Annotated in this window: 113 protein-coding genes and 5 tRNA genes (2 of these 118 cut by a window edge); 42 read left to right on the top strand and 76 right to left on the bottom strand. The window is 31.1% G+C overall.

Going from position 1 to position 115,343, the window contains the following annotated elements; all coding sequences use genetic code 11:
- A protein-coding gene (rsfS, locus tag AC3VJB_RS07375) for a ribosome silencing factor (RefSeq protein WP_047789323.1) crosses the window boundary here: on the bottom strand, positions 1-360 show its 5' portion. The gene continues 9 nt to the left of window position 1, outside the view; 360 of the gene's 369 nt are visible here — the first part of the coding sequence; its start codon is at positions 358-360; its stop codon lies off the left edge, out of view.
- An 86-nt stretch (positions 361-446) separates the two neighbouring features.
- On the opposite strand from rsfS, the gene AC3VJB_RS07370 reads away from it, so the two are divergent.
- Positions 447-1,184: a biotin--[acetyl-CoA-carboxylase] ligase gene (locus AC3VJB_RS07370; protein WP_239178937.1), complete on the top strand. Its 738-nt coding sequence runs from the start codon at positions 447-449 to the stop codon at positions 1,182-1,184.
- Here the strand turns inward: AC3VJB_RS07370 and AC3VJB_RS07365 are convergent.
- Together AC3VJB_RS07365 and pyrE are read right to left on the bottom strand one after the other, a co-directional pair.
- Positions 1,179-1,568, bottom strand: coding sequence for an orotate phosphoribosyltransferase (locus tag AC3VJB_RS07365; RefSeq protein ID WP_047789390.1), 390 nt, complete (start codon positions 1,566-1,568; stop codon positions 1,179-1,181). The genes AC3VJB_RS07370 and AC3VJB_RS07365 overlap by 6 nt on opposite strands.
- A gap of 10 nt (positions 1,569-1,578) precedes the next feature.
- A complete protein-coding gene (gene pyrE / locus AC3VJB_RS07360) occupies positions 1,579-2,229 on the bottom strand; it encodes an orotate phosphoribosyltransferase (protein WP_047789321.1) in 651 nt (216 codons plus the stop codon).
- Between the two features lie 7 nt (positions 2,230-2,236).
- Between pyrE and AC3VJB_RS07355 the strand changes: the two genes are divergently transcribed.
- The 8 genes from AC3VJB_RS07355 (at position 2,237) to AC3VJB_RS07320 (ending at position 13,446) form a co-directional block, all read left to right on the top strand.
- Positions 2,237-2,842 carry an NUDIX hydrolase gene (locus AC3VJB_RS07355; RefSeq protein WP_159492505.1) on the top strand — a complete coding sequence of 202 codons (606 nt, stop codon included), beginning with the start codon at positions 2,237-2,239 and terminating at the stop codon, positions 2,840-2,842.
- A 136-nt stretch (positions 2,843-2,978) separates the two neighbouring features.
- Positions 2,979-4,886 (top strand): molecular chaperone DnaK, encoded by a 1,908-nt coding sequence (gene dnaK, locus AC3VJB_RS07350; RefSeq protein ID WP_047789320.1) that lies wholly within the window; start codon positions 2,979-2,981, stop codon positions 4,884-4,886.
- A 265-nt stretch (positions 4,887-5,151) separates the two neighbouring features.
- Positions 5,152-7,314 (top strand): choice-of-anchor D domain-containing protein, encoded by a 2,163-nt coding sequence (locus tag AC3VJB_RS07345; protein WP_125068005.1) that lies wholly within the window; start codon positions 5,152-5,154, stop codon positions 7,312-7,314.
- An 89-nt stretch (positions 7,315-7,403) separates the two neighbouring features.
- The gene (locus AC3VJB_RS07340; protein ID WP_047789318.1) at positions 7,404-8,729 is read left to right on the top strand and encodes a hypothetical protein; all 1,326 of its coding nucleotides are present in this window, start codon (positions 7,404-7,406) and stop codon (positions 8,727-8,729) included.
- Between the two features lie 89 nt (positions 8,730-8,818).
- Positions 8,819-11,734, top strand: a complete 2,916-nt coding sequence (locus AC3VJB_RS07335) for a sensor histidine kinase (RefSeq protein WP_437822798.1) — start codon at positions 8,819-8,821, stop codon at positions 11,732-11,734.
- A 2-nt stretch (positions 11,735-11,736) separates the two neighbouring features.
- Positions 11,737-12,486 (top strand): LytR/AlgR family response regulator transcription factor, encoded by a 750-nt coding sequence (locus tag AC3VJB_RS07330; RefSeq protein ID WP_047789316.1) that lies wholly within the window; start codon positions 11,737-11,739, stop codon positions 12,484-12,486.
- Between the two features lie 9 nt (positions 12,487-12,495).
- Positions 12,496-12,918, top strand: coding sequence for a secondary thiamine-phosphate synthase enzyme YjbQ (locus tag AC3VJB_RS07325; RefSeq protein ID WP_497666961.1), 423 nt, complete (start codon positions 12,496-12,498; stop codon positions 12,916-12,918).
- A complete protein-coding gene (locus tag AC3VJB_RS07320; RefSeq protein ID WP_159492500.1) occupies positions 12,919-13,446 on the top strand; it encodes a hypothetical protein in 528 nt (175 codons plus the stop codon).
- On the opposite strand, the gene AC3VJB_RS07315 is transcribed toward AC3VJB_RS07320, so the two are convergent.
- Complete coding sequence (locus tag AC3VJB_RS07315) at positions 13,441-13,875, bottom strand: DUF7738 domain-containing protein (protein ID WP_047789313.1); 435 nt, start codon at positions 13,873-13,875, stop codon at positions 13,441-13,443. The two genes, AC3VJB_RS07320 and AC3VJB_RS07315, sit on opposite strands and share 6 nt — an antisense overlap.
- Positions 13,876-13,988: 113 nt before the next feature.
- On the opposite strand from AC3VJB_RS07315, the gene AC3VJB_RS07310 reads away from it, so the two are divergent.
- The 3 genes from AC3VJB_RS07310 to AC3VJB_RS07300 all read left to right on the top strand — a co-directional run bounded on the left by AC3VJB_RS07310 (position 13,989) and on the right by AC3VJB_RS07300 (position 16,920).
- Positions 13,989-15,302: an NAD(P)/FAD-dependent oxidoreductase gene (locus AC3VJB_RS07310; RefSeq protein ID WP_462098581.1), complete on the top strand. Its 1,314-nt coding sequence runs from the start codon at positions 13,989-13,991 to the stop codon at positions 15,300-15,302.
- Entirely contained in the window at positions 15,289-15,597 is a 309-nt protein-coding gene (locus AC3VJB_RS07305) for a hypothetical protein (RefSeq protein WP_047789311.1), read from the top strand. Before AC3VJB_RS07310 ends, AC3VJB_RS07305 begins: the two co-directional genes overlap by 14 nt.
- Before the next feature lie 399 nt (positions 15,598-15,996).
- Positions 15,997-16,920 (top strand): AraC family transcriptional regulator, encoded by a 924-nt coding sequence (locus tag AC3VJB_RS07300; RefSeq protein WP_167713491.1) that lies wholly within the window; start codon positions 15,997-15,999, stop codon positions 16,918-16,920.
- 66 nt (positions 16,921-16,986) lie between these two features.
- On the opposite strand, the gene AC3VJB_RS07295 is transcribed toward AC3VJB_RS07300, so the two are convergent.
- The 16 genes from AC3VJB_RS07295 to AC3VJB_RS07220 all read right to left on the bottom strand — a co-directional run bounded on the left by AC3VJB_RS07295 (position 16,987) and on the right by AC3VJB_RS07220 (position 30,462).
- Positions 16,987-17,262 carry a hypothetical protein gene (locus AC3VJB_RS07295; RefSeq protein ID WP_047789310.1) on the bottom strand — a complete coding sequence of 92 codons (276 nt, stop codon included), beginning with the start codon at positions 17,260-17,262 and terminating at the stop codon, positions 16,987-16,989.
- A gap of 154 nt (positions 17,263-17,416) precedes the next feature.
- Positions 17,417-18,064: a nitroreductase family protein gene (locus AC3VJB_RS07290; RefSeq protein WP_159492498.1), complete on the bottom strand. Its 648-nt coding sequence runs from the start codon at positions 18,062-18,064 to the stop codon at positions 17,417-17,419.
- 5 nt (positions 18,065-18,069) lie between these two features.
- Positions 18,070-19,161 (bottom strand): RnfABCDGE type electron transport complex subunit D, encoded by a 1,092-nt coding sequence (locus AC3VJB_RS07285; protein ID WP_497666960.1) that lies wholly within the window; start codon positions 19,159-19,161, stop codon positions 18,070-18,072.
- On the bottom strand, positions 19,158-20,414 hold the full coding sequence (gene rsxC, locus AC3VJB_RS07280; RefSeq protein ID WP_159492496.1) for an electron transport complex subunit RsxC: 1,257 nt from the start codon (positions 20,412-20,414) through the stop codon (positions 19,158-19,160). Before rsxC ends, AC3VJB_RS07285 begins: the two co-directional genes overlap by 4 nt.
- Positions 20,411-21,340, bottom strand: coding sequence for an FAD:protein FMN transferase (locus tag AC3VJB_RS07275; RefSeq protein ID WP_073182640.1), 930 nt, complete (start codon positions 21,338-21,340; stop codon positions 20,411-20,413). The genes rsxC and AC3VJB_RS07275 overlap by 4 nt, the downstream gene beginning before the upstream one ends.
- Entirely contained in the window at positions 21,321-21,638 is a 318-nt protein-coding gene (locus AC3VJB_RS07270; RefSeq protein WP_073181312.1) for a hypothetical protein, read from the bottom strand. The genes AC3VJB_RS07275 and AC3VJB_RS07270 overlap by 20 nt, the downstream gene beginning before the upstream one ends.
- Positions 21,639-21,752: 114 nt before the next feature.
- Entirely contained in the window at positions 21,753-22,823 is a 1,071-nt protein-coding gene (locus AC3VJB_RS07265; RefSeq protein WP_497666959.1) for an ankyrin repeat domain-containing protein, read from the bottom strand.
- A 10-nt stretch (positions 22,824-22,833) separates the two neighbouring features.
- The gene (locus tag AC3VJB_RS07260; RefSeq protein WP_159492494.1) at positions 22,834-23,430 is read right to left on the bottom strand and encodes a short chain dehydrogenase; all 597 of its coding nucleotides are present in this window, start codon (positions 23,428-23,430) and stop codon (positions 22,834-22,836) included.
- A 2-nt stretch (positions 23,431-23,432) separates the two neighbouring features.
- Positions 23,433-24,371: an NAD(P)H-dependent oxidoreductase gene (locus AC3VJB_RS07255; protein WP_159616086.1), complete on the bottom strand. Its 939-nt coding sequence runs from the start codon at positions 24,369-24,371 to the stop codon at positions 23,433-23,435.
- The gene (locus AC3VJB_RS07250) at positions 24,368-24,847 is read right to left on the bottom strand and encodes a hypothetical protein (RefSeq protein WP_497666958.1); all 480 of its coding nucleotides are present in this window, start codon (positions 24,845-24,847) and stop codon (positions 24,368-24,370) included. The genes AC3VJB_RS07255 and AC3VJB_RS07250 overlap by 4 nt, the downstream gene beginning before the upstream one ends.
- 69 nt (positions 24,848-24,916) lie before the next feature.
- The gene (locus AC3VJB_RS07245; protein ID WP_073181308.1) at positions 24,917-25,354 is read right to left on the bottom strand and encodes a MarR family transcriptional regulator; all 438 of its coding nucleotides are present in this window, start codon (positions 25,352-25,354) and stop codon (positions 24,917-24,919) included.
- 109 nt (positions 25,355-25,463) lie between these two features.
- A complete protein-coding gene (locus AC3VJB_RS07240; RefSeq protein WP_497666957.1) occupies positions 25,464-26,486 on the bottom strand; it encodes an alpha/beta hydrolase in 1,023 nt (340 codons plus the stop codon).
- A gap of 2 nt (positions 26,487-26,488) precedes the next feature.
- Entirely contained in the window at positions 26,489-27,421 is a 933-nt protein-coding gene (locus tag AC3VJB_RS07235; RefSeq protein WP_173360667.1) for a nuclear transport factor 2 family protein, read from the bottom strand.
- Between the two features lie 77 nt (positions 27,422-27,498).
- On the bottom strand, positions 27,499-28,419 hold the full coding sequence (locus tag AC3VJB_RS07230) for a helix-turn-helix domain-containing protein (protein WP_167713497.1): 921 nt from the start codon (positions 28,417-28,419) through the stop codon (positions 27,499-27,501).
- A gap of 433 nt (positions 28,420-28,852) precedes the next feature.
- Complete coding sequence (locus AC3VJB_RS07225; RefSeq protein WP_497666956.1) at positions 28,853-29,938, bottom strand: L-dopachrome tautomerase-related protein; 1,086 nt, start codon at positions 29,936-29,938, stop codon at positions 28,853-28,855.
- 11 nt (positions 29,939-29,949) lie between these two features.
- Entirely contained in the window at positions 29,950-30,462 is a 513-nt protein-coding gene (locus AC3VJB_RS07220) for a VOC family protein (protein ID WP_047789299.1), read from the bottom strand.
- Positions 30,463-30,625: 163 nt separating this feature from the next.
- Here AC3VJB_RS07220 and AC3VJB_RS07215 point away from each other — a divergent pair, with 163 nt between their 5' ends.
- The 5 genes from AC3VJB_RS07215 to AC3VJB_RS07195 all read left to right on the top strand — a co-directional run bounded on the left by AC3VJB_RS07215 (position 30,626) and on the right by AC3VJB_RS07195 (position 35,261).
- Positions 30,626-31,198, top strand: coding sequence for a Crp/Fnr family transcriptional regulator (locus AC3VJB_RS07215; RefSeq protein WP_073181299.1), 573 nt, complete (start codon positions 30,626-30,628; stop codon positions 31,196-31,198).
- Positions 31,199-31,320: 122 nt separating this feature from the next.
- Positions 31,321-32,073 (top strand): type 1 glutamine amidotransferase domain-containing protein, encoded by a 753-nt coding sequence (locus AC3VJB_RS07210; protein WP_253679869.1) that lies wholly within the window; start codon positions 31,321-31,323, stop codon positions 32,071-32,073.
- Between the two features lie 2 nt (positions 32,074-32,075).
- Positions 32,076-33,281 carry an MFS transporter gene (locus AC3VJB_RS07205; protein WP_159616076.1) on the top strand — a complete coding sequence of 402 codons (1,206 nt, stop codon included), beginning with the start codon at positions 32,076-32,078 and terminating at the stop codon, positions 33,279-33,281.
- Positions 33,282-33,285: 4 nt separating this feature from the next.
- The gene (locus tag AC3VJB_RS07200; RefSeq protein ID WP_073181297.1) at positions 33,286-34,224 is read left to right on the top strand and encodes an aldo/keto reductase; all 939 of its coding nucleotides are present in this window, start codon (positions 33,286-33,288) and stop codon (positions 34,222-34,224) included.
- Between the two features lie 74 nt (positions 34,225-34,298).
- On the top strand, positions 34,299-35,261 hold the full coding sequence (locus AC3VJB_RS07195) for a TIGR03571 family LLM class oxidoreductase (RefSeq protein WP_253055893.1): 963 nt from the start codon (positions 34,299-34,301) through the stop codon (positions 35,259-35,261).
- On the opposite strand, the gene ribB is transcribed toward AC3VJB_RS07195, so the two are convergent.
- The 6 genes from ribB to tpx all read right to left on the bottom strand — a co-directional run bounded on the left by ribB (position 35,258) and on the right by tpx (position 42,016).
- Positions 35,258-36,400 carry a 3,4-dihydroxy-2-butanone-4-phosphate synthase gene (ribB, locus tag AC3VJB_RS07190; protein ID WP_497666955.1) on the bottom strand — a complete coding sequence of 381 codons (1,143 nt, stop codon included), beginning with the start codon at positions 36,398-36,400 and terminating at the stop codon, positions 35,258-35,260. The two genes, AC3VJB_RS07195 and ribB, sit on opposite strands and share 4 nt — an antisense overlap.
- Positions 36,378-37,850 (bottom strand): LptF/LptG family permease, encoded by a 1,473-nt coding sequence (locus tag AC3VJB_RS07185; protein ID WP_497666954.1) that lies wholly within the window; start codon positions 37,848-37,850, stop codon positions 36,378-36,380. The genes ribB and AC3VJB_RS07185 overlap by 23 nt, the downstream gene beginning before the upstream one ends.
- Positions 37,851-37,942: 92 nt before the next feature.
- The gene (gene lolA1, locus AC3VJB_RS07180; protein ID WP_047789293.1) at positions 37,943-38,596 is read right to left on the bottom strand and encodes an outer membrane lipoprotein periplasmic chaperone LolA1; all 654 of its coding nucleotides are present in this window, start codon (positions 38,594-38,596) and stop codon (positions 37,943-37,945) included.
- 39 nt (positions 38,597-38,635) lie between these two features.
- Positions 38,636-41,104, bottom strand: coding sequence for a DNA translocase FtsK (locus AC3VJB_RS07175; RefSeq protein WP_047789292.1), 2,469 nt, complete (start codon positions 41,102-41,104; stop codon positions 38,636-38,638).
- Positions 41,105-41,131: 27 nt separating this feature from the next.
- Entirely contained in the window at positions 41,132-41,512 is a 381-nt protein-coding gene (locus tag AC3VJB_RS07170; protein ID WP_047789291.1) for a diacylglycerol kinase family protein, read from the bottom strand.
- 6 nt (positions 41,513-41,518) lie between these two features.
- Positions 41,519-42,016 (bottom strand): thiol peroxidase, encoded by a 498-nt coding sequence (gene tpx, locus AC3VJB_RS07165; protein ID WP_047789290.1) that lies wholly within the window; start codon positions 42,014-42,016, stop codon positions 41,519-41,521.
- A gap of 114 nt (positions 42,017-42,130) precedes the next feature.
- Here tpx and AC3VJB_RS07160 point away from each other — a divergent pair, with 114 nt between their 5' ends.
- Entirely contained in the window at positions 42,131-43,519 is a 1,389-nt protein-coding gene (locus tag AC3VJB_RS07160) for an MATE family efflux transporter (protein ID WP_462098592.1), read from the top strand.
- On the top strand, positions 43,506-43,730 hold the full coding sequence (locus AC3VJB_RS07155) for a DUF8828 family protein (protein WP_073181286.1): 225 nt from the start codon (positions 43,506-43,508) through the stop codon (positions 43,728-43,730). The genes AC3VJB_RS07160 and AC3VJB_RS07155 overlap by 14 nt, the downstream gene beginning before the upstream one ends.
- A 3-nt stretch (positions 43,731-43,733) precedes the next feature.
- Here the strand turns inward: AC3VJB_RS07155 and AC3VJB_RS07150 are convergent, their stop codons facing one another.
- The 6 genes from AC3VJB_RS07150 to AC3VJB_RS07125 all read right to left on the bottom strand — a co-directional run bounded on the left by AC3VJB_RS07150 (position 43,734) and on the right by AC3VJB_RS07125 (position 49,400).
- Entirely contained in the window at positions 43,734-44,282 is a 549-nt protein-coding gene (locus AC3VJB_RS07150) for a M23 family metallopeptidase (RefSeq protein WP_349265002.1), read from the bottom strand.
- A complete protein-coding gene (locus AC3VJB_RS07145; RefSeq protein WP_497666953.1) occupies positions 44,249-45,511 on the bottom strand; it encodes a hypothetical protein in 1,263 nt (420 codons plus the stop codon). The genes AC3VJB_RS07150 and AC3VJB_RS07145 overlap by 34 nt, the downstream gene beginning before the upstream one ends.
- A 35-nt stretch (positions 45,512-45,546) precedes the next feature.
- Complete coding sequence (locus AC3VJB_RS07140) at positions 45,547-45,990, bottom strand: DUF6892 domain-containing protein (RefSeq protein ID WP_159492484.1); 444 nt, start codon at positions 45,988-45,990, stop codon at positions 45,547-45,549.
- Positions 45,991-46,188: 198 nt separating this feature from the next.
- Positions 46,189-47,205: a TQO small subunit DoxD gene (locus AC3VJB_RS07135; RefSeq protein ID WP_239178907.1), complete on the bottom strand. Its 1,017-nt coding sequence runs from the start codon at positions 47,203-47,205 to the stop codon at positions 46,189-46,191.
- A 593-nt stretch (positions 47,206-47,798) separates the two neighbouring features.
- Positions 47,799-48,353, bottom strand: a complete 555-nt coding sequence (locus AC3VJB_RS07130; RefSeq protein WP_047789283.1) for a GNAT family N-acetyltransferase — start codon at positions 48,351-48,353, stop codon at positions 47,799-47,801.
- A gap of 327 nt (positions 48,354-48,680) precedes the next feature.
- Complete coding sequence (locus tag AC3VJB_RS07125; protein WP_437822769.1) at positions 48,681-49,400, bottom strand: DUF4272 domain-containing protein; 720 nt, start codon at positions 49,398-49,400, stop codon at positions 48,681-48,683.
- 332 nt (positions 49,401-49,732) lie between these two features.
- Here AC3VJB_RS07125 and ctlX point away from each other — a divergent pair, with 332 nt between their 5' ends.
- A complete protein-coding gene (gene ctlX, locus AC3VJB_RS07120; RefSeq protein ID WP_437822767.1) occupies positions 49,733-50,668 on the top strand; it encodes a citrulline utilization hydrolase CtlX in 936 nt (311 codons plus the stop codon).
- On the opposite strand, the gene AC3VJB_RS07115 is transcribed toward ctlX, so the two are convergent.
- From AC3VJB_RS07115 to hglS, 4 genes are all read right to left on the bottom strand, one after another.
- The gene (locus AC3VJB_RS07115; protein ID WP_437822765.1) at positions 50,665-51,117 is read right to left on the bottom strand and encodes a hypothetical protein; all 453 of its coding nucleotides are present in this window, start codon (positions 51,115-51,117) and stop codon (positions 50,665-50,667) included. The genes ctlX and AC3VJB_RS07115 overlap by 4 nt on opposite strands.
- 63 nt (positions 51,118-51,180) lie before the next feature.
- Positions 51,181-54,078 carry an FAD-binding and (Fe-S)-binding domain-containing protein gene (locus tag AC3VJB_RS07110; RefSeq protein ID WP_497666952.1) on the bottom strand — a complete coding sequence of 966 codons (2,898 nt, stop codon included), beginning with the start codon at positions 54,076-54,078 and terminating at the stop codon, positions 51,181-51,183.
- A gap of 36 nt (positions 54,079-54,114) precedes the next feature.
- Entirely contained in the window at positions 54,115-54,573 is a 459-nt protein-coding gene (locus AC3VJB_RS07105; protein ID WP_047789278.1) for an Lrp/AsnC family transcriptional regulator, read from the bottom strand.
- Positions 54,574-54,697: 124 nt separating this feature from the next.
- Complete coding sequence (gene hglS / locus AC3VJB_RS07100; protein ID WP_497666951.1) at positions 54,698-56,128, bottom strand: 2-oxoadipate dioxygenase/decarboxylase HglS; 1,431 nt, start codon at positions 56,126-56,128, stop codon at positions 54,698-54,700.
- A gap of 385 nt (positions 56,129-56,513) precedes the next feature.
- On the opposite strand from hglS, the gene AC3VJB_RS07095 reads away from it, so the two are divergent.
- The gene (locus tag AC3VJB_RS07095) at positions 56,514-57,236 is read left to right on the top strand and encodes a hypothetical protein (RefSeq protein WP_053056684.1); all 723 of its coding nucleotides are present in this window, start codon (positions 56,514-56,516) and stop codon (positions 57,234-57,236) included.
- Between the two features lie 58 nt (positions 57,237-57,294).
- On the opposite strand, the gene uvrB is transcribed toward AC3VJB_RS07095, so the two are convergent.
- The 6 genes from uvrB to AC3VJB_RS07065 form a co-directional block, all read right to left on the bottom strand.
- Positions 57,295-59,283, bottom strand: a complete 1,989-nt coding sequence (gene uvrB, locus AC3VJB_RS07090; RefSeq protein ID WP_167713507.1) for an excinuclease ABC subunit UvrB — start codon at positions 59,281-59,283, stop codon at positions 57,295-57,297.
- Between the two features lie 37 nt (positions 59,284-59,320).
- Positions 59,321-62,047 (bottom strand): FIDD domain-containing protein, encoded by a 2,727-nt coding sequence (locus AC3VJB_RS07085; RefSeq protein ID WP_167713508.1) that lies wholly within the window; start codon positions 62,045-62,047, stop codon positions 59,321-59,323.
- Positions 62,048-62,117: 70 nt separating this feature from the next.
- A complete protein-coding gene (locus AC3VJB_RS07080) occupies positions 62,118-64,730 on the bottom strand; it encodes a T9SS type B sorting domain-containing protein (RefSeq protein WP_497666950.1) in 2,613 nt (870 codons plus the stop codon).
- An 11-nt stretch (positions 64,731-64,741) separates the two neighbouring features.
- Entirely contained in the window at positions 64,742-67,591 is a 2,850-nt protein-coding gene (locus AC3VJB_RS07075; protein ID WP_437822752.1) for a T9SS type B sorting domain-containing protein, read from the bottom strand.
- Positions 67,592-67,641: 50 nt separating this feature from the next.
- On the bottom strand, positions 67,642-68,490 hold the full coding sequence (locus AC3VJB_RS07070; RefSeq protein ID WP_167713511.1) for an ABC transporter permease: 849 nt from the start codon (positions 68,488-68,490) through the stop codon (positions 67,642-67,644).
- A 9-nt stretch (positions 68,491-68,499) separates the two neighbouring features.
- Positions 68,500-69,396: an ABC transporter ATP-binding protein gene (locus AC3VJB_RS07065; protein ID WP_073181260.1), complete on the bottom strand. Its 897-nt coding sequence runs from the start codon at positions 69,394-69,396 to the stop codon at positions 68,500-68,502.
- Between the two features lie 192 nt (positions 69,397-69,588).
- Between AC3VJB_RS07065 and AC3VJB_RS07060 the strand changes: the two genes are divergently transcribed.
- Positions 69,589-70,122 (top strand): hypothetical protein, encoded by a 534-nt coding sequence (locus AC3VJB_RS07060; protein WP_159492472.1) that lies wholly within the window; start codon positions 69,589-69,591, stop codon positions 70,120-70,122.
- 67 nt (positions 70,123-70,189) lie between these two features.
- Here AC3VJB_RS07060 and AC3VJB_RS07055 read toward each other — a convergent pair whose 3' ends face one another.
- The 8 genes from AC3VJB_RS07055 to AC3VJB_RS07020 form a co-directional block, all read right to left on the bottom strand.
- Positions 70,190-70,888 carry a response regulator transcription factor gene (locus AC3VJB_RS07055; protein WP_047789269.1) on the bottom strand — a complete coding sequence of 233 codons (699 nt, stop codon included), beginning with the start codon at positions 70,886-70,888 and terminating at the stop codon, positions 70,190-70,192.
- 11 nt (positions 70,889-70,899) lie between these two features.
- Positions 70,900-72,465 (bottom strand): sensor histidine kinase, encoded by a 1,566-nt coding sequence (locus AC3VJB_RS07050; RefSeq protein ID WP_047789268.1) that lies wholly within the window; start codon positions 72,463-72,465, stop codon positions 70,900-70,902.
- Between the two features lie 109 nt (positions 72,466-72,574).
- Positions 72,575-73,165 carry a dephospho-CoA kinase gene (gene coaE, locus AC3VJB_RS07045; protein WP_159616474.1) on the bottom strand — a complete coding sequence of 197 codons (591 nt, stop codon included), beginning with the start codon at positions 73,163-73,165 and terminating at the stop codon, positions 72,575-72,577.
- Between the two features lies 1 nt (position 73,166).
- A complete protein-coding gene (locus AC3VJB_RS07040) occupies positions 73,167-74,096 on the bottom strand; it encodes a YbbR-like domain-containing protein (RefSeq protein ID WP_047789266.1) in 930 nt (309 codons plus the stop codon).
- An 81-nt stretch (positions 74,097-74,177) separates the two neighbouring features.
- On the bottom strand, positions 74,178-74,498 hold the full coding sequence (yajC, locus tag AC3VJB_RS07035) for a preprotein translocase subunit YajC (protein ID WP_047789265.1): 321 nt from the start codon (positions 74,496-74,498) through the stop codon (positions 74,178-74,180).
- Positions 74,498-74,965 carry a DUF1573 domain-containing protein gene (locus AC3VJB_RS07030; RefSeq protein WP_047789264.1) on the bottom strand — a complete coding sequence of 156 codons (468 nt, stop codon included), beginning with the start codon at positions 74,963-74,965 and terminating at the stop codon, positions 74,498-74,500. Before AC3VJB_RS07030 ends, yajC begins: the two co-directional genes overlap by 1 nt.
- A gap of 39 nt (positions 74,966-75,004) precedes the next feature.
- Positions 75,005-75,943: a transcription antitermination factor NusB gene (gene nusB, locus AC3VJB_RS07025; RefSeq protein WP_159492470.1), complete on the bottom strand. Its 939-nt coding sequence runs from the start codon at positions 75,941-75,943 to the stop codon at positions 75,005-75,007.
- 77 nt (positions 75,944-76,020) lie between these two features.
- Positions 76,021-77,121 (bottom strand): Glu/Leu/Phe/Val family dehydrogenase, encoded by a 1,101-nt coding sequence (locus tag AC3VJB_RS07020; RefSeq protein WP_047789262.1) that lies wholly within the window; start codon positions 77,119-77,121, stop codon positions 76,021-76,023.
- Positions 77,122-77,276: 155 nt separating this feature from the next.
- Between AC3VJB_RS07020 and AC3VJB_RS07015 the strand changes: the two genes are divergently transcribed.
- Together AC3VJB_RS07015 and AC3VJB_RS07010 are read left to right on the top strand one after the other, a co-directional pair.
- Entirely contained in the window at positions 77,277-79,031 is a 1,755-nt protein-coding gene (locus AC3VJB_RS07015; protein WP_047789261.1) for an ABC transporter ATP-binding protein, read from the top strand.
- Positions 79,032-79,113: 82 nt separating this feature from the next.
- On the top strand, positions 79,114-79,476 hold the full coding sequence (locus tag AC3VJB_RS07010) for a PUR family DNA/RNA-binding protein (RefSeq protein WP_047789260.1): 363 nt from the start codon (positions 79,114-79,116) through the stop codon (positions 79,474-79,476).
- A 379-nt stretch (positions 79,477-79,855) separates the two neighbouring features.
- Here AC3VJB_RS07010 and AC3VJB_RS07005 read toward each other — a convergent pair whose 3' ends face one another.
- The 3 genes from AC3VJB_RS07005 to AC3VJB_RS06995 are packed head-to-tail and all read right to left on the bottom strand — an operon-like array spanning position 79,856 to position 82,159.
- Entirely contained in the window at positions 79,856-80,893 is a 1,038-nt protein-coding gene (locus tag AC3VJB_RS07005; RefSeq protein ID WP_159616478.1) for a chorismate-binding protein, read from the bottom strand.
- Entirely contained in the window at positions 80,890-81,741 is an 852-nt protein-coding gene (locus tag AC3VJB_RS07000) for an alpha/beta fold hydrolase (RefSeq protein WP_437822746.1), read from the bottom strand. Before AC3VJB_RS07000 ends, AC3VJB_RS07005 begins: the two co-directional genes overlap by 4 nt.
- Position 81,742: 1 nt before the next feature.
- Complete coding sequence (locus tag AC3VJB_RS06995; protein WP_073181248.1) at positions 81,743-82,159, bottom strand: PaaI family thioesterase; 417 nt, start codon at positions 82,157-82,159, stop codon at positions 81,743-81,745.
- A gap of 58 nt (positions 82,160-82,217) precedes the next feature.
- On the opposite strand from AC3VJB_RS06995, the gene AC3VJB_RS06990 reads away from it, so the two are divergent.
- The 3 genes from AC3VJB_RS06990 to AC3VJB_RS06980 all read left to right on the top strand — a co-directional run bounded on the left by AC3VJB_RS06990 (position 82,218) and on the right by AC3VJB_RS06980 (position 84,095).
- On the top strand, positions 82,218-82,718 hold the full coding sequence (locus tag AC3VJB_RS06990; RefSeq protein ID WP_047789379.1) for an IS1096 element passenger TnpR family protein: 501 nt from the start codon (positions 82,218-82,220) through the stop codon (positions 82,716-82,718).
- 3 nt (positions 82,719-82,721) lie between these two features.
- Positions 82,722-83,342 (top strand): L-threonylcarbamoyladenylate synthase, encoded by a 621-nt coding sequence (locus AC3VJB_RS06985; RefSeq protein WP_073181246.1) that lies wholly within the window; start codon positions 82,722-82,724, stop codon positions 83,340-83,342.
- Positions 83,343-83,426: 84 nt separating this feature from the next.
- Positions 83,427-84,095 (top strand): ceramidase domain-containing protein, encoded by a 669-nt coding sequence (locus AC3VJB_RS06980; RefSeq protein WP_167713515.1) that lies wholly within the window; start codon positions 83,427-83,429, stop codon positions 84,093-84,095.
- Here AC3VJB_RS06980 and AC3VJB_RS06975 read toward each other — a convergent pair.
- The 11 genes from AC3VJB_RS06975 to AC3VJB_RS06925 form a co-directional block, all read right to left on the bottom strand.
- On the bottom strand, positions 84,087-85,085 hold the full coding sequence (locus tag AC3VJB_RS06975; protein WP_196781609.1) for a glycosyltransferase family 2 protein: 999 nt from the start codon (positions 85,083-85,085) through the stop codon (positions 84,087-84,089). The two genes, AC3VJB_RS06980 and AC3VJB_RS06975, sit on opposite strands and share 9 nt — an antisense overlap.
- Positions 85,086-85,245: 160 nt before the next feature.
- Positions 85,246-87,087 carry a PLP-dependent transferase gene (locus tag AC3VJB_RS06970; protein WP_167713517.1) on the bottom strand — a complete coding sequence of 614 codons (1,842 nt, stop codon included), beginning with the start codon at positions 87,085-87,087 and terminating at the stop codon, positions 85,246-85,248.
- A 225-nt stretch (positions 87,088-87,312) separates the two neighbouring features.
- Complete coding sequence (locus AC3VJB_RS06965; RefSeq protein WP_231128389.1) at positions 87,313-87,681, bottom strand: VOC family protein; 369 nt, start codon at positions 87,679-87,681, stop codon at positions 87,313-87,315.
- A gap of 200 nt (positions 87,682-87,881) precedes the next feature.
- Positions 87,882-88,697 carry an AraC family transcriptional regulator gene (locus tag AC3VJB_RS06960; RefSeq protein WP_497666949.1) on the bottom strand — a complete coding sequence of 272 codons (816 nt, stop codon included), beginning with the start codon at positions 88,695-88,697 and terminating at the stop codon, positions 87,882-87,884.
- Between the two features lie 111 nt (positions 88,698-88,808).
- The gene (locus AC3VJB_RS06955) at positions 88,809-90,947 is read right to left on the bottom strand and encodes an amino acid permease (RefSeq protein WP_497666948.1); all 2,139 of its coding nucleotides are present in this window, start codon (positions 90,945-90,947) and stop codon (positions 88,809-88,811) included.
- Positions 90,948-91,272: 325 nt separating this feature from the next.
- A complete protein-coding gene (locus AC3VJB_RS06950) occupies positions 91,273-93,492 on the bottom strand; it encodes a nitric-oxide reductase large subunit (protein WP_497666947.1) in 2,220 nt (739 codons plus the stop codon).
- 10 nt (positions 93,493-93,502) lie between these two features.
- Positions 93,503-94,222 carry an iron-sulfur cluster repair di-iron protein gene (ric, locus tag AC3VJB_RS06945; RefSeq protein ID WP_497666946.1) on the bottom strand — a complete coding sequence of 240 codons (720 nt, stop codon included), beginning with the start codon at positions 94,220-94,222 and terminating at the stop codon, positions 93,503-93,505.
- Positions 94,223-94,288: 66 nt separating this feature from the next.
- Positions 94,289-94,729, bottom strand: coding sequence for an RrF2 family transcriptional regulator (locus AC3VJB_RS06940; RefSeq protein WP_047789250.1), 441 nt, complete (start codon positions 94,727-94,729; stop codon positions 94,289-94,291).
- Positions 94,730-94,843: 114 nt separating this feature from the next.
- Positions 94,844-95,269 (bottom strand): DUF2147 domain-containing protein, encoded by a 426-nt coding sequence (locus AC3VJB_RS06935; RefSeq protein WP_073181225.1) that lies wholly within the window; start codon positions 95,267-95,269, stop codon positions 94,844-94,846.
- Positions 95,270-95,319: 50 nt separating this feature from the next.
- Positions 95,320-95,847, bottom strand: coding sequence for a KdsC family phosphatase (locus tag AC3VJB_RS06930; protein WP_167713523.1), 528 nt, complete (start codon positions 95,845-95,847; stop codon positions 95,320-95,322).
- The gene (locus tag AC3VJB_RS06925) at positions 95,831-96,589 is read right to left on the bottom strand and encodes a Rossmann-like and DUF2520 domain-containing protein (RefSeq protein ID WP_159492448.1); all 759 of its coding nucleotides are present in this window, start codon (positions 96,587-96,589) and stop codon (positions 95,831-95,833) included. The genes AC3VJB_RS06930 and AC3VJB_RS06925 overlap by 17 nt, the downstream gene beginning before the upstream one ends.
- 152 nt (positions 96,590-96,741) lie before the next feature.
- Between AC3VJB_RS06925 and AC3VJB_RS06920 the strand changes: the two genes are divergently transcribed.
- The 3 genes from AC3VJB_RS06920 (at position 96,742) to AC3VJB_RS06910 (ending at position 99,062) form a co-directional block, all read left to right on the top strand.
- Positions 96,742-98,151, top strand: a complete 1,410-nt coding sequence (locus AC3VJB_RS06920) for an MATE family efflux transporter (RefSeq protein ID WP_159492446.1) — start codon at positions 96,742-96,744, stop codon at positions 98,149-98,151.
- Between the two features lie 63 nt (positions 98,152-98,214).
- A complete protein-coding gene (gene bshB1, locus AC3VJB_RS06915) occupies positions 98,215-98,931 on the top strand; it encodes a bacillithiol biosynthesis deacetylase BshB1 (RefSeq protein WP_047789245.1) in 717 nt (238 codons plus the stop codon).
- A gap of 55 nt (positions 98,932-98,986) precedes the next feature.
- A tRNA-His gene (locus tag AC3VJB_RS06910) sits at positions 98,987-99,062 on the top strand.
- Positions 99,063-99,144: 82 nt separating this feature from the next.
- On the opposite strand, the gene AC3VJB_RS06905 is transcribed toward AC3VJB_RS06910, so the two are convergent.
- Positions 99,145-100,053 (bottom strand): lysophospholipid acyltransferase family protein, encoded by a 909-nt coding sequence (locus AC3VJB_RS06905; protein WP_437822723.1) that lies wholly within the window; start codon positions 100,051-100,053, stop codon positions 99,145-99,147.
- Between the two features lie 87 nt (positions 100,054-100,140).
- Here AC3VJB_RS06905 and AC3VJB_RS06900 point away from each other — a divergent pair, with 87 nt between their 5' ends.
- Positions 100,141-100,782, top strand: coding sequence for a rhomboid family intramembrane serine protease (locus AC3VJB_RS06900; RefSeq protein ID WP_464837903.1), 642 nt, complete (start codon positions 100,141-100,143; stop codon positions 100,780-100,782).
- Positions 100,783-100,815: 33 nt separating this feature from the next.
- On the opposite strand, the gene AC3VJB_RS06895 is transcribed toward AC3VJB_RS06900, so the two are convergent.
- From AC3VJB_RS06895 to AC3VJB_RS06880, 4 genes are all read right to left on the bottom strand, one after another.
- Positions 100,816-100,888, bottom strand: a tRNA-Gly gene (locus tag AC3VJB_RS06895).
- Positions 100,889-100,929: 41 nt separating this feature from the next.
- A tRNA-Gly gene (locus AC3VJB_RS06890) sits at positions 100,930-101,002 on the bottom strand.
- Between the two features lie 43 nt (positions 101,003-101,045).
- Positions 101,046-101,118, bottom strand: a tRNA-Gly gene (locus tag AC3VJB_RS06885).
- 104 nt (positions 101,119-101,222) lie between these two features.
- Positions 101,223-101,534 (bottom strand): hypothetical protein, encoded by a 312-nt coding sequence (locus AC3VJB_RS06880; RefSeq protein ID WP_047789242.1) that lies wholly within the window; start codon positions 101,532-101,534, stop codon positions 101,223-101,225.
- A 147-nt stretch (positions 101,535-101,681) separates the two neighbouring features.
- On the opposite strand from AC3VJB_RS06880, the gene AC3VJB_RS06875 reads away from it, so the two are divergent.
- Together AC3VJB_RS06875 and AC3VJB_RS06870 are read left to right on the top strand one after the other, a co-directional pair.
- Complete coding sequence (locus tag AC3VJB_RS06875; protein WP_047789241.1) at positions 101,682-102,056, top strand: arsenate reductase family protein; 375 nt, start codon at positions 101,682-101,684, stop codon at positions 102,054-102,056.
- Positions 102,057-102,123: 67 nt separating this feature from the next.
- On the top strand, positions 102,124-102,603 hold the full coding sequence (locus AC3VJB_RS06870) for a sll1863 family stress response protein (protein ID WP_497666945.1): 480 nt from the start codon (positions 102,124-102,126) through the stop codon (positions 102,601-102,603).
- 82 nt (positions 102,604-102,685) lie between these two features.
- On the opposite strand, the gene AC3VJB_RS06865 is transcribed toward AC3VJB_RS06870, so the two are convergent.
- Complete coding sequence (locus AC3VJB_RS06865; protein WP_159492434.1) at positions 102,686-103,108, bottom strand: pyridoxamine 5'-phosphate oxidase family protein; 423 nt, start codon at positions 103,106-103,108, stop codon at positions 102,686-102,688.
- A gap of 269 nt (positions 103,109-103,377) precedes the next feature.
- Between AC3VJB_RS06865 and AC3VJB_RS06860 the strand changes: the two genes are divergently transcribed.
- From AC3VJB_RS06860 to AC3VJB_RS06835, 6 genes are all read left to right on the top strand, one after another.
- Entirely contained in the window at positions 103,378-103,920 is a 543-nt protein-coding gene (locus AC3VJB_RS06860) for a helix-turn-helix domain-containing protein (RefSeq protein ID WP_047789239.1), read from the top strand.
- 17 nt (positions 103,921-103,937) lie between these two features.
- Positions 103,938-104,384, top strand: a complete 447-nt coding sequence (locus AC3VJB_RS06855; RefSeq protein ID WP_047789238.1) for a response regulator — start codon at positions 103,938-103,940, stop codon at positions 104,382-104,384.
- A gap of 2 nt (positions 104,385-104,386) precedes the next feature.
- The gene (locus AC3VJB_RS06850) at positions 104,387-106,537 is read left to right on the top strand and encodes a sensor histidine kinase (RefSeq protein WP_167713530.1); all 2,151 of its coding nucleotides are present in this window, start codon (positions 104,387-104,389) and stop codon (positions 106,535-106,537) included.
- Between the two features lie 111 nt (positions 106,538-106,648).
- Positions 106,649-107,020 carry a hypothetical protein gene (locus AC3VJB_RS06845; RefSeq protein ID WP_047789237.1) on the top strand — a complete coding sequence of 124 codons (372 nt, stop codon included), beginning with the start codon at positions 106,649-106,651 and terminating at the stop codon, positions 107,018-107,020.
- Between the two features lie 188 nt (positions 107,021-107,208).
- Entirely contained in the window at positions 107,209-107,331 is a 123-nt protein-coding gene (locus AC3VJB_RS06840) for a hypothetical protein (RefSeq protein ID WP_255724871.1), read from the top strand.
- 40 nt (positions 107,332-107,371) lie between these two features.
- A complete protein-coding gene (locus AC3VJB_RS06835) occupies positions 107,372-108,388 on the top strand; it encodes a helix-turn-helix domain-containing protein (protein ID WP_497666944.1) in 1,017 nt (338 codons plus the stop codon).
- 600 nt (positions 108,389-108,988) lie between these two features.
- On the opposite strand, the gene AC3VJB_RS06830 is transcribed toward AC3VJB_RS06835, so the two are convergent.
- Positions 108,989-109,435: a GNAT family N-acetyltransferase gene (locus tag AC3VJB_RS06830; protein ID WP_047789235.1), complete on the bottom strand. Its 447-nt coding sequence runs from the start codon at positions 109,433-109,435 to the stop codon at positions 108,989-108,991.
- 29 nt (positions 109,436-109,464) lie between these two features.
- On the opposite strand from AC3VJB_RS06830, the gene AC3VJB_RS06825 reads away from it, so the two are divergent.
- Complete coding sequence (locus AC3VJB_RS06825) at positions 109,465-109,896, top strand: GNAT family N-acetyltransferase (RefSeq protein ID WP_047789234.1); 432 nt, start codon at positions 109,465-109,467, stop codon at positions 109,894-109,896.
- 36 nt (positions 109,897-109,932) lie between these two features.
- Here AC3VJB_RS06825 and AC3VJB_RS06820 read toward each other — a convergent pair.
- Positions 109,933-110,006: transfer RNA gene (locus AC3VJB_RS06820), tRNA-Met, on the bottom strand.
- 104 nt (positions 110,007-110,110) lie between these two features.
- Here AC3VJB_RS06820 and AC3VJB_RS06815 point away from each other — a divergent pair.
- Positions 110,111-110,494 (top strand): START-like domain-containing protein, encoded by a 384-nt coding sequence (locus AC3VJB_RS06815; protein ID WP_047789233.1) that lies wholly within the window; start codon positions 110,111-110,113, stop codon positions 110,492-110,494.
- Positions 110,495-110,598: 104 nt separating this feature from the next.
- Positions 110,599-111,429 carry an aminotransferase class IV gene (locus tag AC3VJB_RS06810; protein WP_047789232.1) on the top strand — a complete coding sequence of 277 codons (831 nt, stop codon included), beginning with the start codon at positions 110,599-110,601 and terminating at the stop codon, positions 111,427-111,429.
- A gap of 2 nt (positions 111,430-111,431) precedes the next feature.
- On the opposite strand, the gene AC3VJB_RS06805 is transcribed toward AC3VJB_RS06810, so the two are convergent.
- From AC3VJB_RS06805 to AC3VJB_RS06790, 4 genes are all read right to left on the bottom strand, one after another.
- The gene (locus AC3VJB_RS06805; RefSeq protein WP_073181203.1) at positions 111,432-111,989 is read right to left on the bottom strand and encodes a YqgE/AlgH family protein; all 558 of its coding nucleotides are present in this window, start codon (positions 111,987-111,989) and stop codon (positions 111,432-111,434) included.
- Between the two features lie 85 nt (positions 111,990-112,074).
- Complete coding sequence (locus AC3VJB_RS06800; protein ID WP_159492430.1) at positions 112,075-112,824, bottom strand: LytR/AlgR family response regulator transcription factor; 750 nt, start codon at positions 112,822-112,824, stop codon at positions 112,075-112,077.
- A 3-nt stretch (positions 112,825-112,827) separates the two neighbouring features.
- On the bottom strand, positions 112,828-114,894 hold the full coding sequence (locus AC3VJB_RS06795; RefSeq protein WP_497666943.1) for a sensor histidine kinase: 2,067 nt from the start codon (positions 114,892-114,894) through the stop codon (positions 112,828-112,830).
- A 110-nt stretch (positions 114,895-115,004) separates the two neighbouring features.
- On the bottom strand, positions 115,005-115,343 hold the end of the coding sequence (locus tag AC3VJB_RS06790; protein ID WP_047789228.1) for a hypothetical protein. Its footprint extends 756 nt past the window's final position; only the last 339 of its 1,095 coding nucleotides appear in the window; the start codon falls outside the window, past its right edge; its stop codon occupies positions 115,005-115,007.

Genomic DNA, 115,343 nt, shown 5'->3' with positions numbered 1-115,343 from the left:
GTTGATTTCTGTAATTTTTGCATCTCCCCAAAGGCTTTCAATATCGTAAAATTCACGAACTTGTTTTTGAAAGATGTGTACAACAACATTTACGTAATCCATAAGAACCCATTCAGAGTTTCCTTGCCCTTCAATGTGCCAAGGTTTATCTTTTAGTTCTTTACTTACTATTTTTTGTACAGAGCCGGAAATGGCATTAACTTGTGTGTTCGAATTAGCAGAACAAACTACAAAATAATCACAAACAGTGTTTTCTATCTCTCTTAGATCTAGTAATTGGATATCTTCTCCTTTTACATCATCAATCCCTTTAATAATCACAGCTAAAAGATCGTCTGTGTTTGTTTGTTTTATTGTCATTAAAAAAAATTAAGTTTTAGCAAAGTTATTATTTTTTTGCGAGTAATTTATGTAATATTGATACTTGTTTTACACGCTAAATTCATATGAAAATAATCAAACTTAATGCCATCGACTCTACCAACAGTTTTTTAAAGAATATGGTGTCAAAAGTGGTAGTTGATGATTTTACGGTGGTAGTTGCAAAAACACAAACTAAAGGTAGAGGTCAAATCAATTCTGAATGGGTTGTTGAAGAGGGGAAAAACCTTACTTTTAGTGTGTTTTCAAGGTTTGTAGGGTTAAATATTCGAGAGCACAAGTACTTAAATTTTAGTGTTTCATTAAGTGTTTTTCAAGCTTTAAAAGCATTAGGAATACCAAACTTGTCGGTAAAATGGCCAAACGACATTCTGTCAGGAAATAAAAAAATAGTGGGTATATTAATTGAAAATACTCTTAAAGGGAATGATTTAGTGTCTTCTGTAATTGGTATAGGGGTCAATGTAAATCAAGCATCATTTCCCGAAAATTTACCAAATGCGTCTTCTATAAAAATGATTCTAGGAAAAGAGTTTGATTTAGAAATGTTGCTAGAAAGCATTTTAATGAAGCTAAAAGATTATTTTAATCTCTTAGAAAAAAAAGAATATGACTTACTAGAAAAGGCTTACTTAAAAGTATTGTATAAAAAAAATGTTCCAACAATGTTTAAAAATAGTCAGAACACTTTATTTATGGGGAAAATTATTGGAGTTTCAAAAAGTGGAAACCTCCAAATAGAATTAGAAAACGAAACGATTCAAGAATTTGGTTTGAAAGAAGTTTCGTTTGCTACTTTATAACTTTTCTAAATTTTCAGTTAATGTACCTATAAACTTTGTTAAAGGAGCTTTAACCATCATAGCCATCATAGCATTAAATTCGCCATTAAACTTTAAAGTAACTTTACTTTCACTATCGTTAATTTCATTAATATCAGCAGCTAATGTAAAAGGTAGTTTACTGCTTGCAGCGCCTAAAGTAACATTAGAATATTCTGTTTTTTCTTTCATGATTAAGCGAATTTCTGGCATACCTTTTAAACCAAAAATAAAGCTGTCACCATCAACCTCAAATTTTTGAGTGTTTTCAGGCATTAGTTGTTCAAAGTTTTCTAATTTAGTTAGAAATTCAAATAAATCTTTAGATGATTTTTTTACAGTAACTGTATTTCCTTCTATATTCATTGTTGTGCTGTTATTTATTGTTTTGATTCCATTCACTAGGAGCAATTCTCCAATCTTCTAATGTTCGAAGTTCTTCACTAGTAATATATTTACTATCTAAGGCTTGTTCTAGTAAATGTTCATAATTACTCAAAGTAGTAAGTTCTACTTTATCATTTTTAAAATTCTCAGTGGCAATATTAAATCCGTAAGAAAAAATAGCTATCATTCCTTTTACATTGGTATGTGCTTCTTTAAGTGCTTTTACAGCATTTAAACTACTTTTTCCTGTACTAATTAAATCCTCAATCACTACAACGTTTTGACCACTTTCTATATGTCCTTCAATTTGATTTTGTCTACCATGTTTTTTGGGTTCTGGTCTAACGTACACAAAAGGTACTCCAAGTTCTTGAGCAACTAATATACCAATAGCAATAGCACCAGTAGCAACACCTGCAATAACATCAGGTTTACCGTGTTTTTCTTCTACCAGTTTAGCAATTTCTTGTTTTAAAAAGTTTCTAACAGGAGGGTATGATAGCGTGATTCTATTATCACAGTAAATGGGTGATTTCCAGCCAGAAGCCCATGTGAAAGGTTCTTGGGGACTTAATTTTATAGCCTTAATTTGCAAAAGAAGCTCGGCAGTTTTTTTTGCTGTATCTTTGTTAAAATCCATAGCGCAAATGTATAAAGTTTTTGTTAATGATAAACCAATAATCTTTACAACTTCATTTAAAAATGAAGAAGATTTTCCAGTTTATATTTACAAAAATACAATTATTCAAGAACTTATTTATAAGTTAAAAGTAGGTAAGTTAAACGGTTTTTATATCTATTCTAATAATTTAATTGAAGATTGGAAAGATTTTAAGGTTAAATTTAAAGTAATAATTGCTGCTGGAGGTTTGGTTTTAAACGGAAGTAAAAAAGTATTGTTTATTTACAGAGGAAATAAATGGGATTTACCCAAAGGACGTGTTGAGGAAGGAGAGAACTTAATGGAAGCAGCAATAAGAGAAGTGGAAGAAGAATGTGGTATTGAAAAACTAATTATTAATAAAGAACTCCTTATTACATACCATTTGTTTATACAACAAAATGAATATCGATTAAAAGAAACACACTGGTATTTAATGTTTTCTAATTATGAAGGAAGTTTAACCCCTCAATTAGAAGAAGGTATTACAAAAGCAGAGTTTAAAAATAAAAAAGAAACAATTGAAGCATTACAGAATACATTTGCTAATATAGTAATGGTCTATGAATCTTATCTAGATAACATCGATTAATGACACTCTGTCATAAAAAATGATTGGATTTGTGTCTTTTTCTGTCAAAATACAAATAAAAAACCAATGGCATACACTTTGACTAATACTACTCGTAAAATTGAATTTAAAACTTAAAAAAAGATAAATAAAGATTATGAGTAAAATTATAGGTATAGATTTAGGTACTACGAACTCATGTGTGTCTGTGATGGAAGGTAATGAGCCTGTAGTAATTCCAAATGCAGAAGGAAAAAGAACAACCCCTTCTATAGTTGCATTTGTAGAAGGAGGTGAACGTAAAGTAGGAGATCCTGCAAAGCGTCAAGCAGTAACAAACCCAACTAAAACAGTTTATTCTATTAAACGTTTTATGGGGAATAAATATTCTGAGTCTCAAAGAGAAGCAGAAAGAGTTCCTTATGAGGTAGCAAAAGGTGATAACGATACACCAAGAGTTAAAATTGATGATCGTATGTATACACCTCAGGAAATTTCTGCAATGATATTACAGAAAATGAAGAAAACTGCTGAAGACTATTTAGGTCAAGGAGTTTCTGAAGCTGTAATTACTGTACCAGCATATTTTAACGATGCTCAACGTCAGGCAACTAAAGAAGCAGGAGAGATTGCAGGATTAAAGGTTCGTCGTATTATTAACGAGCCTACAGCTGCAGCTTTAGCTTATGGATTAGATAAAGCAAATGATGATAAGAAAATTGTAGTATTTGACTTTGGTGGAGGTACACATGATGTTTCTATCTTAGAATTAGGAGATGGAGTATTTGAAGTATTAGCTACTGATGGAGATACGCACTTAGGAGGTGATGATGTAGATGAAAAAATCATTAACTGGTTAGCAGATGAGTTTAATGCTGAAGAAAATATGGATTTACGTAAAGATCCTATGGCATTACAACGTTTAAAAGAAGCTGCTGAAAAAGCGAAGATAGAATTATCAAGCACAACTTCTACAGAAATTAACTTACCATATATCACTGCTACAGCTAGTGGACCAAAGCACTTGGTAAGAACGTTAAGTAGAGCTAAGTTTGAGCAATTAATTGACGATTTAGTAAAAAGAACTATCGAGCCTTGTCAAACAGCGTTAAAAAATGCTGATTTATCAACTTCTGATATCGATGAGATTATCTTAGTAGGAGGTTCAACTCGTATTCCTGCAATTCAAGAAGCAGTTGAGAAGTTCTTCGGAAAAGCGCCAAGTAAAGGAGTAAATCCAGACGAAGTTGTATCGTTAGGAGCAGCAATTCAAGGAGGAGTGTTAACTGGTGATGTAAAAGACGTATTATTATTAGATGTAACACCATTATCATTAGGAATTGAAACAATGGGTAATGTATTTACAAAGTTAATCGATGCAAATACAACCATTCCAACTAAAAAGTCGCAAGTATTCTCTACAGCAGTAGATAACCAACCATCGGTAGATATTCACGTATTACAAGGTGAAAGAGCGATGGCAGCAGATAACAAAACAATTGGTCGTTTCCAATTAACAGATATTCCACCAGCACCAAGAGGAGTTCCTCAAATTGAAGTAACTTTTGATATTGATGCAAACGGAATCATCAACGTATCTGCAGCGGATAAAGCAACAGGTAAATCTCAAAACATCCGTATCGAAGCTTCTTCTGGATTAACAGATGAAGAAATTCAAAAGATGAAAGCAGATGCAGAAGCAAATGCAGATGCAGATGCAAAGGCTAAAGAAACTGCAGATAAAATTAACGGAGCAGATTCTATGATTTTCCAAACTGAAAAGCAATTAAAAGAGTTTGGTGATAAATTATCAGCAGATAAGAAAGAACCAATCGAGGCTGCTTTAGAAGAGTTAAAGAAAGCACACGAATCTAAAGACCTTGCTGCTATCGATGCTGCAATGGAAAAGATTAACGAAGCTTGGAAAGTTGCTTCTGAAGAGATGTATAAAGCACAACAAGATGCACAAGCAAATGGAGCTGGTGCGCAAGGAAGTGCAGATGCAGGAGCTTCAGCTGAAGGAGGAGATAATGTAGAAGATGTAGATTTTGAAGAAGTAAAATAAATTTGATTGTATTATCCTAAAAAGCATTACAAGTTTTATTAAGACTGTAGATGTAAAAAAGCTCGTCATTTGACGGGCTTTTTTGTTTTTAAATAGGTATTAGGTGTTTTAGAAAAAAAAAAAGTGTTTTAGAAAAAGATAAAATCACTTCAGCAGTTTTTTCACTGTAAGAGGTGTCCTGTGTGTAATTTTACTTCCAATATAAGGGAGAAGTGCTTTATAACTATAAGGAAGCACAAAAAATAAATCAGAAAAATAAACACACATGAGAAAAAAAATTAACATGTATGCAAGTGCTATTCTTTTTGTACTTGTAAGTATCACAAGTTGTGATAAGGATGAAGAAATTATTCCAGCAGAGTTTTCTATTACTGATATAGAAAAGGATTTTGGAGCAGTAGAAGTAGAACAAACTATTAACTATTCGTTTAAAGTAACAAATGAGGGAGGTTCAGATTTAGAAATAGATGAATTTGTATTAAAAGGAACAAATGCTGCTGATTTTTCAACTAGTGCAGTACCAAAAGTAATTAAAAAGGAAGAATCGTATACTTTTGAAATTACCTTTGCTCCTTTAACAGAAGGAGAAAAAAAGGCTATCTTAGAAATTACGACTAATATTGGGAAAAAAGAAGTAAAAGTAACAGGAATTGCAAAACCAAAACCATTACCAGGTGTTGATTTAAGTGAAACGGCTTTGGTTTTTGGAAACGTAGAGATTAATCAAACAAAAGACGCTACGTTTACTATAACTAATAGTGGAGATGCAGACTTAGAAATTACAGGCTTTGAAATAAAAGGGACCAATGCTGCTAACTTTTCAACTTCAGCAACAACAGAAACTTTAGCTGCAGGAGAAACTAAAACCATTACGGTAGTATTTGAGCCAACCAATGTAGGAGAAAAAACAGCAAGTTTAGAGGTGACAACTAATGCAGGTGTTAAAGCCATTGCCTTAAGCGGTAAAGCTACAGCAACACCTATGTCAGTTATAGAGTTTAGTGAATCACCTATAAGTTTTGGGAATGTTGAAGTAGGTGAAGACTTATCTAAAAATATTATAGTTTCTAATACAGGAAATACAGATTTAGAGATTACTAATGTGAATATTATAGGAGGTAGTTCATCATCATCTTTTACAGTAATAGGAGGAACAAGTTCATTAATAAGAACTATTGCTCCAGGTGATACATATACTTTTGAAGTTAAGTTCACGCCAAGTTCACAAGGATTTGCTTCAGCATCTATTAGATTTTTTAATAACTCTAGTGAAAATGAAGTGTTTTTACCAATGAATGGAACAGGAACAGCGCCAGCACAACCTGCAATTGCTTTTAGTGAAACAGGATTGAACTTTGGTGATGTTACTGTAGGGAACTCTGGAAATGATTTAACTTTTGCTATTCAGAATAATGGTCAAGGAAATTTAGAGGTAAGTAATATTAGAATGAGCGGAGCCAATGCTAATAACTTTACTTTGGTAAATGTATCTGCACCACAAACGATTGCTCCTAATAGCTTTTATGAGGTAACAGCACGTTTTACACCACAATCTGAAGGACAAAAGCAAGCAATGATAGTTGTAGAAAGTAATGATCCTACAAAACCGAGTTATGCTATTATTATTAGTGGAAAGGGGTTGCAAGCTGCTACAGGTAATATTGTAAACATACCAGATGCCAACTTTAAGTCAGCATTGGTAGGGAATTCATCGATAAATACAAATGGAGATGGTGAAATTCAGGTTTCAGAAGCACAAGCTTACACAGGTGTCATTCGTGTAGATGGTCTTAGTATTTCAGATGTTACTGGTTTAGAGGTTTTTGAAAATATTTCACAATTTCATGCAATGAACAACTCTTTAACAAGTATAGATTTAAGCCAAAACACAGCAATAACACATTTGTCGTTAAAAAACAATAACTTAACTTCATTAGATCTTTCAGCTAATACAGCTTTACAAACAATATTAATTCAGCAAAATAGTATTAGTACAATAGATTTAACAAATCATTCTAGCTTAGTGAATTTTCAATGTGGAGGTAACAATATTTCTACGTTAGTGTTACCTACTATTGCAAACGGTTTAAGAACTTTATATTTAGAACAGAATCAAATTAGTACGTTAGATGTTTCTATGTATCCAGATTTAAGAACACTTGTTGCTTATAATAACAACTTATCAAGCATGGATATTTCTAATAATTCAAGAGTAATTTCATTGCATTTAAGAAATAATAATTTAACAAGTTTAAACGTAGCAAATGGTAATAATGTAAATTTCATTTATATGATTGCAGATGGAAATGATAACTTAACATGTATTCAACATGATGCTGGTTTTGATCCTTTGAATCCACCAAATACACAAGCAAACCAATGGGTTAAGCCATCTGGAGCTTCTTGGAATACAGTCGCATGTCAATAAAAAACATTCCCTTTAAATAGTAATTCAAGAAAGAAAGTTACCTGTGTAAAAAGCAGGTAGCTTCTAATAGTATAAAAACAATAATAGAAATGAAAAAATATACAATATTAGTTTGTTTATTCTTAGCTAGTTTTTTGTTTCATCAAACAGCCAATGCTCAGTTTGGTAACATGTTAAAAAAAGCTAAGCAAAAAGTAACAAAAAAAATAGAAGAGAAAGCTTCTTCATCAATAGAAAAATCAACTACAAGTTCAGATACTAATTCAACGTCTAATACAAATGAGTATTCAGATGAAGAGTTTAAGAAAGAGTTAGCTAAAAAGTATCCCAACGATAAAGAAAAGCAAGATTTTTATTTTAAAAAGTATAAAGAATATCAACAAAAACAAGTAGCGGAAAAAGAAGCCTTATTAGCTAAAGAAAATAGTAAAGGAACAGTTGTGAGCGAAATTCCTTCACCTATAGAAAGTAGTGAAAATGATAAATTTAAAGACAATCAAATTTATGTATTAAACAGAACGAAATTTAAAAAAATGCCTGCTTATGATGGTGGTTTTTCTGATAAGATGGAACTGTCTGGTTACTACCATTTATCACAATACTTTGTTAGAAATCCTTCAAGTCATTTTGATAGCAATCCAGGTGATATTTACGAAGGCTTTTCTATTGAATATGATCCAACATCATATCAGTTAAATGCATATTTTTCACCAAACCAAAAACGTTATGGTGTGGTTCCTGAAAAATATAGAAAATCTGCCGATAAAGGTAATATTCAGTTCCAATTTGGAATGGGAGGCGGACCAGAATGGACTAATGCTAATGTTCTCTTATTGGAACCAGGAGTATTATTAATTGGAGCAGAGGTATATCATAAAAACGATAACGTTGGTCATAAGTGGATGAATAATGCTCAACCAAAGCAGTTTGTAATTGCTGCAAAAAATCCAGAAAAAATTAAGAAGTATTATAAAAATCCTGAATTAACATCTCAAACAACTTTTGCTAAGTTTGATAACTTACGTAAAGATTGGTTAGGAGCAAAGTTAAATAGTGTAACAATGCCAGCAAAAGGGAGTTTTGATAAAAACTCAGCAATTAAAAATGCAGCTGTAAGTGGATTGAATAAATATTATGGTAAAATGAGTATGAAAAATATATATCAATACATGACATCTGATAAATGGTCAACTGTAAAACATAAGGTAACAGGGGTACCTTTATATCAATGGGCTGTAGGAGCTGTTGTACAGAAAAATTCAGATGGGCAATGTATGTTGCAACAGTTTATAGTAAGAAAAGATTATATAGGTGGAGGAAAATATGGGAGTCCTTTTTTTAATGGAATTAACAGAGGAAGTATTAGAGCTCCTTATGGAGGGTATGTAAAATGTGATGCTAAACCTAAAAACTAAAATATAGACTTTAAGTTAAGAATAGTTCTAAAAGGTGGTGTTTTGCGTATTATTGCATAACCACCTTTTTTTGTAATAAAATTAAATTTGTGAAAAAAACTTTTTATATACTAATCTTTATTTCTTTTCTCTTTGAAAATGTATTTTCACAGGAGCCTTTTTATACACAATTTACATCTGATGATGGATTAGTATCTTTAGCAAATTATAATATTATACAAGATAAAAATAACCTAGTTTGGGTTGGAGGGGAGCAAGGTTTGTTTTATTACAATGGTAAAAGATTTAGGCAAGTTAAAAATACTATTTCTACCACAAAAAGTATTTTTAACTTACAAATAGATAAGGAAGGACAAATTTGGTGTTCGACCATTTCAGGACATATTTATAAAGTAGTAAATAAAGAACTACAATTATTTAAAGATTTTTCAAATGAATTGAAAGGAGCATTTGCAAGCTTAATTGTTTTTAATGATGATGTGTTCTTTATATCACAAAGAAAAAGTTACCAAATAGATAAAAAAACTGCGTCGATAAAAAAAGACCTAAATGCCAATATTTCTAAAATAGCAAAAACAAAAAATGGTTTTTTTTACTACAATTTAAAAGAAACTAATACTATAACTCAAGTTTATGAAGAAAGTGGGCAAGCAGTTTTTAAAAAAATAAATTTTGATATAGAAAAAAACTTTTTAAATGAAGGAAAGCTTCAAATGTTTGAATGGTTTGATGATGTTGTTGTTAAAGTAGAAAAGGAGAACTCAAAGATATTTTCAGTTAATATACATACGAGAAAAATAACTACCACAAAACTTCCTGAAGCTCTTAAAAAAGCACAAGTTTATAATACCAAAAAGTTTAAAGAAAACTGGTTGTTAACATCAAAAGGTATTTATATAACTTTAAACAAAAACAAAGTAAATAATACTAAACAAATTTTTAAAGATTATCATATAACTGATGTTCTAAAAGATAATGAGAATAATTATTGGCTTGCAACACTGCAAAATGGAATTTTCGTTGTGCCAAGTTTAGAAATAACGAAGAAAAGTTTTGTGGAAATAAAAGAAGATATTATCTCAATAGAAACCATTGGTAATAATAGATTATTATTAGGAACTCAAAATGGTAACTTAATAGATTACAATACAGAAGATAATTATTATAAAATTATCAGTTTATCTAATCAACGACCTGTTAATAGAATAAAATATAATAAAAACCTACAAAAAGCATATATAAGCACAAACGGAACCAGTAGCTATACATATGATATAAAAAAGTTGAAAATTACTAATGTAGGAAATCAGTTTACCACAGCTAAAGGTTTTACGAAAATAAATAAAGATTCATTGGTGTATCTATCATATCGACGTGCTATTATTTATACTCAACTTTCTAGAAATAAAGACTATATAGTTTTAGAAAACAAAAGACCTATTAGTACTCATTACGATTCAAAAAACAAACTTATTTACGTTACTTATATTGATGGAACAGTAGCCTATAACAATAAATTACAAACTATTCCAGTACATCATCAAAATAAACCTATTATTTTTTCTGAATACACTCAAACTACTAACGGTAAAATATGGGCAACTACAAGAGATAAAATTTTAGCTTTAGAGGGAGGAAAAGTAACTGATAGCATAACCTGTTTAAACGGATTGTTAAAATCTCAAATAAAAGGAATTTTAGGGAAGGACAATTTTCTATGGATTGTTACTGAAAAAGGAATACAGCGATACGATACAGATAAAAAAATAATAAATACAATAAACTTAACTGATAAAAGTGCTATAAAATTTAAAACTCCAGTAATACAAAATAATTATTTATGGATACCTGGTAACAATTTTTTATGTAGAATAAACACATCTGTTCCAGAGTTAATAGAACCAAAATTAGCTCCGTTAGCCTACATAAGTAATGTTAAAATTGGAGGAATAGAACAAGAAATAAAAACAAAATACAAACTGCCTTACAAAACTAACGACATTACATTTAACTTTAATGCTAATGGATTTAAATCTAGTAGTAAAAATGTTTTTCAATATAAACTTTTAGGTTTTAATACAGAATGGCAAACATCTGAGTTAAACGATGATGTAGTAAGATATATTGGAATTCCATCAGGAAGATATAAGTTTTTACTTAGAACTAAAAGTTTAGATGGAAGTATAGGAAAAGAAAGTAAAGGAGTTAAAATAATTGTACAAAAGCCTTTTTGGGAAAGTTGGTGGTTTATTGTGACAATATTTATAATATCTGTTTTAGGAATAATAATATATTACCGAATTAAATTAAAATGGAAAGAAGAGGAAGGAGAACGAGAACTAGAAAGGGTAATTTTAGATAGTAGAATAAGTAAGTTAAGGCTAGAAAACTTACGCTCACAAATGAACCCTCATTTTATTTTTAATTCCTTAGGAGCTATTCAAGATTATGTAATGAAGAATGAGAAATATTTAGCAAGTGATTACTTAGTTAAATTTTCTCGTTTAATAAGAATGTATTTAAATCATAGTAGAGTAAATGTAATACTACTCAAAGAAGAACTTAGTTCACTCGAGATTTATATATCATTAGAGCAATTACGATTTGAAAATAAATTTAAGGTTCACTTCTTAGTAGATAAAAACATAAATAAAGATCAAATTGAAGTTCCGCCGTTGTTTATACAACCTTTTGTAGAAAATGCTATAAAACACGGACTTGTTCATAAGAAAGACCAAGGGAATTTATGGATAACAATAGAAGAAAATATTAACAAGGTTTTAATTATAACGATAAAAGATGATGGTGTTGGACGAAAAAAATCTTCAGAAATTAATAAGAAAAGAAAAGGGCATAAGTCTTTTGCTGTAAACGCTACCCAAGAGCGAGTTTCGTTGTATAAGAAAGAAAAGTTATTTGATATTTCAGTAGATTTTACGGATAAAGTAGATGAAAACAATAATGCTACAGGAACGATAGTAACACTAAAAATAAAAAGAATTTAATAATGAAAGCTTTAATAATTGATGATGAGGCAAAAGCACGTAGTGTAATGAAAACGATGCTTACAGAGTTTTTTCCTGAAATAAAAAATGTTATTACAGCAGATAACTTAGTAGATGGAGTAAAGTCAATTAAAGAAAACAATCCAGACATTGTTTTTTTAGATATTGAAATGCCTGAGTACTCAGGTTTAGAAATATTAGATTTTATTTCAGAGCCTATAGAGTTTCAATTAATTTTTACAACAGCATATCAACAATACGCATTAGAAGCACTAAAATTATCTGCAATAGATTATTTGGTTAAACCAATTGACAGAGAAGAGTTACGAGTAGCTATAAATAAAGCAAAAGTTAATATTAACCAAAAAAAGGTAACAGCACAATTTTCAGAGTTAAAAAAAGCCATTCAATCATTATCATCACATAAAATCGCTTTAGAAGTACCAGGAGAAATTATTTTTGTTTCGCATGAAGATATTTTATACTTAGAAGCAGATGGAATGTATACAAAAGTACATTTAGCAAATAGAGAAAGAGAATTAATTTGTAAACCACTAGCATACTTTGAAAATCAACTTCAGGGAAACAACTTATTTTTTAGATGTCATAGGTCTTACTTAATAAACCTTCATTATTTAGAAAAATTTGTTAAAAAAGACGGAGATTTTTTATTAATGCAAAATCAAACAACAATTCCTATTTCAAAAACAAAAAAGCAAGAATTTCTAAAAATTATAAAAGAAGTATTTTAGATTTGTAAAATGCAATTTTACCAAAAAGAAATTCAATTACCAGCATTTAATAGAGGCTATCACTTAATTACAGATGTTTTGTTAGAAGCACTTCCTGAGCTTGAAAATATTCAAATAGGACATTTACAGGTATTTATAAAGCATACTTCTGCTAGTTTAACCATTAATGAAAATGCAGATCCTACCGTTCGAATAGATTTCGAATCGCATATCAATAAAATGGTTCCTGAAAATATGCCATACTATAAACACGATTATGAAGGTGCCGATGATATGCCAGCACATATTAAAAGTTCTATGTTAGGATGTCAGGTACAAATTCCAATTACCAATGGAAATCTCAACTTAGGAACTTGGCAAGGAATATACTTAGGTGAGCACAGAAATTATGGAGGTAAAAGAAAAATAGTACTAACAGCTTTTGGAAATTAAATGAAGTATCATAAATTCAATTTTTACAGAAGTACATACTGTGAGTTTGAAATGCAAAATGTCAATTTCTTTGATGATATGAAGGCACATTTTCAAAGTAAATCAGGTAGTTATTACTATTACACAGCCGAGGGTGTTTTTCGTTATTCAAATCACTGGGGTAGGGTTGCCAATTGTCGTTGGAAGATTCAGGGAATAGAAAACTATAAAAATCAAAATTATTATGTAGGGTACGCAAATTGGTCTGATTTTTATCCATTAAATAGTACTGATAAAGTATTCTATTTAGAAGTAGGTTATACAGTGCATAAAGTGAATATTAAAAGAGTTCAAAATAATTCAGAAGAAGCTCATTTTTTAATGACTTCAGAGTTTGCACATCAGCGTTTAAAACAAATTCAAACTCTGTTTAAAGAATACAAGTGGGCACGTTATTATGAAGAGGATATTGAAACTTTAAGAAGAAAAATAATTGACAAACTCATCACAACAAACAAAACCTTACAGCAAGTTAAATTAGAGTTATAAATCTTTATAATCTCTATTAACGCCAAGACTAAATCCAAAACGGGTGTCACTCTCTCTACCAAGTCTGTGAATAGCTACTTTACCTAATGGAATTTTACCAAACTCATTATTAGTAATTTCTTCATTATTTAAAAAAAGCTTTCCTTTAAACTGCTTTTGGGTGTTATACTCACTTCTATCTTTTTTATTTTGATAAACATTTATGGATAAAATATTATCTCTATCAGTATAACCGCAAAAAATACCATGTGTATCCCAAATAATATAATTATTACTTTTTTTTAATTCTCTACTAGGTTTGCCTAAAACATCAATTAAAGTATTATAATTAGTAGGAAATGTAAGAGGTTTATTATTAACATGTATAATGTTAGTATCACATATAATAGTTAAACTCGTTACTTTTTTCTTTTTAAAAAAATTAAACATGACAGTTATTGATTTGATTAACGGGGGCGAGCGTAAAACTAAAAAATAAATTTTAACTAACTCCTTTCTCTTTTAGTTAAATTTGCTAATTAGATTTAAAATCCTAATAAACAATGAACATACCTCAAACAAGTTTTCCTCGAATAATAATTATAGGAGGTGGGTTTGCAGGATTGGCAGTAACAAGAGCTCTAGAAAACCAAGATTTACAAGTAGTATTAATAGATAAACACAATTACCATACTTTTCAACCTTTACTATATCAAGTAGCCACAGGAGGATTGGAGCCTGACAGTATAGCGTTCCCTTTGAGAAAAAGATTTAATGATGTAGAAAACTTTTTCTTCAGATTAGCAAAAGTAACCCAAATACATGCCGAGAAAAACTATATAGAAACTACGATAGGAAATTTAGAGTATGATGAGTTGATTATAGCCACAGGTTCAACAACAAACTTTTTTGGAAATACTAATATTCAAAAGTATGCTATGGAAATGAAATCGGTTCCACAAGCATTAAATATTCGTAGTTTGGTTTTAGAGAATTTTGAAGAAGCATTATTGGTAACCGATTTAGAAAAGCGAAGAGCATTAATGAATTTTGTTATTGTAGGAGGTGGACCAACAGGAGTAGAGTTGGCAGGAGCTTTGGCAGAAATGAAAAAAGGAATTTTACCTAAAGACTACCCAGACTTAGATATTCGGCAGATGAAAATTAATCTCATTCAAAGCTCAGGAGAGCTATTAAAAGGAATGAGTAATGGAGCTTCTAAAAAAGCGGAAGATTTTTTAATAAAACTAGGAGTAGATGTGTGGAAAAATCTTCGTGTACTTGATTATGATGGAGAAACTGTTACTACAAACGGAGAAGATCATTTTAAAGCACAAACGGTTATTTGGGCAGCAGGAGTAAAAGGAGCTGCTGTTAATGGTTTAAATGAAGAATGTGTAGTTGAAAGAGCTAATCGATTTAAAGTAGATGAATACAACAAAGTAATAGGCTACGATAATATTTATGCTATTGGAGATGTAGCATGTATGGAAACTAAAACTTATAAAAGAGGGCATCCAATGATGGCGCAACCAGCGATTCAACAAGGACGATTATTGGGTAAAAATATCTTAGCCAAAATAAAAAGCAAAAAACAAAAACCATTTGTGTACAACAGCAAAGGATCTATGGCAACCATTGGAAGAAATAAAGCGGTAGTAGATTTATCTCATTGGAAATTTCAAGGAGTTTTTGCATGGTTTATATGGATGTTTGTACATCTATTTTCACTCATCGGATTTAGAAATAAAGCGGTAGTGTTTATGAATTGGGTATATAACTACATACGTTTTGATAGAGAAACAAGGTTAATTATTCGCCCTTATAAAAAGAAAAATAAGTATAGCTTTAAAGAACAAGAAAATGGCAATCACTAGAAATATTAAGTGCCCTAACTGTGGAGTTTTCAATAAAAATAGAGATTACTGTAAAAACTGTAATACATTAATTTCTTTTGAAAAAAAACAAGAAGAAAAAGTTACAGCTTATAAGCAAGAAGAACTCAAAAAAGCGAAGCATGAAATAGAAAATCCTAATTTAGCAGAACGGTTAAAAAAACATTCGTTTTGGCTGTACCGTATTGTTGGTTGGGTTTTATATTCAGCATATTTATTGGTGAGTGCTATTGGAGCTTTAATAGCATGGTTTATAGCAATGGTAGCAGCAGGGTAGGGTAGCGTGAAACAAAAGATACTTACATATTATTTTGCTATTTCAATACTAATAGGGAGTCTAATTTATATAGCACAAAAGTTAATTATAAAACTACCTACATTAGTTAATAATTATGTAAACGACTTTTTAATAATTCCTATAATATTAACTATATGCCTTTATATTTTAAGATGGAGTAAGAATAATAAACATTATCAAATACCATTAGGGGTAATGGTTTATATATGTGCATTATATTCATTTTTTTTTGAGTTTATAATACCGAAATATATGGAAAGATATACAGCGGACATATTTGATGTTATTTTATATTTTATTGGAGGTTTTGTATTTTTAATTTTGCAAGAAAAGGAAATTAATTCTTGATAAGTAGGTGTTTCTAAATAAGAAGTAGTTATGAGCTCAACTAAAAAAATACCCAATAAAACAGTAATCCGTATAAGTAATGCTATTGATTTTATTGAAAGAAATTTGGATAAAAAACTTGTTTTAGAAGAAATAGCAGAAAAGGCATACTTCTCTCCATACCATTTTCATAGGCTTTTTAAAGCCGTAACCAAAGAAACGGTTAATGATTTTATAACGAGAAAGAGAGTAGAAAAGTCAGCTTCTTTTTTACTAAATAAAAAAAATAAAACAGTTACAGAAGTATCCGAAATAGTAGGTTTTGTAACCTTGTCATCATTTTCAAGAGCTTTTAAAAAGTTTTACGGAATGAGTCCTGCTGAATTTAAAAAAGAAAGTCCATCTAAATATAGCAAGATTTGTAAAACAGAAAGCAAGAATGGAAAAATAGAAACACAGTTTGAGCAATACATTTGTAATATAAATACAAACTTAAAATGGATGCAAATGAAAGCTAAAACCGAAGTAAAAAAAATGCCAACCTTAAAAGTAGCCTATTTAACACATCAAGGAAAAATGGATGCAGTAGAAAATGCTTACCATAAGCTAATGGAGTGGGCTTATCCTAAAGGGTTAATGCAGCAGGAAAATTTAAGAATGTTAACGGTATATCACGACAGTCCTAAAATTACTGATGAAGACAAAATAAGAATGAGTGTTTGTTTAACTTTAAATTCAGAGGTAAAAACTGAAGGAGAAGTAAGTGTAAAAGAAATACCTGAATTAAAATGTATAGTATCTCGTTTAGAAATTACTCCGTCAGAATTTCAACAAGCATGGGAAAGTAGTTTTGTGTGGATGAGTGAACATGGTTTCAAGAAAGCTGACCAAGATCCATATGAAATTTTTTATAACAACCCTAATGAACACCCCGAAGGAAAATGTATTGTAGATATTTGTATACCTGTTGACTAAAATATTTTAAAACATAAAAGGCATGACATTCTTTAGAATGTTATGCCTTTTTATTATACTTTATTGTTAAGATAACTCCTTTACAGCATCAGGTTTAGAAGTCAATATGCTTCTTACAACAAAATAACTAGTTAAGCCACAAACTAGCCCTACCATTGCAGCAGGAAAAATAGTATCATCACCTATTCCAATTGTAGAGGCAAATATTACAATTCCCAAAATTTCTGCTCCAAACCAAGAGCCAATCATTATACCTCTCCATTTATTAGGGCTTTCTCCTTTTTCTCCTGCTAATTCAGCTATTTTCTTACCTAAAAAAACTAATGCTAATATTTCTATCATATTTTAATTTTTGATTAAATTTTTCTTTTCATTTTTATTCATAAAATACTTATGAGTTTAATAAAATTGCTAACAAATCTTACTGACAACTAAAAAATATAATGAAGAAATATATAGCAATTTTGAGAACACCAAATATAAAAAATATTTTAATCTATTCTATAATTTTAATTCGATCTGGGTAACGTTTTGGTGCTACAGGTTGTTCGTCAGGGTACCCCAAAGCAACATTAATAGCGACTTCAAAACCTTCAGGAATGTTTAGTAGTTCTAAAATGTCTTTATTTTCTTCTAGATTTAAAATTGGTACTAAAGTCCCTAATGGGCACGTGCCTAAATCTATAGCATGCGCACTTAATAAAATGTTTTGCAAAATAATACCACTATCTAAATAGCTAATATTACTACTTTTATTTCTAGCTATAACAATAAGCGTTGGGGCGCTATGAAAAATGCTAAAACCAGGTTCTCTATAACGTGCGGCACTACCTTGAAACTCTTTTCCTTGTGCGTAATTTAAAAAACGATTATTAATTTCGGTTAATAATTCTTGATTCTGAATAACGCGTACTTCCCAAGGTTGTTTATTCAATGCACTTGGCGCAAATAAAGCGCTTTTCATAACTGTATCTAATTGGGCTTTACTAACCTGTTGATCTGTATATTTTCTAATAGATCGGCGTGTTAAAATATTGTCTATAATGGCTTCGCGTTGTGACCCAGAATAGGTTGTTTTTTCTACGGGCTTTTCTTCACAAGAAAATAAAGCTATACTAAGAGCTAAAAACAAAAACTTCTTCATAATTACTACTGTATTGGATTGAATATTTTTTTACTAAATGAAAAATTAAATTTTAAAATAATATATATAATGTATAGATATACAACGTAAGCGGTTAAATGGTAATAGTTAAGGGTAATAACAGATAAAGTAACGCCTATAATAGCTAGCGTAAGAAAAAACAGCTGTTCTATTTGTGTTTTTCTATTTATGCTTTTACCCCAAACTTTAGGTTTAAATGCTTGTGAAATTAAGTATGAAAACCCATTAAGGATTAAAATTGAAAAAGACATATACTCGTAACTAACGTTGCCTAAAAGCAATAAAAAAGCTACAAGTCCAATCATAGCGCCGTAATACAGTTTACCATTGGTATTGGTAGGGCTAGAAGGCATATCGGTAGCCATAAAAATAGTACCTAATAATACGCCTGCTAAAGAAAAATGATAATTTTTACCACCATCTATTAACCAAAAACCAAGAAAAAATACAGATAATAACGCTAGCGGAATATGCCAAGATATTCTATTTTTAAATAATAAATATAGTCCACCTAAGCTAATAGCCAATATTGAATATTCTCCCATAGCTCCACTAGTATTATAAACTAGTTGGTTTAAATATTGAGACAAAAATGGATGTTCTAAACCCGAGAATAAGTTAATACTTGGTGTGTTAACAAAGCTTTTGGTTGCCCAAATACTTGCCGAGGTCATAATTACAGGATAGAAAGTAGTCATAAATTCTCGTCCTACTAATGCAGGATTAAATCTATTTTTTCCTAATCCGCCCCAAACTACTTTACCAAAAATAATCGCAGCAGCAGCACCAAAAGCAACGATATACCAAGGTGTTATTGGCGAAATTGTAAAACACATTAACAAAGCAGTTACAATAGCAGAGCCATCTAAAATACTTTTATAATTTTTTGTGTATAAGAACGCGCAAACAAGTTCTGTTAATAAAGCAGTTCCTATGGCCACTAACAGTAAGCTTAAAGCATGCATACCAAACGCAATGATACTAATAATGGATAAAGGTAACAATGCAATAATAACATCTAACATCACAGCAGAAGTACTACCAAATTTTGGTTTTATATACGGATTTAAACTCATGCTTGTTGTATTAAAGTTTTACCAGAAAAAATACTTTGCATTAAAGGCACATCACTAGGACATATATACGCACAAGCACCACATTCTATACAGTCCATTAAGTTAAAATCGTTTAACTTTTGAGTGTCTTTATTTGCAGCATGACGCGCAAACTCCATTGGCATTAAACGCTGCGGACAAACATCGGTACAATATCCGCATTGGATACAGTTATAACGTTTGTTCTTAGGGTTTGGCATAGTCAATAAGCCTCCACTACCTTTGTTTATAGGTGTTTCTGGATGGTGTACAGCCTTTCCCATCATGGGACCTCCCAAAATAACCGTTTGCATATCGTTATCCCATGGTTGACCTAATGTTTCTAAAATATGATTTAAAGGTGTACCAATAGCTACTCTATAATTACCATGGTTTACAGCCTTCTCGCCAGAAATTGTAACAATACGTTCGGTATAAGGTTGTTGTTTATAAAATGCTTGATACAATGCCCATAAAGTACCAACATTATTAACCATAATACCATGATTTGCAGGAATACTACCTTTTGGTATTTCTTTTTTAGTTAATGATTTTATAAGCTGTAATTCACCACCTTGAGGATAAGTGTTAGGTAATAATTTTACTTGAATTGTAATGCCTAATCTAGAGGCTACATTTTGCAAATGAGATTTTAATTCTTTGTGTTGTTTTTCAATACCAAAAATAATGTGTTTAGCTTTAATTACTTTTTGTACAACTTTAATGGCTTTAATTAATGCTTCTGCGTCTTGTTGCATAACCGCATAATCTGCACTCAAATAAGGTTCGCACTCGGCACCATTAATTAAAAAATACGATATAGATTGCGTATTGGTTTGATATTTTGTTGCAGAAGGAAAACGCGCGCCACCACTACCTTCAATACCATATTCTTTTATAAACGTAAGAATTTGTTCCTTTGTTAAAGCTTCAATATTAATTGGCTTTTTAGAAACTTTTTCTTCCCTAAAATTATTTTCAATTTTAATATAAGATGAACCATCATTGCTTATTATGTCTATCACAGTGCCTGATACTGGTGCATGTATTGATGACGCAAAAATACCTTCGGAACTAGCGATTTTTTGATGTTTCAAAATATTGTCACCTATACCTACCAACGGCTTCAAACTACCTCGGTAAGCTTGTAAAGGCATATATAAGTATTTTGGAGTAGCAAGTGTTTTTATTGTTTTTGATTTTGTTTTCGATTTTAATGATGGAATATGCATCATAAGCTTAAAAAGGGTTTAAAATATTGCGAATGTAGTTGCATTTGGTGGTCTATAATATAGACTTCAAAATCAAATACTTTTTGAAGTTGAGACACTATAGTTTTAAATTGAGATATGTCTGCCCCAAATAAGGCTGTAGAAATCATATCGCCTAAACATGCCGATTTTGAACATAAACCAACTTGTAAGTTTTGCGAGGGAAATCCGGTTTGTGCATTTATAATATGACTATATTTTTTACCATTAATTTCTAAAAACTGAGTTTGAGTAGATGATAATGAAAAGCAAGTATTTTGTATCGACAAGCGTTTAAAGTTATTATCTAAATTAGGATGTGGTATTTTAATATACCATTGTGGGTGTGTGTTATCTGATAAGCCATAAATAGTACTACCACCAGCATTTATAATAGCATCTGTAACACCTTTGTTTTTTAAAAAGGCTACAAGTTGATCTACAGCATAGGCTTTTATAAACGATCCCGTAATTAACTCTTGTTGTGGTGCTATTTTTACATGATTACCATGTATTTGAATGTTTTTATAATTTACTTGTTTTAAACATCTTACTATGGCTGTTTCTGTAGGGGGTTGAGTAGGTTTTTCCTTATAAAATCCCCATAAACGTATTAAGGGCATAGCAGAAATATCATAACTTCCATTTGTTATTTCTGCTATTTTTATGGTTTGCTTTAGTAAATTAATTGTAACATTATCAACCGTAACCCAATAACCTGCATTGGTATTAATTTGATTAAAATAAGAACCTTTTTGATACGAATTGTAGGTGCTATCTACTGTTTCTAATAAAGAGAAACAATCCTCTAACAAAGTTTCTGGATAATTTGCAGGTATTTTAATTTTAATATGACAATGAAATAGAAACCGGGTTTGTGTAATATAGGCTTTACTGGCTACTTGAGGCATTTTCATCTCCATCCAATTCTATAGTTGTTCGTCCTTTTTTTCGTAAAGCTTTGAAGTTTACATTTCCTAAATTTATTGTTTGAAAATAAAAATTAGAATTTTTCCATGTTTTTGTAATGGTGTCGTAGGTGATTTTTTGAGTTTCAAAACGTTTTTCAACATTGTCATTAACAGTAGCAAGTGCTTTTTCTCGTTTATATTTTTCTCGAGATTCTTGCCACTTATCCCATAAATTACGATTACCAAAAAGTAATAAACTAATGCCAAGAAGGTAAAGTATTATATGCTTAAAATTCATAGATTATATGTAAACTCCAAAGGTAACATCAATCGTGTTACAAATAAATAATATAGTAGTTAATGGTTCGTTAAAGAGTAAATAAACTTAATGACTTTTGTCTTAAGTTTATTTCTATTTTGCTTCAATAGCCTTAATTATTTCAGTATAGTTATAACGTTTCGCCAAATCTAAAGGCGTATCGCCTTCATAGGTTTTTAGATCTAACCGTGCTCCTGCATCTATTAGCACCTGTGCCGCTTTTGGATTGTTGTGCCAAATAGCATCATGCAAAGGTGTGTAGCCATTATTCAATCCTTGATCGTCTATATATTTTTGGGCGTCTTTGTGCGCTACCAATAACTCTAAAACTTCTGGATTGCCTTTATAACCACCTTTATGAAACGCAATTGCATTCATTGGGTAACCACGCTGACCAATGTTTGCACCAGCATTCAGTAATACATTAACAAGTTTAGGATAATTATTCCTAGAAGCTACTAATAGCGGAGAATGTTTATCGTTACCTGTTCCTGTTATATACGATTCAGTATTTACAGGCTCTCCTGCTGCTATTAAAGCAGTTACTTTTTCAAGCTTTTGGTCTTCGGTTAGCTGTTTGTTTATTACTACCTGATATATTTTTTGCTCAGCTATTTTTTCTTTCAAATCCACCTCATAATCATCAATTATCTTGCGAAGAGAATCATACCTCTTCTGGTCATTATCGTTTGGAGAGGAATCCCAGCCACCAATCATATCTCTAGCCATAATGCCACCGTTAGGGCTTTTTACATAAATATTAATATCTTTTGCTTTTAAAAGAGCTTTTATATTTTCACCTTTACTGTACCAAGCAGCAACCATTAAAGGTGAGTGCCCAGCACGTGGTGTAATTTGGTTTACAAAAGCACCGTTTTTAATTAAAATATCGATCATTTTTGGATTATCGGTCTGCGAAGCAATATGTAATGGAGCATTACCCATACGACTATCTAATTGATTAACATCGGCACCATTGGCAATTAGTTCGTGTACTTTAATTTCATCATTATCTATAATAGCTTGATGGAGCTGTGGTAAACCTGTAGCTGTTTGTTCCATGGTTTTAATTTCTTTTTTTTCTAAAGATTTTGTTTGATTTTGGGTGCAATTTAACAGCATTAAGGCTGTAAAAATTACCATTAAAAACTGTTTTTTTTTCATACTAATATGTTTATTGGTTTATGTGATAGATCATACCTGTTTTATCATCTTCTATGGCTTGTTTATACAATTTGGCAAACTCAATTGCTGGTACACCATAGGTAGAATCCATTCCCATTTGTTCCATAGTTTCTTTTGCAAAAGATGGACTTACCGCATTAATTTTAAATTCTTTGCTTTCTACGGTAGCTGCTTTTACAAACGCTTCTACACCTGCATTAATAACGCTTAAAGATAAACCACCAACCATTGGTTGTTGTGCTAAGATACCAGAAGATAATACAAAAGTCGCACCTGGATTGGCATACTTTCTACCCAGCATAACTAAGTTTATTTGCCCCATTAACTTACTTTGCAAACCATCGTGAAAATCTTGAATACTATGTTCTTCTATGTTTCCCCATTTACCATAACCGCTTGTTGCTATTAGTGCATCAAAACCACCAATGCTTTTAAGCGTAGTATCTACTGCTTCTGCATTTGCCATGTCTAATTTATAATTGCCACTTGTACGATTAATAGTAATAATTTCATAATCTTTACATAAAATATCTTGTACTTTTGAACCAATGATGCCTGTTGCACCGACTATAATTACTTTTTTCATTTTTATAATTCGTTTACTATATATTCTTTAATTTGTATTTGACCATTAGTTGTTAGGACTAGTTTCCAATGTTCTTTAACATTGAGCTGTAATAATTCACCAGATACTTTTTCTGCTTTTAGCTTAATAGTTAAATACACATCAAAAGCATTGTTTTCTTCTTGAATGATTATGGACTCAATACGATGTTCATTATTGGGTTTTAAGGTATTTTTAATGTTGGTGTACCAAGTTTCAAACCCTTTAATACCAGTAAATTCTCCCTCAACAAATTGAAATTGCGTATCGTTATTTATATAAGGCGTAAATGAAGATGCATCTGACAAAACATCAAATTTGGCAAACCAATCTTTTACAAAGCGCTCAATACGTACTTCTGCACTAGTATTGGTTATTCCCTCTAAAACAGCAGCTAATTTTTTAATATGATTATCGGCACGTTGCAAAACAACCTCTTTGGTATTATACACACCCGGAACATAAGTTAAACCATGTGTATAAACCGGTTTTAGATAATTCATTTGACTTAAATATGCCGTTTGTTGTAAGGGTTTGATTAGTTCTTCTATGGCAAAATGATTGTAACCTATTGGCGTGTATGCCTCTTCTGGTCCGCCAACGGTAATGCTTAACAAAAAGTTTTTACCTCTTAATTTATCACCCTTAGAACCATATGCAAAGTTGAAACTAAACACTTCATCAAACCATTGTTTTAAAATGGCTGGCATATTGTACCAAAAAAAAGGAAATTGAAAAATAATCGTATCTGCAGCAAGTAGTTTGGCTTGTTCGGCTTCTACATCTATTTTAAAATCGGGATATTGGTTGAAGATATCACTGATCTCAAAATGATTAAATTGTGCAGCAATTTCTGTTGATATATGTTTATTGGCTACCGAATCTTTAAGATTTGGATGCGCTAAAATCATTAATGTTTTCATTTTTGTTTAAAATTTGTGGCGTCAGTTACCAAATAGCGTTCTATAATAGGTAATGGTTCATTGGTATCTTCTCGCATTATCCATTGTTGATCTACACGGAGATCAGAGTAAGTGTTGTCTTTAAAAAGAGCCCGCCAGTGTACAATAAATTGAGCCATATACTTACCGTTATTAAGGTAACTTACATCTATTTTTTCGATGTCATGATCATCAGAAATGAGTAAATCATGTATCCATCTATGCCATTCCAAAAATTCAGATTTTGAATGTATATTTTTGTAAGCTGGAAAGTCTACGAAAATATCATCTGCAATTAATTTATTGAAAGCTTCTGCAGATACATGTTCGTTATTACAAGTAGCCCGTTCATACATAGAAAATATTTTGTAAACAAAGCTTTTAATATCATTTTTAGTAAATTTTCTATTTCGAAAAGTATGCATTAGTTGTTCATACTCTATAGTTTTTGTATTCATTAGTATTTAAATTAGTTGTACATACAATTTAATTTAGAGTCTTTCATTTATCAAAGTATTGATAGACTTTTATTCTACTTCGTTAAGTTTTGTATTAGCTAAATGCATGTCAGCAGTTAGTTTTACAGCAAATTCTTCTCCTAATAAATTACAGTAAGCTTTATATAAGTTACCCAGTGCTTCGTCTAATGAAGGTTTTAGGTTCTTACCTTTTTCAGTAGGAATAATAAGTGTGTTTCTACCTTCGTGAGTTCGTTCTACTAATTGCATCAGAACTAATTTATCTATAAAACGAGTCATTGTAGATGCTTTTACATTTATACGCTTACTTAATTCGTTTTGACTTAAATTAGGTTCATCAATTATTAATAACATTAAATGAGCATAAGATGGTGCTAGACTAGTAACTCTGAAGGCATCTTCTGCTAGTTTACCTATATACCTTGATAGAGTGTTTGTAGTAAAATACAAACAGCATTCCTGAAAAGACTTTAAAGGTGTACTCATTTTTTTATTAAAATTATGAGACAAAGTTATATGTAATTAGTTGTACATACAATTTTTTAACTTAAAATTATAATAGTGATTTAAATCACTATTATAACCTATTTCTTTTTTACATTTTATTAACAAACCAGTTACTTGCTTTACTTACCGCTGCGTTCACTTCGGTATCTTGGTCGTAATATGCGAATTGATGAAAGGGTGACTCTAATTCTGTATCCATCCAGTGTAATTCTTTGTCGGTTGCTGCAATGTCATTAAAATATTTTTTGGTGTATGCTGGTAATACCGCTCCGTCTGAATGTATCATTAATACAGGTTTGTGCAATTGCTTTGCAGTTGGCATTGGATCTACTGTTAACCAATCTTCCCAACTTGCTAGAGCAAATTTATCGTTACTCCATTGTTTTACAGCACCTCGATCTTTATTTAAATAATAATCGTATGGTCCGTACATTGCTGCAGTTGGGTCTGTTTCTGAAATCGTTGGGATATAAGCCACTTCTCCTGTTTCTCCGTACACTTTTTTTGCTTGTTGTGCTGCCTTAATTTTTGCCTGCACACCTTCTTCACCACCATAGAATAATTTTACAGCTTCTGCATCGTGTAACCAAGATGCTGTAGTGACTACAGATTTAATGCGGTTGTCTTCTGAAGATGCCATTAAGGTGTACATTGCACCTGCGCAAACACCAAAAGCACCGATTTTTGAATTATCTACGTCTTTTAGACTTTCTAAAAATGAGACGGCATTTTTAATATCTTCTTTCTTAAGATTAGGGCTTTCGTAAAAACGCGGTTCACCTTCACTTTCACCATAATTTCTAAAATCAAAAGCTAATGTAATTAACCCTTTTTCCGCTAGTTTTTCAGCATATAAACCAGCCATTTGTTCTTTAACGGTTGTCCAACTTCCTGAAACGACTACTGCAGGATACGTGTTTCCTTCTCTATAATTTGCTGGGTAATATAAATGGCCTACTAAGTTTAATCCATCGCTTTTAAATGTTACTTTTTTCATCTTTTTATGTGTTATTTCTTTTGTCTTTGTTAGTTTTTGTGGGCTGTTTTTTGTGATGGCTTTATAGCCAGTAATTGCTATAAATGCTGTAAGTGCTATTGTTAATATTTTCATGTTTATTTGATTTTATCGATTAAGCCAAAACCTCTTGCGGCTACTATTGGGTTGAAAATTTCGACATATTCGGTAATTTTACCTTCAGTATTGAATTTAAAAGTTGAATAATAGTTGTTACTGTATATGCCTGCATTATGTTTTAGTTTTATGTGTCCTGTGTATTTTGCATATACCATTGCAGTATTTTCCATTGCAAAAATGTCTTCAATGTTAAATGTCATTCCATCAAAATTTGGAAAAACAGGTTCCCAATAGGCTTTTATTCCTGCTTGTCCTTGCGCTCCTTTAGGAAAAAGGTCTGAATGGTATGGATTAATTTGCTTACCATCTTCTGCAAAAAGATTGGCTACAGTTCCTGCATTTTCATCTTCAAGTGCTTTAAAGAATGCTTTAACCGTACGGATGTTTTTTTCTGAAGTTGATAATTCTTTTACATGTCCTGTAACATTATTGATAGCTTTTTGCGGTAAGGAAAGGTTACCATCTTGATATTTAAAATTAAATATCATTTTAGTGATTTTCCATTGTTTATTTATTAGTTTTAAGTCTAAATTATAAGTGCCAACTACCGTCCAAACATGTCCTTTGTCGTCTTCTAAATAATGGGTTGCCGTGCCATAAGCAAACACTTTGGCAGTTTCCCCATTTATGGTTTCCGTAAGGTTGCTTATTTGATGATGAGTGTAGGTAAAACCTGGTAAAATGGTTTTCCAAGTGCTGGTAATTTCTGATGGTTTTAAGGTCGTTGCTGGACTTCCCATAGAGGAATAATCTAATACAACTTCGGTGTTAAAACAGTCTTCTACTTGAGACCAATCCCTTTCATCAGATGCTTTAAATAACTTTAAAACGATGTCTTTTGGTGATGTCATTGTTTTGCCTTGTATTGTAATTGCTGTTAAAAGCGTAGCAATTGTTAATAAATATTTCATAGTGCTTGTATTACAGTACAAAGATGCTACAGAACAGCGAAGAAAAATTTACAGAATCAAAGCAAGAGGTATAAAAATCAAAGATTAGCTATTTTACGATAACTAGCAGGTGTTTTTTGCGTGTGTTTTTTAAAGAAGCTGCTAAAACTGTTTGGCGAATCGAAATACAGATCATAAGCAATTTCTTTAATATTGGCTTCTGAATGTATTAAACGTGATTTTGCCAAATGCAAGACGTGTTTTTGTATAGTTTGTTTTGCAGTTTGACCAGTAATTAGTTTTACAACTGCATTTAGATGATTAGGATGAATATTTAATAATTCGGCATAAAAACGTGTGGTATGCGGATTGGTTGAGCTAGGAATAGTTGCATTAGGATAAAAGCTGGTTTCAATTTGTGATTGAAAACGAGATAGAATTTTTAAATCGGTTTTACGTATTTCGGCAGCAGCATTTGTATTGCTAATGTTTTTGTGAAAGTACCGTTTTACCACATTTAGTAATAGTAATAAATACGATTCGATAAGTTGAAACTTGTCAACGTTATCGCTGTGGTATTCATTGTAAATAGCATTATATACAGACAGTATTTTAGTCACATCATCTTTACTAACCTCAAAAGGCATGCTTTTTTCAATTTTTAAAAACGAAAAATGACTTAAAATATCTTGAAGAAAATTAGATTTAGCGATAAAATCTTTAGAAAACATCAAATAATAACCATTCCAATCTGGAATAATATCCCAGGAAATAAGTTGAAAAGGCGAGTTAAAAAAAATAACAGAACCGTCTGGAAAATCTTTAAAATGACCTGTAATAGCAATGCCACTACCTTCAACCTTTATAGCAATAGCATAAAACTCATGCCTAAAAGCGGGCATTTGACTAACTATTGTAGGCATATTGTCTTTAAAGCTTCTGATGTCAAAATCGGGATGCTTTGGTGGTGAAATATTAATTGCCTTACAATAAGCGGCTATATTTTTAAAGTGTTGCATACTATTTAAAGACGAAACTAAACAATAGACTTTACAAAACTATATAATTAAGACGTTGATTATTTTTATATTTTACAGTCATTTTATCTTGAAGTTTATCAACTAAATAACTATTATTTTCCATTTTTTTTCAATGTATTAATAAATATTAGAAGCGTTTGCTATCTAAAAGTCATTTATTTCAACTTTATTTTTTACTTATAAATATAGTTTACAATACTTTTTTATTTATTAAAAAAGTGTTTAGTGTATAGATGTCTCAAATGGACTTTGTAGTAATGTCTCAGTATAAAAAATCGGCTTAAAATTTCAAAAAACTTAAGCCGATTTTTTGTTTTAACGATTACAATGTTTGTCTATTTTCATAGGTGAATTATTTTTCATATTCACTTAGTAGACGATAATACTTTAATAAAGATGTATTGATATTACATTATTTTGGCAATGCAATTTTATTAATGGTAAAATTTAGGTTACTGATATCGCCTGAGGCTTCATTAATTCTAGAATTGGTATAATACAAATCTCCATCGTATATACTAAAAGTATCTGCCCATTTTACTTTTTCACCTTCTATTAAAGTTTTAATAGTACCATTTGGAGTAATATAATTAATTTTGTTGTGCTCTAAATCGCCATAATAAAGATTACCTTTTTGGTCAAAAATCATTCCATCTGGCGCAGACGTTTTAGCTTCAAATTTTACAGAAGCTTCTATTTTAGATTTGTCTTTTAAATTGAAACTATTTACTGGAATAGAGTACAAGCTATAACCTGAAAGTGCATGGTAAAATAAACGTTGATTTTTTTGGTCAAACGCAATTCCATCGGAATGCACAACGTTTTTCCAAACTGTGTTGTCAAACGTAAGTTCAGATACTTCAGCCATGGTACTTTTATGATTATCTAAAATACGGGTACTTTTTCCTGTGTTTAAATTTAAAGCGACTAGTCCTGCGTGGTTAGAATCTGTAAGATATAGTTTGTTATTGGTCTTATCTACACGTAAATCGTTAATGTAAGAATCGGTATGATAGCTGTCCTTTTCTAATTTATACGTTTGCTCTAAAATATTAGTATTCAAGTTGAACATAAACACTCTAGGAGCATCTACAACACCATTAAATTTTGGGTTTCTCGTGTCTAAAATGTATAGTTTATCTTCAAAAGCAACAACAGATTGTACAGCAAGAAATAGATCTTCTCTTGGGTGTTCCTCTAGTTGCCAAAGATTCCAAACCTCGTTTGGGTAAGGTTTATACGAACCATTTTTAAACACTTCGACTACTGAATACTTTACTGAATCTCGCCATCTAGGAAAATTAGCAAATACACGACCGTCTTGAGTTACAGTAACTCCTGTAACTTGCTGCCCTTTAAAGCTAGCAATCTCTGTAATGTTTGATTTGTTTTCTGAAATAGATTGTTTGTTTTCAGGTTTTTTAGTTTCTCTTTTAGTTTCGTTTTTACAAGTAATAAGAGAGAAAATAGATAGCGATAGTATGAGTATTTTTTTCATTTTAAAATATTTTACTTTTCTTCATTAGCATAAGCACCAGAAGAATATGTTAACTCGTAGCTGTGTGTGTAAATTTCGAAAACAATTCCAAAAGGGTCTTCTACATAACACATTTTATAGGGTTTGTCGTTTGGATAATATTCTCTAATAGGCATACGTTGTTTACCTCCAGCTGCAACTATTTTTTCAATTAAACCTTCAATATTAGGATCTTGGATGCAAAAATGAAACAACCCTGTATTGAATGGGTTAAATTTTGGAGCTTCTTTTTTGCCGTGAGGAAAACTAAAAAGCTCAACACCTATTCCGTCAGAGGTTGCTAAATGGGCAATTTCAAAGGTTTCCCAATCGTCACCAAATACATCAATACACATTTGCCCTATGGCTGTATCAGTTTCTTTTTTTACTAGAGATGGAGGCATAATAGTATACCAGCCCATTACTTCTGAATAAAACTTAGCAGCTTTATTAATATCAGGTACTGTAATTCCAATATGAGAAAATCGTTTAGGATATGTTTTCATTGTTTTATAATTTATAAAGTTAATTGCAAAGGACAAAATTATTTTCTTTTTAGTATAAATTATATTAAAGTTCTGTGAAAAGTTATTAAACACTTTGTTTATATAATTAATGTGTTGTTTTTTGTATATAAACTCTATTGAAATTATTATTTAAATTTGTCGAATGCAAGATAAATATGAATTACTGAGGAGGCATTTTGAAGAAATTGTTAAGGTTACAGATGAGGAATGGAATATTATAAAACCTCATTTTCAATTTAAAAAACTTAAAAAGCACCAGTTTTTAATACAAACAGGACAACCAGTAGATTGTGAGTTTTGGATTATTAAAGGGCTCATAAAATCATATATTATAGATGAAAAAGGGCACGAGCATATTCTTCAATTTGCTATGGAAGAGTATTGGGTTAGTGATTATTATGCATTTCAGCATAAAGAGTTAGCGACAACTATAGTAGATTGTATTGAAGATTCAGAATTTTTCTGTTTATCATTTGAATCAAGAGAAATTATCTGCGAAAAAATTCCTGCAATAGCAAACTTTTTTAGGGTTAAATCTAATTACGGTTTTATTAACCTACAGCAACGAATTTTATCTTTATTAACTCAAACAGCTGAAGAACGTTATGATGCTCTATTATTTAAATTACCTAAGCTAGTACAACGCGTACCCAAAAAATTAATAGCAGCTTACTTAGGAGTTTCTAGAGAAACTTTAAGTCGTTTTAAAGGTTAAAAAATGATATACATCACATTTTTATATTGCGATACATCACTTTAAAATTGTGACATACATCCTCGTATATGCTAAGGTTTTCATTGAATTTTGTCTAAGAAATTTAAACAAAAAACAAAACAATGAAAACAAGATTTTATACATTCATACTTGCTTTATTTTTTAGCACTGCATTAATAGCACAAAAAAAACAAAACAAACCAAGCGTGTTAATGGTACTATCTAGTCACCAAGAATTAGGTAAAACCGGAAAAGAAACTGGCTACTATTTAAGTGAAGTTACGCATGCTTATGAGGTTTTTGAAGCTAATAATTATGAGATAACACTAGTTAGTCCAAAAGGAGGAAACCCGCCAGTAGATGGTTTTGATCTTAAGGATGAAGTGAATAATAAATATTGGAATGATGCAACATTTCAGAACAAACTTCAAAACACATTAAAAGCTTCAAAAGTAAAAGCTAAAGATTACGACGCTATTTATTATGCTGGTGGACATGGAACAATGTGGGATTTCCCAAGCAATAAAAAACTAGCGAAAATTGCTGCAAAAATTTACGAAAATGATGGTATTGTAGCAGCTGTTTGTCATGGTCCTTCGGCTTTGGTAAATATTAAATTATCTAACGGTAACTATTTAGTTGATGGTAAAATAGTAAGCGTATTTACTAATGAAGAAGAAGCTAATGTGAAATTAGAAAATGTGGTACCATTTTTATTAGAAGATAAACTAATTGAACGTGGTGCGACTGTAGATAAAGCAGCTATGTGGCAGGAAAAAGTAAGCGTTGATGAACGTTTAGTAACAGGTCAAAATCCTGCTTCTGCAAAATTAGTAGCAGAAAAAATTGTAGAACTTTTAAAGGCTAAACACTAAAAATGGAAACGCAAATAGGAACTTTAAAAGCAAAATCAAAACGTAAAAGCCTACCAGCTGCATTATGGGCATTAACCATAAGTGCATTTGGTATCGGTACTACAGAATTTGTTATTGTTGGCTTACTGCCAACAGTAGCAAACGATTTAAACACCTCAATATCCTCTGCAGGTTTATTAGTAAGTCTGTACGCCGTTGGCGTTGCAATTGGTGCGCCAGTATTAACCGCATTAACAAGTCAAATTGCAAGAAAACGACTGCTAATAGCCATAATGCTATTATTTATAATTGGTAACGGATTGGCAGCTATTGCACCTAGTTTTATCTTACTAATTTTAGCTAGAATCTTAACAGGTTTTGCACATGGTGTGTTTTTTTCAATAGGCTCAACAATTGCAGCTAGTTTAGTGCCGGAAGATAAACGTGCTTCTGCCATTTCTATAATGTTTGCAGGTTTAACTGTAGCAATCGTTACTGGTGTACCATTAGGAACCTATATAGGACAAAACTTTGGATGGCGTGCCACCTTTATAGGTGTTGCTATCTTAGGAATTATTGGTGCGGTAGCAAGTTACTTTTTGGTACCAGCGTCGATTAAAACATCAAAACCACTTCGTATTGTAGATCAGTTAAAAGTACTTAAAAACCGTTCTATTTTGCTGGTACTTTCTATCACAGCTTTAGGTTATGGTGGTACTTTTGTAACCTTTACCTATTTAGCTCCTTTATTAGAAGAAGTTACTGGTTTTTCAGCAAATATGACGAGTATTTTATTACTAGTTTACGGTATTGCAATTGCATTAGGTAATGTAATAGGCGGTAAAGTATCTAATAAAAAACCAGGGAAAGCCTTAATGGTTATGTTTGCCTTACAAGCTATAGTATTGTTAATACTTTATTTTACAGCATCTAGCCAAATATGGTCAGTGGTTACACTATTTTTTATGGGCATATTAGCCTTTTCTAACGTGCCAGCATTACAATTGTATGTGGTAAAAATGTCTGAAAAGTACTTGCCAGGTACCGAAGATGTTTCATCAGCTTTAAATATAGCAGCCTTTAATGTAGGTATTGCAATTGGCGCCTATGTTGGCGGACTTATTATTGAATCTTCACTTGGTGTTGGCGCAACACCTTGGGTAGGTAGTATGTTAGTAATAGTAGGCTTTTTAATCACTTTGATTTTATACAAAAAAGAAAAACTTTAAAACAATGAAAACTTTACAATTTAGAAATAACGACGAAATGCCAATTTTAGGTCTTGGTACCTTTAGATCAGAACCTAACGAAGTGTACACGTCGGTATACGAAGCTATTAAAATAGGTTACCGACATATTGATTGTGCATCAGTATATGGTAACGAAAAAGAAGTAGGAAACGCTATCGCAGATGCCATTAAAGAAGGTATTGTTACACGTGAAGACCTATGGATTACTTCAAAATTATGGAGCGATTCTCATGGAAGAGAAAACGTTATTCCTGCGTTACAAAACACCTTAAACGATTTACAGTTAGAGTATTTAGATTTATACCTAATCCATTGGCCAATTGCCTTTAAAAAAGGTGTCGAGTTTCCTAAAACAGCAGAAGAATTTATTCCGCTTGAAGACCAACCACTTACAGACACTTGGAAAGGTATGGAAGATGCTTTAGAACAAGGCTTAGCTAAGCATATTGGGATGAGTAATTTCAACCAAAATGATTTAATAGATATTATTGATCATGCTAAACATTTACCAGAAATGCTTCAGGTAGAAGTGCATCCGTTTTTACAACAAAACGAACTGTTAGAATTCGCTAAAGCACATCGCATTCACATGACGGCTTATGCACCAATAGGTTCTGGTGCAAATGATGATGATGATTTAAATTTGTTGAAAAACAAGACTATTAACGATATTTCAACTGCTAATAACATGACTGCAGCACAGGTACTTTTAGCTTGGGATATACAACGTGGTGTTTCGGTCATACCAAAATCGGTTAACCCAAAACGCCTTCAAGAAAACTTTAATACTATTGCTTTTGAATTGAATGAAGACGATATGAAACGTATTGAAGCTTTAGATAAAAATCATCGTTTTATAGATGGTACTTTTTGGGAAGTTGAAAAAGGTCCGTATACAGCAGAGGGTATCTGGAATGACTAAGAACAAAACTACATCAGACATGTTTACTTATTTAAGTTTTAAACTGTTTGATGTAGTTCAATTTTTTTAATTTTATGAAAAATTTTGATAAACTATACAAACCAGGTAAAATGACGCTTGGTATTGAATTTCCTTTAGATAACGATTGGTCTTTAGAAGGCGATAAAAAACGAAAGGAAGATGGCAGACCATTTGGTGTGCCAGATATTAGTAAGCATTTACAGTACGTTAAACAAATTGATAAGGCTGGTTTTGCTGCAGTTTGGATTAGAGAAGTACCAGTTTACGATCCTAATTTTGGTGATGGCGCACAGTTATTTGACACCTTAAGTTATTTAGGGTATTTATCTGCCGCAACTAAAAATGTGTTGTTAGGTACAGCCGCAATAGTTTCTCCATTACATCAACCTATAAAACTAGCAAAAGCAACCGCTACGATAGAACATCTAAGTGACAGCCGACTTATTTTAGGCTTAGGTTTGGGTGATAGACCTGTTGAGTTTCCAATGTATGGTATCGATTATCAAGAGCGACCAAAATTGTTTAGAGATCATCTAAATATTATGCAAGAAGCTTGGAAAACCAACAGTGATTTATCGGCCATATATCCGTTTTTAAATAAAGGTGTTGCGGTATACCCGAAGCCAAAACATCAAATTCCGCTAGTCGTTGCTGGACATTCCGGACAAAGTCTTGAGTGGATTGCCAAAAATGCTAATGGTTGGTTTAATTATCCAAGAACACCTGAAGAAACCTATTTAAACCGTAAACGATGGTGCGAAGCATTATACGATACAGATCAAGCCTGCAAACCTTATATTTCGGCATTTCATTTAAATCTGTTACAAGATGATAATACTATGTTTAAACCACATCGTTTTGGTGGTTCAGTAGGTATTAATCATTTAACTGAATTACTAAAAGCTTACGAAGACGCCGGTGTAAACCACATGGCCTTACATTTACGAAAGTCAGACACATCTTTAGATGAGGCGATTTCAAAAATTGAAACAGTAGTTCTTCCTAATTTTTATTAATAATTTACATAATCAACAATTTCTAGCCCGTAACCAATCATACCTACACGTTTAGTTTGTTTAGTATTAGAAACCAAACGTAGTTTATGAATGTGTAAATCGTGTAAAATTTGTGCACCAATACCAAAGTCTTTGTTGTCCATGACTACATTAGGAGCTTTCATTTCACCTTTTGTTTGGTTCTCTTTTAAAATGCGAAGTCTATTTAAAAGGTTTAATGCTTGCATTTGTTGGTTAATAAATAATATAGCGCCTCTACCTTCATCATTAATAACTTTGAACATTTGATCTAATTTTTTGTCAGCATTATTGGTTAAGGTTCCTAAGATATCATTGTTAACTAAAGTAGAATTAACACGAGTTAAAATAGGCTCATTTTTACTCCAAGTACCTTTGGTTAGGGCAATGTGTACTTGGTTATTAGTAGTTTGTTTATATGCACGAAGGCGGAAATCACCAAAACGAGTTTGAATGTTAAAATCTTCTTTCTTTTCAATTAACGAGTCGTGCTCCATTCTATAAGCAACTAAATCTTCAATAGAAACAATTTTTAAATCAAATTTCTTAGCAACTTTCATTAGTTGAGGCAAGCGTGCCATGGTACCGTCTTCATTCATAATTTCAACGATAACACCAGCAGGCTCTAAACCGGCTAAACGAGCAAAATCTATAGCAGCTTCTGTATGACCGGTTCTACGTAATACACCTCCGTTTTTAGCTTTTAAAGGAAAAATATGCCCTGGTCTAGCTAAATTAAAAGGTTTTGTATCAGAATTAATTAAAGCTTGTACAGTTTTAGCTCTATCAGAAGCAGAAATACCTGTAGTAACACCATTTCCACGTAAGTCAACCGATACAGTAAAAGCAGTTTCCATAGGGTCGGTATTGTTACTAACCATCATTCCTAACTCTAATTCTTTACAACGAGTTTCAGTAAGAGGGGTACAAATTAACCCACGACCATGAGTTGCCATAAAGTTGATCATTTCTGGGGTGATTTTTTCTGCAGCTGCTAAAAAGTCACCTTCATTTTCACGATCTTCATCATCAACTACGATAATAACTTTACCGTTTTTTATATCTTCAATAGCTTCTTCAATTGTGTTTAATTGAATATTAGTTGGTGTTTGTGTTGTCATTATGTTGCGGTTTTCTCTTTTTAGAGAATAAGTTTTTTACAAAGTTTCGTATTGGAGCAAAAAAGCTATTAATATCAAAAAGACCTTTATCTTTGGTAGCTCTAACTGTTAAAATAATAGCCAAAGGTAGCATTAAAAATACACTTAGCCAAGAGCCAGTAATAGCTGTAAGTGAGCTTTCTTCTGCTAGGTTTCTTCCGAAGGTATTGGAGAAAAAATATAGTACATAAATGGCAATTGCCAAAATCATAGGTAAGCCCATTCCTCCTTTTCTAATAATAGAACCTAAGGGAGCACCAATAAAGAAAAGTAATAAACAAGAAAGAGAAAAGGCCATACGATTAAAAAACTCTATATCATATAAATTTAAATATTTTCGTTTGTTTTTTAAGATGTCTTTGTTGGATTTATTATTGTTGATTGTACGTTCTAATTTAGAGGTAGCTACCGAAAGAATATTTTGCTTTTCTTTTAATTCAAAGTTTTCAAGAATGTCTAGAGAAAGGTTTTTGTTTATTAATGAGTCAGGGTGTTGGTATAAATCTTCTACATCAATACTTAAAAACAAGTTTTTAGCTCTACTACTAACAAAAGCATCATAATTTTGTTTCATTGTTGGCAAAGTGTCTTTTAACTGAGCCAAACTTAACATATTGTAATTTGTTTTATACTTTTCATCTTCCAAACCATCATCATTAAATGAAGAGATATCAATGTTAATAGTATATTCTTTAAAAGTTGCGTAGGAAGCTGACATTTTTTCTCGCTCTTTATAAGAAGCTCCGTTTTTCAAATGATGTTCAAAATAATGTCCATTTTTTAAAACCAATGTCATATAACGACTACCTTCTTCTGAAAGAATTTCACCACGTTCTGCAGTAATTATTTTATTGTTTCCTTTTTTAGAAGATAAGTCGTAAATCATCACTTCTTTTAAAAGGTTATCATCTTTACCGTACTTTTCTTTAAATTTTATTTGAAAATTAGGGATTTCAGTGTTAAAACTTCCTGCAACTAATGCTATTGCAGGTTGTTTCTTTTTAATGTTTACCTTCATGTTTAATTGCTTAAGCATTGCGTATGGGTATACATAGTTAAGAAACAAAAAGTTAATACTACTTAAAAAAATAGCTAAGAAAACAATAGGGCGTACCATACGCTGTAAAGACACACCTGCAGATTTTGCTGCAGCAAATTCATAATTTTCAGATAAACTACCCAGTGTCATAATAGAAGATAATAAAACACCAATAGGTAAAGCTTGAGGGGTGACAATAAGAGTTGTGTACCACAAGAATTTTAAAATAATTCCTGCGCTAATACCTTTACCAGCAAAATTATCAAAAGCTAACCATAATACTTGCATTACTAATACAAACAAAATGATAAAGAAGGTTGCTAAAAAAGGAACTAAGAAGCTTTTTAATATATATCTGTCTAATGTTTTCACAGATGCAAAGGTAGTAGGTTAGTGGCATATAAACACAAAAGTTTTGTTAATGATTTTTGAGCAAATCAGTAACAAAACTTTTATGTAATTTTTTAGTCGATATAATATCCTTGCTTAGCATACTTAGTTCTATCAAAAGAAAAAAGTTGAGCAGATATAGGTTGGTTGCTTTTAAATTTAGTAATTGTAAAAGTAGTTTCAGCTCCGTTAGAGCCTATTTGGGTAAGTTTATAAATATGTTTTGTTTTAGCATCGATACCTAATTGAACTTTTACAATATCAGAGTTACTATCAATAGGAGTAAGGTCTATGTACTGAACTTTACGTCCATTACTGTTTTTTAATGCCCCCATTTGGTAATTATAACCTTCTTTGTAAAAAGTTAATAATTTAGAAGGGTAAATAAAGCCATCTTCTTCATCTAAATTACCATTGTTAATACTAACTTCCTTTTCATCTTGGTTAATAACAACTAATTTTTTTCCATCAAAAATAAAGGTGTTTCCAAGATAGTCTAGGTTATATTTTTCACCAGAGAGTGTAATTTCTCCTCTTATTGGAGGGTCATTTGTGATACCCGCTTCTTTGTTAATTAAAGAAGAATTAAAACCTATAACCATGTTTCTGTAGGTACCCATTTTATTTGAAACTTCATCTAACAGTTTTTTTGCTTCAGAAGAATCTGTTTGTCCCATAGCACTAATGCTAATACATAATCCAATAAATAATAATCCTATTTTTTTCATCGTCTTTCTTATTTCCACTTTCGGAATAGTTTATAATTATTAATTCTTTTCACTTTCTAATAATTGCTCTAAAGCAATTAAGTCTGGTACAAGTACTTGTCGTGCTTTGCTACCTTCGAAAGGACCTACAATACCAGCGGCTTCTAATTGATCTATTAATCTACCTGCTCGGTTGTAACCTAACTTCAATTTACGTTGCAATAACGATGCCGAACCTTGTTGTGCAGTAACAATAACTTCAGCTGCTTCTTTGAACAGTTTATCTCTGTCTGCAATATCAACATCAAGATTTGTGCCACCTTCTTCGCCAACATATTCTGGAAGTAAATAAGCTTCTGGGTACGCACGTTGGGAACCAATAAAATCGGTGATTTTTTCTACTTCAGGTGTATCTACGAAAGCACACTGAATTCGAGTAATATCATTTCCTCCAGAATACAATAAGTCACCTCTACCAATTAATTGGTCTGCTCCTGGGGCATCTAAAATAGTTCTCGAATCAATTTTTGAAGTTACTCTAAAAGCAATTCTAGAAGGGAAGTTTGCTTTTATAATACCTGTAATTACATTAACCGATGGACGCTGAGTTGCCACAATTAAATGAATACCGATGGCACGTGCTAATTGAGCTAAACGAGCAATAGGGGTTTCTACTTCTTTTCCAGCGGTCATAATCAAATCAGCAAATTCGTCAATTACTAATACAATATAAGGTAAAAAGCGATGTCCGTTTTCAGGATTTAGTTTACGAGCCTTAAACTTTGCGTTGTATTCTTTAATGTTACGAACCATGGCATTTTTAAGCAAGTCGTAACGATTATCCATTTCAATACATAAAGAGTTTAAAGTGTTAACTACTTTGGTAGTATCTGTAATAATAGCATCAGAATCATCTGGTAATTTCGCTAAGTAATGACGCTCTATTTTATTGAATAGTGTTAATTCTACTTTTTTAGGATCAACTAATACAAACTTTACTTCAGCTGGATGTTTTTTGTATAGAAGTGATGTTAAAATAGCATTCAATCCTACTGATTTACCTTGTCCTGTAGCACCTGCCATAAGTAAGTGAGGCATTTTAGCTAAATCGATAACAAAGGTTTCGTTTGAAATAGTTTTACCTAAAGCAATAGGAAGTTGCATAGGTGATTCTTGAAACTTTTTTGAAGCAATTACCGAATGCATAGACACGATAGTTGCTTTTTTATTAGGTACTTCAATACCAATAGTTCCTTTACCTGGAATAGGAGCAATAATACGTATTCCTAAAGCTGAAAGTGATAAAGCAATATCGTCTTCTAGGTTTTTAATTTTTGAAATACGAACTCCAGCTTCAGGTACAATTTCATATAAGGTAATTGTTGGACCAACAGTTGCTTTTATTTGTGCAATACCAATTTTGTAGTTTTTTAAAGTTTCTACGATTTGATTTTTCTTAGCTTCAAGTTCGGTAGGGTCAACAGAAATACTTTCGTTATATTCTTTTAGTAAGTTAAAAGAAGGGAATTTAAAATTTCCTAGCTCTAAGGTAGGGTCAAACTCACCAAAATCTTTGAGTAATTGATCTGATAAGTTTTCAGAGACACTTTTTTCTTCTGCAATTTTTTCAATAGCAACTTCTACTTCTTTTTTACTGTCTTCTAATATATCTATCGTAGGCTCGTTAGTTTGAGTAATATCTAAAGAAATTTCTTCTTTCTTTTCGTTATTTGAAGTTTCATCAACACCAGAATAGTTAGAAATGGTTGGTTGTAAATTTTCTAGAGATAGTTCAAAGTCTGATTTATCTTTCTTTGCTTCTTCAGTTTTAGCTTCTTCAGAATTGATGTTAACATCAGTATCATTTACAATTGTAGAGTCATCTCTGTTAACTTTAGGAGTATCTTTTATAGCGTTAGCTTTTTTCTCTTTATTAACTTTTACCTTTTCACTAATTGTTTCAGGAGTAATACTAAAGCGTATAATTAAATAAGCAACTAAAAAGAAAATAAGCAAAATAGCTAGCCCTGTTTTACCTATGAAAGTTTGTAAATATTCATTTAATTCAAAACCGATAACTCCTGATAAAAGGGCATGTTTTTTTTCAAAAAAACCCAGAGTTATTGCAAACCATAGCATAATAAGAATAGCCCAGTTCCAAGAGGTTATAATTCTTTTTAGATTGGTTTGAAGTAAAATTCTAGATCCTGTTAAAAACAATGTTATAGGTATAATAAAAGCCCCTAAACCAAAACCGTCGTATACAAGAAAATTACTGAGTTTAGCACCTATTTTTCCTAATAAATTTTTAGTAGGAATTGTTCTGTCTGCAAATTGACTAAGTGTGCTTTGATCTTCTTGCCAAGAGAAGAAAAAAGAAATAAAAGCAACGGTTAAAAATATAGAAAACAGTAATAGAAAAAAACCTAGAATAGTTTGGTTTTGTCTATTTGAAAAAAAGGTTTTAGCCTTTTTAATGATAGAAGTTTTTGGCTGTTTTTTTTGAACAGTTGTCTTTTTTTTTGCCATGTATTTTTGTTAGGAATAAATTGAACGCTACAATATAGCTATTATTTTAGGAAGGTAAATTACTCCAGCAATAATTAACGATACAAGAGCTGCAAATGCAGGAGCACCAGCAGCAATATCTTTAATGAAACCTATTTTTTTATGGTAATTTGGGTGTATAAAATCAGCTACTTTTTCTATGGCAGTATTTAGAGCTTCAGCAACTAAAACAACTCCTATAGCTAACACTTGAACTATCCATTCGGTTGCAGATATGTTAAAGTAAAAACCTAGGAAAACAGCAATTAAAGCAAATGTAAGTTGAGCCTTTATGCTATCTTCTGTAGTTATTAACAACCACATTCCTTTTACTGCAAATTTAATACTACGTATGCGTCCTTTTAAAAAGCCGTCATTCGGGTTCTTCATATATTCTTAAAGAGCTTTTAACGCAGCTTCATAATTAGGTTCGTCTACAGTTTCGTTTACTTGTTCTGTATAGGTTACAGTACCATTTTCATCAATAATAACAATAGAACGAGAATGTAAGCCTGCTAAAGGTCCTGTAACAATTTCCAATCCATAGTCTTTGCCAAATCTACCAGCAGCAAAATCAGATAACATTACTACATTTTCAATACCTTCAGCACCACAAAAACGATCTTGAGCAAAAGGTAAGTCTCTAGAAATACATAAAACTTTAGTGTTTTCTAAATTGGCTGCTTTTTTGTTGAATTCTCTAACAGAGGTAGCACAAGTACCTGTATCAACACTTGGGAAAATATTTAAAATTAATCTAGTACCATTAAAGTTATCTAATTTTTTAATAGATAAATCAGTTGCAACTAATGAAAAATCAATTGCTTTAGTTCCTATTTTAGGTAGGTTGCCTATTGTTTCAATAGGGCTCCCTTTTAGTGTTATTGATGCCATTTTATTCCAGTTTTAATAAAAATCAAAGGTAGTTAAATAAATTAAAAAATAAATAAGATAAAGTTGGAGCACCTTTAAAAAACTTATCTTCGCAGCTTGAAAAATGGATAGAAATTGAATTTACAACAATATACATCTGAGTTTAAATATAACTTAAAACTTGCAGCTCCTGTAATGTTAGGTATGTTGGGACATACTTTTGTGAGTTTTATAGATAATATAATGGTAGGGCAATTAGGAACTGCTGAGTTGGCAGCAGTTTCATTAGGAAATAGCTTTATGTTTATAGCTATGTCTTTAGGTATTGGTTTTTCTACCGCAATAACTCCTTTAATTGCTGAAGCAGATTCTTCAAATAATTTTACGCAAGCAAAATCTACTTTTAAGCATGGACTTTTTTTATGCACTATGATGGGGCTTGTACTGTTTTTAGCTGTTTTCTTTTCGAAGCCGTTAATGTATTTAATGAAACAACCTATAGAAGTAGTTGAGTTAGCGATTCCATATTTAGATTTGGTAGCCTTTTCATTAATTCCGATGATTATTTTTCAGGCATTTAAACAGTTTAGCGATGGAATGTCGATGACACGTTACCCTATGTATGCAACATTAATAGCTAATGTGTTAAACGTGCTACTTAATTACTTACTTATTTATGGAAAGTTTGGTTTTCCAGAGTTAGGAATAGTAGGAGCTGCTTATGGAACATTACTTTCAAGGTTTGTAATGGTAGTATATCTGTGGTGGTTGTTAAGTAAAAAGGAACGTTCAAAACGCTTGGTAACCAATATTAAGTTTTTTGTTTTAGATACTTTGATGATTCGAAAAATATTAAATTTAGGTACACCAAGTGCTATGCAAATGTTTTTTGAAGTAGCTATTTTTACGGCAGCAATTTGGTTAAGTGGATTGTTAGGTAAAAACCCTCAAGCAGCAAATCAAATAGCATTGAATTTATCTTCTATGACATTTATGGTAGCAACCGGGTTAAGTGTTGCTTCTATGATTAGAGTGGGGAATCAAAAAGGATTAAAAAATTATAAAGAATTACGAAGAATAGCGTTTTCAATCTTTTTTTTAGGAACAATATTAGCGGTTGTATTTGCTACTTTCTTCTTTGTTTTTCATAAATCATTACCAAATTTATATGTTGATTTAAGCGATGCTGAAAATTATGCAGATAATATGGAGGTAATGAGTATAGCAGCAAACTTATTAATTGCTGCCGCAATTTTTCAGATTAGTGATAGTATACAAGTTGTAATGTTAGGTGCTTTACGTGGTTTACAAGATGTTAAAATACCTACATTAATAACTTTTATATCGTATTGGATAGTTGGTTTTCCGATTAGCTTTTTCTTTGGAGCAAAAGATATGTATGGTAGCTTTGGTATTTGGTTAGGATTACTAGCAGGATTAACTACAGCGTCAATCTTATTATTTATACGATTTAACAAATTAACTATCAAACTTATTAAAACAAAACACCATGAACTTACCTAAATTTTTATTAGCAGATAATAGTAAACACCCAGAAGATATTTTCGTTTTGCATACTGAATATCCTCGTTTTTTAATTAATTTAAAAGACGATGAAGTTGAATGGTTTGAAGATTTATCAAATGAAAATGAACAAGATTTAGCTAATGAGTTAGAAAGCTTAATTGAAGCTGCAGGATTGTTTTATGATGCAGAAATGGAAGGGTTAGATTAAAAATTAAACTTCTAAAAATTCAATAGGGTTTAGATAAAACATTTTTTTCCACCCTTGTCTTTCTGAATCAATCTTCCATACATAAGGTATTATAGTAAGTATAGAGTAGTGTAAATGTGGAGCTTTTCCAGCGGCATTCCCACTAGTTCCGACAGTACCAATTACTGAGTTATTATTTACAAAAGTTAAAGAAGATGTTTTTACGTTTTCTAAATGTGCATAATAATGTAGCCTCCATTTTGGACCTAAAACTAGTACTGTATTTCCGCCCATACTTGTTTTTCCAGAAAATAAAACTATTCCAAGAGTAGAAGAAGTGATTTTAGTATTTTTCTTAGCAAAAATATCAACCCCTTTGTGAGTAATTGATTTTCCCCAAGGGTAATACCAAAATGATTTTGGGTTGTAATCTGATTTGGTAGCTCCCTTAACAGGCATTTTTAAGTTTTGAGGAATTAAAAAACCTGTTAATAGAAGCACTAAAATAATAAGAACTCTTCTTTTTATTTTAATAGCCTTTACCACCAAAGCTCTTTTTTTTCTTCTTTCCAAAGAATTAATCTGAAATCTTCATAATGATTTCCATTACCAATGGTATGTGTATCTCTGTGTCCCTTACCTAACTTTAATTTATGAAGAATTCCAGCATAGGTGCTTACCCATAAAGTTTGATTGTTGTCAGAAATTGTAATACCGCTTATGGTAGAGCCAAGATAATGTCGCCAAATACAGTTCCCGTTTTTATCAAAAGCTTTAATGTAACCGTAAGCATCACCTAAAATGTAATAGTCTTTAGTAGTTGTACCAACATACACTCTCATTTCATCATCAATAACCTTAAAATTATCTGCTTCATCTACATAAGATTCAACTTCTAATCCGTTTAAGTTCTTAGCATCAACCCCTATGGTAATTCCGTTATAAAAATGACAAGAGTTTGTAATAAGTTGTTTGTCGTCTTTAGAAAATAGGCAAAAATGAGGATAAGAAGATTGCGGACCAATTTCTCCAATTTGATTTCCTTCATTATCTAATACTCGATGATCAAAAGATTGATCACCAACTACAATATATTTATTGTCATTAGATAAAGCAGCGTTTTCCATGTCTATGTATGGTTCCCATTCTTCATCTTCTAAATCGGGCAAAGGATGTATCATGTGTGTCTTGTTTTTAGATATTAAAAATATTCCTTCTGAAGTAGTAATAAGTACTTTTTTCCCATCGTTGAAGGGTGTTATATTTGAAATACCTAATTCATTTATATCGCCTAACTCAAAAGTTTCAATAATTTCTCCATCCCATTCTTTACGTGTAATTAATGTTTTTGGAGTTTTAATTGCAAAAATGTTGTTTTGATGAGATTTTCCTATGGCATCAATGGTATTATCTAATTTAATAAGTGTTCTGTTGTTTAGAAGATAGGCTTGTCTTTTTTGATAGGCGCTACCTGTTACAAAAACGATTTTTTCATTTTCAATAAAGCATAGCTGTTCAATACTTTGTCCTTTTTCTTTAAAATATTTTATTAATGGAGTATGAGCAGGTGGGTATTGTTTTCTGAACTCTTCAATATGTCCAGTTTTATTGGCTTCTCTTAACTTTTGTACCACGACATCAGCTAAATGGTTACGGTTGTCTTCTGGTTCTTTACCTTTCCAATTTTCCCAACCATGTTCTTCACCAAAAGCAACCATTTTATTTATCTCAGAGGCATAAGTTTCGCCTATGTTATACCATTCTTGTTGTATTTCTTTGTCGTTTGCTTTACTAGTCTCCATTATATACTTTTACTTTTTAAATATGTTTTACTTTTTTAAAGCCAATCAGCTTCAATTCCTTTTTCTTGAAATTCTTCTAAAAGTGAATCATTTTCGCTGTAAAGAAGAGAAATGTTTTTTAAGTTAGGAAGTAGTTCAGCATCAACAGCAGAGTTTACACTAAATACATCATCTTCACCATCCCAAAAGGGAATAATTTGACCATAGATTTCGTCACCACCATCCATGTCTAGTTCTTCAATGTTTTCAACCATTTCTGAAGTAATTTTTAAGTTTTTAAAATGTTCTAATACTTCAGGAATAATTTCATAACCTTCTTCTTCAATAACATCATAAGCTTCTGAGCTAGATAAGTTTCGCTGTTTTTCTATAAACTCATAAACGTCTAATTTAGGCTCTAATACTTCTTGAACATACATTAATTCATTAATCACTGCTAGTTTAAAGTTTAATTCTTTAAAATTTAATTGATTACTCATAGTCTACTTTGTGTTTTAATTAGCAAGAGGTTAAGTGTAGAAAACACTTAATAGCTTTTTTGGGTGAAATTATTTATAAAAACAAAGGCAATCGACACGAAATTTGTTAAAAAAAATATAAGATTAGCTTGTGAATGATGATTAAAGTTTATGAAAGAAACGCAATAGCGTATTTCTATCACTATTGCGTTTTTAGGTCTATTTAGTTATTTGATGTGTCCAAAAAGCACCACTAATATCAGTTATTTTTAATGTATATGTTCCTTTAGAAAGATTAGAAAAAACTTGATTTTTGAAAATCATTTTAGCTTTAGCACCCAAAGGCACAACCAAGCTGTGTTTACCTGGTTTTATTTTAGCAACATAATAATTTAAGATGTTTTCATTAGTTAAAGAAGCTAAGTCTTTTTGAGAATACTGAATAACAGTATTATTTTGTTGGTTTGATAATTCAACAGAGATAACCCAAGAACCGTAAACATCAACACCCTCTGTTCTAAAAAGGTCAAAAGAAAGTATATCGTTGCTAATTTTAGCTTCTGTTATTTCTAATTTAGGTTTTACTGATTTGTTATGAAGTGTACCCCAAACTCCGCCATGAAATACTTGGTTTGTGAATAAAGTCATTCCTAAAATAGCCAAGGATCCTATTAAAACAAATTTTGGAAAAATATGGTTCTTAATTGGTATAACTCCTGACCCTAACCATGCAAACCATTTCTTTTTAGTAAAGGAAAAATTGTTTTTTATGAAGTAGTTGTCTATTGAATATTTACCGCTGCCTGTTAAAAAAAGTACATAACCTGTTGCAATTCCAAGTACACCAATTTGCCATTCGTCAAGACATGTTGTACCTATCCAACCAGAGCCAAGGAGAATTCCCATTGCCAACCCAAATACACCAATACTCATTATTCTGGTAAATAAACCAAATATGATGAATAAACCTACAATTCCTTCAATAATGGTAAATATTACCATGTTTAACCATAGGATGTCAGGATTTTCTACTAAATATTGAATAAGAGGTTTAATGCCTAAAGCGTTAGGGAGAAAGTGATTGAATTTTTCTCCAATGTACCCAGCTACTTCAGGATCAAGTTTATTAGCTAAAATTGTTCTTCTCCAAAAGGCAGAAAAATATGTCCAGCCAATAACTAAACGTATAGCAAGAACTAAAAGTCCAGAATCATTTTTTATATTGTTGTTAATCATTTTTTTTATTTAAGTTAAGTGAGGCTAGCTATTTAAACTTAAGGCATAGCCACGAGTTACATAAACATTGTTTATGTAGGTTGTTATTGTTTTACTTGATGTTGTTAAATTCTACTTTTTATTAAAGTAAACTATTAAGTGGAAAGTGGTATTAAAGATAAACCTTAAAGTTTTTAAATAAAATATAAAGAGGAACTGAAGTTGTTACATCTCTCTTTTTTTGATAATCAATCCTTGTTTTGTAATGAAAAATTTCACCAAAGCTAAAAGAAAGGTTAAAAGCTCTATTTATAAAAAAAGGATAAACCTTAATAGAAGAAGGTATTGTTTGTAGTAGAGAAATGTCTGTAACCTCACGACTATAACAACTAAGATTGCTCGTGGTGGTCTGACTTTTACTCGAAACCTCTGTAAGAGGAACACTAAGTTCTGCTTGTATAAAGTTTCTAACCTTACAGGGAGAAAATAGCAATAAAAATACTAGCCCTACTATTGGAAATAGGGATGATGTATTAGGTATTTTACTGTGTTTTCTCACATTGTAAACTTATAAAATAAACGGAGTGTTGTGTGTTATAGTTTTCTTAATAAAGTTACTGTATTTGTAAGTGCTCCATTTCTTTATCGGCTAATGTTTTTTGATCAATAACTTTAAAACCTAGCTTTAAATATAATTTTTTAGCGTTAGGGTTATCTTTATCAACCAAAAGACCTAATGTTTCACTCTTTTTATGAACATATTCATCAATTAAAAAGGTTAGTATTTTAGAACCAACACCTTTACCTTGGTAGCTAGGGTTTACACCAATACAATCAATATAATACTCACCAGGCTGGGTTTCGTATTCGTATGTTAGTTCTTTATTAAACATGGTTTTTATTAATGCAGCTACTGGTTTTCTAAGTTTTTTTAAATCTGCACCATCATATATGTTAGCTGCAGCAATAGTTTTATTGTCACTTTCTATAACCCAACAGTTTTCATAAGAGTATTGGTTGTTTTTTTGAATAATTAATGCCTCTAAAAAGGCAAGTGCTTTTTTTGTAGAACTTTCTCCTATAAATTTATAAACAATGTCTTCCATTGCTAATAACATATAAGAAGCAATTTCTTTAGTGTCTTTAGTAGTGGCTTTTCTTATAATCATAGTGAGTTCTTTAATTAATTTTATTTCTAACTATTTTAACATTCATACCGAAAGACTTTTTATATGTTATAATTTTTACTTTGTTTCTATCATATAGAATTCCCTTTTTTAAAACTACTATAACTAGTAATATTTTTATTAAGTATTGTAACGTTTCAAAAAGTATAAGCTTCACTTCCCCAGAAAGAAGTAGAGTCATTGTTTGTATTTTTACATGAACACAAGCTAAGTAGTAAAATTACTAGTATAAAGATTCTTATTTTCTTAAAAATTCAATTTTTACAAATTTATATAGTCTATGATTAACTTTTCCTTTATTTCTCAAGTTTATGTGCTGAGGTCGGTATCTTCCCATTCAGTACCGTTAGAAAGCATCCATGTTAACGAATGTCTACGTTCATGTATAACTCCTCCATTTCCAATAGGGTCGAAGCCATCAGGAGTAGTGTTTCCTCCTAGTTGAGCACTTCTTACAGCATTATGCAAACAGTAAAATAAATCTTCTTTTTCTGCTAATTTTTCTTTTTCTAGAGTGTGTTGCTGAGGAAGCCAATCATTAATTAAAGTATCAAGTGGACAAGTGTAATTTATAAAGATTTCCTGCATTTGCTCACCAGTCATCATTTGACCAGAAATTTCAGGCTCGTCATAACCAAAGTACCAAGCAAGTGGCCATGCGTTTTCAAACTTCCAACCAATAGAATTTCTTAACTCAATATCATTTCTAGAAGCATCAAGTATTTCTTTTTCCTCTAGGGTCATGTAACCAAAAAGTTTATTTTGATTAATGAAGTTAATTATTTTTTCGTCGGGTAAATTTTCTGAAGGCACCATAAGCCATAAAACAAGAGCTTTTATAGCGTGGAGTCTTCCTGCAATTTCATCAGCAGGTCTTAACTTTGTTTCTCTAATTGTAGGGAGAGAACTTGCAGGATGAAATCCGGCGTCTAGACAAGTAGTAATTGATTGAGATCTAACTATTGAAGAATCTTTTTGAGTTGTTTGAGTATTATTTGTTGAAGTTTTTTTTCTGTTAAACCATCCCATAGTTTGTTTTTTATGTTTGTAAGTTTATAGCTTATTTTTGGTGAAAATATTCATAATAGTAATAGGTGTTGTTATAGAATTTGTTAAAATATAGTAAAGATTGATAAGAAATTTATGTTACTACTTTTTTCATAGGTTTAAACTGTTTGGTAACATTATTATTATCTTAATAAATAAAGTTTAAGTAATTTTTATTTAATGTGTTATAAATAAGTGTTCAACGTTTTTTTAGTAGTAGACCTAGAATAGGTAAGATAAATTAACATAGTGTAACTAAAACTTAGTTGTTTTTGTGCTGTAATAAAAACTTAAAAATCTATTACCTTCGCAGTATGCAACAAACAACAAATACAATTTTAATGGTCCGTCCTGCAAACTTTAGGATGAATGAGCAAACAGCAGTAAATAATTATTACCAGCAAGAGTTGTCAGGAATGTTACCTGCATCAATCAATGTTAAGGCACAAGAAGAGTTTGATGCTTTTGTAGGAAAATTGCGAGCTGTAGGAGTTAGTGTAGTAGTTACTGAAGATACCAAAGAGCCTAATACACCAGATGCATTATTTCCAAATAACTGGATTTCTTTTCATGAAAACGGAGACGTAGCTATCTACCCGATGTTTGCAGAGAATAGACGTTTAGAACGTAGAGAAGACGTGTTGGAAAAACTAGAAGAGAAAGGTTTTGTAATTGAAAATGTTGTAGACTATTCAGAAGCAGAAGAGGAAGGGATTTTTTTAGAAGGAACAGGAAGTATGATTTTAGATAGATACAATAGAAAAGCCTATTGTGCTTTGTCTCCTCGTGCTGATGAAGAGTTATTTATTGAATTTTGTGAAGATTTTGAATACACACCTGTAATTTTTACAGCAAATCAAACAGTTAAAGGAAGGAGAGAAGCTATTTATCATACGAACGTAATGATGTGTGTTGCGGAAAGTTTTGCTGTAGTGTGTTTAGATTCGATAGATGATAAAAAAGAAAAGAAAAACGTATTAAAACACTTAAAGTCGGATGGAAAAGAAGTTATTGCCATCTCAGAGCAACAAGTAACACAATTTGCAGGAAATATGTTACAAGTTAAAGGAGTAAATGACGAGCGTTACTTAGTAATGAGTTCTTCTGCCTTTAATTCATTAAACCCAAATCAAATTAAAGCTATAGAAAAACACTGTAAAATACTGCACAGCTCTCTAGAAACTATAGAAATCTGTGGTGGAGGAAGTGCTCGTTGTATGATGGCTGAGGTTTTTTTGCCAAAAGCCTAAGCAACCATTGTATTTGAAATTTTATAGTTTTTATAATACTGCATTAAAATAAAAGAACAGATAACTGAAGAAGCAATCCCTTCAATAGCTAATGCAAATACAACTAGTGGTAAACTTAAATTTTGCCCCCAGAAAGAAGATTGTTCAAGTATTGTCATAAAACTAGCATCAATAAAGTCTACATATATAATTAGCCCAAAAACAGTTAAGGCTACAGCAATTATTGAGGTTCCAATTCCTAATAAAAAATTACTGAAATATAACGACTCATGGTTTTTAACAATGTTGGTTTTTATAGCCCTGTTAATACCATAAAGAACGAAAGTAAAGTTTAAAAAACGTAGTTCGGATATATCTTCTAATCCAAAAATTTTCATAACTAAAAAAAAGCAAACAATACCCGTAAAAATTAGCATTGCATTGTTAAAGATGATTTTATTGCTCGACATAATAATGCATTTTAAGAATTAAACGTCTTAAAAATACAAAATAAAGAAATGAAAATCAATTATTTATAACAAAGCTTCTTTTAAAATAGTTACAGGGTGTTTTGCTAAACGCTTTGTTCCGTCATAAATTTGATGACGACAACTGGTACCAGCAGCAACTATTTCTGTATCAACCGAACAGTTTCTAACCTTAGGAAACAACGTATCTTCCCCCACTTGCATACTTACTTTATAGTGTTCTTTTTCATACCCAAAAGATCCTGCCATACCACAACAACCAGTATTCATAATGGTCACCTTGTAGTTTTTAGGAATGTTTAAAATAGAAAAAGAAGCGTGTGTACTAGACAAAGCTTTTTGGTGACAATGTCCATGTATTTTAAGCTCTTTAGTTTCATTGCTAAATTTAGTGGTGTCTATAGAACCTTTAGTATGTTCTTTAGCTAAAAATTCTTCAATAGTGTAACAGTTTTCAGAAAGCTTTTTGGCTGTTGTTTTATCATCTGCTAAACGTAAGTACTCATCTCTAAAGGTTAAAATAGCCGAAGGTTCTAATCCAATTAATGGAGTTTCTTCAGAAATTAGTTCTTTAAAAGTGTTTACATTTTTATTAGCAATTTCTTTAGCTTCTTTTAAAAAACCTTTTGAGATATAGCTACGCCCACTTTCTTCGTGGTTCACGGTTTTTACTTCATATCCTAGTTTTTCCAATACAACAACTGCGTCTTTTCCAATTTCTGCATCATAATAGTTGGTAAACTCATCATTAAATAAATACACTGTTTTTTTAGAAGCTATTGGTTTATGGTTTTCTAACCAAGTACTTAAAGGTTGTTTTGCTAACTTAGGAACAGAACGTTCTGTGGCAACTCCCATAACCTTTTTAGCTAGAGTAGTATTGGTAAAGAAATTTGTTAGTACAGGGAACTTACTTCCTAATTTATTGTATTTAGCATTGTTAGCAAATAATTTACTGCGGAAAGAATATCCGTTTGTTTCTTGATATTGGTACAAGAATTCTGCTTTCATCGAAGCAATATCTACATTACTCGGACATTCGCTAGCACAAGCCTTACAGCTTAAACATAGGTCTAGGATATCTTTTAATTCTTTAGAATTGAACTTGTTTTTAGCGGTATTATTCGTTAAAACTTCACGAAGTGTATTGGCTCTAGCACGGGTAGTTTCTTTTTCGTTTCGAGTTGCTCGATAACTAGGGCATAAAGTCCCGCCAGCTTCGGGAGATTTACGGCAATCACCTGAACCGTTACACTTTTCAGCTAGTTTTAAAATACCTTCGCTATCTGAAAAATCTTGAATGGTTTCTATTTCAGGTTCATTTCTGTCAATTTCATAGCGCAAACTTTGATCCATTGGAAAAGCATCCGTAATTTTTCCTTTGTTGAACACATTGTTCGGATCAAATGCTTTTTTTATTCTTCGTAATAATTGGTAGTTTTTGTCACCTATCATCAACGGAATAAATTCCGCACGCACAATACCATCACCGTGCTCACCACTAAACGATCCTTGATATTTTTTAACTAACTCAGCAGTTTCAGTAGTTATTTTTCTAAATAATACTACGTCTTCCTTTTTCTTTAAATTCAAAATAGGACGTAAGTGTAGCTCACCAGCTCCTGCATGTGCATAATACACTGCTCTTTGCTGATATTTATCCATAATTTTGGTGAATTCCTCAATATAAGTAGGTAAATCCTCCAAGGCTACGGCAGTATCTTCAATACAAGCTACCGCTTTATCGTCTCCAACAATATTTCCTAATAATCCTAAACCTGCTTTTCGTAGTTGATGTACTTTAGCAATGTCTTCGCCATATACTTTAGGATAGTGGTACCCAAAATTGTTTGCTTTTAAATCTCCAATAAGTTTATCGGCTAATATTTCAGCTTCTTCTATAGTGTCTGCCGAAACTTCTAACATTAATACAGCTTCCGGATCTCCTTGTAAAAAGAAACGGTTTTTGGCTTGTTCACGGTTATTTTTAGTGCAATCTAAAATTACTTTATCCATTAATTCACAAGCATAGAGTGTGTGTTTCATGGTAGTAACAGTAGCTTTTAAGCTTTCGTTTACACTAGTAAAATGCGGACATACCATAATACTTTGCGTAGGAGGTAGGTCGTCTAGTTTAATTGTAATAGCCGTTGAAAATACTAAGGTTCCTTCACTTCCTGATAAAAATTTAGCAGGGTTGATAGTTGGTTCTGTCCCACCAAATAAATCGGAAGTTAAAAATTCATCAACAGCATATCCTGTATTTCTTCGGTGAATGCTTTCTTTTGGGAATTCTTTTTTTATTTCTTGCTGAACAGCTTCTTGAAAAAGCTCTGTATAAATAGCACGATAGATATTTCCTTCTAACGAATTTTCTATTTTCTTTTGATTGAATTCTGTCGAAGTAATTTCAGAAAAAGTAACTTCACTACCGTCACTTAACAAGCCTTGAATAGCAATTACTTTATCACGAGTTACTCCATAACGAATAGAAGTACTTCCTGAAGAGTTATTACCTACCATTCCGCCAATCATACAACGGTTAGAGGTTGAGGTATTCGGACCAAAAAACAACCCGAATGGTTTTAGGAAGCGGTTTAAATCGTCACGAATAATTCCTGGCTCTACCGTAATGGTTTTGTTAATCTCATCAAAAGCCAGTATGTTGGTAAAGTGTTTAGAAACGTCTACAACAATTCCATCTCCCACACACTGTCCTGCTAATGAAGTTCCTGCTGTACGCGGAATTAAGGTGATGTTATTTTTAGTAGCAAAATCAATTAATAGTTGAATATCCTGTATGTTTTTAGGGTAGGCAACTGCTAGTGGGATTTTACGATATACTGAAGCATCGGTTGTATAAATGTTTTTATGTAGGTCGTCAAAAAATAGTTCGCCAGTTAGTGATTTTTTGAACGTTTCTAGTTGTGTTGTTTGTACCATTATCTTAATTACCTAAAATGTGGGTAGTGTTGTTAATTATTCTATTGGAATGTGACGCTTAAAACAAGTATCGAAACATATAAAAGTATCGGTTCCTGCCACTCCTTTAATCAAATGTACGTTATCGTATAGTATTTTTTGTAAATGTTCGTTGTCTCTAGCAAATATTAAAATAAAAATAGCGTAGTAACCAGAAACAAAATTACATTCGGTTATTTCGGGTATTTTTTCCAACTCGTGCATTACTTCTTTAGCAAAGCGAGCTTCACGCAATCGAATACCTGTGTATGATTTGGTTTTATAGCCTAAGCTTTTTTCTTCTAAAACAAACTCTGCATTTTTAATCACACCTTCAGCGGTTAGTTTTTTAATGCGTTGATGAATTAAGGAATTGGAAACTTTTAATTCTTCCGCAATTTGCGAATAGGCTTTACGAGCATCTAAACGTAATTTTGAAAGTATTTGTTTGTCTATATAATCAAATTGATTTTCCAAAAGAATAATTTTGTTAGAATAAACTTAATATAAGCTACAAGATAAACAATCGTTTTTAACGAAAAAAAAGTGTAGCCGATAATGCAAATATACGGCTACACTTTTTCAATATTCTATTTTATGCTTAAGCATTTATTACTGCTAAGCAGTTTTGTATGCTTTCATCTTGCATGTCTTCATACCATTTTGTTAACTTATAAACAGGTTCACCTAAATCTTTTTCAAATAATGATTGATTTGAAGTGCCTTCATATTCGCGTTTAGCATCATCTGTTCCTAAGTTTGAAGCAAAAATTCCTGCTGCACTTACAGGTAAGAAATCTTCGTAAACCATAGGTTCTATGCTTAAATAGCCATCCTCTAATAATTGGTTTACATCTGCTTTTGTATACACTTTTTCTTTAGATAAAGTTTTTGCTTTATCGGTAGTGAAATAATGGAAATATGCCAACTCTTTTGAGTGTAGCTCTTCATAGTTATCAGGAAAAACTTTAAAATTTTCTGCTAATAATTTATTGTATTCTGAGGCATTTTCGGCAGTTGGTGATCCACCAATAGCTTTACGTGTTTTACCTAATAACTCGTGATACAAGTCAAGTCCTTTTTGAGTTAACGCTACACCACGTTGTTCAATCTCACCAAAGCGAGCTTTGTGTTCGCCTATTTCTTCTTTTTCAGCATTGTTTTTAAAAGTTACTTTTTCGGTCAATGCTTTAAAACTTGTTTGACGTAATAGAATAGGGCATTTTCTTGCAGGAGGTCCTTCTATATTATCTTTTGGTGGAATATTACGAGTTTTCATACTTGTTTGCACCTTGTCTATATCTAAAGTTCTAGGAGTTAAATGGTTGATGTGAGGCCCTTTGAAAGCAACTACATCAGCAATTAATCTGTGTTGATTTAGTAAAGCTTCGTACATTTTATAATCTACGGTAGCAGTATCGTGCCAACGAAAAGTTTCTAATGCTTCTTGAACAAAGGTTTCGGCATCTTCTTTATTTAACCCTCCTTCTTTTTCAGACTTATCAATGAGTTGTAAAACTTTTTCTGTAAAAATTTGACGTTTTTCTAAAATAGTTTCAACATTGTTACGAAGCTGAGTATCATCAATTAAATCTAAACGTAATAAAGAGGTAAAAACTCTGAATGGAGCTTGGTTAAGGGCGGTGCTTTCAATAGCTCTAAATGCTGTAGAATGAACAGGAACACCAGCTGGGGCTAAATCGTAGTAGCCAACAGAATACATTCCCATTACTTTAAACAGACGTCTCATCGTAAATAACTCATAGGGTTTGCCTAAACGAATTGCTCCGTGGCGTTCCATATTTAGTCGAGTTAATTCGCCAGTATGTGCTAACTGCTCTTCAATTTCTTTAGACTCAGAAAGAACATTATCATTGATATCATGAACCAAATCAAGTAACTCACCATAAAGTGGTACCTCATTTTTGTACATATCAGACATAATTTTAGAGAAGCGGTTACGAATGTACTCTGGAGAGACAAATTCTTCAGTTGTATTAGTAAAACTTTCTAGTTTATTTTTTGATGACATAGTTTATTGAGATTTACTACAAATTAAATGAATTTAATTTTTTTTAGCATATGTAAAAATGAATTTTGTTTTATTGATGTTTATTTTGAGTTTATTTGATTTTATAGGTGCGTTTTTTTAAACCAAAAAGACGATTTTTTACTAAAAAAGTGTTTCTTAAAAGTCAATTTGACTTTGTTTCAATAAGCCTTAATAAAATATTTCAGAGTTTTAATTCTATTAGATGTTGGTAACGATAAGTTTTGTTTTAATTTTTTTGTAAAAACTCTGACTACAAATGACTCATTATTAGTGGTTAATGTTTTTATCTTGAAAAAAATAAATTTTATGGTAGGGAGAGGAGATATATGGTTGTCTTAAGGTTATAAATGAAAAAAGTAAAATTATGAAAACATTACAAAAAACAGTATTATTATTAAGTGCAACTTCATTAATGTTATTAGGAACTTCTTGTACTAGTGAAGATGGAAACAATGAAAATTTAAGAATTAAGGCATCTTCAAATAATACATTTAATCAAAGCAAACGAGCTTCAAAAAATGTAAATAATGCAGAAGTAACCATTTCTGAATTTAAACTAAACATCACAGAAATAGAGTTAGAGTTTGATGATAAATACCAAGATGCTATGAATGACAGTATCATAAGTTCTGATGATGAAATTGAGTTAAGAGGACCATTTCAGTTAGATTTGTTAACTGGAACATCAAATATTACTACTTTAGAACTTCCAAAAGCTGATTATGAGGAGATTGAGTTTGAATTTGATAAAAATACAGACGAGTCTAGCGATATGTTTAATAAAACGGTTGTTGTTAAAGGTACTATAAATACTGTACCATTTATCTTTTGGCATGATTTTGAAGAAGAAATTGAAGTAGACTTTGAAAATGAAGCAACTGATATTATTGTTTCTGAAGGCTTAACTGAGGTTACTATAAACTTTGATCTAGATGCAATGCTAAGTCAAGTAGATTTATCTTCTGCTATTGATGGTAATGGAGATGGTACTATAGAAATTAGTCCAGAAGATGTAGATGGAAACAAAGATTTAGCTGATCAATTAAAAGAAAAGCTTAAACAAACAGCAGAGTTATTAGATGATTAATCTTCAGAATTAATTCTATGTAAAAACCCTGTGAAAATAATTTTTACAGGGTTTTTAGTTATAAATTCTCTTTTAAGGTCTCAATTTCATCTCGGAGTTGTGCTGCTACTAAAAAGTCTAAAGCTTTAGCAGCTTCTTCCATTTGTTTACGTTTGTTACGTATGCGTTTTTCTATTTCTTGTTTTGGTAGGTATTCTAAATCCTGCTCAGCAGCTTTTTGTGTAGCATTATCGTAATGATACGAAGTAATCGCGTTTTTAGATAAAGTATTGTCTATCCTTTTGTTGATTTGCTTTGGTGTAATTCCATGTGCTGTGTTGTAATTAATTTGTTTTTCGCGTCTACGAGTGGTCTCATCAATAGTGAGTTGCATGCTATTGGTAATTTTGTCCGCATACATAATGGCTTTACCATTTACGTTACGTGCTGCACGACCTACGGTTTGTGTTAACGAACGGTGTGAACGTAAAAAACCTTCTTTATCGGCATCTAAAATAGCAACCAACGATACTTCAGGAAGATCTAATCCTTCACGAAGTAAGTTTACTCCGATGAGTACATCAAACAAGCCTTTACGTAAATCTTGCATGATTTCTACACGTTCTAGGGTGTCGACATCGGAATGAATATAACGACAACGTACTTGAATACGTGTTAAATATTTCGCTAATTCTTCTGCCATTCGTTTGGTTAAGGTAGTAACCAAGGTACGTTCATCTTTTTCTACTCGAATTTGAATTTCTTCAATTAAATCATCTATTTGATTTAAACTAGGACGAACTTCAATTTCTGGATCTAATAGTCCTGTTGGTCGAATCACTTGTTCTACAAACAAACCTTCGGTTTTTTGTAATTCATAATCGGCTGGAGTTGCCGAAACATAAATCACTTGATTTTGTAGAGCTTCAAATTCTTCAAACTTTAACGGGCGGTTATCCATCGCAGCAGGTAAGCGGAAGCCGTATTCTACCAAGTTTTCTTTTCGGCTTCTATCTCCTCCGTACATTGCGTGAACTTGTGGAACGGTTACGTGACTTTCATCAATCACCATCAAATAATCATCAGGAAAATAATCTAACAAACAGAAAGGTCGTGTACCTGCTTCTCGACCGTCTAAATAACGAGAATAATTTTCAATTCCTGAACAATATCCCAGCTCGCGAATCATTTCTAAGTCGAATTCGGTACGTTCTTGTAAACGTTTCGCTTCTAAATGTTTCCCAATTTCCTTAAAATAATCTACTTGCTTTACCATATCTTCTTGAATTTGATGAATGGCATTTTGTAGTATATCTGGAGAAGTTACAAATAAATTGGCAGGGTAAATATTGAGTTTTTCTAAACGTGTAATAATTTCATTAGTTTCTATGTCGAAGGTCTCAATTTCTTCGATTTCATCACCAAAAAAATGAATTTTATAACCATTTTCACCGTAGGATGGATAAATGGTTACTACATCTCCTTTTACTTTAAATGTTCCGCTTTTTATCTCAACTTCTGTACGGGCATATAAACTGGTTACTAAGCGATGTAAAAATTTGGTGCGAGATATTTGCTGATCAACTTCAATAGTAATAACGTTTTTTTTGAATTCAGTTGGATTACCAATACCGTATAAACAAGAAACTGAGGCTACAACTAATACATCTCTACGTCCTGAAAGAAGGGAAGAGGAGGTGCTAATTCGCAAGCGTTCTATTTCATCATTTATAGACAGATCTTTCTCAATGTACGTTCCCGTAACAGGAATATAAGCTTCGGGTTGGTAGTAATCATAGTATGAAACAAAATACTCCACAGCATTATTGGGAAAGAACTGCTTGAACTCAGAGTATAATTGAGCAGCTAAGGTTTTGTTATGGGCTAAAACAAGTGTTGGTCGATTTACTTCTGCAACTACATTGGCAACAGAAAATGTTTTTCCTGAACCAGTAACACCTAAAAGTGTTTGGTACTTTTCATCAGCTAAAATACCATTTGAAAGTTGTTCAATAGCTAGAGGTTGATCTCCTGTAGGTTTAAATTCTGAGTTTAATTCAAAGTTCATTCAACAAAAATACGGATAGTTATTTATGTGATGAATTTTAATTTCTTTTGAGAGTAAAATGCCCTTTTTTGTCTATTTTATTGTCATTAATATCAGTTAATTTAGCATGAAACCAGTAGTCATTAGAAGGTAATTTTATATTATTGTAAGTTCCGTCCCAACCAAGCTCTATGTTTTTATCATTTATAACATATAAGATTTTACCAAAACGATTAAATATTTTGATATTAATTTCTTTAAAGAAATTAGTATTTGCTCCGTAAACTTTCCAGTAGTCATTAAATCCATCATCGTTTGGGGTTAAAAATTTAGGGTAACCAATTATACTTGCTGAGGTTTTAGTAGGGCTTTCACATTTATTAATATCTCTTATATAAATAGTGGCAATACCAGGTTGTACATTGTTAAAAGAGTGGGAGGTTCCATTTCCAACATAATTAGCATCATCTAGGGAAAACTCATAGCTACTATCTCCATCAATACTTATGTAAACACTGTTGTCGGTTTCGCTTTGAATATTTACTTCAATATTTAAAACATTAGGAGGAGGAGGGTACTTAACTGTAAAGTTTTTAGAGTTTGAACATTCTATACCATTTATTGTTTTGTAAACGGTTAAAGAAAACTCACCTTCTCTAGTTAAAGGAAAACTGTTACTGGTGCTAATGGTATTGTTATTTTCATCTTTCCATTCGAAACGATTATTAGAAGAGTCAGCTGTTAATGTAATAGGGGGATGATCAGAAGGGCTAACGCAAATAGTGTAGCTGTCTTTTAAGTTAATTTGAGGAGAATTTACGATTAAGTCAATTGGAGATATACCAAAGCAACCTTTTTCATTTTCTATTTTTACCCAAATGGTTGAGGATGGAGAAAGGAATTCAGGAGGTAGGGGGGTAATTGTTCTTTGAGCATCTTCTAATGAAGAGAAGAAAGAAATTTTATCAAGAGTGTTTAAACCAAAAGTATTTATGATTTCTGCTTTTTTGCTTTCTAGGTTAAAGATACCTTTATTGTTAGAATTTTCACAAACTGTTATAGAAGGAATAGTAAGGGTTGGTTTAAATAAAGTTCTAATAGAAAAATTTTCAATATCAGAACATCCATATATACTAGTTGCTTTCGTATAAATGGTTTGTGGATTACTTTCATTATAAAAGTTTTCAGGATCTAAAATTTCATTTACGTTATTTTCAGCATCAGATAAGTTTTTATAAAACTTATAGGTAAGGGTATTATCGGTTGAGATTTTATTAGCAATATTGTTCAAGTTAAATAAACTGATACCATCATTGTTGTCATCACACTGAATAATTTCTTGATTAGGAGATAAATTTGGTAGTGGATAAATAGTGATTTTTTTATAGAGAGGAATATCTTGGTTATTAATATTGATTACGGCAGTAACATTATATTCGCCTGCGGATGTATATGTGTGTTTAGGAGTTATATCATTACTTTTATTTCCATCTCCAAAATCCCAAACGACACTCTTTATAGGGGCATAAGAATCAAGAGAAAAAGTGAATGTATCAAAAACACATTGGTTTTCTGTCGTTATTCTGTTTCTAAAGTAAGATTGAATGAAATTAGGTAAGCCAAAATAAGACAAACCATCCTCTAAGTTAACTGCATCGTGTTCATAATTACATGCAACACCTAGTTTATTTGGATCGTTGATAACGCCCAAGGTATTGAAAGGGGTTAAATCAAAGCCAATAGGTTGTCCACCATAATCAAAAAGTCTTTCAGAGTTTATTTGAGCAATATAGATTTTTCCATCAGAGGCTAATTGGGCAGAGGCACTTGCTCTGTCTGGTGTAGTTGTAAAAATAGATTCACCAAAAAAGAATTGATCTGTATTGTCAAGATCTAATTGCATAATATTATAACTGTCGTTATTTCCTCTTTCATAGTAAAAAGAAGAATAATAAAGAATCTTAGAGTTTGAAGAGAAAGTTAGTCCATTACATGTATACCCATCAGTAAAGTTTAGTCGTAAATTTAATAATTTAAAACGTGAAAACACCCCTGTTTCATTATCAAAGTTATAAATGTATAAATTAGAGCCAGTTGAAAGAGCAACTTTACTTCCATCTGGAGAGGCTTTTATTTCTCCTTTGGATAAGGAGCTTTTTATTTCGTTTAGTTTAGTTTTTACAGGACGAAAATTAACACCTTTATCAGTTACTCTAAATGCAAAGAAAATTTCATCTGGACCATTGTAAGAATTACTTCCATATGTTATAACCCAAATATCTTTTCCGTTTTTATGATGTACTGCGGTAATTCTTTGAGCAGTAGAATTTTCAAGTCTTATATTCTTCTGAGTTACTTTACCTAAAGGGTATTTATTTGATATTTCAACTTCAGAAAAGTAAATACCAGGAAACAAAGAAGGGTTTTCTGTTTTAGTCTTTCTAGTGGTAAACACATAATAAATACTATTACTATTAGGTTTAGGTATGATTATTGAAGGTTGAGACGCTTCAGATTCCCCTATTAAACCCTCTCCGTTTTCCATTATTTTGTGGTTTCTATTCCAAATAGTTGCTCCGTTAGTATAGAATAATAAATTCCCTTGATTACTTGAAATAGAAGATGAACCAGTTTCGGTAACTATTTGCCCTTTATTAGAAATACTAAGATTACCATTGTTAAAAACTATTCCTGCTTTATCTCCAAAGAACCAATTATCAGTTTCTCTTTGAGAAAAACATGAAATAGAAAAAATAAATAAACAAACAAATATTAGCTTGGTCATAGCTAGTTAATTTTAGTAAGAAGCTAATTTACAAAAAAATAACTTTCCGTATTTATAATCATTTTATTGCTTATTTCCTCAGTAAAGAGAAATGCCCAGTTTTTTTTCTAACTTTCCCATTAGAGTCTATCAATTCAGCATTGTACCAATAATCATTTGAAGGAAGAATAGTACCGTTGTATATACCATCCCAACCCTGACTGTTTTTATCCGTAATTTCATTAATTAATTTTCCAAAGCGATTAAAAATTTGAACTTTAACAAGATCATAATAATCATTATCGACACCCAAAACTTTCCATGTGTCAAAGTGTCCGTCATTATTTGGGGTGAAATGACGTTGAAAATAGATAGTTGAAATTTTGTTAGATGTAGTAATTCCACATCCGTTACGATCTCTAATTGAAATAGAATTTAGCCCAGGAGGAATATTGGTAAATGTGTATGAGAGATTTTCATCTCCTTTAACAAAGTCACTAAGATTTGTACTATTTAAAGCAAATTCATAATCACCAATTCCGTCCACAGTAATTTCTATTTTATTATTATCTGGATTATCTTGATCGTCAATTGATTTAATATTTATGACTAAGGCTTGATTGGATTCTTTTACAAAGAATGTATTATATCCCATACAATTTTCCGAAATGTTAGGATGACTTCTATAAGCTTCAACTTTATATTCCCCTTCAGTGTTAGCGTTATGGATAGTAGATGTTTCTCCAGAGAGCAAACTACCATTTAAATACCACTTGTAAGTATCTGTTGGATTTCCAGTACCAGCATTTAAGGGAACTGTATAAGGTTGAGAGGGGAGCCTAGGGTTATCAACGCAAAGAATAATATTATCAGGGTTTCCTTGAGGAACAGGCAAATCTATAACATGTAGGGTAAACTTACCGACACTTTCGCAAGTGTTGTTATTTTTTGATATAATTCTTACAAATACTTCTGTGTTATTAGTAAATAAATCATCATCATATGGAGGTAGAATTTTGTTTGTTTGTAATGAGGCATCGTTTGCTGTTCTATAAAACTCAAAAGAATGGGTGTTACTTGTTAACGCGCCATTTGATTTTGTAATAATATCATTCTTTTTTATATCAAAATTAAAGAATGTGTTTTGACTACCTATACTTTGAGTAGCATTAGGGTTAGAAGCATTAATGTCTAGTTCACAAGAATACATGTCGTCAAAAGTATCTAGACCAGATGAGTTAACAACTAAATCTAAGCTTCCTGTATTGAAGCACTGTGTTGTATTATTTATAATTTTTACAAGTAGTGTTTGATTGAAAGGTGAAGTGTTAGTGTAATTTTGTGGTGATGTTATTGATATGTTATTGTCAAAATCAGTTTGATCGTTAAAAAAGAGAATAGTCACATTTGTATCGTTATTTGATAACTCTGCTTCTTTACTCTGTAAGTTAAATGTAGTAAAACCATCAGCAGGATTGTTGTCAAAATCACATTGCTGATAAGGAGGTAGCATAATAAATGAGGGAACAGGATTTATAATTAGATTAAAACTAGTTGAAGTATTTAAGCATCCAACATTATTCTCAACTCTAACAAAAACAGTTTGAGTATTTTTTGAAACATTAGTATAAAGAGAGTTTTTATTAATAGGGTTTAAGTTGTTTTGTGCATCTGAAAGACTATGATAGTAGTTTATGGTATGTGTATTTGGGTCTAACATACCTAAAATTTCATTATCTTTTGAAGATAGTAAAAAAGAACTATATAAACCATCGGTATTGCTTCCACTATCAGTATCATCACATACAATATAATCTGATGGAGGAGTAACATTAATATTGTTGTTTACAATAATATTATAATCGGTTACAGAGAAACATTCAGAGTTAATGTTTGTTAATCTTACAAATATTTTTTGAGGGTTACTCGTGTTTTTAAAAGTGTTTGGAGTTGCTATAGGGTTTTTGTTGGTTTGAGCATCATTATTACTTAGATGGTAACTAATTTTTACATCTGTTTGTCCATTTAGTATTGAATTACTGTTATTGGTTAGATCAAAGTGTGTACTATTATCAAAAACACCATCACTATCACATTCTTCTATATCGTACGACTGACCATAAGTTGGCGGATTAATTGCAGGAGGATTATTAAAAGTAGCAGTACCAGTCCAATCAATTTTAAAGCTACTATTACCTATAGGTCTATCAATAACAAGAAAATAAGAATCATTATCATTAACGTTTAAAGAACTTACAAAACTATTACCTAGTTCACCTGGACCTTCAGAGATATCTGTTTCAGATGCTCTAATACCTGTTAGGTTATTTCCTTCGTTACTTGCTGCTGGGTTTGTAGTAGAACAGCGTATGGCTTGACCGATGTTTCCACAATTTACATTTGGTCCAAAGATAAAAAAATCAAAATCGATATTGATGTCTGTATTATGACTACCATTTGAGTTGGTAGGAGTAAGTGTAAAACCTAATGTTCCTCCTTTATTAATTTTAATTTTAATCCATAAACTATTATTTTCTTGGCTTGAACATGTATTTGAACCTGAAAGCTCTTGAATACCTACACCGGTAGCATTTAAGTTTTGAAAACCACTATTACCACAAACTACGATTGCATCTGAGCAATCATTTTGAGCAAATACGTGTAAGCAAATAAAAAATAAACTAAAAAAAAATGTCTTTTTCATAAATGTGTAAATTATTTCCTCAGTAAAGAGAAATGCCCTGTCTTTTTTCGGGTTCTTCCACTTTTATCAATTAACTCAGCATTGTACCAATAATCATTTGAAGGAAGAATAGTACCGTTGTATATACCATCCCAACCCTGACTATTTTTATCAGTAATTTCATTAATTAATTTTCCAAAGCGATTAAAAATTTGAACTTTAACAACATCATAGTAATCATTATCGACACCTAAAACTTTCCATGTATCAAAATGTCCGTCATTATTTGGGGTGAAATGACGTTGAAAATAGATAGTTGAAACCTGATTAGATGTAGTAATTCCACATCCGTTACGATCTCTAATAAAAATAGAGTTAAGTCCGGGAGGAATATTAGTAAATGTATAAGTAAGGTTTTCGTCTCCTTTAGCAAAATCACTAAGATCTGTGCTATTTAAAGCAAACTCATAATTACCAATTCCATCTACAGTAATTTCTATTTTATTACTATCAGGATTGTCTTGATCGTCTACTGATTTAATATTTACTATTAATGCTAGGTTAGACTCTTTTACAAAAAATGTATTATATCCCATAAAAGGGGAAGTGATGTTTGGGTGAGTTCTATAGGCTTCAACTTTATATTCTCCTGAAGAATTAGCATTGTATATAGCAGATGTTTCTCCAGAGAGTAATTTACCATCTAGATACCATTTGTATGTGTCTGTAGCATTACCTGTATCGGCATTTAATTCAACTGTATGTGGTTGAGGGCTTAGCCTTGGGTTATCAACACATAGGATAATGTTATTTAAATTACCTTTAGGGATAGGGATTTTTTCTACAAAAATTTTAAAATTACCAACTGCTTCACAAGATGTAGCTCCTTTATTTGAAATTCTAATATATACATCAGAATTGTTGGTAAATAAGTCATCTTCGTATGGGGGGATAATTTGATTTATTTGTAAGGAAGCATCTTCTGCTGTTCTGTAGTATTGAAAATCGTGAGTATTTTCTGATAGCGATCCACCTGAATTATTAATTATTTGTTGCGTCTTCAAAGAGAAGTCAAGAAAACCGTTGTTAGTGCCAACGCTAAATTTGGCATCAGGATTGGATGCATTTTCATCTAATTCATGGATGTGTTCATCGCTATAATAAGTTAATCCCGTTGGGTTTACTTGTAAATTAATAATATCCGTTTGATAACATTGAGTAGTGTTATTTGTAACTTTTACTGTTATAGAGTGATTTATTGCTGTTAAATTAGTGTAATTATTTTTGTTAATTGGTGATGAAAAACTAGTATCAGATGTTTCAAAAAAATCAATTGTAACTTCAGTAAGGTTATTTACTAAAGCATTTTCTAATATTTCTAGGTTAAAAGTTGTAAAACCATCAATAGGATTACTGTCGAAATCACATTGTATATAAGGTTGAATTGGGTTAATTGTAGGTTTTGGTTCAAATGTTATTTGGACTTTACCAGTGAATGTTTTTTTACAGTAAGAATTAGATTCTATTTTTATTTCGTATAAACCACTTCCAAAATTAGTGTTATCAACAGTTAATATTCTTGTTTTGGCTATTTCTTTTCCATCTTTAAACCATGTATATGTATCGCTAGGGTTGTTTTTTTCTGGTTGAATTTGATAACTTTCTCCAATACAAAAAACTTGGTTGCTATTGTTTAAAACCTCATTATTAGCTAGATTGATTAATTTTACAGGTGCAAAAAACGACTGAATAAAAGGAGGTAATCCTTGTGAAGACATGGCGCCACCTAAGTTTACAGCGTTTGAAGTATATTGAATATCAGTAGCATTATCTTCTGGATTCTCTATAGCTCCCAAATAGGCTCTATCTGGAATGGAAGCATATATCTTTCCGTTTGGAGCTAATTGTAAAGCACCTCTATAACCTTGCTCTTGATGGATTTGAGTTTTAGTTTGTGCGATGTTAGCATCTAATAAATTATATTGAAAAACTCTGAAAGAGTTACTGTTTTCATGATATAAAGAAGAGTATAGTTTTGTAGATTCTTGAGAAAACTCAACACCATAAGGAGAACCATCAGTTGGACCACTTGTAAGAATTAGCCCGTTAGAAGCTACTTTACCTGTAGCGTTATCAAAATCGTATAAAACTAATCTTCCACTTCCGTCATTTGTAAAGTCAGCAAGTGCTACTTTACTTCCATCTGGAGATGTTTTTAAATATCCTCTTTTATCTCTTAAATAGTAAGATGAAGATGAGGTAATAGGGTTTGTAGAGTCCACTCCGTTTTTATCAATTTTATAGGCGTAAAAAGTATCTTGTACGATAGATAAAATCCATATTTCTCTACAGTCTTTTCCTTGAACGGCTGTAACTTTTTCAGACCATTCTCTATCTCGACCATTAGAAAGGTTAACAGGGCCAGAAATAATTTCTCCTCCATTTCCTTTAGAAATATCTATGGTGTAAAACCTAAACCCTGGATTGTCAGGGTAAGGAAGATTTCCAATAAAATCTGTCCCCACTGTAAAAATATAGTAAAGGTTTTTATCTTCTGGGTTTGGAATAATTAAACCAGACTGTGAACTTGAAGGGTTACCTTGCAGGTCATCAGCTAAATTACCGTTAGAGTAACGCAATAGTTCATGGTTTTTCGTCCAAATATTAATACCATCTGAATAAAATAAAAGGTTCCCGTTTTCGTCAGAAATAGATGAACAACCTTCATCAGTTTTCAATAATCCATCATTTAAAGCTATTGGACTTCCTGAGTTAAAATCGAGCCCTGCATTATTTCCAAAGTACCAAACATTTGCTTCTTTTTGGCTATAAAGGGATATAGAGACAATAATAAAAAATGCTAGAAGTAGTTGTTTTTTCATCAAAATGAATTTGATTATATAAATAAAACAACTAAACTACATAAAACCCTCTATAAATCTCGTTTTTTTAACAAAGCATATGATGAGTAAATAAAAATAGCAGTCCAAATTAATACAATAGCTATATTGAAAAGGCTAACAGAATAGTCTTTAGTGAAATTTTCTCCTATTTGATTAGCTACTGATTTTACTGCACCTAATCTTGTAAATGGTTCTTTAATTAAATTAGCCATAGACTCTAGCGGGAAAAATTGCATGATTGAATTTACAGCTTCATCAACCCCCGTTTTTACGTTTCTAAAAGTCCAGTATAAATATCCTTTAATTAAACTTTCTATAATTAGCCAAACAATCATGGCAGCAACAGCAAATGCAGAGCGTTTAATCAAGACACCTAAAAACAATCCAAAGGAGAAAAAACCTAATAATTTTACGAAGAAAGCGAATAAATAATCTAAGTCTGAAAATATGATGGCTATTTCATTAAAATCAGAATAGATAGCTCCAAGAATTAAAGAGACAATAAAAACAAAGATGGTTGAAATAAAAGCAAAAGCTATAACGGTATAAAATTTTGATAGAATAAATTCCTTTTTACTTAAACCGTCTATTAAGTTTTGTTTTAACGTTTTATAACTGTACTCGTTCGCCATCATGGAAACAATAACTAGTAGTAAAAAGAATTTAAATATGGCAGCCATATATGTGTTAAAGTGCCAGATATATGGAAAATTAAAAATTCCTTGTTCAGCTAAATGAAATTTAATGGGGCCAATATCAAACTTTATTGCTGCAATTAAAGCAATAGAGGTTAATAATGCGAAATAGATAATTGAAAGAACTTTACTAGCTCTGTTATATTTTAATTTATGAATTTCTATATTTAAAAGTCGTAACATGGTGTAAGTTTATTGGTTGTTGGTAAGGTCTAAGAATTGTTGCTCTAAACTAGGTTTACGTTTCACTAAGTGAGAAAGAGAAATTCCTTTGTCAAATAAAAATGTATTAATTTCTGAAGCAGATAATTCTGAAGCTAGACTAGCTATTAAAATTCCATTTTCTTCTTTGATGTTTCCTATTGCTGGATGATTTTCTAAAAGCTGAGTAAGTATTTCTTGATTATCTGCTTGAAGTTCAAAAAAACCATTGGAAGCAGTCATCTCATCAACTCTACCGCTATATAATTTTATACCATTTCTTATTACGACTACATGAGAACATACTTTTTCTACTTCATCGAGTAAGTGAGAGGCTAGTAAAATTGTAGTGCCATTTTTAGCAATTTCTTTAATTATTTGACGAATCTCGTGTATTCCTTGTGGGTCAAGTCCGTTTGTAGGTTCGTCCAAAATCAAAATTTCTGGATCATTTAATAGGGCAGAAGCGATAGCTAAGCGCTGTTTCATTCCTAAAGAGTAAGTTTTAAACTTACTATTTCTACGTTCAAAAAGATTAACAATCTTGAGTTTTTCTTCAATTTTATCGTACGAAACTCCTTTAATTTTACAAATTAACTGCAAGTTTTGAACGGCGCTCATGTAAGGGTAAAAATTAGGGCGTTCAATGATAGCTCCTACTTTTTTTAATGCTTCATGTGTAGATAAGTTTCCATTGAACCAGCTAAAACTCCCTGAGGTTTTGTTTACTACATTTAAAATAATACCTAAAGTAGTAGATTTACCACTTCCGTTAGGTCCTAAAATTCCGTACACTGTGCCTTTTTGTATATCGAAAGAAAGATTGTTTACGGCATGAACTTTTCCGTATTTTTTATCGAGGTTTCGAATAGATAAAATTGTTTCCAAGCTATTTTGGTTTTTGTTGATTATATGTATTTGACGATTGATGTAAATTATTGTTACAATGTATAAAAAAAGTAGTAGAAAATAGTTTAAAAGGAAAGTTTAGCTTTTTAGAAAAATGCATGATATATTCAGAAGTAAATTTAACTAGATGCTTTAAAACTAAGGTAGTTTTGCATGTCAAATTATACAATTATGAAAAAAATAGACTACTTATTAGCAATTATTTTAACAACTGTTTTTTATGTAAGCTGTTCATCTGATGATGTTCAAGAAACACCAAATCAATTTATAATTGAAGGTGAAAATTATTCGATAGAATCAATTTTGGTAGAGAAATTCATGAAAGGAGATACGCCTTCTGTATTCTTACACTTATTGAATGTTACTGAAGAAGATATAGAAGCTGCTCGAAACTCTGGTACAGCTTTAACTGAGGTGGATTTATTTACAATTACTGTTCGTGATAAAGGCTTAACTTCAAAAACTTATACAACAGACAGTTTATGGTATGAATTTATGACGGATGGAGAGTTTTTAGGAGAGTATGATAATGAGCAATTGTTAATGGAGTATGAAACAGGAGATGAAGTTACTTTAACTATAAATTCAATTAATGAAACTGATATTTCATTAGAATTCAAAGTTAAAAAGGCTAATGGAAGTGTAGTAACAGGAAGTTATAACGGAAAGTACAGTACTGTTGATAAATCATTAGAGCGTAGTTAGAAAACAAATAGGATAGATAATAAAAAAAGCTTAGGGTTTACCTAAGCTTTTCTTATTTAAAATGACATTATTTGTTATCAATTAACCTAAACCCTTCACCATGTATATTTAAAATTTCTACATTTTCATCATTCTTCAGGTATTTACGAAGTTTAGCAATGTATACATCCATACTACGAGAAGTAAAATAGTTGTCATCTCGCCAAATCTTTGTCAACGCCAATTCACGTGGCATTAAGTCATTTTTATGCACAGCTAACATTCGTAAAAGTTTACTTTCTTTAGGTGATAACTTTTGAGGTTCTCCACCTTTATATATTAAATGACGTAGTTTAGAGTTAAAATCAAAAGACCCAATTTTAAACTCAAATTCATCACTGTCGTTTGTCTTTTCTGTTTCTTTACGTTGTAAAATTGCTTTAATTTTATGTAATAAAACTTCAGAATCAAAAGGTTTATTTAAGTAATCGTCTGCACCAACTTGATACCCTTTTAAAACATCTTCTTTTAATGTTTTTGCAGTTAAGAAGATAATAGGAATTTCTTTGTTAGTTGAACGAATGTCTTCAGCTAAAGAAAAACCATCTTTACGTGGCATCATTACATCTAAAATACATAAGTCATATTCTGCATTTTTAAACATAATTAAACCATCTATTCCGTCTTTAGCATGTGTAACATTGTAATCATTTAATGCTAAATAATCTTTAAGAACTGTTCCAAAATTAGGATCGTCTTCTACTAATAATATTTTTTTACTCCCCATTTCTTAATATTTTATATTAATGGTAATTTAACTGTAAATGTGCTTCCTTTCCCTTTTTCACTTTCAACGTAAACGGTGCCTTGGTGACTGTCTATGATTTCTTTTACATAAGCTAAACCTAATCCATGACCTTTTACATTGTGTATATTCCCTTTATGTTCTCTATAAAATTTATCGAACACATACTTTTGAGCATTTCTGCTCATTCCTATACCTTCGTCTTTAATTTTAAAGATAAAGTATTTATTTGTGTTTTCAGAAAATACATCTATTTTAGGTGCACTTTCAGAATATTTTAAAGCATTTTCCAACATGTTAACAACTACATTTGTTAGATGAAATTGATTACCAAGTACTTCAGAAGAAATAGCTTTGAGGTGCGTTGTAACACTTCCTTTTTTATCATCAGTTAATAGTTGTATATGTTCAACAGCTTCTTCAATTATATCGTGCATGTCTACTGCATCCTTACTAATTTCTATTTGATTTTTTTCTAACCTTGAAATTCGTAATACATTTTCTACCTGCCCGTGCATTCGTTTGTTTTCATCACGAATCATTTGAACATACCGTTTCACCTTTTCTTCATCTGATATAATTCTTGGGTTTTTAATAGCATCTAAAGCCAAGTTTATGGTAGCAATAGGTGTTTTAAACTCATGTGTCATATTGTTAATGAAATCTGTTTTTATTTCAGAAATCTTTTTTTGGCGAATTAACTGATACAATGAGGTGGAAAAAGCAGCAATAATAATTCCTATAAAAAATAAAGATAGTATCAATATTTTCATCATACCTGATAACAGGTTCTTTTTTTCATTAGGAAACTTAACATATAGCTTATAATTGCTATTTCCGTCTTCATCTTCTAGTAAAGGGTAATTAATATCCTCTGGTTGTATATTAAAATACCCAGATTTTAATTGAGTAGCTAAACCATCTTCATAAACAACATATTTAAAATCTTGTGTAATATTCATTTTAGCAAACTCTTCCTCTAAAGTATTACTTAGCTCCTTATTACTTATTCTTTGATTAATAGGAAACACAGCTTTACTTCTTCTAAAAGCATGTTCCATAACTTCATCATTCCATGTGTTATATGTTCTGAAAGAAGAATAACGATTTTCGTCTAAAAAAGGTTTAAAATCTTTGTTTTCAGATTTTATTATTTGTGAAAAATAAATATCTTCTTTTCCTGAGTAACGTTTTATAATGATAGAATCATTATCAACAAACTCGTTAGGCATTTTAATACTTTCTTCTAAAATAGTACTACCAAATGAAAACTTTTTTTTACTTACAGTATCAACTTGTTGGAAAAGAAAAGTTGTTATTTCTGCGTCTGTTCTGAGTTTATTGTTTTCAAAATAATCTTTATAATTTTGCTTAAATTCTAAATACTCTCTTTCCTTAATATTTTCGGAGGTACGAGCTAAAGCAATTTTTACATTATTTTTAAATTGTTCCTTTTTATTTTTAATAGCATCATTTATCCAATATACTTGAATGGAGATGATACCTATTAGAGAAATACTCATTAAAACAACAATGAGAATAAAAATTTTCTTGCCCATTACTCAAAAATAAATTAATAAATTTTAGGCGTATAATCTTTTAACTTAGATTAACAAACTTACTATAAAATTAAGACAATTTTAACATAAAAGGTTATTGAAACGTAAATTATTTTCTACTTTTTGTTAAATAATTATGGATTTTTAATACTTCATCTTTTGTTTTTAATAGTGAAATATTGTTAATTAAATAATTAGATTGTAGTATTTTTTTTGTTTCACTCCATTGGTTTTTAATTCTATTTTTTACCTCTTGTATTGTAGTCCTATCTCTTTTGATAACGCGTTCAATTCTTATATGCTCTGGAGCGGTTACTGTAATTATTTTATCACAAAAAGAGTCACTTCCGTTTTCGAAAAGAATTGCATTTTCGTATAATATATAATCTTTAATACTATTTTTTTTTAAGAACTGTTGCAAATGTTTGTTAACAGCAGGGTGTACAATAGCATTAAGAATAGCTAACTTTTTCTTGTTATTAAAAACTATTGAGGCTAAATAAGGCCTATTTAGTTTGTGGTTTATATATACTTCCTCTCCAAATTCAGTGATTAATTGTTCTTTTATCCTTTTTGATGTGTTCATTAACTTTTTGGCTTCATCATCAGCAATATAAATAGCAATATTTTCAAATTCTGAAAAGATATTAATTACAGTAGATTTTCCACTACCAATTCCTCCTGTTAAACCTATTACCATGCTATTTGTATATTAAAAAATCAACTTTTTCTGGAACTATTCTCACTAAATCTACCGTTTTAGGGATGTCTTTTATTTTAGGAATAAGATAGTTTATTTCTTTTTTTTTAGATTGTAAATAATCACATTCAACTATAAATAAATCGGAGGTAATGTCATTAAAGTTTTGCAAGCCCACTTTGTATATAACCTTAACCTTTTTGGGGAATATATTAATTCCTTTGGGTGCATTTTTAACAAAAATAGGAACTTCAATTTCACCTTCTGTAAATTTATCAACAGCAATGTTAATTTGTGCAGTAGAATGACTCAATTTAAGCTTTAAGTCTTTCGGTAAAATAATAGAAGAGTTGATACTAGTATTTTTAGATAAGTTTTCTAATGTAATGTTTTTTAAATTTAAAAAATTAGTCTCAGTAACATAGGCTTCATCACCAGAGATTAAAACACTGTCAGGTACAATTGTTATGGGTTTAGAAAAGTCATATCCTAGCTGAAAAGAAATGTTTAAATTTGGTTTTAAGGGAACTTTTTTTGAGCTGAGAAAACCAATTTTTAAAGGAATGGTGTCTTTTTCTATTTTAATTAATTCAATATTTGATTTTAGTTGTTCTTGAATTTCATTAAAAAGGTTTTTCGATAAAAAATAGTAATTTGTACCCCTTTTTTTTGAAGCTTTTTTTAGGTCTAGTTTAATGGGGGTATGGTTAATACTAGTAATTAAAAGATTGTATCCACTACTTTTTAATTTTAAAGGAATTTTTTTTATTGGTGTTTCTATTAATGTTTTTTGTTGCGGAAGTTGTGTGTATTCAATATCATATACTATAGTTGTATTATACTCCTTTGATAAATTAATAAGCAACCAGAAAAATATAGATACGGTTAAAAAGCCAAAAAATGTTTTAGGTATGTTAAATTTTGTTTTCAAGAAATTGTTTATTAGTGCAATCTACTAAAAAAAGAAAAAAGTGGGCTCTTAAGCCCACTTTTTTTATAAAATAAATCTCTTTTATTTTTTAGCTTCTGAAGTATGTTTTTTACTCATTTCCATAGAAATGGCTGAACGTTCAAACTTTATTTTACCAGCTCCTGTTTCAATAGTAACGGTGTTATCGGTATCATTAATTTCTACAATTTTACCATGAATTCCACTGGTGGTAACTATTTTAGCTCCTTTTTTAATTTCTGCTTGAAATAGTTTTTCTTTTTTTTGACGTCTCATTTGTGGACGAATAATTAAAAAGTAAAAAACAGCAATCATTGCTACAAAAGGAAGCATATTCATTAAGCTTTCTTGAGAGCTAGCTTGTAAGAAGATAGTTTCGAACATTATGAGTTATTGTTTTTTGGGGTTACCATTCCAGAAATTTTAATAATTTCTCTTCCTTTTTCTGTGTTGGTAGTTAAAGTAATAGATTTAGATTGTTTGTTAACTCTACCATTGGTATTGAAGCTAACTTTAATATTTCCTGTTTTACCAGGAGCAATAGCTTCTTTTGGCCATTCAGGAACAGTACAACCACAAGATGCCTGCGCATTTGTAATAATTAAATCACTCTTACCAGTATTTGTTACTACGAAAGTGGTTTTAACAACTTCACCTTCGTTAACAGTACCAAAGTCAAATTCTTCTTTATCGAAAGAAATCACAGGAGCTCCTAAACCTATAGAGCTATCTCTTTTTTCTGCTTTTTCAAGATTTTCTTTTTTAACTTTTGATGAAGCATTCCCCTGTCCGCACGAAACTAACATTCCCGCAGAAACAACAAATGCTACCATTACTGCTATTTTCTTCATTTTAAAATATTTTTAGTTTGTTGTAAAAATACTAATTTATTATAATAAACCTCTACCTATTTTAACCATCTTATTTGAACTTAGATAGTCTTTGGCTAATTTATCTAAAACTCCATTAATAAAGTAACCACTTTTGTTTGTTGAATAATCTTTTGCTAACTCAATATATTCATTTATGGTAACTCTACTTGGAATTGAAGGGAAGTGTAAAAATTCTGTAATAGCCATTTTAATAATAATCATATCAATATCAGCAATCCTATCAGCTTCCCAGTTAGGAGTTTTCTCTTTAATGTCCTCTTCGTATTTGTGTTGATGTAACATTGTTTTTGTAAACAAATCAGAAACAAAAACTTTATCATCATTGTCTTTATACAAACTACCTAATATGAAAGGCTTATTTGCTTTTTGTTTGTTTAAAGATTTAAGAATCCAAGTATTTACAAAAGGAATATCATCAACCCAAGAAATCATTTGATCTTCAAAATAATCAGCTAACTTTTCATTAGGGGCTACTATATCTCTAAAAAAGTCAATGACAAAGGCTTTATCTATGTTGTAAGAGTTTTCAACAGTGTCCATGTACTTTTTGTAAAGGTCACTTCTTTGTAATTCATCTAATAAGATTTTTACATACTCATCATCAAGGTCCCAATAATTAAGCTTGTTAAGCTCAACATACCCTTCTAAACTTACACTTTCATTAAGTGAGTTTAAAAGTTTATTGTCTATAAATTTTGTATTTGGGTTGAGTTCCTCTTTTGTAGCTAGTATTTTCTTTTTAGAAAGCTCTATTCTCTTACGAGCTAATTTTTGTACTTCAACTAATAATTGAAGGTTTAAAACGTACAAATCGTACATTTTTTGAATGCTGTGTTTTAAGAATTTTTCTTCCTTAACTAAATCATCGCTATGCGATTGCTGCATCGCATAAACCGACTGCATTACTTTAACACGAATATGTCTTCTGTTAATCATTCTAAAGAACTTTAAAAAAAAGAGCGATAGAAACTATTTCTAACGCTCTGCAAAAGTAAAACTTTTTTATTTTTTATCTAGCTATTTTGCTCTTTTTTGCGAGCATCAATTCTTGCTTGTGCAATATTGAAAGCAGCTTGATGTGTAGTGATATTCTCTTTTTCTGATAAATTAAAAATTTCTAATGTAGTATTGTAAATGTTTTCAGTTCTTTTTAAGCTCTCAGCTTTATCGTAACCAACAACTTCAGCATATACATTAATAATTCCACCAGCGTTAATTAAGAAATCAGGAGCATAAGCAATTCCCTTTTCTTTTAACATTGTACCGTGTTTTAATTCATTTGCTAATTGGTTGTTAGCAGCACCTGCAATTACCTTAGCTTTTAATTGAGCGATACTTTCATCATTAATAGTAGCACCTAAAGCACATGGAGCGTAAATATCAACATCTAATCCAAAAATGTCATTTCCTAACACTACGTTTGCACCATATTTTTTACTTAATTCTTCTAAACGAGCCTCGTTAATATCGTTTAAAATAACTTGAGCTCCTTCGTCGGTAATGTGTTTAACTAAAGTTTCTCCAACATGACCAACACCTTGAACTAATACTTTTTTACCGTCTAAGTTATCAGTTCCAAACTTGTATTTAGCAGCAGCTTTCATTCCCATGTAAACACCATAAGCTGTTACAGGAGAAGGGTTTCCAGAGCCTCCAATACTTTCAGAAACACCTGTTACATGTGGAGTAACTTCACGGATTATATCCATGTCACGGGTTTCCATTCCTACATCTTCAGCAGTAATATATTTTCCACTTAAAGAATTAACAAACTCACCAAATTTACGCATTAAAGCGTCATTTTTTTGAGTTTTAGCATCACCAATAATAACTGCTTTACCACCTCCAAGGTTTAATCCAGTAACAGCAGATTTGTAAGTCATACCACGAGACAAACGTAACACATCGTTTAAAGCTTCCCATTCACTTCTATATTGCCACATTCTAGTACCTCCTAAAGCAGGCCCTAAAGTTGTATTGTGGATACCGATAATTGCTTTTAAACCTGTATCTTCGTCGTTGCAAAAAACGATTTGCTCGTGATTGTCAAAAGATAACTGACCGAACACTGGGTCATTCTTAAGATCTTTAGTATCAATGATTTCTGATGTCATTTGTTTTGTTTTTTTATTTGAGATGATTTGGGTAATCTCAAAAATTAGATGACAAAAGTAAGAAATCGTTAAAACATAAGCAAAAAAAGAGGTCTCAATTAAGGTATCTTTAACAAGACCCTTTTATAAAGTTTAATTTTTATAATAAAATAGAATTGAAAGCATTACAATACTTAAACAAGTACTTTGTTAAATACAAATGGAGGTTATTATTAGGAGTTTTTATAACTGTATTAGCTAAAATATTTACATTAAAAGTGCCTAATTATGTGTTAACTTCTTTAAATGTTGTGGAAGATTATCAATTAGGTAAAATAACTGAAATATCAGAAGTTAAAAGTATACTTTTTACAAATATTTTGCTTATAGTAGGGGTAACACTGTTAGGTGGTTTCTTTACATTCTTAATGCGTCAAACTATAATTGTAATGTCTCGATTAATAGAGTTTGATTTAAAAAATGAAATTTATCAGCAATATCAACGACTGTCACTTAATTTTTACAAACAAAATAGAACTGGTGATTTAATGAACCGTATTAGTGAAGATGTTTCTAAAGTTCGTATGTATTTTGGACCAGCCATCATGTATTCATTAAATATGTTAGTGTCTTTTGCAGTCGGTTTTACTCAAATGTATGCAATATCACCAAAGCTCACCTTGTATACAATGATACCTTTTCCTGTTTTATCAGTATCAGTATTTATTTTAAGCAAGCAAATTAATAAACGAAGTACAGTAGTTCAGCAATACCTTTCAAAATTAACAACGTTTAATCAGGAGTTTTTCTCTGGTATTAATGTAGTAAAATCATATGCAATAGAAAGCGCTGTGATTAATAACTTCGATACGTTGGCAGATGCTAGTAAAGATAAAAATATAAACCTATATAAAGTACAAGCGTTATTTTTTCCATTAATGATTTTATTAATAGGAATTAGTAATATCATTGTTTTGTATGTTGGTGGTACTTTATATATTAATGAAGAAATTAAAGTTGGAGCCATTGGTGCTTTTGTTATGTATGTAAATATTTTAACATGGCCAGTAGCTGTAGTTGGTTGGGTAACTTCAATGGTGCAGCAGGCTGAAGCTTCTCAAGAAAGAATTAATGAATTTTTAGAACAAGTTCCTGAAATTGAAAATGCAAATGAAGGAGAAACTATCATTGAAGGAGATATTGAGTTTAATCATGTTTCTTTAGCCTATGAAGACACAAATATCACAGCGTTAAAAGATGTAAGTTTTAAGGTAGAAAAAGGAGAAACACTAGCAATATTAGGAAAAACAGGAAGTGGTAAGTCATCTATAATCAACTTAGTTTCACGTTTGTATGATACTACAGGAGGGACTGTATTAATGGACGGAAAAGATATTAAAACCTGCAATTTATATGATATAAGAAATCAAATTGGTTTTGTGCCGCAAGAACCGTTCTTGTTTTCAGATACCATTGAAAACAATATAAAATTTGGAAAAGAAGACGCTACAGAAGAAGAAATTATAGAAGCAGCCAAAAACGCGGTTATACACGATAATATTATCGATTTTAAACAAGGCTATAAAACTATTTTAGGAGAGCGTGGTGTTACGCTTTCTGGAGGGCAAAAGCAACGAACTTCTATAGCAAGAGCCATTATAAAAGATCCTAAAATTTTAATTTTTGACGATTGTCTATCAGCTGTAGATACTGAGACTGAAGAGAAAATTTTATCAAATTTAGAAAGAGTTTCTAGTGATAAAACAACGATAATAATAAGCCATAGGGTATCATCTGCAAAAAATGCAGATAAAATAATAATATTAGATGAAGGAAAGATTATTCAGCAAGGTGTTCACAATCAATTAGTAAAAGAAAAAGGGTATTATAAAGATTTATACGAACAACAGCTTTTAGAAAAAGAAATATAGCATTTCGTATTGTCAAGTCAAATATTTTGTTAGATTTGTTGAGAAAATTTAAATAACCAACTATTATTTTAAGTAACGAATTATGAGCGAGAGAGTAGAACAAGAGGAAATCTTTTCACAGGTTTTAAGAGCAGGAAGAAGAACATATTTTTTTGATGTTAGATCTACAAAGGCAGATGATTATTATTTAACAGTGACTGAGAGTAAGAAGTTTACTCATGATGATGGTTCTTTTCATTATCAAAAACATAAAATTTACTTATATAAAGAGGATTTTAGTGATTTTAAAGAGATGTTGAACAAGGCAACAGACTTTATTGTAAACGAAAAAGGATCTGAAGTTATAAGTGAACGTCATCAAAAAGACTATAAAAAAGAAGAAAACGTAACTACAGAAGTAGCTTCTACAGAAAGCTTTACAGACGTTTCTTTCGACGATATTTAACAGAAGAAACTGTTATGCATAACTCTAAACACAAGTGATATTACTTGTGTTTAGAGATGATAATGTGCAGAAAAAAATCAATTCAAATTCAATTTACACTTAGAAAACTGCCAATTGTTGCACAGCAATTGGTGGTTTTATTTTTTACATAAGCGATTTTATTTTGTTTGGTAGTTTTGATGCGAATTCAACCAGCTGCTTATAAGTTAAAGTTCTACCCACTCTACTATTAAGTTTGTCTTCACGCTGGTTAATCCTAAGTAATTTTTGTTTCATAGGAAAGCGAGTTTTGAGTTTACCTAAATATAATAAAAAAAACTGAATTTCAGCAGGTTATGTTTGTTTTGGGGTAAAGTATTTTGTAGAGTAGGTGTTTTTCCTATAAAACTTTTTTCATAGTAGTAGTTTTTGCTACTGTTTCTTGCCATTCTTTTATAGTATTACTGTCGTTTGTAATTCCACCTCCAACATAAATATACACAGTATTGTTAGAAACCTCCATACAACGAAGATTAACAAATAAATGACTTTCCTTATTGTCGGTATTTAATTCTCCTAAAAAACCTGTATAAAAGCTTCTGTGATAGTTTTCATTATTTAAAATAAATTGTTTTGAAGCCTCTAAAGGCATTCCACAAACGGCAGGGGTAGGATGTAAGCTTTTGATTAAAGAAGCAGTATTCGTTTTTAACTTTCCATTAAGAATGGTTCTTAAATGGAGTAATTTACCCGCTTTTATAGTTTCAACACCAGATGTTGTAATGTTTAAGGAAATATCAGATAACCTATCAGTGATGTAGTCAGTTACAAATTGTTGTTCTTCTAATTCTTTTGGCTGCCAAGTAACATTAGTTGTGCCATTGTAAACTTGTGTTCCCGCTAAAGCCATAGTAGTAAAATTTTTATCTTTAATACTAACTAAAGTTTCTGGGGTAGCTCCTAACCATAACCCAATTTTAGGATGATACCAAACATATACAAAAGCTGTTGGGTAGTTATTCAGAAGTTTTTGAAAAGTATCAATAAGGCTGAAATCTGATAACTCAATTTTTTCTTTTCTGGAAAGAACTACTTTTTTAAACTGCTGATTTTTAATAGCGGCTATTCCTTTTTCAACCAGTTGAATATGGTTCTCTTCGGAAGCAGTATCAGGAGCATGATTATTATTGTTAGTTTGAGTATCTCCAACAGTAGTTTCTTCTTCTATATAAGTAGATTGGTTTCTAGGAATTAAGATAGCTTTTTCTCTGCTGTCAAACGGAGCAAAAATAAATCCACTCTCATTATAGTTTTCAGAGGTAATTAAGTCGTTGTTTTGTTGGAACCATCCTTTAATTATAGAACTGTTAGGTTTTCTGTAAGTAACAAAAGGTAATTCTTCGTTGAAGGCTTCTTTTATGTTTAAAAAAATACTCAATCTAATTGTTGTATTAAATGTTTTTTAATCGTGTCAAATTTACTCCAAATAAATCCATGACTAGCATCAGGAACGCTAATTAACTCAAACTGATTTTCAGGAAACTGTTCTTTTAAAAATAAAGAGTTTTCAAAAGGTACAATCCAATCATTAGTTCCATGAATACTTACTATGTTGTTAGGAGTAGATCTCCAATTGTTTTCGAAAAGTTGTAAATCTTGTTTATGAGATAATTTTTCTTTACTCGCTTCTTGCCATATTGAAGGAACAAGCCATTGAGTAACTTTCCATTTATATAAATTTAAGGACCATGGCATGGGTTCTACTTCACTATATACAGCAGGAGCCAGTAAAATTACGTTTCTAACTTTTTCTTTTATAGCTAAGGCAATAGGTCCTCCATAAGAATAACCTACAAGAATTGTTTTATTGGGGGTAATATCATGTAAAATATTCTTTAACATGTCACGCTCAAAAGCAATACTTTCTTGAACCGGATTTTTGTCTTGATAATTGTAACCAATTCTGTCATATGAAATCATATTAGCTTTATTAAGCAATGCGCTATCCTTCATATATTTTACAAAATCGGTAGAAGAACCTATCGTTCCGTGAACAAAAACAAGTGTAGGTAAAGTAGTATCCTTTATAATAGAAAGCTTTCTGTACTCAAACCCTTTAAAGTTTTCATAAGTAAGGACGGGAATAGCAGAGCTTCCTGAAAATTTTTCAAGTACTTTTATATCAGATTTAGGAGCAGAAAAATTCCAGAATAAATAATATAAAACAAGGAAAAGCACAAAGAGAGCAATTCCAACGGTTTTTAAGATTTTTTTTAGCAACTTCATGCTATTGTTTATCTAAAACAATATTGGTAATCTTACAAAGTGAAATCAAGTTATCATCCTCATCAACAATTCTCACTTCCCATAAATGTGTAGTTCTACCTTTATGAATCGCTTTAGCGGTAGCAAAAACATGTCCTTCTCGCTTACTTTTTACATGATTAATACTCAGTTCAATTCCTTTAATAATTTTATTAGAGTCTCTTAAAAAAAATGCAGAAGCACAACTACCAACCGATTCTGCCAAAGCAGCTGTAGCACCACCATGTAATATTCCATAGGGTTGATGTACTTTAGATGTCACAGGCATTTTTGCTGTAATAAAATCATCTCCTACATCAACAAACTCTATTTCTAAAGTTTCCATCAAGGTGTTTTTGTTGTAACTGTTTAAGACTGTAAGAGATGCTTGCTTATTCATGGTAACTAAAAATTATCACCCAAAAATACGTATTTTTGTACTGACAAAAAATGATAGAATGTATAAAGTACGCGTAATTTTAGATACGAAAGAAGATGTAATACGAACCCTGTTAGTAAACGAAAAAGCTTCATTAGAAAACCTACACTTTGATATTGCAAAAGCGTTTGGTTTTAACGGACAAGAGATGGCATCTTTTTACCGTACCGATGAAGATTGGAATCAAGGTGAAGAAATTCCTTTATTCAATATGTCAGAAGCAGGAGAAGGAATTTCAATGGCAACATGTATTTTGCATGAAGCCTTACCAAACCAACACGATAAGTTGATTTATGTGTACGATTTCTTACAAATGTGGACGTTTTATGTAGAGGTAATAGAACAGTCAAATGAAGAAGTTACTGAAACAAAAATGATCTTATCTGTAGGAGAAATCCCAGATCAAGCTCCAGAAAAAGAATTTAAGGCAGAAGATCTTTCAAAAAATATAGATGATGAAATTGATGATGAATTTAATAACTTTGAAAGCCTAGACGATTTTGACTTTGATAATTACTAAGCTATGGCACAATTTATAAAACTGTATAATGACAACCCCAATCCAAAAGAGATTGAAAAAATTGTAAAAGTTTTACAAAATGGAGGGTTAGTTATATATCCAACCGATACTGTTTATGGTTTAGGTTGTGATATTACCAATACTAAAGCACTAGAAAAAGTAGCAAGAATAAAAAAAGTAAAGCCAGAAAAAGCCAACTTCTCGTTTGTTTGTAACGACTTAAGCCATTTATCTGATTACGTAAAGCAAATAGATACTGCAACTTATAAAATTTTAAAAAGAGCTTTACCAGGTCCATATACTTTTGTATTACCTGGTAGTAATTCACTACCAAAAGCTTATAAAAAACGAAAAACAGTAGGTATTCGTGTACCCGATAATAATATAGCAAGAGCCATTGTAGCAGCTTTAGGAAACCCGATTGTATCTACATCTATTCATGATGAAGATGAAGTATTAGAATATACAACCGATCCTGAATTAATTTTCGAGAAATGGCAGAACATTGTTGATGTTGTGGTTGATGGAGGATACGGAGATAACCATGCATCTACTGTAATTGATTTAACAACTGATGAACCAGAAGTAATTCGTGAAGGAAAAGGAAGCTTAGATATTTTGTAATAATAAGTTTAGTTGAAATCTTACAAAACCACTTTTTAATTAAAAACACAATCCCTATCTTAGTACAGAATAGAAAAAGGATATATGTTTTTACTGGATAGATTCCCCAACGACAGCGGACCAATATATCAAGAAACCATAGGAGGCAGATTGCCTGTTGAGCCTTTCAATACTTTTAGCAACTTAATTTTTATTGTTCTACTGATTTACTTCGGAAGAAGAATTTATCAAAACCCTAAACAATACCCATTTTTTTTGTTTGCCATTCCAGTAATATTCATCAGTTGGATAGGTGGTACCATGTTTCACGGTACAAGAAGTCATGAATTTTGGTTGTTGTTAGATTGGGTTCCTATCATGATTGTATGTTTAGGAGCTATTATTTATTTCATAGGAAAAATTAAAAAGAAATGGTGGGAACGATTAGCGATAATTGTAGCTATACTTTTAGTGTCTATTTTTCCACGATTTTTACCAATACCTTCAGGGTATAGAACATCGTTTGGATATGCAGTAACAGCATTTGCTGTAATAACCCCGTTAATATGGTATGCTTATAAGACCCGTTGGAGAAATGTAAAATACATTGTATATGGAGGAGCAGTTTTTGGAATAGCTTTACTATTTAGGACATTAGATAATAAAGTAGTTGTATTACCCATGGGAACGCACTGGTTATGGCATACTTTTGGAGGAATTGCAGTTTTCTTTTTACTCTATTATATCTATAAAGATGAGCAAGAATTAACGTAACTCGGTAAACTTTTTCCTTCCTTTAGCGTAATACTGCCAAACCACAGATGTATGCTCGTAGTAATTTGATTTTTTGGGAGATTCTTTTCTCTTTTTTATGAATTTAGGAAGATGCATATAAAAACTAAAATGAGCTTTTAAAATAGCAAACAAGTGGTTAGGTTTCCCTTCCAATAAAAATTTAACGCTAGCTAATCCGTCTAAGATCAAACGAGAAAAAATAATTGGAAATAATTTAGCAGAGGGTAAGTTTTTAACTAGGTTGAGTAAACTATTCCTGAAGTTTAAAAAGGTTTTCTTCGGGTTTAACGTGTCTAATGTAGCTCCACCAACATGATATACAGTGGATGCTCCTACATATTTTATAGTATGCCCACTATTTTTAGCGCGCCAACACAAATCAATCTCTTCTTGATGAGCAAAAAAATCTTCATCAAAACCATTGAGTTGATGAAAAACTTCAGAGCGGATAAAAAAACAAGCTCCAGATGCCCAAAATATTTCAGTAGTATCGTTAAATTGTCCGTTATCAGTTTCTAAGTCACTAAACAAACGACCACGACAATACGGATATCCAAAAGCATCAATAAAACCACCACCAGCACCTGCATATTCAAACTTCGATTTATCTTTAAAATCTAAAATTTTAGGTTGAATAATAGCAGTATTAGGTTCCTTTTTAAAAGTATTAATAATGGGAGTTAACCAGTTCTTGGTAACTTCAATGTCAGAATTTACCAAACAATATACGTCGGCATCAATATGCTGTAAGGCATCGTTATAACCTTTTGCATAACCACCATTTTCTGAGTTCTGTACAATTTTTACAGTAGGAAAATGTTGCTTTACAAATGCAATAGAATCATCTGTAGAAGCATTGTCTGCAACATACACTTCAGCTTCTTCTGAACTAAAAGTTATGACAGAAGGTAAAAATTGCTCAAGCAACTTTTTTCCGTTCCAGTTTAATATGACGATAGCTATTTTCAAGACGGTAAATTTACAGTTTATAAATGAATTTTGTAGACCAAAAAGAATCATCTCGACCGAAGGGAGAAATTTACTAATAGAGAAATTCCAATCGTTAAGATTTAGTTATGCTGAATCTTTTTTGATTTCTCCCTACGGTTGAAATGACGTTTTGTAGTTCTTAGATACTTTTTACAAAATCAAGGAAAACTTTTTTATGAAGCGCTAAATCCATATTAGGAGAAAGTGCTACACGAGCAATATAATCTTTATCACCTTCTTTGGTAGTTCCTTGTGTTGAGGTTGCAGGAATTGTCCAGTAACAACCTTTTAACTGTCCGTAGCTTACACAATACTTACTTTCATTCGGAATTTCAGTAATCATTAAATTGATAAGCTTTAAGTTTAAGGCTCTTTTATAGGCTTCTTTTTCTTCCGCAGTATTCCCTTTGGTAGGAAGGTCTAACGAAAATACTGATGGTGTAAATCCTTGCGCAGCTAGTTCTTCTGAAACAAAATTGATTTTAGCACCAGGTAATACTTCATGAATAAAGTTTACAAATTCACGTGTATTTTTATAAGCATCACTAATTCGTTGCGTCATCGAAGGCATTTGTGCAGCTAATATTTTGTATTGAAGCGGTGTAGCCTCGTTATCGCAAATGTGTAAGTGCTTTTCTATTTTTTTGATTAACGCGTTGGTTGTTTTATTTCCAACACAGTATCCAGCAGTACATTTTCCACCACTAGGGAATTTAGATCCACTAGCAAACGAAATAGTTCTAATATTGGCTAACATGTCTGTATCTCCTAAAAAGTGAACATTCGGACAGAAAGTTTGGTCTAAAATAAACACAGGATCAACGGCTGTTTCACCCGTTGGAGTCGTACGTTTTTTACTTAAAACATCTCTTAAATCGGTAAGGTTAGGTACTTCTACTCTTGGGTTGGTCGGAATTTCAGCAATGATATACGGAACCGCATCTTGTGCTGCAATGTTGGCTAATACGGTATCAATGCTCTCTACCATGTCGTTGTCTCCATCAACAGGTAAATCAACAATGTCTACGTTGTTTAAACAAGCAGCAACACGTCTCGCTTGGTCGTTTGTACCACCATAACAGTTTGGAGGCACTACAATTTTAATCGTTTTTCCCTTATGGTTTTCAAGAGCATCGTCAATCAATCCCATTAAAATGGCGTATTGTATTGAAAGTCCACTTGAAGCTACTAACGCTTTTGTGCTGGTATTGGTAATCTCATTGATGAGTCTCTCAACCTTTGCTTTGTTTTGTGCTACGTCAGTTACTGTAACCTCATACGGCTCATCGATAAGGCTTTTCAACGCTTTTAATGAATTAGCAGGAGTCATGGCAATAGTTTCTCTTCTTCTTACATGTTGAATGTCTGAAATATAAGAATCGTTTTGCTCTCCGTTTACCAATAAAAAGCTTCCTAATTCTGTGTGTGTGTTGATGTAAAAATCAACGTTTGGTACAATCGTAAAGTTGCAAATAGCTTCTTGTTCAACAATCAATACGGTACTACCATCAAATTCAGGAATAGCTTCAACACTATCCACTTTTTTTAGTTCAAATTGATATCCGTATACATTTTTAATTACTTCAGCATCAAAAAAGCTAGGAATTTCATTGGTAAACACTATTTGCGTGTTTTTATTAGCAAATAAATTCGCTCTTAACACAGCCAAAACAGGAACCGTTTGTGATGAAAAACTAATTACTTGTGCTGCTTTAGTGTTGTATAGTTTGGCAATCGTCCACTCTAATACAGACGATAACGGATGCCCTAAACGAATATAATCGTATGCAGTTGGCAACTCGCTTAACGCTGAAGCAGTAGCATTGTTGTTTTTATACAAATCTTCAAACTGCTCTAAAAACTGGGTTTTGGCTAGTTTTTCTATATAAATATCCAGACGGTGCGTGGTTAGGTTTAACCAATCTGCTGGCATATTTTCTACAACATTTTTTATATAAGTATGTACGTTTTTGTCTTGCATTATAGGTGTCTTTTAATAAGATTGCAAGATACGTTAATTAGATTTTTTTAGAAAGGGGAGAGAATGGTTTTATAAAGGGAGTTTTACTTTTGTTTGATGTATGAGCTGTAGCTGACTTTATAAATTTATGGGTTGGTTTTCAAGACACTTTAATAAAAAGAAATAACGGTTTGAGTTAGTACCCAAGCCATTATTATTTCCCTTTATTGTTAGAAGTTTGTTTTTTTAATTTGGCGAATGAAGTCCAATTTTATTTCCTTCTGAGTCGAGAAAAATGGCAAAGTACCCGTTTTCGTCAGCGTGAGGTGTTTTAGGTATCATAACTTTACCACCATGTTCTTCTACTTTATCAATAATAGTTTGCAGATTGTCTCCACCATTAAGGTAAATAGTAACCCCACTTGCAGAAGGTTCATAACCTTCGCTTTGTATAATTACTCCTGTAACCATTTGACCTTCGTAAGGAAATACCCCCATTTCCATTTCTGGAAAATAGAATCTTTCAATTTCTATACCTAAAATTTCTTTGTAAAAATTAACGGCTCGTGTAATGTTGGTTGCAGGAATTTCAAAAATTGAGACATAACTTTTCATCTGTTGTATACTTTTAGTGATTGATTCTTTAGATTGTGTTGTTTTAGAGATTGAAGTGCCTTTGTTTTTGCAAGACACAAGGCAAAAAAATAGGGTAATAATGGTAATAAGTGTGTTATTTTTCATTTTCGGCTTAGTATTATTGATGCAAAACTAAGAGCAGAAAATTAGTTGAAATTGTAAAAATGCGACACCTTAGTTTATTTGTAAAAAAGGGTAGAAAGCTTCAAGCTTTCGTCAGTAAGAAACTCTTTTGGGTTTATTCCTGTAAATTCTCTAAAGTCTTTGATGAAGTGAGCTTGATCGAAATAGTCGCTTTTATAGGCAACATCAGTTAGGTTTTTAGACTTTTGGTTAAGCATCAATTTTAAAGCTGTTTGCAATCGAATTACTTTTCCTAACTGTTTGGGGCTTACTCCAATTTGTTTTTTAAAGTTTCTTTCAAGCTGTCTTCGTTTAGATAGGTTGTTTTCGAGGATTGAGTTTATAGAAACACTTCCGTTTGTAGAAAGGAGAGTATCCACAGTACTTTTTACTATTTTATGAATTGTTTTTTGGTTGTTGAACGTATCCAAAAGAAACTTTTCGATGATTTCTATACGTTGTATCGTATTTTTAGCGTTGATTATTTTTTGTTGCAAACCATCTGCGGTTTCCTTGTCAAAAAGGAGATTCAAGGGTGTTTCTGTGTTTGCTAAGTTGTTGATTGGTTCAGAGATAAAATTAGCAAATCCATAAGGATAAAACCTAATGGCAAAAGTATTGACATAACCTGTTGGTTCAATGTAGAAAGGTTCAATTATTTGCCCTAATACCATTGCCCGTGGTTGAAGTATAAAGTTATTTTCGGAAGTGTACCGTTTGATATCGTCTCCAAGAATAAATGCCATTTCTATACAACCATCTGGTACAATTCGTTGTTTTTGTGGTTCGGAATGTATAGGTACTTCCAACGTCCAATAACAACTAATAATTGACTTTAAATTTGTATGTGGTTCGTATGTTTGGTAGTCCATTTTGTCGTTTAATCTTTTTCAGCATGAGATATGGTTTACCAAAGATATAACTTCTATCAGAAATATAAATTGATAACTAAGTTCAATAAAAATAAATAACCAAACCAAAAATTAAGAAGTCTCTTCAGTATCCAGTTTATCTATTTCATAACTCATATACTCTTTATACAGTTTCGCGATAGATTTGGTTTCTCCAAGTATGGTGAGTACATCATCTGTTAGTAAAACAGTTGAACCGTTAGGGGTAAACGTTTTATCATTTCTTTCAACTAAAGCCACTAAAACGTCTTTTGGTAACTGAATATCCTTTAGCTGTTTTCCTATCATGGTGTTTTGCGGAGTTCCTTCGAGTAGTTTGATGCTTACAAATCGTTCGTTTTGTAGTAAAAACTCCTTAATTTCTCTGTGACTATTCATTTTAAGCAAGGTTTTTACGATTTGCTCTCGTTCTAAAATATCAAGAAGTCTCGATAGCATACGGAGTTGCTGTTTTGGGTTTTCATCAGAATTAATTAGAAAAGCACAGATTTGTAAGGGCTTTTTAAACTCATAGTCTTCAGAGGGAAGTGTTCCTTCAATTGGTTTTTTAGAAATCACAATTTTCATGGAAGGATGTGAAACACTCTTAAACTTGGCATGAAAAACTAAAATACCTGGTAAAGTGATGACAGATTCATCGGGTATCGACTGAAAGAACTTGTGTAGTACCCCTTCTTTGTTGAGGTCTAACTCTCTACAAAAGTAATCGGAAGCGATATTTAAGACTTTATCAAAGTTAGTGGTATCCTTAAGTATTTTTATTTTCGATGTAATTACGGTTTCATCAAACGGATCCCCTTCACGAAGTCCTTTTTCTTTTAAAATGGTCATTAATTCATTCTCCAATTCATCGTATTGGTGTCTTCCTAAAAGCGCAAACCAATGAAAAATAGCGCCTTCTCGTTTTACTTTTCCTTTAGAATAAAAGTGATACCAAAGTACCCCAATAACAATAATACCAGAAGTAAAAAGTACTGGCATCCATCCTAAATAAATAATAAGGATGAATGAAATGATAATTCCGACAACTTGCATAAACGGATATAATGGAGATAAATACCCTGGATCGTATGATTCTATTTTACTTTTTCTAAAAACAATAACAGAGAAATTAATAAAGATAAAAATCAATAATTGGAAGGTACTAGCAAGCTTTACAATACCTTCTTCTGATAGTAGTAGAATGAATACAATAATTAATGCTGTAGTTAAAAATATAGCGACTACAGGACTTCCTTTTTTACCAATTCTAGCCAGAATAGCAGGAAACAGTTTATCGCGTCCCATAGCAAACGGATATCGTGATGCAGATAATAGTCCTGCGTTCCCTGTAGAGGCAAAAGCGGCAAGTGCTGCTACCGACATTAACAGTACTCCCACATTATCGGGTAACCATTTAAAAAGTTGTTCAGCAGCTGTAGCAGCTGGTGCCAATTCGTTGGCAAAGGCGGTAGGCTCAATAAGAGTTACCATAATAAAAACACCCAAACCATAAATTAATCCTGTAACGACTAAAGAAAGTATCATACCTAAAGGAATATTTCTTTCAGGGTTTTTAATTTCTTCTGCAACGCTTACTATTTGAGTGAGCCCTAAATAGGAAACGAAAACAAAACCTATGGTAGTAAACATTCCTCCAAATCCGTTTGAAAAGAAAGGAGTAAATTGTTTGTTAATAGATTCATTGGTGATAGTATCTGAGGTGAAGATAGAAAAAAGACCATCTGCAATAAAACCAATTAAAATGACTAATAGGAATATGACAAACACCTTTTGAAAAGCGGAGGTTTTTTTAGCCCCCACTAAGTTTAATGCCATAAAAAAAAGAGTGGCTATGATAGCAACTACCTTGGTAGGAACTTCCCAAAATATAGCGGCGTAAGCACCAATACCAATAATAGCAAAGGCTGTTTTTAGCATTAAAGCAAAATATGTACCTAGTCCGCCAATAGTTCCCATAAGTGGACCTAAGCTTCTGTCTAAAAAAAAGTAAGCACCTCCTGATCGTGGTAAGGCTGTTGATATTTCAGCAATACTAAACATGGTAGGTAGTATTAATACACCTGCAAGTAAGTAGGCTAAAAATACAGAAGGGCCTGTATAATGTGAGGCGATTCCTGGTAGTAAAAAGAAACCAGAGCTAAACATGGCTCCAGTACTTATGGCAAAAACATCAAATAATCCTAAGTCTTTTTTTAGTTTATTCCTCATGGCTTTTGTGTTTAAGGTTTATTATTAAGTGGTTAGACCATGAGAAGATATGAAAAAAATTACACTTTTTAGGTTTGGAGGCTCTTTACTTGTTTTATATCTACTAACTAAAAATCAATATTTAGGAAAATAGAATTGAATTAGATTCAAAAGACCTATATTTAATATATAGAGGTTTTGTAAACAAATTAATTAGTTTTTTTAGAGTTGGTAGCTAGTTATTAATCTAACAGACTTTTTTTAAGATGTTTTAAACAGTATCTTTTTGGAGGTAAAAAAACCTGTGTAATTATTTTACACAGGTTTTTATAAAAATAAAGAGGGGTTACGATTTTTGTTTTATTGCATTAATCGTTGTTCTTACCACAAACCAGCAGAAAAATACAATACCTAAAGAGAATACAATATCTCCTATCATTCGCATCCATTTTAAAGTTTGTACTGTTGGATTGTATAATAATTCAGGATCTCTGGCAAAAGAATACCCTTTGGTAATAGAAGTGTAAGCTTGAATTATACCAACAGGTAGTAAGCTTAACACAACCATTAAAACTAACCCACCATTTAAAAACCAAAATGCATTTTTTACGAGCTTTTCGTTCCAAGCAATGTTTGAATACAAGCGTAGGCAGATTAAAATAAAGCCCATACCTAACATTCCATATACTCCAAATAGTGCGGTATGTGCGTGTACAGCAGTTGTGTTTAATCCTTGAATGTAATATAGAGCAATAGGAGGGTTGATTAAGAACCCGAAAACACCAGCACCTACCATGTTCCAAAAGGCAACAGCAATAAAGAAAAAGATAGGCCATTTGTAACGTTGAATCCAAGCATTCTTTTTCAATAAATTCCAGTTTTCTCTAATTTCAAAGCCCATTAAGGTTAATGGAACCACTTCTAAAGCACTAAACGTAGCTCCTAAGGCAATGGCTTGTACTGGAGTTCCTGAATAATATAAGTGATGTAAGGTACCAATGATACCACCTGCTAAGAAAATGGTAGCTGAGGCTATCGCTGTTTTTCCTGCTGTTTTGGTAGAAATAATTTTCATACGAGAGAAAATATAGGCAATAATCACCGTAGCAAATACCTCAAAGAATCCTTCTACCCATAGATGTACGAGCCACCATCTCCAATAATTAATTACAGGTAGTGAACTGTTTTCTCCATACATTAATCCTGAGAAAAAGAACATACCAATAGCAACTACAGCTATTAATAGGATAGAAAGCAAATGTTTTGAGTCGTCTTTTTTACGGATACCATACAGTACGTGTCTACCAACCATAACTACCCATAATATTAAACCAATACCTAAGAATATTTGCCAGAATCTACCTAAATCCATGTATTCATATCCTTGGTGACCAAAGAAGAAGTTAGTAGTTAAATCCAAAAATTGATGCACACCTAACCATTCTCCCAACATAGAACCCAAAACAATAATTAACAAGGCAATAAACAAGAAATTGATTCCGAAAACTTGGAACTTCATTTCTTTACCACTAATAATTGGAGCTAAGAATAATCCTGTTGCTAACCATGTAGCGGCAATCCAAAATACAGCAAGTTGTGTATGCCAGGTTCTAGAGATTGAATACGGAAGATATTCTGATAAATTAAAGCCAAAGAAAGCTTGACCCTCTACCGTATAATGTACAGTAACAATACCCAAAACAACTTGTAATACAATAAGAAGTGAGATGACTAAAAAGTACTTTAATACTGCTTTTTGAGATCTAACTAATTTTAAGTCTAATAAGGGATCATTGCTTGGGTTTGTTACCGCTTCTCCTTTTTCATGATTTCGAATATAGTAATAGGTTAATACTCCTATAAATAATAACAATAAAATTATTGAGAATCCTGACCATAGTTGAGAATCGGGAGTAATTGTGTTATTAATCAACGGTTCGTGAGGCCAGTTAGAAGTATAGGTATAGTCTTGATTGGGTCTTTCTGTACTGGCAGCCCAAGAAGTCCAGAATAAGAAAGCATTTAGTTTTCTTAGTTTTTCAACATCGGTTAAGGCGCCTTCTGGAATGGCATATTTTTCATGACCTTTTGAAAAAATGTTTGCATAATACGCTGAGTTTGCTTCAATGGCTTCTTTTCGCTCTTTAGAAATTGTTATTGATTGGTCTTTTTCATTAAAAGTGTTGGTTCTAATATCTTTTACCAAACGAGCTTTTAAGGCAGCTTTGTTTTCTTCATCTAAAGCATCATAGTTGGTGTTAAAGTCTTTTTTAGCCCAGTAGTTTAATAAGTAAACTGCTTCTTTATGAATCCAATCAGCTGTCCAGTCTGGAGCTACATAACTTCCGTGACCCCAAATAGAACCGACTTCCATTCCTCCGATAGATTCCCAAACATTTTGTCCATCTTGTATGTCTTTTTTAGTGTATATAGTTTCATTACTTCCGTTAACTTTTACTGTTTCAGGTATAGGGGGTTGGGTTTGATAAATTTCTGTACCTACCCATATTAATGCAATAAATGATAATACCACTACTGCAATAAATCCAGTCCAAATTTTTCTCATTATTAGTTATTTAATTTAATTGATTTTCTAATTTGATTGCTTTTTTAAATAGAATATTGTTTTCTAAATGAATGTGTTTGTGTAAGTCTTCTTCAAATTCTTGTAGCATTGCTAAAGCAACTTTATAAGTGTTACAAGCGTCTTCAGGTGGAGTGTAATTATTGGTAAGTTTTGCAATTATTCTAAATCTATTGCCTTCATTATCATGCTCTGTGTGCATCATGTTTATAGGATTTTCTACCGTACCAAATGGAGGAGGAGAAAAGGGAGTATTTGAGTTACTCGCTTCAACTAACTTTTTTATAAAAGGAAATAAAATAAGTTCCTCTTTTTTCATATGTGTAGTAAGTTCCCCAGCACTTTCTTTAAAGAGTTGCAAAACCTCGTGTAGCTCAGGATGGTTGTTACCATGTACTTTAGCTAGTTTGGTTAAATATTCTAAAATTTCAGGAATTTGTTTTTCCACATAGGTATGGTGATTTTGGTAGATATAATCACACAAAAAATCTAAGGACCAGCTTTGATAATCGTTAGTAGATTTATAACCTTTATCAATGCGAGTTAGTTTATTGATTAATATATCAGGAGCAATGTTCTTTTTTTTAGCAACCTCTTGAATAGTTCTGTTACCGTTGCAGCAAAAATCAATTCCGTATAGTTTAAAAATTGTAGCTGTTTTATAGTTATTTGCAACTATGTCTGCTACTATTGAGTTGTTATTTATCTTCATTTTGTTTTTATTTAATGTTTATAAATTATAAAAAGACCTTTTTATCTTTTATTATTCTAAATTTTTTTATTCTCGTTTTAGCCAAAAAGTATTTTTCTTGTCGTTGGTGTATAATACATCATGTAGGGTGTTTCCTTCTAACATTTTTCTTAAGTTATCTCTAATCTCTACAAATTTAAAGTGAAGAGGGCAAGGAGAGCTATCGTCGCATTGTTTTAAACCCAATCCGCAACCCGTATAAATACTATCACCATCTAATACACGAACCACATCGCTTAAGCGAATTTTTTTAAGGTCAGCTTTATTAATTACAAATCCACCATAAGGACCTTTAATAGAATCAATGATATTATTTTTTGTTAAAATTTGTAATATTTTCCCTGTGAAAGCTTCAGGAGAATCAATAGCGGCAGCAATAGTTTTTACACCAACTTTATTATCTAAGCTAGATTGTTCTGCAACAAAAATAGTTGCTCTTAAACCGTATTCACAAGATTTTGAAAACATATAAAATAATATGTTACAAAGATATTAGTTTTCTTTATAAAAGACACTAAAGTCTTTTATTTTTTTATAAAAAAAGCATCATAAAAAAATGATGCTTTTGAATGTTTTTAAGACTTAGTTTTTTCGGTACCAGTAAGCGGTTCTACCAAAGGCAGCAAAACCTATGTAGCCTCTAATCTTTAACTTGTTGTCGTTTTCAAGTTTAATATAACATTTATATTCTTTTCCGTTTTTAGGATCTAAAATTTTTCCACCACTCCATTCATCACCATCTTTTTTTAGACCTGTTAAAATATTCATTCCTAAAATAGGATTGTTTTTACGCTTTCCACTACACTTATCACAAACAGCTTCTTGACGATTTTTGTCTGTGATCTCAATAATTTTAGCGTAAGCTTTTCCATCTTTTTTATATACTTCTATTACAGAGTCAACTTTATTGGTTTCTTCGTCACGATTTTCCCATTTTCCGAAAATAGTTTGTGCGCTCATGGATAAGCTAACGGTTGTAAATAATAAAGCAAAAAGTATTTTTTTCATAATTTAAAAGTTTTAATAGTATTTTAATTCTCAAAAAGTATTCCAATTAATTAATCGTATTGTGCATCAAAGTTACTATCCCATTTTCCTTGTACACGTAATACTTGTTCTATAATATCTCTAGCACAACCATTACCTCCAGTTTTATCAGAAATGTATCTTGAAATTTGTTGTATTTCACGAGCAGCATCGTTAGGGCAAGAGGGCATACCAACGAGTTTCATTACAGGGTAATCAGGGATGTCATCTCCCATGTACACTATATTTTCTGGGTTTAGTTTGTATTTTTCAACCAATTCATTAAACTGTTGAATCTTATCATGAGCTCCTAAATAAATATCGGTAATACCTAAGCCTTCTAAACGTGTACGCACTCCTTCGTTTTTTCCACCAGAGATAATACAAACCTTATAACCAGCTTTTACAGCTGCTTTTAAGGCGTATCCATCTTTAATATTCATTTGACGTACAAGCTGTCCGTCAGGAAAAACGGTTACGATTCCGTTAGTTAATACTCCGTCTACATCAAAAATAAAGGTATCTATTTGAGGTAAGTATTCTTTATAACTCTTTTCCATTTTGTTGGATTGATTTTGTAATAAGTTTATAAATTTCTTGTTGTTCAGCATTTAATATTGCTAAATGGTTTTGAATAGTTTTTTGGTCATTTCTTTTGGCAGGACCTGTTTGTGCTGCCTTAGGACTCAATTCGGTTATTTTTTGAGCTGTCTCCTGAATTAGAGGTAGTAATACTTCAAAAGGAACTTGATATTCGTTGCAAATATCAGCGCCAATTTTATACATGTGATTAGTGAAATTGTTTACAAAAACGGCAGCAACATGTAATCGTTTACGTTGCTCTGAGTTGATTCGATATACCTTTTTTCCAATAGATTTAGCAAGGGTCTCTAATAACTGCAAATCTTCTTCGTTTTCAGCTTCTAAACAAAAAGGAATTTCATCAAAGTTTACATCTTTGTCTTTAGAAAAACTTTGTAATAGATAAAAAATACCCTTGCGTCCACTGTTTTGTAACGATTGCATAGCTACACTACCAGAAGTGTGTACAACTAAGCCGTTTTTTTGTTCAATTTTACGAGAAACATCACCAATAGCATCATCAGAAACCGCAATGATATACACATCGGCTTCTGTTAAAAGTTCTATACTATTTGTAATAGGAGTAACTTCTTTTAAATGCTCTATTTGCTCTATATTTCGAGCATACATTTGTACTAACGATACTTCGTTTGTTTTACTAAAAGCATTGGCTAAATGTGTAGCTACATTACCGCCTCCTATAATGGCAACCTTAATCATAGCACGAAGATATTGAAATTAATTAAAATTATTTTCGCATATTTGTACCATTATGATTGTATAAGTCACCTCAAATAGTTGTGTTGCTTGAGCAACAAATAGTTATGTCTTATTTCTTTTAAGACAATTTTATGTATTTATAAAACTTTATAATGACTGAAAACAATCAAACATCAAAACAAACTATATTCTCACTTTTTAAAGATGCTGTTTTAGGAAGACAGCAAGATTTTACGACAGGAAGTATTGGTAAAGCAATTTTTGTATTAGCAATTCCGATGATTTTGGAAATGCTGATGGAATCTATTTTTGCCTTGGTAGATATTATTTATGTATCTAGAGTAAGCGTAAATGCTGTAGCTACTGTAGGGTTAACAGAGTCTGTACTTACGTTAGTGTATGCTGTAGCCATAGGGTTAAGTATGGCAGCAACAGCTTTAGTCGCTAGAAGAACAGGGGAGAAGGATTTAGAAGGAGTAAATCAAACAGCAGTGCAAGTTATATTTTTAGGAGTTTTTATTTCTATCCTTATTAGTATTGTTGGAATTGTATATCCGAAGGAAATATTAGCACTTATGGGAGGCGAGCCTGATTTAATTGCTGAAGGTTACGGATATACTCGTGTATTATTGGGTGGAAACATAACAGTAATGTTATTGTTTTTAATCAATGCTGTTTTTAGAGGAGCGGGAAATGCATCCATTGCAATGTGGACGCTGATTTTATCAAACGGATTAAATATTATACTTGATCCTATTTTTATTTTTGGGTTAGGTCCAATACCTGCATATGGAGTAGAGGGAGCGGCTATTGCAACAACGATTGGAAGAGGGACGGCAGTTATAGCGCAATTAGGAGTATTGTTTTTTGGAGCAGGTAAAATAAAAATAGCGTTTAAAGATTTAGTGGTTAGAGTTTCTGTAATGATAAACTTAATAAAAGTATCATTAGGAGGAATAGGGCAGTTTATTATCGGAACTTCAAGTTGGGTATTTTTAATGCGAATTATGTCCGAATTTGGTAGTGAAGTGCTAGCAGGATATACAATTGCCATTCGAATAATGATGTTTACCTTGATGCCTGCTTGGGGAATGAGTAATGCAGCAGCAACATTGGTAGGTCAAAATTTAGGAGCAGAACAACCAGAGAGAGCAGAGAAGTCTGTTTGGATAACGAGTAAATATTGTGCAATTTTTATGGGAGCAGTCTCATTGATTTATATATTCTTTGCTCCAACTTTTTTAGGATGGTTTTCTGAAAAGACTGAAGTTGTTGAAAATGGAGCTTTGTGTTTGCAAATTATGGCAGCTGGATACATAGCATATGCTTATGGAATGGTTGTAATTCAATCTTTTAATGGTTCAGGAGATACCAAAACACCAACCTATATCAACTTTGTGTGCTTCTGGTTATTTCAATTACCGTTTGCATACATAATGGCTATTACGTTAGATTTTGGTCCTATAGGAGTCTTTTTAGCAATAACTTTAGCAGAAATTTTAATAGCTGTTGTTGGTATTTGGATGTTTAAAAAAGGAAAATGGAAAACAGTTAAAGTGTAAACTTCATTTAGTAAATTAGCTATAATTATTTTAAAGGAAGTACTATATAAAACAATACAATAAATGAAACTAGATATATTAGCTTTTGGAGCGCACCCTGACGATGTTGAATTAGGATGTGCAGCGACCTTATCTAAAGAAATTTCAGAAGGAAAAAAAGTTGGGATAGTTGATTTAACTCGTGGAGAGTTAGGAACAAGAGGTTCTGCCGAATTGCGTGATAAAGAAGCATCAATAGCCGCTGATATTTTAGGAGTATCAATACGAGAAAACCTAGGTTTTGCAGATGGTTTTTTTAAAAATGATAAAGAACATCAACTAGAGGTTATAAAAATGATACGTAAGTATCAACCAGAAATAGTGTTGTGTAATGCTATTGATGATCGCCATATTGATCATTCTAAAGGAAGTCAGTTAGTGTCTGATGCTTGTTTTTTAAGTGGTTTGCTTAAAATAGTAACTGAGTTAGATGGAGCTCAACAAGAAAAATGGAGACCGAAACAAGTTTATCACTATATACAATGGAAAAATATTGAACCTGACTTTGTGGTAGATGTTACTGGTTTTATGGACAAAAAAATAAGTTCAGTTATGGCGTATTCATCACAGTTTTTTGATCCGAAAAGTAATGAGCCAGAAACGCCTATAACTAGTAAAAACTTTACCGATAGTATAGAGTATAGGGCAAGAGATTTGGGTAGATTAATAGGAGTTGATTTTGCAGAAGGCTTTACATCAGAACGTTACGTGGCAGTAGAAAATTTAAGTAAATTAATTTAAAAAAAAGTTTTGCCACAATGTAAAAAGAATGTATATTTGCACCCGCAAGTTACATGGTGATTGTAGCTCAGCTGGTTAGAGCGCCGGATTGTGGTTCCGGAGGTCGCCGGTTCGAACCCGGTCTTTCACCCAAAAACCTTCTCAATTTGAGAAGGTTTTTTTGTGTTTTAAATTTACTTTTAAAATTAGTGTTGAATAAAAAAGCCTCTCAGTTTATTGAGAAGCTTTTCTGTTTTCTAGCCATTGCGCGTATTTGTCTTTATGTTTAAAGCGTTTGTGTGTCCATAAATAAAACTCTGGTTGTGCTTTGATATTTTTTTCGGTAATTTCTAAATACTTGTCTGTTATTTGATAGTTTTCGAAATCTTTTGGATTTTCTGTTATCAGTTCAAATTCAACTTCAAAATAACCTCTCTTAACTTTTTTTGCAACATAGTTGACTACAGCAAAGTTATATTTTTTTGAAAGTATTTCAGCTCCAGTATGTACTGGAACCTTAATACCTAAGAATTTAGCCCAATAATGAGTTTTGTGTATTTGAGGAGATTGATCGCTTAATAATATGTATATTCCTTGTGTGTTATTTTTGTAATTTTTGTGAATTCCTTTGACGGTTTCAGAAGTTTTTAAACCGATAATTCCGAATTTAGTTCTTGAAGTTTTTACAGCTTTTTCAAAGTATTTGTTGGCAAGCCTTGTATAGGCACCAAAAACTTCTCCGTTCAAAACTAAAGGAAGTCCAAAAGACCATTCCCAGTTAGCTTGATGTGCCCCTACTAAAGCAATGCTTTTACCTTCTTTAGTTAGTTTGTTTACTAGTTCAGGGTTTTTGTATTTGTAGCGTTTATGTATTTCTTTTTTACTAATGGTAAAAGACTTAATGCTTTCAAAAATTAAATCGACAAAGTGTTTGTAAAACTTTCTTGCAATGTTTTTTATTTCCTTGTCGCTTTTATCTGGAAAAGCTTTTTTTAGATTTTCTACAACCACTTTTTTACGGTATCCAATAAGGTTGAATATAATAAGACGGAAAAAGTCAGAAATTATATATAATAATCTCATGGGGAAAATTGATAGCATCCATATTAGTGGATAAACAATAATAAATAAGAATAGTTTCATTAAATGATATTTTTGACAAATATCGTATTAATTACTGAATGATTTGTTTTGTTAACTTTTGTTTATGTTTGTGGATATATATAAATTATGAGTCAAATTATTATTATACTAATTGTAGCTAATGTGTTGGTATCTTTAAAAGGATTTAGTGATGCAGCTTTTTTTGATCGTTATAAATTTCAAGTTCAAAGAATATTAGGGGGAGAGAAAATACGAATGTTAACTTCAGGTTTTTTGCATGTAGATTGGTTGCATTTAGGATTTAATATGTATGCTTTGTATTTATTTGGAAAAGTAGTTGACTCAAGTTTTGGTACATTCAATTTTATTTTAATCTATTTTGTAAGTTTAATATCGGGAAGTATGTATTCGTTGTATCAACATAAAAAAATGCCTTATTATAGTGCAGTTGGTGCATCAGGAGCTGTGTCTGGAGTAATATTTTCTTCTATAATGTTATATCCAAGTATGGAGTTGGTTATGTTGCCAATACCAATACCAATTCCAGGATATGTTTTTGGTGTAGGATATTTATTGTATTCTATTTACGGAATGAAAAACCAAGTAGGTAATATCGGTCATTCCGCTCATTTAGGAGGTGCTATTGGTGGATATTTGATAACATTAGTGTTGCGACCAGGTGTGATAACAAATCATACAATAATGGTTGGTATTATGGGAGTAATTATTCTAGGATTGTTTTTATTTGAAGATAAGCTAAATAAATAAAAAAAACCGAAACATTAGTTTCGGTTTTTTTTGAGCGGGAGACCAGGTTCGAACTGGCGACATTCAGCTTGGAAGGCTGACGCTCTACCAACTGAGCTACTCCCGCGGTAAAGACTTTTGTAATTTCTTACAATTATGTAAAATTTGAGCGGGAGACCAGGTTCGAACTGGCGACATTCAGCTTGGAAGGCTGACGCTCTACCAACTGAGCTACTCCCGCGGTAAAGACTTTTTGTAATTTCTTACAATTATGTAAAAATTTGAGCGGGAGACCAGGTTCGAACTGGCGACATTCAGCTTGGAAGGCTGACGCTCTACCAACTGAGCTACTCCCGCAGTAAAGCGGTTGCAAATATAATACTGCTTTTGTTATTTACAAAGACTTTTTTGTAAAAAAAAATGAAAAAAAAGCACACTTTTTATAAGTGTCAGATAATGAGTTAAGTATTTTTTTTAGAAGAACACTTATTTAAAAAAGAAGTTAATTCAATATTAGCACTTGGGCCATAAGCAGCTAAAATAGTGCCTTTTGTTCCGTCGTGCATTGTTAATATATAAAGAATACTTAAATCAGCAGGGTTAGAATAACCTTCATACCTATACTCTTCATCAATAGTAACGTCTTTAACGGTATATTCTTTTTTAGTATCTACGTCAATTAATTTATTATTAATAAGATGATAACTAGCAGTGTATCCTTTGTTTTTATAATATTCAATTTTATTTATTTCATGTTTAGAATTGTTATTCATAGTGTATGAGTATTAAAGTTACATTCAAAAGTATAGAATCAAAAAGAACAAGATTAACTTATATGAGTTAAATATTAATCTATTTAAGTTAATTTATAAAACCATATGAAACTAATTTTGTAATAAATTAATTAATAAACTAAATTAATGACTGTGTTAGCAAAACATAAAAGGCAATTATTATTTATTTACTCCTGTGAATCCAGTTTTAGTAAAGAAATGTTAGCTTATGCTTCTGCCGTAGATAAAAAGCTACAGATTATAAATATTTGTAAAGAAAAAATTTCAGATACAATATGGTTAGAAATAGCTGCTATGTTAAATGTAACATTAGGAGAGTTGTTTTCACCTAAGCACTCAAATGCTGAGAATGTAGGAGATGTAACGAGCTTTGATGAGACAGACTGGTTGAAATTAATAAATAGCAAACCTAGTTTGTTACAGGTTCCTATTGTTGTTAATGCAGATAAAGCTTTGAGAATTAAAGAAAAAACTGATATGATGAATGTGTTAGATAATTAGAAAATAATTTTAGGGAGTAAGCCGAAAACCCTTTAAGAGAGTAGGTATAAATTTAAACTGAATAATTATGAAAATATCAAAATTAATTTTAGCAACATTATTAACAGCAGTTGTAATGGTTTCTTGTGAAAACAAAAAAGAAAAAAAAGAACAGGTAAAAGAAAAAATGGATGAAGTGGAAGCGAGCGTAGAAGAAGGAATAGATGAAATTGAAGAGAGTTTTTCTGACCTAGGTGATTATACTTTTGAAAAGAAAAGTGAGGTAACAAAATCAATTAACAAAGGAATAGATAAATTAGATGCTGAGATTGATAAATTAGAGAAAAGTGTAAGTGATAGTTATAATGATGCAAGTGAAAGTGTAAAGAAAGAGCGTCAAGAATTGTTAGCTTCTTTAAAAAATAAAAGAACAAAACTCAAAGCAAGTATGGAAAAATTAAAGAATAGTTCTGAAGATACTTGGGATGATGTGAAAAAAGGGTTTGAGAAAGCTTATGATGATGTAGAGAATGCTTTTGATAAATTAGCTGATGAATTAAATAGTTAATATACATTTTACAAATAATCCATCCTAAAAAAGCAGTTCACAACGAACTGCTTTTTTTATTTGTGATAATTATAAAAACTTTTTAAATGGTTACAGATTTTTTCAAATTTATATCCCAGTAGTATGCATTGTTTATAATAACTTTAAGGATAGTAATGGTGTGAAGGTTATTATTTTTTAAGTCTTGTTGTGAGAGTAACTTATCTATAATTCCTTTTGATTCGTAATGAATGCCCTTACCTCTGATTGATAAATATTGTTTGTCTGTGTTATTAGTAAAAGTTAAGAGTAAGTCATTATCTTTTTCAATGTTTTTATAGTGTTCAGATTCTTTATCTGATAAAAACCACAAAGCTCCATCATTGTCAATTGTTTTAACAGTCATAGGGCAAACCGAAGGGTTTGGTTTACTTAACGAACTAATTAACATGCATGTTGGGGTGTTTATTAGGATAGACTGAATTCTTTCAATAGCATTTTTATCTACTAAATCATTTTTTTTCATCTGTCTAATCTTTATAAAATTATTACGTACAAAGTTGAGGAAAGTATAGTTTTTTTTTAACTCAAAAAGAAAAAAAAAGAGCTTATATAATATTATGTTAAGTGTTTTTTAGTAGATACTTTATTAATTTAAATTGTTTTTTAAGTTCATTTTAACTTTACATTAAAAAATAAAAGTAAAATAATCATTTAAGAGGCTTTGTAAAAGTTTAAAAAAAACTACTTTTGATTGTTTGGAGGGAAGAGTAGTATTTAATAATGTAAATTGACATGAAAATTTATTTAAAATTTGATGCTAACACAGCTTTAAAATCTTTTTTAACGTATCATTTAAAAGAGTTAAGCTTGCCCTTTTATGTAACAAGCTCTCAAGAAGTAGTTTTTGAAAAGGAACTTTCTTTAAATGAAAAAGAAAAAATAAAAGAATTATTAGCTCCTTTTAAAATAGATATTACTAACGATGAAAAGTTAGATGTTGTTCAGCGAATAAAAATAATTATTGATGAGATGTTGAAAGATGAAGCAGCAGCAAGGATGAATGCTTCTGATTATTTGTCTGATAAGTTAAATTATTCGTATGCTTATTTATCTAACTTGTTTTCTGAATCAAACCACACCTCAATAGAAAACTACATAATTTTAAGAAAAGTAGATGTAGTTAAAGAATTATTGTTAAATAGTAATTTAACATTAACTGAAATAGCCTATAGATTAAACTATAGTAGTGTCGCTCATTTGTCAGGGCAGTTTAAAAAAGTAACTGGACTTACCACTTCTACTTTTAAACGTATAGTGGAAAAACGTAACCAATAATCAGGTATTAGTTAATTATGGCTAAAGATAAATTAAAAATTATTTTAACAGACGATGATATAGATGATCGTATGTTTTTTGAAGATGCTATTGAGGAGATAAATATTGCCTCAGAGCTAAAAACATTTAACCATGGACAAGATTTAATGAGTTATTTGTGTAATGATTGTAAAGAGCTTCCTAATTTAATTTTTTTAGACTTGAATATGCCTATTAAAAATGGTATGGAATGCTTAATAGATATTCGTAAAACTCCAAAATTACAAAGTATAATAGTAGCTATATACTCAACATCTTCTTCAGAAGAAGATATTGAAGAGGCGTTTGTTAATGGAGCTAATATATACATAAACAAACCTACATCTTTTAAAGAATTAAAGAAAGTTATAAAAAAAGTGCTGCAAATTAATTGGCAGTACCAAACTTCAAATTTAAATAAAGATAACTTTTTATTAAGAATTTAGCTATGTTTGAAAATAGTTTTACTCAATCAAATAAAGCTTATGTTGTTACTTCATCTATAGCTATAGGTATGTTACTTGTAGTCTTTATAGTGTCTTATGTTTTTTTTCAAGACTTTCAAAATGCTACAGACTCTTCAAAAATTAATTATGATGAATATATAAAGCTAGAGGAGCTTTCAAAAAAATATAAATTAATGCAAACCGAGCATTTAGAAGCGGCTATTTTAAGAAGAAAATTAGACCCAGATAAATGGTATACTATAAATAACGATATATATATAAGTATTCAAGGTTTGTTATTTGATTTTAGAAATAAGCCTAAACAGTTAGAGCGTATTAATAAAATAGCGGAAGAACAAAATAAACTATTTGGTAATTTAGTAGAGTTAGATACTACCTTTAGTTCTTTAAGAAATAGTATAAAAAAGAAGAAAATTTTAGGAATAAACTCTTCTTTACATAAAATAGACTCTATAAAAAAACATATTTTAGAACAACAGAAAGAAGATATTTCTAAACTAGTAACTTATCGTGAAGAGAAGAATGAATCAGTTATTAGAATGATGGTTATATCGTCTGCTTTTGCATTGCTTTTATTATTATTTTCTTTATATAGATTGTTTGTGAGTCGTAAGTTGTACTTTAAAACAAACTCACTTTTAAAAAGTATTTTAAATGCTTCTACTGATATAGTTAGAGTTTATACTCCTGTTTATGATAATAATAAAGAGGTAATAGACTTTAAAATTGAATATGCAAGTAGTGCGAAAGAAATATATGGTTATAATAGTAAAGAACTGTTGGGTAGGCTGGTTACTGAAGTTTATCCTGAGTTAAAAGTATCAGGAGAATTACAAAAATTAATAGATTCCTTTTCCTTACAGAAATCAATAGAAGAAGTTTCTGAAATTGATGTAGATGAAGAAAAAACAACATATTTAAGACGTTTTTTCCCTTCTCAAGATGATATAAAAGTGATTATATCAGATATATCAAAATCAAGAAAATATGAGAAAGACTTATCTAAATTAAATCATGAATTAAAATTAAGTAATGATTTATTAAAAGAAGCAGAGAAAATAGCTGAGATGGGGAGTTATATATGGTTTATGAAAGTAGACCATACTATTTTGTCAGATAATGTTTATAGGATTTTAGGATATAAACCACAAGAGTTCGCTTCTTCTTCTGTAAAGTTTAGGGAGTTTGTACATCCAGATGATTTAGAGCTTTATGATAAGAATATAAACGAAGCTTATCAAAAAGAGCAGGCGGTTGAATTTATTTTTAGAGTAATAACGAAAGAAAATGTAATAAAACATTTGTATACAAACGGAGCATTTAATGAACATGACAATAAAATAACGATGATTGGGATAATTCAAGATGTAACTAAACAGGTAGAAACAGAATTGCAGTTGCAACAAAAAAATGCTGAATTAGTACATCAAAACGTAGAGTTAGAATCTTTTAATCGTATTGCAAGTCATGATTTACAAGAACCATTAAGAAAAGTACAAATGTACCTGTCAAGGCTCACAAATGATGATGAGTTATCAGAAAAAAACAAACAGTATATTGAAAGGGCTAATAGCGCTAGTTTAAGAATGCGTACATTAATAAATAATTTATTGTCTTTTTCTAGAATAAATAGAAAAGAAGACGATTTGTCATTAGTAAATTTAAATAATGTACTACAAGATGTAATAGATGACTTGTCATTAACTATAGAAGAAGCTAATGCTGTTTTAGAGTATACAGAATTGCCTGCTGTAAAAGGGATAGAATTTCAGTTAAATCAGTTATTTAACAATTTAATATCTAATGCAATTAAGTATCGTAATAAAGAAAAGGATCTAAAAGTAACCATAACTTCTAAAAAAATTGAAGCTATTGATATTGATGAGCCTTTCGTAAAAAATCATCAAGCATATTATTTAATTAAAGTAATAGATAATGGTATAGGTTTTGACAATAATATGAGAGATAAAATCTTTGAAATGTTCCAACGTTTACATCTAAAGCATGAATATTCTGGAACAGGTATAGGATTAGCTATTTGTAAAAAAATTGTATTAAAACATCAAGGGTATATTCAAGCTACAGGAATAAAGGGTAGTGGTGCTGTGTTTACAATATATTTACCAGCATAGTTTAAGTTTTTAATGAATTCTAAAGATTATATAACACAAAGTAAAAATTATATAACACACGGTTTTTAGATACACTGCATCTTTGTAGTATAATTTAAAAACAAGAAAAACATGAAGAATTTAATCAAATTATTAAGCATTTTAGGAGTAGTTTTATTAACAGTTACAGCATGTAGTGAAAGTGATGATCCAAAAGATAATGATTTATTTGTAGGTACATATGAAGGAAGTGTTTCTTATGATAATGGAGAAAACTCAATTTCGGCAGAAAATGGAAGTGTTACAGTAGCTAAAACAGGAGATACATACAATTTTATTTTTTCTGACGACATACCATCAATTAGTGGTTTAGAAATAGAAAAAGGTGAAAATAAGTTTGAGTTAGATTGGGATGAGGCTAGTCTTATTGTAATAGATGAAAGTTCTTTAAATATAAAGATGGCCAAAGATGGGAAGTCGTGGAGTGCAAACTGTAAACGATAATAAATTATAAATAATGATAAAAAAAGATCTCTACATAGAGATCTTTTTTTTGTTAAAAACAATCTTAACATCAATGATTACACGTGTTTTAATTGTTTCTAAAAATTATATAAAACAAAGCAAAAATTATGTAACGAAGAATGCGTGTATTGGTTGCATTTTTGTAATGTAATTAATAACGAAATATAATGAAGACTAGAGTATATGATAAGCAAGGGTTAAATGCTAAAGTAGGTAAGATAGTAGCTAAAACAGAATATTTACAAAACTTAGCTTCACAAGCAAAAACACCAAAAAAGAAAAAATGTTAGAATAAAGAAAAACTAATTTATTAACCTAAAAAGAGTAGACATGAAAACACTTCACATAAATAGCAGTTCAATAGTAAAAACGTTTGGTCAATTGAAAGAGCAATTATCAGCTTCATATAAAAAATGTTTCAAAGAGCATTGCTTAACCTTTGATAATGAAATTGGTTATGGTGAAGTGAGAGGTGTTTTACTAAAAAATAACATTTCATATTTAGAGTTTAATGTTACTTTTAATGAAGATATAGCCCTAAATATAAATACAAATATTAGTAAAGCAGTAAATATAGCTTATTGTAGTAAAGGTAAAATAGCGCATCAGTTTACTAAGAAAAACAAAAAAACAACATTAGAGCCGTTTCAGATAGGTTTTATGTCAAACATAACATCGTCTAAGAATACCATTTACTTTAAAAAAGAAACAAATGTAATTGTTACTCTTATAACAGCTTACGAATTAACAGCTTCAGTTAAAAAAAATACAGTTCATCAAGAGTTGTTTGAAACTTTTGTAAAAAATAAAAAAGAAAATAATATTTTTATTAGTTCTCATAATTTAAAAATAGCAGAAAAAATAGAGCAAGTAACGAAGATAAAAGAAGATGGGGTAATGCGTAGTTTACTAATTGAAGGTATAGTACATATGGTTTTAGCTCTAGAAATACAACAGTACAAAAGGGATTTGAAGAATTCTAAACAACCTACAGGGAGTTTAACGTTAAGAGAAATGCAAGAGATAAAAGAAATTTCTACGTACATAAAAAATTATCCAGAAAGAGCAACTACTATAGAAGATTTATGTAAAAAAACAGGAGTAACTTCCTCAAAGCTTCAAGAAGGATTTAAATTAATGCATAATACAACTGTGAATGATTTTATAAGGACAGAAAGAGTAAAAAAATCAGAAGAATTAATAAAAAATAGTGATTTAAACATATCACAAATAGTTTATTCTGTAGGATTTTCTAGTAGAAGTTACTTTTGTAAGATATTTAAACAAAAATACAATTGCACTCCTACAGAATACAAATCTAGAATTAAGTTAGCTGCAACAGCATAATATATTTCATTTTTTTTTGACAAAAAGAGGCTACATGTAGCCTCTTTTTGTTTTTATAATCAAACTTTTAAGTGAACTATCTTTTAAAATAAAAGATAGTTCATGTTGGGGGTTAATAAGTAATAAATAGAATATCGATTATACTGTGTTTAAAATTTATAGATTATTAAGAATAAAGAAACTTGACCCAAATAATAAAGATTAAAATAATAGTGCCCCATGAAAGGATATAGAAAAAGAATTGGAAAAAATTAAATAATTTGTCTTTACCAGCTAGAGTTGTTTTATATTTTTTATGGAAGTTTCTTGATCTATTTATAAGAAAACTTGAACCTTTTCTGATAAAAAAGAAAGAGAATATTAAGAATAATGTATCTATGAAAACTTTATACATGTGAGCAAAATTATTAAAAATAGAGAAAAATAAAATTGTAGTATAAATTATAAAAAAGAACCCACTCAAAATATTGAGTGGGAAAATTGCTATGAAAAAGAACTTAAGACGTCTCTTAAGTATTACAAAGATATTTAGAATTTAATGAATAATAGAATAAAAAGAATAATACTTTTAAAAAATAAGAAATTGTAATTTTTGTAGCTTTAATAAAAGTTTTTATCATCTCGTAAAACTTTTAAAAAATGGAAACCATAAATTTCAAAACCTTCGTTGTAATAAAATTTATGAGACTTCCTATTAGCAGTGTACGTGTTTAATTCAACTGCCTCGCACCCTTTAGATTTAGTGTAATTGTATATCCACTTGAAAAGCTGTTTTCCAACACTTTTACCTCTATAAGTTTCATGTATAACTACATGATCTGGCTCTACACTTTTACCAATATAGTGCCTAGTACTATACCAAAGCCCGCAAATACCTATAAGCTTGTTGTTGTCATAAACACCTATACATTCGTAGTTAGGGTATGCTACCATTTCTATCACTCTGTTTTTTAAAATATCATGTGGTGTTGTGGTGTTAACTTTATGTAAAAGAGGAAGGATAATAAGAATATCTTCTTTACTAATGAGGTTAAATTTTATATTCATTCTGTATTTTTGGATTAAAGAAATTTTAGATGATAAAAATAAAAAATATATCAGCTCAAGAAACTTATAATATTAGATTAACGGTTTTGCGTAATAATATAGATTTACCTTATAAGTTTAAAGAAGATGAGTATGGAAGTACATTTCATTTAGGAGCTTTTTACAAAACTAAGTTGGTAGGTGTAGCTTCTTTTATTCAAAATAAAACAGAAGCTATTAAAGGATTGCAATATCAATTAAGAGGAATGGCTACTTTGCCAGAAGTTAGAGGTATGGGGGCAGGAAAGTTACTACTAGAAGAGGCAAAAAGCATTTTAAAAACTAAAAGCATAGACGTTCTGTGGTGTAATGCAAGAGAAGAAGCAGTAGGGTTTTATGAAAATTTAGATTTCGTAATTATAGGTGAGAAGTTTAAGGTGCAAAAGGTAGGTGTTCATTTTAAAATGTACAGTAAAGTATAAATACAAAAAAACCCAAATCAAAAGATTTGGGTTTTGTAGCGAGGAGCAGATTTGAACTGCCGACCTCAGGGTTATGAATCCTGCGCTCTAACCAACTGAGCTACCTCGCCTGATTGCGGGTGCAAATATAATTACTTTTTGGTTTTAAGCAACAAACATTTAAATTTTTTTTTAAAAAATAATTATCTATATTGGCACTCAAACAAAAAAATAAATGAGCAAAGTTAAATTTGAATTAGAGTTTCCTATTCATGCATCTCCAAGTATGTTATATCAATACTTCGCGACACCAGCAGGATTAGAAGAGTGGTTTGCAGATAGAGTTAATTCACGAGGAAAACTGATTACCTTTATTTGGGATGATTCTGAAGAAGAAGCAAAAATAATAACAAAAAAAGCAGATGAACGTATTAAGTTTAAATGGACTGAAAGTGAGGGTGATGATAGTTATTTTGAATTCAGAATTCAAGTAGACCCATTAACAAAAGATGTTGCTGTAATTGTTACAGATTTTGCAGATGATGAAGATGATGTAGAGGAAGCAAAAATGCTTTGGCAAAACCAAATAGAAGAGTTAAAACATACAATAGGAGCCTAACATATTTATAATTAATAAGTATTTAAAAAAACTCGGCAATTTTGTCGAGTTTTTTATGGCTAATATTTACCTAAATTGTAAGTTTGCAATTAAAATTTTAGGAAATGGTAAACTTTAATGGAACTTTGGTTTCTGATAACGAAGTGCAAATTTCAACAAAGAATAGGGCTTTTAAGTATGGCGATGCTATTTTTGAAACAATTAAAGTATTAAATGGTAAAGTTGTTTTTGTAGAAGATCACTACTTTAGATTAATGGCATCAATGAGAATGCTTCGTATGAAGATACCTATGAGGTTTACCCTTGAGTTTTTACAAGAAGAAATCCTTAAAGTAACAAAACAATTACCTGAATTTTCTACTTATAGGGTACGATTAACTGTTTTTAGAAAAGATGGTGGCTTATATGCACCCGTTACAAATGAAATAGATTATATTATTGAAGGAGCTCCAATAGAAAATGTAGAGAAAGAGACTTATAGAATGGATGTTTTTAAAGATTTTTATAACTATTCAGGATTGCTTTCAACAATAAAAACAACAAATAGAATGTTAAATACATTAGCAGCCGTTTTTGCAGAAGAAAACGATTTAGATAACTGTATTTTACTAAATGAGCGTAAGGGAGTCGTTGAAACTATTAATGGAAACATCTTTGTAGTAAAAGGAAACACAATAAAAACTCCTGCCTTAACTGAAGGCTGTATCAAAGGAATTATTAGAAAAAAAGTAATTGAAATTATTGAGAAACACGGAGAATACACAATAGATGAAACAACTATTTCTCCTTTTGAGATTCAAAAAGCAGACGAGGTTTTTATAACCAATGCTATTGTAGGAATTCAGCCAGTTACCAATTATCGTAAAAAAGAGTTTTCAACAGTGATAACTAATAAAATTAAAAGTAGCTTAAAACTAGCGATAGTAACTAGCTAAGGTTAGTTCATTTGAATGTCGCTAGGAGCGTTAGCCCAAATTTTATATTTGCCTCCTCTTTGTAGTAACTTGTTTTTCCAAAAGTCTCTATCGTTCGCAGTTAAAATATTTTCATAGTCATTCTCTGCTATAAACCAAGAGTTCATTAATAGTTCCTCTTCCAATTGGTTTGCTCCCCAACCAGAATAACCTAAAAAGAAACGAATATCAGTAGATTTTAATTGTTTATTATTTAATAACTCTTTTAACAGGTCAAAATTTCCTCCCCAATAAATACCGTTTGCGACCTCAATACTGTTAGGTAGTAAATGTGGAGCTTTGTGGATAAAATATAAATTATCCTGTTCTACAGGTCCACCTTGGTACACTGTAAAGTCACAGTCTATTTCAGAAACTAAATCGCTAAGTACATAGTCTAAAGGTCTGTTTAAAATAAAACCCACAGAGCTTTTTTCATTATGTTCAGTAAGTAATACAATAGTTCTTTTAAAAGAGCTATCATTTAAAATTGCTGGTTCAGCAATTAATAACCTACCTTTTTTCGGCTTAAATGCAACCATATTTTTATAGTTTATAAACACTAAGGTAAATAAAATTTTAATAAAACTTTAACAAAAGTGTTAAAAAATCATAAAAAAATAAGGGCTACATTCTTTCTAAAACATTAATGACTTCATTTTTTTTACGAACTGAAACAGGAACAGTTGTTTTGTTTTTTAAAACTAAATATCCTCCATCAGATTTTATGAATTCCTTAATGAATTGAATATTAATTAGATGACTTTGGTGAACTCGTAAAAAATCGTATTCCTTCAACATGTCAGCAAAGTGCTTTAAGGTTTTTCCAACTAATATTTTTTGTCCATCATTCATAAAAAACTCTGTGTAATTATTATCGGACTGACAACGAACAATATCGTCTAAATTTACCACCATAATTTTGTCAGAAGTGTTTAATGAGATCTTTTTAGGACGTTGATTTGGTTTTGAAATGGATTGCTGTAGTACTGTTAGCTGTTCTTTATCGGGTTTAATTTGATTTTTTGCTTTATTAATTGCGCTTGCTAAATCTTCGTTTGAATATGGTTTTAATACATAATCAATAGCAGCAAATTTAAAAGCTTTAATGGCATACTCGTCGCTTGCAGTAACAAAAATAATTTTTGAGGATAGGTTTGGATGAATTTCTAAAACATCAAAACCAGTACCGTCTCCCAGCATAATATCTAAAAATAAAATATCTGGTTGTTGCTTTCGTAAAACTTTTGAAGCTTCAACCACACTTTTAGCAGTACCAATAATTTCAATTTCTGGATGAAATTGAATGAGATCGTTTTGTAACATTTCTAAAGCTGTTGACATATCGTCTACTAAAATTGCAGAAAGTTTTTTCATGTTTTAAAAATCAGTTTTTAAAGGAATTTCAAATAGTACCTTAGTTCCTGTTACTTTTCCTTCATTATATAATTCAATAATGGAAAAAGCTCCCTTTTTTGACAGGTTTCGAATTCGTTCTTGCGTAACTTTTAAAGCTACGGATTTATGTGAGCTAACTTTTTTAAGTTCTTTTGATTGATGAATACCAATACCGTTATCTATTATTTCACAATGTAAAAGATTATTTTTTATAGAAAAACTGATCCTAATTTTTCCTTTTTCAACAGAAGAGATTCCGTGTTTTATACTGTTTTCAACAAAAGGTTGTATTAGCATTGGTGGAATTAGAATTTCTTCAGGATCAATAGAAAGATTTGTAGTTATTGAATATTCAAAGGTATTTGAGTTTATTTGTTGTTCTAGTTCAACATAATTTTTTAGTGTGGTAATTTCTTCAGCTAAGCTAATTTCTTCTTGTCTAGAATTGTGTAAAACACCACGTAAAAGAGTAGCAAATTTACTAATGGTTGTATTTAATTCAACTGATTTCCCCGAGTTACCCAATGCTTTAATTCCATTTAAGACATTAAAAATAAAATGCGGATTCATTTGAAGTTGCAAGGCTTTTTGCTCTAGAGATATCAAATGATTTTCCAGTTCTAACTTTGTAACTTTAGCTTTGTTTTTAGCTTGAATTCTTCTGATATATGACCAAACAATGAGTGTTAAAATTATGCTGGCTACTCCAATGGTAGACCAAATAAACCAACTTTTTTTATAGATAGGAGTATCAATATAAAAATTAAACTCAATAGGAGTGCTTTCAATTTTTCCAATTCTTGATTGAGCTGAAAAAGTATAGTTTCCTGGAGAAAGATAAGCTAAATCAATAGCGCTTTTAGTACTCCAGGGACTGGTTTGATTGTTGAGCGTATAGCGATACTCCAACTTATTTGAGTTGCTAATATCTATTGTTTTGTAATAAAAAGAGATATGGTTTTTATCTGCAGGGAGTTTTAGAGTTTTGCTGTAGTTGTTTATGTTAATGCTATCTAAAGGAGTAAAAACTACCTCAATATTTTCAAAAGAAATGGTAGGCTTTTTTTGTATTGGTTTGTCACTTTTAATAAAATAAACTCCCTTATCTTTTGTAGAAACCCAAGTGTTATTTTCGCTGTCTTGAAAGGTACTGGTAATTTTATTGGTAGTTAAGCTGTTATATTTATTAATATTTTTAACGAAATTAAAATTAGCATCTAGTACTTCAATACCATTATCCTCAGAGATAACCCAAAATTGATTATTAATTTTTTTAATTTCAATAACATTTTGTGCAGTGATGCTTTGTGTTTCTACTTCGTTATTTTTAATGAATTTAAGCCCTTTGTTATAAGTGGTAGCAATTATCGTTTTTTCGTTAATTAAAAGAGAAGTGTAATTATTTACATCAATTCTTTTTAAAACTTTAGGATTGATAAGCTTATCAAGCTTCCACAAAGATTTATTAGTAGCTATCCAGTAAAATTTTCCATCAAATAACATATCGTTAATCTGATTTAAATCAATTTGAAAGTTGGTACGAAGAGGAGAGAGATAGTTTTCACGAACTCTAACAATCCCTTTATTAGTACCTAAAAAAGTACGGTTTTTAACGGTTAAAATGCAGTTAACATTGTTGCCTTCAAAATTAGTAAATCCATGATGTTTTTTTATACTTAAACCTTTGTCAGTACCTATAAAAAGAGTATTTCCTTTTGAAGAAATGATATTAACGTTGTTGGAAATAAGTCCGTTTTTTGTAGTAAAAGTAGTAAACTCATTTCCGTTAAATTGAATTAGTCCGTTGTTAGAAGCTAACCATACATAACCAGTTTTATCTTGAGCGCCACTATTTATATGTAGACTAGGTAACCCATTATTTTTTGTATAGGTTTTTAAAGGTTGGTTTTGTGCAGAAACATTTATCAGACCACAGATAAAACAGCAAAGTAGTAAAAAAACAAAATTTTGTACTGAGTGTTTTTGAGTACTCAATACAAAATTGTTTCTCATAGCTGTTTTTGTAATATGATATTGGGTTTTCATCATAACAAAAGTACTTAAATAAAACGTCATTACGAAGGGAAGGAGGTTGAAGTAATTACTTTTATTATGAGGTTTTCCTAGGTTCGTAATGACGTTTGTTCAACAATTATTAGTTATTTCATAGCGTATAAACGCTTATTATTAGTATCTGGTTTTACATGTTCTAACTCTCCATAAGGTTTCGTTAAAGGTTTTAAAACACATAGAGCAGAAGATTTCCCTTTTATAATTAACTGACTGTTTTTTACAGTATAGGTCCATCTAAATTTCTCTACAGGAATATTTGTTTTTTCAACTTCTTTCATTAAAGCTTCTTCGCTTGCAATAAAATCCATAATTTCTTCTTGCATTACAAAGTGAGGAATTTCGTTATCAGAGTTATGGTAATCTAACTCTAGATTTACAGGAATGGTATACTGAATAGTATAAGGCTCTCCCACATAACGCTCTCT

The sequence above is a fragment of the Tenacibaculum sp. TB-53 genome (assembly GCF_059716285.2).
This window is presented reverse-complemented; position numbering and strand designations above follow the sequence as displayed.

Excerpts from the sequence above, each read along its gene's own strand:
- AC3VJB_RS06870 (WP_497666945.1), top strand. The coding sequence starts at position 102,124 with ATGAAAATATCAAAATTAATTTTAGCAACATTATTAACAGCAGTTGTA.
- AC3VJB_RS06905 (WP_437822723.1), bottom strand. The coding sequence starts at position 100,053 with ATGAAACTATTCTTATTTATTATTGTTTATCCACTAATATGGATGCTA.
- AC3VJB_RS07010 (WP_047789260.1), top strand. The coding sequence starts at position 79,114 with ATGAGCGAGAGAGTAGAACAAGAGGAAATCTTTTCACAGGTTTTAAGA.
- AC3VJB_RS06980 (WP_167713515.1), top strand. The coding sequence starts at position 83,427 with ATGTTTTTACTGGATAGATTCCCCAACGACAGCGGACCAATATATCAA.
- AC3VJB_RS07020 (WP_047789262.1), bottom strand. The coding sequence starts at position 77,121 with ATGACATCAGAAATCATTGATACTAAAGATCTTAAGAATGACCCAGTG.
- AC3VJB_RS06835 (WP_497666944.1), top strand. The coding sequence starts at position 107,372 with ATGAAAACACTTCACATAAATAGCAGTTCAATAGTAAAAACGTTTGGT.
- AC3VJB_RS07270 (WP_073181312.1), bottom strand. The coding sequence starts at position 21,638 with ATGAATTTTAAGCATATAATACTTTACCTTCTTGGCATTAGTTTATTA.
- AC3VJB_RS07140 (WP_159492484.1), bottom strand. The coding sequence starts at position 45,990 with ATGAGTAATCAATTAAATTTTAAAGAATTAAACTTTAAACTAGCAGTG.
- AC3VJB_RS07000 (WP_437822746.1), bottom strand. The coding sequence starts at position 81,741 with ATGAAGTTGCTAAAAAAAATCTTAAAAACCGTTGGAATTGCTCTCTTT.
- AC3VJB_RS07310 (WP_462098581.1), top strand. The coding sequence starts at position 13,989 with ATGAACATACCTCAAACAAGTTTTCCTCGAATAATAATTATAGGAGGT.
- AC3VJB_RS06960 (WP_497666949.1), bottom strand. The coding sequence starts at position 88,697 with ATGGACTACCAAACATACGAACCACATACAAATTTAAAGTCAATTATT.
- AC3VJB_RS07305 (WP_047789311.1), top strand. The coding sequence starts at position 15,289 with ATGGCAATCACTAGAAATATTAAGTGCCCTAACTGTGGAGTTTTCAAT.
- AC3VJB_RS07110 (WP_497666952.1), bottom strand. The coding sequence starts at position 54,078 with ATGGTACAAACAACACAACTAGAAACGTTCAAAAAATCACTAACTGGC.
- AC3VJB_RS06970 (WP_167713517.1), bottom strand. The coding sequence starts at position 87,087 with ATGCAAGACAAAAACGTACATACTTATATAAAAAATGTTGTAGAAAAT.
- AC3VJB_RS06930 (WP_167713523.1), bottom strand. The coding sequence starts at position 95,847 with ATGGAAAAGAGTTATAAAGAATACTTACCTCAAATAGATACCTTTATT.
- AC3VJB_RS06855 (WP_047789238.1), top strand. The coding sequence starts at position 103,938 with ATGGCTAAAGATAAATTAAAAATTATTTTAACAGACGATGATATAGAT.
- AC3VJB_RS07200 (WP_073181297.1), top strand. The coding sequence starts at position 33,286 with ATGAAAACTTTACAATTTAGAAATAACGACGAAATGCCAATTTTAGGT.
- AC3VJB_RS07355 (WP_159492505.1), top strand. The coding sequence starts at position 2,237 with ATGTATAAAGTTTTTGTTAATGATAAACCAATAATCTTTACAACTTCA.
- AC3VJB_RS07145 (WP_497666953.1), bottom strand. The coding sequence starts at position 45,511 with ATGGAGACTAGTAAAGCAAACGACAAAGAAATACAACAAGAATGGTAT.
- AC3VJB_RS07060 (WP_159492472.1), top strand. The coding sequence starts at position 69,589 with ATGAAAAAAATAGACTACTTATTAGCAATTATTTTAACAACTGTTTTT.
- AC3VJB_RS06955 (WP_497666948.1), bottom strand. The coding sequence starts at position 90,947 with ATGAGGAATAAACTAAAAAAAGACTTAGGATTATTTGATGTTTTTGCC.
- AC3VJB_RS07220 (WP_047789299.1), bottom strand. The coding sequence starts at position 30,462 with ATGAAAACATATCCTAAACGATTTTCTCATATTGGAATTACAGTACCT.
- ribB (WP_497666955.1), bottom strand. The coding sequence starts at position 36,400 with ATGACAACACAAACACCAACTAATATTCAATTAAACACAATTGAAGAA.
- tpx (WP_047789290.1), bottom strand. The coding sequence starts at position 42,016 with ATGGCATCAATAACACTAAAAGGGAGCCCTATTGAAACAATAGGCAAC.
- AC3VJB_RS06805 (WP_073181203.1), bottom strand. The coding sequence starts at position 111,989 with ATGGTTGCATTTAAGCCGAAAAAAGGTAGGTTATTAATTGCTGAACCA.
- rsxC (WP_159492496.1), bottom strand. The coding sequence starts at position 20,414 with ATGATGCATATTCCATCATTAAAATCGAAAACAAAATCAAAAACAATA.
- pyrE (WP_047789321.1), bottom strand. The coding sequence starts at position 2,229 with ATGGATTTTAACAAAGATACAGCAAAAAAAACTGCCGAGCTTCTTTTG.
- AC3VJB_RS07265 (WP_497666959.1), bottom strand. The coding sequence starts at position 22,823 with ATGAAAAAAAAACAGTTTTTAATGGTAATTTTTACAGCCTTAATGCTG.
- AC3VJB_RS07315 (WP_047789313.1), bottom strand. The coding sequence starts at position 13,875 with ATGTTTAATTTTTTTAAAAAGAAAAAAGTAACGAGTTTAACTATTATA.
- AC3VJB_RS06830 (WP_047789235.1), bottom strand. The coding sequence starts at position 109,435 with ATGAATATAAAATTTAACCTCATTAGTAAAGAAGATATTCTTATTATC.
- AC3VJB_RS07275 (WP_073182640.1), bottom strand. The coding sequence starts at position 21,340 with ATGCCTCAAGTAGCCAGTAAAGCCTATATTACACAAACCCGGTTTCTA.
- nusB (WP_159492470.1), bottom strand. The coding sequence starts at position 75,943 with ATGATTAACAGAAGACATATTCGTGTTAAAGTAATGCAGTCGGTTTAT.
- ric (WP_497666946.1), bottom strand. The coding sequence starts at position 94,222 with ATGAAGATAAATAACAACTCAATAGTAGCAGACATAGTTGCAAATAAC.
- AC3VJB_RS06825 (WP_047789234.1), top strand. The coding sequence starts at position 109,465 with ATGATAAAAATAAAAAATATATCAGCTCAAGAAACTTATAATATTAGA.
- AC3VJB_RS07070 (WP_167713511.1), bottom strand. The coding sequence starts at position 68,490 with ATGTTACGACTTTTAAATATAGAAATTCATAAATTAAAATATAACAGA.
- AC3VJB_RS06900 (WP_464837903.1), top strand. The coding sequence starts at position 100,141 with ATGAGTCAAATTATTATTATACTAATTGTAGCTAATGTGTTGGTATCT.
- AC3VJB_RS07320 (WP_159492500.1), top strand. The coding sequence starts at position 12,919 with ATGAAGTATCATAAATTCAATTTTTACAGAAGTACATACTGTGAGTTT.
- AC3VJB_RS06840 (WP_255724871.1), top strand. The coding sequence starts at position 107,209 with ATGAAGACTAGAGTATATGATAAGCAAGGGTTAAATGCTAAAGTAGGT.
- AC3VJB_RS07250 (WP_497666958.1), bottom strand. The coding sequence starts at position 24,847 with ATGAATACAAAAACTATAGAGTATGAACAACTAATGCATACTTTTCGA.
- AC3VJB_RS06860 (WP_047789239.1), top strand. The coding sequence starts at position 103,378 with ATGAAAATTTATTTAAAATTTGATGCTAACACAGCTTTAAAATCTTTT.
- AC3VJB_RS07155 (WP_073181286.1), top strand. The coding sequence starts at position 43,506 with ATGAACTTACCTAAATTTTTATTAGCAGATAATAGTAAACACCCAGAA.
- AC3VJB_RS07365 (WP_047789390.1), bottom strand. The coding sequence starts at position 1,568 with ATGAATATAGAAGGAAATACAGTTACTGTAAAAAAATCATCTAAAGAT.
- AC3VJB_RS07125 (WP_437822769.1), bottom strand. The coding sequence starts at position 49,400 with ATGGGATGGTTTAACAGAAAAAAAACTTCAACAAATAATACTCAAACA.
- AC3VJB_RS07135 (WP_239178907.1), bottom strand. The coding sequence starts at position 47,205 with ATGATTAACAACAATATAAAAAATGATTCTGGACTTTTAGTTCTTGCT.
- dnaK (WP_047789320.1), top strand. The coding sequence starts at position 2,979 with ATGAGTAAAATTATAGGTATAGATTTAGGTACTACGAACTCATGTGTG.
- AC3VJB_RS07205 (WP_159616076.1), top strand. The coding sequence starts at position 32,076 with ATGGAAACGCAAATAGGAACTTTAAAAGCAAAATCAAAACGTAAAAGC.
- AC3VJB_RS07300 (WP_167713491.1), top strand. The coding sequence starts at position 15,997 with ATGAGCTCAACTAAAAAAATACCCAATAAAACAGTAATCCGTATAAGT.
- AC3VJB_RS06940 (WP_047789250.1), bottom strand. The coding sequence starts at position 94,729 with ATGTTTTCAAAATCTTGTGAATACGGTTTAAGAGCAACTATTTTTGTT.
- yajC (WP_047789265.1), bottom strand. The coding sequence starts at position 74,498 with ATGTTCGAAACTATCTTCTTACAAGCTAGCTCTCAAGAAAGCTTAATG.
- hglS (WP_497666951.1), bottom strand. The coding sequence starts at position 56,128 with ATGTCATCAAAAAATAAACTAGAAAGTTTTACTAATACAACTGAAGAA.
- AC3VJB_RS07130 (WP_047789283.1), bottom strand. The coding sequence starts at position 48,353 with ATGATTATAAGAAAAGCCACTACTAAAGACACTAAAGAAATTGCTTCT.
- AC3VJB_RS07175 (WP_047789292.1), bottom strand. The coding sequence starts at position 41,104 with ATGGCAAAAAAAAAGACAACTGTTCAAAAAAAACAGCCAAAAACTTCT.
- AC3VJB_RS06920 (WP_159492446.1), top strand. The coding sequence starts at position 96,742 with ATGACTGAAAACAATCAAACATCAAAACAAACTATATTCTCACTTTTT.
- AC3VJB_RS06850 (WP_167713530.1), top strand. The coding sequence starts at position 104,387 with ATGTTTGAAAATAGTTTTACTCAATCAAATAAAGCTTATGTTGTTACT.
- AC3VJB_RS07195 (WP_253055893.1), top strand. The coding sequence starts at position 34,299 with ATGAAAAATTTTGATAAACTATACAAACCAGGTAAAATGACGCTTGGT.
- AC3VJB_RS06925 (WP_159492448.1), bottom strand. The coding sequence starts at position 96,589 with ATGATTAAGGTTGCCATTATAGGAGGCGGTAATGTAGCTACACATTTA.
- AC3VJB_RS06880 (WP_047789242.1), bottom strand. The coding sequence starts at position 101,534 with ATGAATAACAATTCTAAACATGAAATAAATAAAATTGAATATTATAAA.
- AC3VJB_RS06990 (WP_047789379.1), top strand. The coding sequence starts at position 82,218 with ATGTATAAAGTACGCGTAATTTTAGATACGAAAGAAGATGTAATACGA.
- AC3VJB_RS07075 (WP_437822752.1), bottom strand. The coding sequence starts at position 67,591 with ATGAAAAAACAACTACTTCTAGCATTTTTTATTATTGTCTCTATATCC.
- AC3VJB_RS06950 (WP_497666947.1), bottom strand. The coding sequence starts at position 93,492 with ATGAGAAAAATTTGGACTGGATTTATTGCAGTAGTGGTATTATCATTT.
- AC3VJB_RS07370 (WP_239178937.1), top strand. The coding sequence starts at position 447 with ATGAAAATAATCAAACTTAATGCCATCGACTCTACCAACAGTTTTTTA.
- AC3VJB_RS06965 (WP_231128389.1), bottom strand. The coding sequence starts at position 87,681 with ATGAAAAGTTATGTCTCAATTTTTGAAATTCCTGCAACCAACATTACA.
- AC3VJB_RS06995 (WP_073181248.1), bottom strand. The coding sequence starts at position 82,159 with ATGAATAAGCAAGCATCTCTTACAGTCTTAAACAGTTACAACAAAAAC.
- uvrB (WP_167713507.1), bottom strand. The coding sequence starts at position 59,283 with ATGAACTTTGAATTAAACTCAGAATTTAAACCTACAGGAGATCAACCT.
- AC3VJB_RS07210 (WP_253679869.1), top strand. The coding sequence starts at position 31,321 with ATGAAAACAAGATTTTATACATTCATACTTGCTTTATTTTTTAGCACT.
- AC3VJB_RS07325 (WP_497666961.1), top strand. The coding sequence starts at position 12,496 with ATGCAATTTTACCAAAAAGAAATTCAATTACCAGCATTTAATAGAGGC.
- ctlX (WP_437822767.1), top strand. The coding sequence starts at position 49,733 with ATGCAACAAACAACAAATACAATTTTAATGGTCCGTCCTGCAAACTTT.
- AC3VJB_RS07235 (WP_173360667.1), bottom strand. The coding sequence starts at position 27,421 with ATGAAATATTTATTAACAATTGCTACGCTTTTAACAGCAATTACAATA.
- AC3VJB_RS07225 (WP_497666956.1), bottom strand. The coding sequence starts at position 29,938 with ATGAAAAAAATACTCATACTATCGCTATCTATTTTCTCTCTTATTACT.
- bshB1 (WP_047789245.1), top strand. The coding sequence starts at position 98,215 with ATGAAACTAGATATATTAGCTTTTGGAGCGCACCCTGACGATGTTGAA.
- AC3VJB_RS06800 (WP_159492430.1), bottom strand. The coding sequence starts at position 112,824 with ATGAAAAAACTTTCTGCAATTTTAGTAGACGATATGTCAACAGCTTTA.
- AC3VJB_RS07030 (WP_047789264.1), bottom strand. The coding sequence starts at position 74,965 with ATGAAGAAAATAGCAGTAATGGTAGCATTTGTTGTTTCTGCGGGAATG.
- lolA1 (WP_047789293.1), bottom strand. The coding sequence starts at position 38,596 with ATGAAAAAAATAGGATTATTATTTATTGGATTATGTATTAGCATTAGT.
- AC3VJB_RS07345 (WP_125068005.1), top strand. The coding sequence starts at position 5,152 with ATGAGAAAAAAAATTAACATGTATGCAAGTGCTATTCTTTTTGTACTT.
- AC3VJB_RS06875 (WP_047789241.1), top strand. The coding sequence starts at position 101,682 with ATGACTGTGTTAGCAAAACATAAAAGGCAATTATTATTTATTTACTCC.
- AC3VJB_RS07290 (WP_159492498.1), bottom strand. The coding sequence starts at position 18,064 with ATGAAGAAGTTTTTGTTTTTAGCTCTTAGTATAGCTTTATTTTCTTGT.
- AC3VJB_RS07050 (WP_047789268.1), bottom strand. The coding sequence starts at position 72,465 with ATGGGCAAGAAAATTTTTATTCTCATTGTTGTTTTAATGAGTATTTCT.
- AC3VJB_RS07085 (WP_167713508.1), bottom strand. The coding sequence starts at position 62,047 with ATGACCAAGCTAATATTTGTTTGTTTATTTATTTTTTCTATTTCATGT.
- AC3VJB_RS07255 (WP_159616086.1), bottom strand. The coding sequence starts at position 24,371 with ATGAAAACATTAATGATTTTAGCGCATCCAAATCTTAAAGATTCGGTA.
- AC3VJB_RS06810 (WP_047789232.1), top strand. The coding sequence starts at position 110,599 with ATGGTAAACTTTAATGGAACTTTGGTTTCTGATAACGAAGTGCAAATT.
- AC3VJB_RS07285 (WP_497666960.1), bottom strand. The coding sequence starts at position 19,161 with ATGAGTTTAAATCCGTATATAAAACCAAAATTTGGTAGTACTTCTGCT.
- AC3VJB_RS07230 (WP_167713497.1), bottom strand. The coding sequence starts at position 28,419 with ATGCAACACTTTAAAAATATAGCCGCTTATTGTAAGGCAATTAATATT.
- AC3VJB_RS06865 (WP_159492434.1), bottom strand. The coding sequence starts at position 103,108 with ATGAAAAAAAATGATTTAGTAGATAAAAATGCTATTGAAAGAATTCAG.
- AC3VJB_RS07340 (WP_047789318.1), top strand. The coding sequence starts at position 7,404 with ATGAAAAAATATACAATATTAGTTTGTTTATTCTTAGCTAGTTTTTTG.
- AC3VJB_RS07115 (WP_437822765.1), bottom strand. The coding sequence starts at position 51,117 with ATGTCGAGCAATAAAATCATCTTTAACAATGCAATGCTAATTTTTACG.
- AC3VJB_RS07240 (WP_497666957.1), bottom strand. The coding sequence starts at position 26,486 with ATGAAAATATTAACAATAGCACTTACAGCATTTATAGCAATTACTGGC.
- AC3VJB_RS06845 (WP_047789237.1), top strand. The coding sequence starts at position 106,649 with ATGAAGAATTTAATCAAATTATTAAGCATTTTAGGAGTAGTTTTATTA.
- AC3VJB_RS07245 (WP_073181308.1), bottom strand. The coding sequence starts at position 25,354 with ATGAGTACACCTTTAAAGTCTTTTCAGGAATGCTGTTTGTATTTTACT.
- AC3VJB_RS06795 (WP_497666943.1), bottom strand. The coding sequence starts at position 114,894 with ATGATGAAAACCCAATATCATATTACAAAAACAGCTATGAGAAACAAT.
- AC3VJB_RS07295 (WP_047789310.1), bottom strand. The coding sequence starts at position 17,262 with ATGATAGAAATATTAGCATTAGTTTTTTTAGGTAAGAAAATAGCTGAA.
- AC3VJB_RS07215 (WP_073181299.1), top strand. The coding sequence starts at position 30,626 with ATGCAAGATAAATATGAATTACTGAGGAGGCATTTTGAAGAAATTGTT.
- coaE (WP_159616474.1), bottom strand. The coding sequence starts at position 73,165 with ATGGTAATAGGTTTAACAGGAGGAATTGGTAGTGGAAAATCTACTGTA.
- AC3VJB_RS07170 (WP_047789291.1), bottom strand. The coding sequence starts at position 41,512 with ATGAAGAACCCGAATGACGGCTTTTTAAAAGGACGCATACGTAGTATT.
- AC3VJB_RS07095 (WP_053056684.1), top strand. The coding sequence starts at position 56,514 with ATGAAAACATTACAAAAAACAGTATTATTATTAAGTGCAACTTCATTA.
- AC3VJB_RS07055 (WP_047789269.1), bottom strand. The coding sequence starts at position 70,888 with ATGGGGAGTAAAAAAATATTATTAGTAGAAGACGATCCTAATTTTGGA.
- AC3VJB_RS07260 (WP_159492494.1), bottom strand. The coding sequence starts at position 23,430 with ATGAAAAAAGTAATTATAGTCGGTGCAACAGGCATCATTGGTTCAAAA.
- AC3VJB_RS07080 (WP_497666950.1), bottom strand. The coding sequence starts at position 64,730 with ATGAAAAAGACATTTTTTTTTAGTTTATTTTTTATTTGCTTACACGTA.
- AC3VJB_RS06985 (WP_073181246.1), top strand. The coding sequence starts at position 82,722 with ATGGCACAATTTATAAAACTGTATAATGACAACCCCAATCCAAAAGAG.
- AC3VJB_RS06815 (WP_047789233.1), top strand. The coding sequence starts at position 110,111 with ATGAGCAAAGTTAAATTTGAATTAGAGTTTCCTATTCATGCATCTCCA.
- AC3VJB_RS06935 (WP_073181225.1), bottom strand. The coding sequence starts at position 95,269 with ATGAAAAAAATACTTTTTGCTTTATTATTTACAACCGTTAGCTTATCC.
- AC3VJB_RS07330 (WP_047789316.1), top strand. The coding sequence starts at position 11,737 with ATGAAAGCTTTAATAATTGATGATGAGGCAAAAGCACGTAGTGTAATG.